Source organism: Achromobacter sp. RTa (assembly GCF_000757485.1).
GTDB lineage: Bacteria > Pseudomonadota > Gammaproteobacteria > Burkholderiales > Burkholderiaceae_B > Achromobacter.
Window position 1 is genome coordinate 210,462 of sequence record NZ_JPYO01000046.1, and the last position, 114,322, is coordinate 324,783.

Annotated in this window: 100 protein-coding genes (2 of these 100 only partly in view); 52 read left to right on the forward strand and 48 right to left on the reverse strand. The window is 68.4% G+C overall.

The genetic code is table 11. From position 1 onward, the window contains the following. From JL37_RS28090 to JL37_RS28135, 10 genes are all read right to left on the reverse strand, one after another. Positions 1 to 1,290, reverse strand: partial view of an arylsulfatase gene (locus JL37_RS28090; protein WP_043548512.1) — the 5' portion only. The gene continues 333 nt to the left of window position 1, outside the view; only the first 1,290 of its 1,623 coding nucleotides appear in the window; the start codon lies at positions 1,288 to 1,290; its stop codon lies off the left edge, out of view. A gap of 47 nt (positions 1,291 to 1,337) precedes the next feature. Then, a complete protein-coding gene (locus JL37_RS28095; RefSeq protein ID WP_043548513.1) occupies positions 1,338 to 2,366 on the reverse strand; it encodes an HAD family phosphatase in 1,029 nt (342 codons plus the stop codon). Next, positions 2,366 to 3,706: a BatD family protein gene (locus JL37_RS28100; protein WP_156124422.1), complete on the reverse strand. Its 1,341-nt coding sequence runs from the start codon at positions 3,704 to 3,706 to the stop codon at positions 2,366 to 2,368. Before JL37_RS28100 ends, JL37_RS28095 begins: the two co-directional genes overlap by 1 nt. Beyond that, a complete protein-coding gene (locus JL37_RS28105) occupies positions 3,703 to 5,214 on the reverse strand; it encodes a VWA domain-containing protein (RefSeq protein WP_043548514.1) in 1,512 nt (503 codons plus the stop codon). Before JL37_RS28105 ends, JL37_RS28100 begins: the two co-directional genes overlap by 4 nt. Beyond that, positions 5,205 to 6,209 (reverse strand): VWA domain-containing protein, encoded by a 1,005-nt coding sequence (locus JL37_RS28110; RefSeq protein WP_043548515.1) that lies wholly within the window; start codon positions 6,207 to 6,209, stop codon positions 5,205 to 5,207. Before JL37_RS28110 ends, JL37_RS28105 begins: the two co-directional genes overlap by 10 nt. Next, positions 6,196 to 6,684, reverse strand: a complete 489-nt coding sequence (locus tag JL37_RS28115) for a DUF4381 domain-containing protein (RefSeq protein ID WP_043548517.1) — start codon at positions 6,682 to 6,684, stop codon at positions 6,196 to 6,198. The genes JL37_RS28110 and JL37_RS28115 overlap by 14 nt, the downstream gene beginning before the upstream one ends. Further along, entirely contained in the window at positions 6,681 to 7,616 is a 936-nt protein-coding gene (locus tag JL37_RS28120; protein ID WP_043548520.1) for a DUF58 domain-containing protein, read from the reverse strand. The genes JL37_RS28115 and JL37_RS28120 overlap by 4 nt, the downstream gene beginning before the upstream one ends. A gap of 9 nt (positions 7,617 to 7,625) precedes the next feature. Continuing rightward, positions 7,626 to 8,585, reverse strand: a complete 960-nt coding sequence (locus tag JL37_RS28125; RefSeq protein ID WP_043548522.1) for a MoxR family ATPase — start codon at positions 8,583 to 8,585, stop codon at positions 7,626 to 7,628. 540 nt (positions 8,586 to 9,125) lie between these two features. Next, entirely contained in the window at positions 9,126 to 10,091 is a 966-nt protein-coding gene (locus tag JL37_RS28130) for an arsenic resistance protein (protein WP_043548524.1), read from the reverse strand. 134 nt (positions 10,092 to 10,225) lie between these two features. Beyond that, the gene (locus JL37_RS28135; protein ID WP_043548526.1) at positions 10,226 to 11,023 is read right to left on the reverse strand and encodes a helix-turn-helix transcriptional regulator; all 798 of its coding nucleotides are present in this window, start codon (positions 11,021 to 11,023) and stop codon (positions 10,226 to 10,228) included. A 158-nt stretch (positions 11,024 to 11,181) separates the two neighbouring features. On the opposite strand from JL37_RS28135, the gene JL37_RS28140 reads away from it, so the two are divergent. The 9 genes from JL37_RS28140 (at position 11,182) to JL37_RS28180 (ending at position 20,231) form a co-directional block, all read left to right on the forward strand. Beyond that, entirely contained in the window at positions 11,182 to 12,885 is a 1,704-nt protein-coding gene (locus tag JL37_RS28140; RefSeq protein ID WP_043548527.1) for an FAD-dependent monooxygenase, read from the forward strand. After that, the gene (locus JL37_RS28145) at positions 12,860 to 13,066 is read left to right on the forward strand and encodes a hypothetical protein (protein ID WP_043548528.1); all 207 of its coding nucleotides are present in this window, start codon (positions 12,860 to 12,862) and stop codon (positions 13,064 to 13,066) included. Before JL37_RS28140 ends, JL37_RS28145 begins: the two co-directional genes overlap by 26 nt. Before the next feature lie 17 nt (positions 13,067 to 13,083). Further along, positions 13,084 to 13,692, forward strand: coding sequence for a VOC family protein (locus JL37_RS28150; RefSeq protein ID WP_043548529.1), 609 nt, complete (start codon positions 13,084 to 13,086; stop codon positions 13,690 to 13,692). Between the two features lie 35 nt (positions 13,693 to 13,727). Beyond that, positions 13,728 to 14,687, forward strand: coding sequence for an MBL fold metallo-hydrolase (locus JL37_RS28155; protein ID WP_043548530.1), 960 nt, complete (start codon positions 13,728 to 13,730; stop codon positions 14,685 to 14,687). A gap of 59 nt (positions 14,688 to 14,746) precedes the next feature. Continuing rightward, positions 14,747 to 15,781, forward strand: a complete 1,035-nt coding sequence (locus JL37_RS28160) for a fumarylacetoacetate hydrolase family protein (protein WP_043548531.1) — start codon at positions 14,747 to 14,749, stop codon at positions 15,779 to 15,781. Positions 15,782 to 15,794: 13 nt separating this feature from the next. Further along, complete coding sequence (gene maiA, locus JL37_RS28165) at positions 15,795 to 16,463, forward strand: maleylacetoacetate isomerase (RefSeq protein ID WP_043548532.1); 669 nt, start codon at positions 15,795 to 15,797, stop codon at positions 16,461 to 16,463. A 64-nt stretch (positions 16,464 to 16,527) separates the two neighbouring features. After that, positions 16,528 to 17,883, forward strand: a complete 1,356-nt coding sequence (locus JL37_RS28170) for an MFS transporter (RefSeq protein ID WP_043548534.1) — start codon at positions 16,528 to 16,530, stop codon at positions 17,881 to 17,883. Positions 17,884 to 17,920: 37 nt separating this feature from the next. Then, positions 17,921 to 19,456, forward strand: coding sequence for a fumarate hydratase (locus JL37_RS28175; RefSeq protein WP_043548820.1), 1,536 nt, complete (start codon positions 17,921 to 17,923; stop codon positions 19,454 to 19,456). 151 nt (positions 19,457 to 19,607) lie between these two features. Beyond that, complete coding sequence (locus JL37_RS28180) at positions 19,608 to 20,231, forward strand: glutathione S-transferase family protein (protein WP_043548535.1); 624 nt, start codon at positions 19,608 to 19,610, stop codon at positions 20,229 to 20,231. A gap of 34 nt (positions 20,232 to 20,265) precedes the next feature. On the opposite strand, the gene JL37_RS28185 is transcribed toward JL37_RS28180, so the two are convergent. Together JL37_RS28185 and JL37_RS28190 are read right to left on the reverse strand one after the other, a co-directional pair. Further along, on the reverse strand, positions 20,266 to 20,751 hold the full coding sequence (locus JL37_RS28185; RefSeq protein WP_052097650.1) for a DUF6644 family protein: 486 nt from the start codon (positions 20,749 to 20,751) through the stop codon (positions 20,266 to 20,268). Positions 20,752 to 20,760: 9 nt separating this feature from the next. Continuing rightward, complete coding sequence (locus tag JL37_RS28190) at positions 20,761 to 21,147, reverse strand: DUF6152 family protein (RefSeq protein WP_043548537.1); 387 nt, start codon at positions 21,145 to 21,147, stop codon at positions 20,761 to 20,763. Between the two features lie 230 nt (positions 21,148 to 21,377). Here JL37_RS28190 and JL37_RS28195 point away from each other — a divergent pair, with 230 nt between their 5' ends. From JL37_RS28195 to JL37_RS28210, 4 genes are all read left to right on the forward strand, one after another. Next, the gene (locus JL37_RS28195; protein ID WP_043548538.1) at positions 21,378 to 21,773 is read left to right on the forward strand and encodes a hypothetical protein; all 396 of its coding nucleotides are present in this window, start codon (positions 21,378 to 21,380) and stop codon (positions 21,771 to 21,773) included. 400 nt (positions 21,774 to 22,173) lie between these two features. Next, complete coding sequence (locus tag JL37_RS28200; protein ID WP_043548539.1) at positions 22,174 to 23,523, forward strand: APC family permease; 1,350 nt, start codon at positions 22,174 to 22,176, stop codon at positions 23,521 to 23,523. Between the two features lie 47 nt (positions 23,524 to 23,570). Then, positions 23,571 to 24,443 (forward strand): cyclopropane-fatty-acyl-phospholipid synthase family protein, encoded by an 873-nt coding sequence (locus JL37_RS28205; RefSeq protein WP_081955239.1) that lies wholly within the window; start codon positions 23,571 to 23,573, stop codon positions 24,441 to 24,443. 42 nt (positions 24,444 to 24,485) lie between these two features. Next, positions 24,486 to 24,947, forward strand: a complete 462-nt coding sequence (locus JL37_RS28210) for an Rrf2 family transcriptional regulator (protein WP_043548540.1) — start codon at positions 24,486 to 24,488, stop codon at positions 24,945 to 24,947. Between the two features lie 19 nt (positions 24,948 to 24,966). Here JL37_RS28210 and JL37_RS28215 read toward each other — a convergent pair whose 3' ends face one another. From JL37_RS28215 to JL37_RS28255, 9 genes are all read right to left on the reverse strand, one after another. Continuing rightward, positions 24,967 to 26,295, reverse strand: a complete 1,329-nt coding sequence (locus tag JL37_RS28215; protein WP_043548541.1) for a type II toxin-antitoxin system HipA family toxin — start codon at positions 26,293 to 26,295, stop codon at positions 24,967 to 24,969. Between the two features lie 15 nt (positions 26,296 to 26,310). After that, on the reverse strand, positions 26,311 to 26,655 hold the full coding sequence (locus tag JL37_RS28220; protein WP_043548542.1) for a helix-turn-helix transcriptional regulator: 345 nt from the start codon (positions 26,653 to 26,655) through the stop codon (positions 26,311 to 26,313). A 122-nt stretch (positions 26,656 to 26,777) separates the two neighbouring features. Further along, on the reverse strand, positions 26,778 to 27,719 hold the full coding sequence (locus JL37_RS28225; RefSeq protein ID WP_043548827.1) for an LD-carboxypeptidase: 942 nt from the start codon (positions 27,717 to 27,719) through the stop codon (positions 26,778 to 26,780). Positions 27,720 to 27,932: 213 nt separating this feature from the next. Next, positions 27,933 to 28,658 (reverse strand): RNA pseudouridine synthase, encoded by a 726-nt coding sequence (locus tag JL37_RS28230; RefSeq protein WP_043548543.1) that lies wholly within the window; start codon positions 28,656 to 28,658, stop codon positions 27,933 to 27,935. Positions 28,659 to 28,815: 157 nt separating this feature from the next. Further along, a complete protein-coding gene (gene ydiK, locus JL37_RS28235) occupies positions 28,816 to 29,964 on the reverse strand; it encodes an AI-2E family transporter YdiK (protein ID WP_043548546.1) in 1,149 nt (382 codons plus the stop codon). A gap of 115 nt (positions 29,965 to 30,079) precedes the next feature. After that, positions 30,080 to 31,159 carry a PepSY domain-containing protein gene (locus tag JL37_RS28240; RefSeq protein WP_043548547.1) on the reverse strand — a complete coding sequence of 360 codons (1,080 nt, stop codon included), beginning with the start codon at positions 31,157 to 31,159 and terminating at the stop codon, positions 30,080 to 30,082. A gap of 9 nt (positions 31,160 to 31,168) precedes the next feature. Next, the gene (locus tag JL37_RS28245; protein WP_052097681.1) at positions 31,169 to 33,505 is read right to left on the reverse strand and encodes a TonB-dependent receptor; all 2,337 of its coding nucleotides are present in this window, start codon (positions 33,503 to 33,505) and stop codon (positions 31,169 to 31,171) included. Positions 33,506 to 33,710: 205 nt separating this feature from the next. Continuing rightward, positions 33,711 to 34,688, reverse strand: coding sequence for a FecR domain-containing protein (locus JL37_RS28250; protein ID WP_043548829.1), 978 nt, complete (start codon positions 34,686 to 34,688; stop codon positions 33,711 to 33,713). A gap of 5 nt (positions 34,689 to 34,693) precedes the next feature. Further along, positions 34,694 to 35,185 (reverse strand): sigma-70 family RNA polymerase sigma factor, encoded by a 492-nt coding sequence (locus JL37_RS28255; protein ID WP_043548830.1) that lies wholly within the window; start codon positions 35,183 to 35,185, stop codon positions 34,694 to 34,696. 165 nt (positions 35,186 to 35,350) lie between these two features. Between JL37_RS28255 and JL37_RS28260 the strand changes: the two genes are divergently transcribed. Beyond that, a complete protein-coding gene (locus JL37_RS28260; RefSeq protein WP_043548550.1) occupies positions 35,351 to 35,539 on the forward strand; it encodes a hypothetical protein in 189 nt (62 codons plus the stop codon). Between the two features lie 11 nt (positions 35,540 to 35,550). On the opposite strand, the gene JL37_RS28265 is transcribed toward JL37_RS28260, so the two are convergent. Then, positions 35,551 to 36,603: a DNA-binding protein gene (locus tag JL37_RS28265; protein WP_043548551.1), complete on the reverse strand. Its 1,053-nt coding sequence runs from the start codon at positions 36,601 to 36,603 to the stop codon at positions 35,551 to 35,553. Positions 36,604 to 36,778: 175 nt separating this feature from the next. Here JL37_RS28265 and JL37_RS28270 point away from each other — a divergent pair, with 175 nt between their 5' ends. Both JL37_RS28270 and JL37_RS28275 read left to right on the forward strand, forming a co-directional pair. Then, positions 36,779 to 37,858: a site-specific integrase gene (locus JL37_RS28270; protein WP_043548553.1), complete on the forward strand. Its 1,080-nt coding sequence runs from the start codon at positions 36,779 to 36,781 to the stop codon at positions 37,856 to 37,858. 38 nt (positions 37,859 to 37,896) lie between these two features. Continuing rightward, positions 37,897 to 39,447, forward strand: coding sequence for a diguanylate cyclase (locus JL37_RS28275; RefSeq protein ID WP_043548554.1), 1,551 nt, complete (start codon positions 37,897 to 37,899; stop codon positions 39,445 to 39,447). Between the two features lie 49 nt (positions 39,448 to 39,496). On the opposite strand, the gene JL37_RS28280 is transcribed toward JL37_RS28275, so the two are convergent. Beyond that, entirely contained in the window at positions 39,497 to 40,129 is a 633-nt protein-coding gene (locus JL37_RS28280) for a transferase (protein WP_231570447.1), read from the reverse strand. 297 nt (positions 40,130 to 40,426) lie between these two features. After that, positions 40,427 to 40,579 carry a hypothetical protein gene (locus tag JL37_RS30775; RefSeq protein WP_197064659.1) on the reverse strand — a complete coding sequence of 51 codons (153 nt, stop codon included), beginning with the start codon at positions 40,577 to 40,579 and terminating at the stop codon, positions 40,427 to 40,429. A 440-nt stretch (positions 40,580 to 41,019) separates the two neighbouring features. Between JL37_RS30775 and JL37_RS28285 the strand changes: the two genes are divergently transcribed. The 3 genes from JL37_RS28285 (at position 41,020) to JL37_RS28295 (ending at position 43,728) form a co-directional block, all read left to right on the forward strand. After that, the gene (locus JL37_RS28285; protein WP_043548557.1) at positions 41,020 to 41,532 is read left to right on the forward strand and encodes a GFA family protein; all 513 of its coding nucleotides are present in this window, start codon (positions 41,020 to 41,022) and stop codon (positions 41,530 to 41,532) included. 201 nt (positions 41,533 to 41,733) lie between these two features. Then, on the forward strand, positions 41,734 to 42,204 hold the full coding sequence (locus JL37_RS28290; protein WP_043548558.1) for a tripartite tricarboxylate transporter TctB family protein: 471 nt from the start codon (positions 41,734 to 41,736) through the stop codon (positions 42,202 to 42,204). A 3-nt stretch (positions 42,205 to 42,207) separates the two neighbouring features. Further along, a complete protein-coding gene (locus JL37_RS28295; protein WP_043548560.1) occupies positions 42,208 to 43,728 on the forward strand; it encodes a tripartite tricarboxylate transporter permease in 1,521 nt (506 codons plus the stop codon). Here JL37_RS28295 and JL37_RS28300 read toward each other — a convergent pair whose 3' ends face one another. Continuing rightward, positions 43,729 to 44,049: a SelT/SelW/SelH family protein gene (locus tag JL37_RS28300; protein ID WP_043548561.1), complete on the reverse strand. Its 321-nt coding sequence runs from the start codon at positions 44,047 to 44,049 to the stop codon at positions 43,729 to 43,731. It lies immediately after the preceding gene. Between the two features lie 70 nt (positions 44,050 to 44,119). Here JL37_RS28300 and JL37_RS28305 point away from each other — a divergent pair, with 70 nt between their 5' ends. Together JL37_RS28305 and JL37_RS28310 are read left to right on the forward strand one after the other, a co-directional pair. Further along, positions 44,120 to 45,319, forward strand: coding sequence for a multidrug effflux MFS transporter (locus JL37_RS28305; RefSeq protein ID WP_043548562.1), 1,200 nt, complete (start codon positions 44,120 to 44,122; stop codon positions 45,317 to 45,319). An 86-nt stretch (positions 45,320 to 45,405) separates the two neighbouring features. Continuing rightward, entirely contained in the window at positions 45,406 to 46,212 is an 807-nt protein-coding gene (locus tag JL37_RS28310; RefSeq protein ID WP_043548565.1) for an enoyl-CoA hydratase, read from the forward strand. Here the strand turns inward: JL37_RS28310 and chrA are convergent. Beyond that, positions 46,198 to 47,451 carry a chromate efflux transporter gene (gene chrA, locus JL37_RS28315; RefSeq protein WP_043548566.1) on the reverse strand — a complete coding sequence of 418 codons (1,254 nt, stop codon included), beginning with the start codon at positions 47,449 to 47,451 and terminating at the stop codon, positions 46,198 to 46,200. The genes JL37_RS28310 and chrA overlap by 15 nt on opposite strands. A gap of 208 nt (positions 47,452 to 47,659) precedes the next feature. On the opposite strand from chrA, the gene JL37_RS28320 reads away from it, so the two are divergent. Continuing rightward, positions 47,660 to 48,139 (forward strand): carboxymuconolactone decarboxylase family protein, encoded by a 480-nt coding sequence (locus tag JL37_RS28320; RefSeq protein WP_043548568.1) that lies wholly within the window; start codon positions 47,660 to 47,662, stop codon positions 48,137 to 48,139. 14 nt (positions 48,140 to 48,153) lie between these two features. Here JL37_RS28320 and JL37_RS28325 read toward each other — a convergent pair whose 3' ends face one another. Further along, a complete protein-coding gene (locus JL37_RS28325) occupies positions 48,154 to 49,572 on the reverse strand; it encodes a PLP-dependent aminotransferase family protein (RefSeq protein ID WP_052097654.1) in 1,419 nt (472 codons plus the stop codon). A 56-nt stretch (positions 49,573 to 49,628) separates the two neighbouring features. Here JL37_RS28325 and JL37_RS28330 point away from each other — a divergent pair, with 56 nt between their 5' ends. The 3 genes from JL37_RS28330 (at position 49,629) to JL37_RS28340 (ending at position 51,403) form a co-directional block, all read left to right on the forward strand. Beyond that, positions 49,629 to 50,093, forward strand: coding sequence for a GNAT family N-acetyltransferase (locus tag JL37_RS28330; protein ID WP_043548571.1), 465 nt, complete (start codon positions 49,629 to 49,631; stop codon positions 50,091 to 50,093). Beyond that, on the forward strand, positions 50,090 to 50,725 hold the full coding sequence (locus tag JL37_RS28335; protein ID WP_043548572.1) for an FMN-dependent NADH-azoreductase: 636 nt from the start codon (positions 50,090 to 50,092) through the stop codon (positions 50,723 to 50,725). The genes JL37_RS28330 and JL37_RS28335 overlap by 4 nt, the downstream gene beginning before the upstream one ends. A 204-nt stretch (positions 50,726 to 50,929) precedes the next feature. Continuing rightward, a complete protein-coding gene (locus tag JL37_RS28340; RefSeq protein ID WP_043548574.1) occupies positions 50,930 to 51,403 on the forward strand; it encodes a hypothetical protein in 474 nt (157 codons plus the stop codon). 3 nt (positions 51,404 to 51,406) lie between these two features. On the opposite strand, the gene JL37_RS28345 is transcribed toward JL37_RS28340, so the two are convergent. The 5 genes from JL37_RS28345 to JL37_RS28365 all read right to left on the reverse strand — a co-directional run bounded on the left by JL37_RS28345 (position 51,407) and on the right by JL37_RS28365 (position 59,705). Further along, a complete protein-coding gene (locus tag JL37_RS28345; protein ID WP_043548835.1) occupies positions 51,407 to 53,938 on the reverse strand; it encodes a fused MFS/spermidine synthase in 2,532 nt (843 codons plus the stop codon). Between the two features lie 66 nt (positions 53,939 to 54,004). Then, positions 54,005 to 55,639: an arylsulfatase gene (locus tag JL37_RS28350; protein ID WP_043548575.1), complete on the reverse strand. Its 1,635-nt coding sequence runs from the start codon at positions 55,637 to 55,639 to the stop codon at positions 54,005 to 54,007. 79 nt (positions 55,640 to 55,718) lie between these two features. Further along, complete coding sequence (locus tag JL37_RS28355; protein ID WP_081955241.1) at positions 55,719 to 56,882, reverse strand: formylglycine-generating enzyme family protein; 1,164 nt, start codon at positions 56,880 to 56,882, stop codon at positions 55,719 to 55,721. Positions 56,883 to 56,960: 78 nt separating this feature from the next. Beyond that, entirely contained in the window at positions 56,961 to 57,992 is a 1,032-nt protein-coding gene (locus tag JL37_RS28360; protein ID WP_081955242.1) for a transporter, read from the reverse strand. 135 nt (positions 57,993 to 58,127) lie between these two features. Further along, positions 58,128 to 59,705 (reverse strand): TerC family protein, encoded by a 1,578-nt coding sequence (locus JL37_RS28365; RefSeq protein WP_043548576.1) that lies wholly within the window; start codon positions 59,703 to 59,705, stop codon positions 58,128 to 58,130. 709 nt (positions 59,706 to 60,414) lie between these two features. Here JL37_RS28365 and JL37_RS28370 point away from each other — a divergent pair. From JL37_RS28370 to JL37_RS28385, 4 genes are all read left to right on the forward strand, one after another. Then, a complete protein-coding gene (locus JL37_RS28370; RefSeq protein WP_231570448.1) occupies positions 60,415 to 60,714 on the forward strand; it encodes a hypothetical protein in 300 nt (99 codons plus the stop codon). Positions 60,715 to 60,787: 73 nt separating this feature from the next. Next, entirely contained in the window at positions 60,788 to 61,501 is a 714-nt protein-coding gene (locus JL37_RS28375; RefSeq protein WP_043548577.1) for an MgtC/SapB family protein, read from the forward strand. Positions 61,502 to 61,521: 20 nt separating this feature from the next. Next, positions 61,522 to 61,926 (forward strand): DUF2946 family protein, encoded by a 405-nt coding sequence (locus JL37_RS28380; protein ID WP_043548578.1) that lies wholly within the window; start codon positions 61,522 to 61,524, stop codon positions 61,924 to 61,926. A gap of 47 nt (positions 61,927 to 61,973) precedes the next feature. Beyond that, entirely contained in the window at positions 61,974 to 64,118 is a 2,145-nt protein-coding gene (locus tag JL37_RS28385) for a TonB-dependent siderophore receptor (protein ID WP_081955243.1), read from the forward strand. Positions 64,119 to 64,140: 22 nt separating this feature from the next. Here the strand turns inward: JL37_RS28385 and JL37_RS28390 are convergent, their stop codons facing one another. Further along, positions 64,141 to 65,778 carry an ABC transporter ATP-binding protein gene (locus tag JL37_RS28390; RefSeq protein WP_043548579.1) on the reverse strand — a complete coding sequence of 546 codons (1,638 nt, stop codon included), beginning with the start codon at positions 65,776 to 65,778 and terminating at the stop codon, positions 64,141 to 64,143. Between the two features lie 194 nt (positions 65,779 to 65,972). Here JL37_RS28390 and JL37_RS28395 point away from each other — a divergent pair, with 194 nt between their 5' ends. From JL37_RS28395 to JL37_RS28405, 3 genes are read left to right on the forward strand one after another with little or no spacing between them, the layout of a single operon-like run. Next, a complete protein-coding gene (locus JL37_RS28395) occupies positions 65,973 to 66,740 on the forward strand; it encodes an endonuclease/exonuclease/phosphatase family protein (RefSeq protein WP_043548580.1) in 768 nt (255 codons plus the stop codon). Next, positions 66,737 to 67,930 (forward strand): cardiolipin synthase ClsB, encoded by a 1,194-nt coding sequence (gene clsB, locus JL37_RS28400; protein WP_043548581.1) that lies wholly within the window; start codon positions 66,737 to 66,739, stop codon positions 67,928 to 67,930. Before JL37_RS28395 ends, clsB begins: the two co-directional genes overlap by 4 nt. Further along, positions 67,927 to 68,961, forward strand: a complete 1,035-nt coding sequence (locus JL37_RS28405; protein WP_043548582.1) for a lysylphosphatidylglycerol synthase domain-containing protein — start codon at positions 67,927 to 67,929, stop codon at positions 68,959 to 68,961. Before clsB ends, JL37_RS28405 begins: the two co-directional genes overlap by 4 nt. Here the strand turns inward: JL37_RS28405 and JL37_RS28410 are convergent. The 4 genes from JL37_RS28410 to JL37_RS28420 all read right to left on the reverse strand — a co-directional run bounded on the left by JL37_RS28410 (position 68,945) and on the right by JL37_RS28420 (position 72,622). Further along, a complete protein-coding gene (locus tag JL37_RS28410) occupies positions 68,945 to 70,054 on the reverse strand; it encodes a DUF748 domain-containing protein (RefSeq protein ID WP_043548583.1) in 1,110 nt (369 codons plus the stop codon). The genes JL37_RS28405 and JL37_RS28410 overlap by 17 nt on opposite strands. Before the next feature lie 131 nt (positions 70,055 to 70,185). Then, positions 70,186 to 70,524 (reverse strand): YqjD family protein, encoded by a 339-nt coding sequence (locus tag JL37_RS28415; protein WP_043548585.1) that lies wholly within the window; start codon positions 70,522 to 70,524, stop codon positions 70,186 to 70,188. Further along, a complete protein-coding gene (locus tag JL37_RS30245) occupies positions 70,511 to 70,798 on the reverse strand; it encodes a hypothetical protein (RefSeq protein ID WP_231570449.1) in 288 nt (95 codons plus the stop codon). The genes JL37_RS28415 and JL37_RS30245 overlap by 14 nt, the downstream gene beginning before the upstream one ends. A gap of 51 nt (positions 70,799 to 70,849) precedes the next feature. Then, positions 70,850 to 72,622, reverse strand: a complete 1,773-nt coding sequence (locus tag JL37_RS28420; RefSeq protein WP_043548586.1) for a thiamine pyrophosphate-requiring protein — start codon at positions 72,620 to 72,622, stop codon at positions 70,850 to 70,852. A 180-nt stretch (positions 72,623 to 72,802) separates the two neighbouring features. On the opposite strand from JL37_RS28420, the gene glgA reads away from it, so the two are divergent. From glgA to treY, 8 genes are read left to right on the forward strand one after another with little or no spacing between them, the layout of a single operon-like run. Next, positions 72,803 to 74,368, forward strand: coding sequence for a glycogen synthase GlgA (glgA, locus tag JL37_RS28425; protein ID WP_043548588.1), 1,566 nt, complete (start codon positions 72,803 to 72,805; stop codon positions 74,366 to 74,368). A gap of 11 nt (positions 74,369 to 74,379) precedes the next feature. Continuing rightward, positions 74,380 to 77,595, forward strand: coding sequence for an alpha-1,4-glucan--maltose-1-phosphate maltosyltransferase (locus JL37_RS28430; protein WP_043548590.1), 3,216 nt, complete (start codon positions 74,380 to 74,382; stop codon positions 77,593 to 77,595). Positions 77,596 to 77,610: 15 nt separating this feature from the next. Further along, positions 77,611 to 80,973, forward strand: coding sequence for a maltose alpha-D-glucosyltransferase (gene treS / locus JL37_RS28435; RefSeq protein WP_052097659.1), 3,363 nt, complete (start codon positions 77,611 to 77,613; stop codon positions 80,971 to 80,973). After that, positions 80,970 to 83,168 carry a 1,4-alpha-glucan branching protein GlgB gene (gene glgB, locus JL37_RS28440; RefSeq protein WP_081955244.1) on the forward strand — a complete coding sequence of 733 codons (2,199 nt, stop codon included), beginning with the start codon at positions 80,970 to 80,972 and terminating at the stop codon, positions 83,166 to 83,168. The genes treS and glgB overlap by 4 nt, the downstream gene beginning before the upstream one ends. Before the next feature lie 6 nt (positions 83,169 to 83,174). Beyond that, positions 83,175 to 85,286, forward strand: a complete 2,112-nt coding sequence (gene glgX, locus JL37_RS28445; protein WP_043548591.1) for a glycogen debranching protein GlgX — start codon at positions 83,175 to 83,177, stop codon at positions 85,284 to 85,286. After that, the gene (treZ, locus tag JL37_RS28450) at positions 85,283 to 87,067 is read left to right on the forward strand and encodes a malto-oligosyltrehalose trehalohydrolase (protein WP_043548592.1); all 1,785 of its coding nucleotides are present in this window, start codon (positions 85,283 to 85,285) and stop codon (positions 87,065 to 87,067) included. Before glgX ends, treZ begins: the two co-directional genes overlap by 4 nt. Further along, positions 87,064 to 89,187, forward strand: coding sequence for a 4-alpha-glucanotransferase (gene malQ, locus JL37_RS28455; RefSeq protein WP_043548593.1), 2,124 nt, complete (start codon positions 87,064 to 87,066; stop codon positions 89,185 to 89,187). The genes treZ and malQ overlap by 4 nt, the downstream gene beginning before the upstream one ends. Continuing rightward, positions 89,184 to 91,853: a malto-oligosyltrehalose synthase gene (gene treY / locus JL37_RS28460; RefSeq protein WP_043548596.1), complete on the forward strand. Its 2,670-nt coding sequence runs from the start codon at positions 89,184 to 89,186 to the stop codon at positions 91,851 to 91,853. Before malQ ends, treY begins: the two co-directional genes overlap by 4 nt. 13 nt (positions 91,854 to 91,866) lie before the next feature. On the opposite strand, the gene JL37_RS30780 is transcribed toward treY, so the two are convergent. Next, entirely contained in the window at positions 91,867 to 92,043 is a 177-nt protein-coding gene (locus tag JL37_RS30780) for a hypothetical protein (protein WP_197064660.1), read from the reverse strand. Positions 92,044 to 92,214: 171 nt separating this feature from the next. Then, positions 92,215 to 93,129, reverse strand: a complete 915-nt coding sequence (locus JL37_RS28465) for an EAL domain-containing protein (RefSeq protein ID WP_043548599.1) — start codon at positions 93,127 to 93,129, stop codon at positions 92,215 to 92,217. 310 nt (positions 93,130 to 93,439) lie between these two features. Here JL37_RS28465 and JL37_RS28470 point away from each other — a divergent pair, with 310 nt between their 5' ends. Beyond that, on the forward strand, positions 93,440 to 95,530 hold the full coding sequence (locus tag JL37_RS28470) for an FUSC family protein (protein ID WP_043548849.1): 2,091 nt from the start codon (positions 93,440 to 93,442) through the stop codon (positions 95,528 to 95,530). Between the two features lie 115 nt (positions 95,531 to 95,645). Further along, entirely contained in the window at positions 95,646 to 96,479 is an 834-nt protein-coding gene (locus JL37_RS28475; protein ID WP_043548601.1) for a universal stress protein, read from the forward strand. A 23-nt stretch (positions 96,480 to 96,502) separates the two neighbouring features. On the opposite strand, the gene JL37_RS28480 is transcribed toward JL37_RS28475, so the two are convergent. From JL37_RS28480 to JL37_RS30620, 3 genes are all read right to left on the reverse strand, one after another. After that, positions 96,503 to 97,444 carry a 2-hydroxyacid dehydrogenase gene (locus JL37_RS28480; protein ID WP_043548852.1) on the reverse strand — a complete coding sequence of 314 codons (942 nt, stop codon included), beginning with the start codon at positions 97,442 to 97,444 and terminating at the stop codon, positions 96,503 to 96,505. 171 nt (positions 97,445 to 97,615) lie between these two features. Beyond that, positions 97,616 to 97,768: a DUF3309 family protein gene (locus JL37_RS30250; protein WP_043548603.1), complete on the reverse strand. Its 153-nt coding sequence runs from the start codon at positions 97,766 to 97,768 to the stop codon at positions 97,616 to 97,618. Between the two features lie 49 nt (positions 97,769 to 97,817). After that, a complete protein-coding gene (locus tag JL37_RS30620; RefSeq protein WP_197064661.1) occupies positions 97,818 to 97,979 on the reverse strand; it encodes a hypothetical protein in 162 nt (53 codons plus the stop codon). A gap of 108 nt (positions 97,980 to 98,087) precedes the next feature. On the opposite strand from JL37_RS30620, the gene JL37_RS28495 reads away from it, so the two are divergent. Beyond that, entirely contained in the window at positions 98,088 to 99,167 is a 1,080-nt protein-coding gene (locus JL37_RS28495; protein ID WP_052097662.1) for a DNA topoisomerase IB, read from the forward strand. Here the strand turns inward: JL37_RS28495 and JL37_RS28500 are convergent. Then, positions 99,153 to 99,404, reverse strand: coding sequence for a hypothetical protein (locus JL37_RS28500; protein ID WP_043548607.1), 252 nt, complete (start codon positions 99,402 to 99,404; stop codon positions 99,153 to 99,155). The two genes, JL37_RS28495 and JL37_RS28500, sit on opposite strands and share 15 nt — an antisense overlap. 147 nt (positions 99,405 to 99,551) lie before the next feature. On the opposite strand from JL37_RS28500, the gene JL37_RS28505 reads away from it, so the two are divergent. From JL37_RS28505 to JL37_RS28525, 5 genes are all read left to right on the forward strand, one after another. Further along, positions 99,552 to 99,881, forward strand: a complete 330-nt coding sequence (locus JL37_RS28505) for a four-helix bundle copper-binding protein (protein ID WP_043548608.1) — start codon at positions 99,552 to 99,554, stop codon at positions 99,879 to 99,881. A 75-nt stretch (positions 99,882 to 99,956) separates the two neighbouring features. Further along, complete coding sequence (locus tag JL37_RS28510; protein ID WP_043548854.1) at positions 99,957 to 100,298, forward strand: YqjD family protein; 342 nt, start codon at positions 99,957 to 99,959, stop codon at positions 100,296 to 100,298. A 100-nt stretch (positions 100,299 to 100,398) separates the two neighbouring features. Beyond that, entirely contained in the window at positions 100,399 to 101,286 is an 888-nt protein-coding gene (locus tag JL37_RS28515; protein WP_043548609.1) for a Ku protein, read from the forward strand. A 9-nt stretch (positions 101,287 to 101,295) separates the two neighbouring features. Continuing rightward, a complete protein-coding gene (gene ligD, locus JL37_RS28520) occupies positions 101,296 to 103,779 on the forward strand; it encodes a DNA ligase D (RefSeq protein ID WP_043548613.1) in 2,484 nt (827 codons plus the stop codon). Between the two features lie 88 nt (positions 103,780 to 103,867). Then, positions 103,868 to 104,755: an SDR family oxidoreductase gene (locus JL37_RS28525; RefSeq protein ID WP_043548615.1), complete on the forward strand. Its 888-nt coding sequence runs from the start codon at positions 103,868 to 103,870 to the stop codon at positions 104,753 to 104,755. Between the two features lie 29 nt (positions 104,756 to 104,784). Here JL37_RS28525 and JL37_RS28530 read toward each other — a convergent pair whose 3' ends face one another. Together JL37_RS28530 and JL37_RS28535 are read right to left on the reverse strand one after the other, a co-directional pair. Then, entirely contained in the window at positions 104,785 to 105,405 is a 621-nt protein-coding gene (locus tag JL37_RS28530; RefSeq protein WP_043548856.1) for a DUF4142 domain-containing protein, read from the reverse strand. Between the two features lie 38 nt (positions 105,406 to 105,443). Next, entirely contained in the window at positions 105,444 to 106,034 is a 591-nt protein-coding gene (locus JL37_RS28535; RefSeq protein WP_043548616.1) for a phage holin family protein, read from the reverse strand. Positions 106,035 to 106,196: 162 nt separating this feature from the next. Between JL37_RS28535 and JL37_RS28540 the strand changes: the two genes are divergently transcribed. Then, positions 106,197 to 106,478 carry a DUF378 domain-containing protein gene (locus JL37_RS28540; protein ID WP_043548618.1) on the forward strand — a complete coding sequence of 94 codons (282 nt, stop codon included), beginning with the start codon at positions 106,197 to 106,199 and terminating at the stop codon, positions 106,476 to 106,478. Positions 106,479 to 106,482: 4 nt separating this feature from the next. On the opposite strand, the gene JL37_RS28545 is transcribed toward JL37_RS28540, so the two are convergent. Beyond that, complete coding sequence (locus JL37_RS28545) at positions 106,483 to 106,731, reverse strand: hypothetical protein (protein WP_043548619.1); 249 nt, start codon at positions 106,729 to 106,731, stop codon at positions 106,483 to 106,485. Between the two features lie 147 nt (positions 106,732 to 106,878). Here JL37_RS28545 and JL37_RS28550 point away from each other — a divergent pair, with 147 nt between their 5' ends. Continuing rightward, a complete protein-coding gene (locus JL37_RS28550; protein ID WP_043548620.1) occupies positions 106,879 to 107,262 on the forward strand; it encodes a hypothetical protein in 384 nt (127 codons plus the stop codon). A gap of 8 nt (positions 107,263 to 107,270) precedes the next feature. On the opposite strand, the gene JL37_RS28555 is transcribed toward JL37_RS28550, so the two are convergent. After that, positions 107,271 to 108,653 carry a sigma-54 dependent transcriptional regulator gene (locus JL37_RS28555; RefSeq protein ID WP_043548621.1) on the reverse strand — a complete coding sequence of 461 codons (1,383 nt, stop codon included), beginning with the start codon at positions 108,651 to 108,653 and terminating at the stop codon, positions 107,271 to 107,273. 262 nt (positions 108,654 to 108,915) lie between these two features. On the opposite strand from JL37_RS28555, the gene JL37_RS28560 reads away from it, so the two are divergent. Continuing rightward, the gene (locus JL37_RS28560) at positions 108,916 to 109,839 is read left to right on the forward strand and encodes a sigma-54-dependent Fis family transcriptional regulator (protein ID WP_043548859.1); all 924 of its coding nucleotides are present in this window, start codon (positions 108,916 to 108,918) and stop codon (positions 109,837 to 109,839) included. A 180-nt stretch (positions 109,840 to 110,019) separates the two neighbouring features. Next, entirely contained in the window at positions 110,020 to 111,429 is a 1,410-nt protein-coding gene (locus JL37_RS28565) for an RNA polymerase factor sigma-54 (protein WP_231570456.1), read from the forward strand. Between the two features lie 31 nt (positions 111,430 to 111,460). On the opposite strand, the gene JL37_RS28570 is transcribed toward JL37_RS28565, so the two are convergent. Then, positions 111,461 to 114,322, reverse strand: partial view of a PAS domain-containing protein gene (locus JL37_RS28570; RefSeq protein ID WP_043548628.1) — the 3' portion only. The gene runs 129 nt beyond the window's last position; only the last 2,862 of its 2,991 coding nucleotides appear in the window; the start codon falls outside the window, past its right edge; its stop codon occupies positions 111,461 to 111,463.

The window sequence follows — 114,322 nt, forward strand, 5'->3', positions numbered from 1 at the left end:
GTCCCTGTATCGCATCGCGACCAGCATGCCGTCGTCGTTGAAGTAATAGAAATCTTCACGCGCGCTGTCGGGGGTCTTGCCCGTCAGGTAGTCGAGCTGGTTGTAGCCGTCCAGATGGACCTTGTAGCTCTTGTTTGCGCCGTTCGGCGTCCATCCCTTGCGCAAGCGTTCCTTGACGTCCATGTCTCCCACCGCGGCGAGCAGCGTGGGGAACCAGTCCAGGCCGGAGACTATGCCCGTCTTCACTTCACCGGCGGGAATATGGCCTGGCCAGCGGATCATGGCCGGCACCCGGTACGCCCCCTCCCAGTTGGAGTTCTTCTCGTTGCGGAATGCAGTGGTCGCCGCGTCCGGCCAGCTGAATTGATTGGGGCCGTTGTCGGTGGTGTAGATGACGATGGTGTCGTCGGCTATGCCCAGATCGTCCAGCTTCTTGAGCAGTTTGCCCACGTCCTGGTCGTGCTCCCACATGCCGTCGGCGTAATCGTTGCCGGGCATCCCGCTCTTGCCCTGGTGCTCGGGGCGGATATGGGTGAACACATGCATGCGGGTGGTGTTCATCCACAGGAAGAACGGCTTGTCGCCCTTGCCGTGCTTGTCCAGGTAATCCAGCGCCGCGCCCACCGTCTCGTCGTCGATGGTCTCCATGCGCTTGGCGGTCAGGGCCCCGGTGTCCTGGATCTTGCCGTCGGCGCTGGCCTTGATCACGCCGCGCGGCTGGTAGCTCTTGATGATGGGATCGGTGGAATTCTTGGGCCAATACGGGCGCTCCGGCTCCTCCTCGGCGTTCAGGTGGTAGAGGTTGCCGAAGAATTCGTCGAAGCCGTGCTTGGTCGGCAGGTACTCGTCGCGGTCGCCGAGGTGGTTCTTGCCGAACTGGGCCGTTACATAGCCGTGGGCCTTCAAGGCCTGCGCGATCGTGATGTCGCGGTCCTGCAGGCCGACGGGCGCGCCGGGCATGCCGACCTTCGATAGGCCGGTGCGGCGCGGGACCTGCCCGGTGATGAAGGTGGACCTGCCCGCCGTGCAGCTGTTTTCCGCGTAATAGTCGGTGAAGGTGAGCCCTTCGTTGGCGATCCGGTCGATGTTCGGCGTCCTGTAGCCGACCACGCCCTTGGTATAGGTACTGATGTTCGCCTGGCCGATATCGTCGCCGAATATGACGAGAATGTTGGGCTTTTTCCCGGGTTCCTGGCCCTTGGCCGGCGCGCCCTGGGCGTGCGCCCCGGCCGTCAGCGCCAGGCTGCCGGCGGCCATCAAGGCCGCTCCTAACCATCGTGCTGCTTTCATTGCCGCTCTCCTTGCCCGCGCGCGGGCCGCTGGGTCAACAGAAATCATCAAGGCTGGTTGAATTCGTAGATGCGCGTCCACTCCTTTTCCATATCGACGACCGTCCATCCTTTGCTGCGTGCCTCGTCCAAGGCTTTGTCCAGGCGCCCGATGCTGGAATCCCGGTCATAGGCCCATTCGCGTTTGGCGTCGGTGTGATGGACGATGCCGGCGAACCGCTTGCCCGATCCCGCCGCGGTCCACTGGAGCATCTGCAGATCGCCGTCGGAATTGCCGAACGCCAGGATCGGGCGGCGCCCGATATAGCGTTGGATCGCCACGGGTTTGCCCGGGCCGTCGTCGTTGAATTCCAGCTTGGGCTGGCGCATGAGCTGGAACGTGCCGCCCTGGGCCTGGAATTCGGTGGTGAACCCGCTGCCGATGACCTGCTCCGGCGGCACGCCGTAGGCCGCTTCCGTCCAGGGGCGCATGAACTCCGTTTCGCCGCCTGAAACGATGTAGGTCTTGAAGCCCCGGGCGCGCAGGTAATCCAGCAACTCGCGCATGGGCACGTAGGTCATGCTGGTGTAGGGCTTCCCGGTGCGCGGATGCCGCGCGGTCCGCAGCCACTCGTCCACCCGTTGCGAGAACTGCTCCACCGTCATTCCCGTATGGGTGGCGACGACGATCTCCATCAGGCCGCGTTCGCCCGATTTGGCGAGCGCGGCCTTGTCGTCCTGCAGCACCGCCTTGAACGGCTGCCGGCTGTTCCATTCGGGATGGGACGGCGCCTGGGCGCGGACCTCGTCCAGCGCGAACAGGAACTGGAAATACATGGGCTGCTCGCTCCAGAGCGTGCCGTCGTTGTCGAAGACCGCGATGCGGGCCTCGGGCGCCACGAAATCCGGGCTCCCCGGCTGCGTCACCGCATCGACGAATTCGACGATGGCGCTGCGCGAGGGCCCGTCGGCCCACGAAGGCAGGTCGGCGCGCGTCTGGGACGCAGGCGCCGCGCAGCCCGCCAGCAGGCACAATGCGCACAGCCACATCCACCCGAGCCAGCGCCGCATTGGTTCGATGTCATTGAAACGCCGCATCAGCTTCTCCCCGCGCGCGTATTGCGCTCTTGGTCGACAGGATTCAATTCAGCCGGCAAGGCCGCCGGGGCGGGCCCGCGCCGGCGCCAGGCTTTTCGCCATGCGCGGCTGCGGGCCGCGAGCGCCGCGCGCCAATCCGCATGCCCTCCCCCCTCGCCGTAAATCCGCTGCAGCGTGCTTTCCCCGAGCTGGCGGTCGGCCTCTTCCATGGGCGCCAGCGCCGCGCGCAGCGTCACCGCGCCGCTGCCGCGCCGGATCCACCGATAGAAGTTGCTCAGCACCGGCTGCGCGCCGCGCGCCTCCCGGCGCCATGCGAGCCAATAGCAGGGTTCGCTGGCCCGCCAGCGGGCCTGGCCGGCCTTTGCGGCGGCGCCCAGCACCCGAGCCAGCCGCATCCACCATGCCCATCCCAGCCATAGCGCCAATGCCGCCGCCGTCACGCCGATGACCGCAGGCGCGGCCCAGGCCGGCAGCAGCCAGCGCGCGCCATGGCGCAACTGGGCCAGGTCGTCGGCCAGCGAGAACGGCGGCGCGGCCTGGGGAGCTGCGGCTACGTCGACCCGGCGGCCGGGCAGCGTCTTGCTCTGGGGCGCGCCGCTGGGCCCGTCGGTCCAGTTCAGGGTCAGGGGCGGCAGTTCATAGCTGCCAGCCTCTTGCGCGATATAGTCGGCGCGGTCGATACGCTGGCCGCCCAGGAAGCCGCCGCGTCCATCGGTCAGCGTGACCACCTCGGGCTCTCGCGGATAGCGCTTGAAGTGCGGCACGTCCCCAAGCGGAGCCGGCGGCAGGAGCATCGCCTGCACCCCGTCGGCCCGCTGGGTCACGCTGCGAGTGATGCGGCCGCCCTGCACCATCGGATCCGGCGCCAGGGTGTACGACTGCGTCACGGACAGTTCTCCAACGACCTTGCCTGGCTGGGCCGCGCCGGTGAACTCGATGGACAAGGGCTCGCTCTCTGCCGTGACCGGGGCGCCTCCGGGCCCCAGCTGCGCGGTCACGGCCAATGCCGGTATCTGCAGCGTGCCGGCCGACTGAGCGCTCAGCAGATAGGTGTAGCGCAAACCGCTGAAGGCCTGGCCGTCCTGGCTGCCGCGCACCAGCTCGGCTTCGCCCGAAGGCGGAGTCACCAGCACGCCGGGCAGCTCCAGCGCGGGCAGCCGCGGGGGCTGCGTGAACCAGGTGGAAGTCATCACTTCCAGTTGCAGCCGGACCGTCGCGCCGGCCTGCGCCTGCGCCGGCGCCTTGGCGGTCACGCGCAGCATCGGCGCCTCTTGCGCGTGCAGCGAAGCCGCCAGCGCCATGGCGAGCAGCAGGCTCCAACGGCGGAACAGGCGCATCATGGCGGCCCTCCCGCGTCCTGCGCCGCGAACTTGCCGCGCAGAAAGCGCGCGGGCGACAGGCTGAGATTGCGCAGCCAGATATCCTCCGACGCGGCTTGCGGCGTCTGCACCTTCGCGAGCTGGCCCGCCTGGGCGGTCTTGTCGGCAACGGTGCGATCCGGCGGCTCGCCCTGGTCGCCCTGCTGTTCCTGGCTCATCGCCGCCAGCAGCCGCGTCACGATTCCGCGGTTCACGACCGCCGGCTCCCATCCCGGCTTCAGGGCCAGGGCGCGATCGTAGGCCGAGAGCGCCGCGTCGTAGCGGTGCAGCCGGACCTGCGTGTTGCCGATGTAGAAATAGGCCTCGGGGCTGGTCTGCTGCGAGAACGCCGTCAACGCGGCGGGATAATCGCCGGCCGCGTAGGCCGCCCGTCCCTTCCAGTACGGATCCTGGAAATGGTCCGCCGCCGCGCCGAAGTCGCCGCGGTCGAACGCCAGCCGCCCCTGCTGGTCGGGCGTGAAGAACGCATCGGCCAGGCCGCCGGCGTTGGCCTCGTGCGGCGCCGAGAAGGCGAATACACCCGCCACCAGGCAGGCCTGCCACGCTACGCGCCAGCCGCGCCGCAGCGCCAGCAGCGCCAGCAGGGCCAGAGGCCAGCACAGCCAGTAGCCCGCGTCTTTCCAGTGCGGCGACCCCGCCGCGGCGTCCTGCACGGATTCGAAATGCTGCTGAGCATGCAGGGCGATCCAGTCCAGGTCGTCCGGGCTGGCCGTCAGGCTGCCCAGCGGGGCGCCCGCCGCCCGTGCCAGTTCGCGCAAGGCCGGCACGTCGACGCCTCCCGGCGCCCCGCCCTTCCCCACGGCCAAGATGAGGATCTGCAGGTCGCGCGCTGCCTGGGCCCGCTCCCGCACCTTGTCCGGCGCGGGAGCTCCGTCGGTCATGAGCAGCAGCGTGCCGCCGGCGCGTTCGGCCGCCAGCACCTGCGCCGCCAGGTCGATGGCGCCGGCCGCGTCGCGGCCGTCGCGGTCGATCAGATCGGTGGACAGGGCCTGGGCGAAGAGGTCCAGCAGATCGTGGTCATCGGTGGGCGGCAGCACGAGGTGGCTGCTGCCGGCGTAGGCGATCAGGCCCGTTTTTGCGCCGGCACGGCGCGCAGCCAGGTCTCGCACGGTCTGTTTGGCGGCTTCCAGGCGCGACGGCGGCACATCGGTGGCGTCCATGGTGCGCGACAGGTCCACGGCAACCACCAGCGGCGCCACGTTGTCGAGGAAATCGGGCTCGTCCCGTTGCCAGGCCGGTCCCGCGGCGGCAACCGAGCCCAAGGCGAGCAGCAGCGCCATCAGGTCCAGCGGCCGCGGGCCTCGCGAACCCGCTGTATGGAGGGTCAGATACGGCAGCAATTGGGGCGCGATTCCGCTGTCCCGGCCAATCGCGCCGCGCTGGGCGCGGCCCGCGGCCCACAAGGCGATCGCGAGCGCGGCGCCCAGCAGGAACCAAGGCCTCAGGAAGTGGAAATCGCTCAGGTCCACGACGTCCCCTCCTTCCCGCCCTCTCTTGCCCCCAGTCGCGACCGCAGCGCCGCGATGGCGTGCCAGCATCCCAGCAAAACCAGCGCGGCCGCCAGCGGAATCCAGAAATACTCGCGGGCGGGCTGGTGGCTAAGTGTCTTCACCTCTTGCGGCGTCAGGCGATCCAGGGTCGCGTAGACCTCGTGCAGCGCGGCGAGATCGCCGGCGCGGAAGAACCGCCCGCCGGTGGCGCTTGCGATGGATTGCAGCGCGGCGAAGTCCACGCGGTCTTCGCCGCTGGCCTGGGGATCGCCAATGCCGATCGTGTGCACCACGATGCGGTGATCGGAGGCGAGCCGGGCCGCGCGCACCGGCGGCACCGCGCTGCCCGTATCGTTGCCGTCCGTCAGCAGGATCATCACCTTGTCGCGCTCCCTGGCCGCGTCCAGCATGCGGATGCCCAGCCCTATCGCGTCGCCGATCGCGGTGTTGCGTCCCGCCATGCCCACCGCGGTCTGGTCCAGCAACAGGCTCAGCGTTGCATGGTCCCGCGTCAGCGGGGCCTGAGGATAGGCGCCCGTGCCGAAGACGATCAATCCCAGCCGGTCGCTGCCGCGCTTGGCGATGAAGTCGGCCACCACCGCCTTGACGGCCTGCCAGCGTGTCGAGGGTTTGCCCTGGGCGTCGCGGAAATCGGCGCTGTCCATGGACTGCGATATGTCGACCGCCAGCAGGATGTCGCGCACCGGTTCGGTATGGGTCAACGGCGGCTCGACCCACTGCGGCCGGGCCAGCGCCAGCAGCAGCAACAGCCACACCACGACGTTCAGCCACAGTTGCCCGCGGCTGGCCTGCACGCCGGGGCGCGACGGGGACTTTCCCGTCAGCCTGGCCATGGTGTCGAAGAACGGCGTGCGCAGCGCGCTGCGCGCCTGCACATAGGGAGGCAGCCAGCGATAGACGGCCCACGCCAATGGCGCGGCGGCCAACAGCCAGGGATATTCAAGCCTCCACATGGTGCCGCTCCATCCAGTGGCGGCTGGCTGCCAGCAGCCGGCGCAGTTCCGTGGGATCCAGCGCCCGCACCGACGTATCCGGCGCATAGGCCAGCGTTTCCAGCAAACGGGCGCCATCGTCGGGCAAAGGCGGCCCGCAGCGGGCCAGCCAGGCTGTCCAGGCGTCGCCCGCCAGCGGCGCGGCGGCTCCTGAGGGCTGCGCCGCCAGCGCGGTGCGCTTGAGCAATGCCGGCAGGCTGCGCGCCGCCAGCGGATCCGAGGCGGCCGCGGCTTCGAGCAGCGCCAGTTCCGACAGCGCTTCACGCCGGTAGCGGTTCCCGTGCCAGCGGCGCCATGCGCGCGTCGCCAGCCAGCCCGCCGCGACCGCCAGCAGCAGGCCGAGCACCGCCCAGCCCCAGGTTTGCGGCCAGTAGGAGACCGGCACGGGCAAAGGCAGTTCGCGCAACTGGTCCAGGCCTGGCGGTTCGGCGCTCATTTCCGCCCTCCCGGGATCTGGCGGCCCAACTCCCGGCGCAACTGCGCCAGCTCATCCTGCACCGTATCCACGCTCAACAGCGGCACGCGGCTGCGCCGCAGCAGTTCGGCCACTTCGCGCAGCCGGCCGCTGAAGAAATCGGCCAGCGGCTGGCGTTCGCGCCGCCGTCCCACGGCGATTTCCAGATGCAGTTCGCCCTGAGTGACCACCAGGCGGCCCCGGCTGGGAATGTTCTGCGCCATGGGATCGAACACCAGCACGGCGACGACGTCGTTGTGCGCGGCCAGCAAGCGCAGGCCGCGCAGCGTATCGTCGTCGGCGCCCGAGAAATCGCTGATGATGCAGACCAGGCAATCGTGCGGCGCCTGCGCCAGGGCGGCGCGCAGCGCGGCGTTCAGGCCCTCCGGCCGAGGCTGCTCCGGCCGCTGCGCCGACAGGCCCTGGTTGGCCCGGACGACCTCGGCAAGAAAGGCCCGCACCCGGTCACGGCTGCGCAGCGGCTTGAAGCTGCGCTGGCCGTCGTCGTCGAACACAATGCCGCCGACGCGGTCGCCCGCGCGATACGCCATCCAGGCGGCGGTCGCGGCCAGCCTTGCCCCGACCGCGCATTTGAACGCGCGGACGGATCCGAAGTACATGCTCATGCGTTGATCCGCCAGCACCAGCGCAGGACGGTCGCGCTCTTCCGTATAGGCCCGCACGTAAGGCTTGCCGTAGCGCAGCGAAGCCCGCAAGTCCAGCTGCCGCAGATCATCGCCGGGCACGTAGCGGCGCAGTTCGGCGAAATCCAGCCCGCGGCCCCGCAGCCGCGAACCATGCAGGCCCGCAAGCACGCTGCCCAAGGGTTGGCGCGAGTGAAACGACAAGCCCGACACGGCGGCTTCCAGGGCCATGAGCTCGGCAAGCGGGGGATGGACGGGATGCGCTTGCATGGACGGGCCCTAGGCCGGCACCGCGACGGTATCCAGCAGCCGGTCGATCACCGCGTCCGGCGTCACGCCATCCGCCACGGCGTCGTATGACAGGTGCAGGCGGTGGCGCAGAACCGCGTGGGCCACCGCGCGCACGTCGTCAGGCGAGCTGAAGTCGGCCGCGGACAGCCAGGCATGGGCGCGCGCCGCCTTGTCCAGCGCAATCGCGCCGCGCGGGCTGGCCCCCACCTGTATCCAGCGAGCCAGTTCGCTGTCGCCCGGCTTGCGCGTCGCATTGACCAGATCGACGATGTATCGGTCCACCGCTGCCGAGACATGGATCGCCGCGACCTCGGCCCGGCACGCGAACAGCTCGTCCTGCGACAGGCGCGTGGCGGCCTCCTGCGCGCCCGCGGGCTGGCGCAGCAGCCCCAGCATCGCCACCTCGTCGTCGGCCGCCGGATAGTCCAGGCAGATCTTCATCAGGAAGCGGTCCATCTGCGCTTCCGGCAAGGGATAGGTTCCCTCCTGTTCGATCGGGTTCTGCGTGGCCAACACCATGAACAGGGAGGGCATGGCCCGCGTCGTGCCGCCGACGGTGATCTGGCGTTCTTCCATCGCTTCGAGCAGGGCCGACTGAACCTTCGCCGGCGCCCGGTTCACCTCGTCGGCCAGGATGAGATTGCCGAACAGCGGGCCGGGCTGGAACGCCACCTGATTGCGCCCGTCGGCGTCCTGCTGCAATACGTCGGCGCCGGTGATGTCGGAGGGCAGCAGGTCCGGGGTGAACTGGATGCGGCGCATCTCGGCCGCCAGATGCGCGGCCAGGGCCTTGACGGTCCGCGTCTTGGCCAGCCCGGGCAGGCTTTCCAGCAGGACGTGGCCGTCCGCCAGCAGCGCCACGATGATCTCCCTGATCACCTCCGCCTGGCCGATCACCGCCTGGGATACCGCCCATTCAAGCGCCAGAATGCCGTCCCGGTTGGCCATGCCTTTCTCCCCCTCGATCAGCTGCTCATGAAGAGCGGATATTCAATGGCTGGCGAAGCTGCCCCGAAGGGCCTGGGCCAGCGCCTGTTGTTCCGGCCTTATGACGGTCCGGGCGCCGGGATGCGGGATCGGGTGTGCAGTTTCACTTGCTCTCTCCGTCATGTGGGTCAAGCCGGGGAACATTCGGTGCAGCGGAAATCGAAACCGTTCTTTCTATCGACAGGAAAAAAATAGTGCCAACCCGGATCCCGCGCTATCCGAAAAGCGAAATCTCGATTGAATATTTTGCAGCGTCCGCAGAGGCTGGCTGCGCATGCCGTCCTGGGCTACGCGGCCGCTGTGGCCACGATTCCTCAGGGCAGACAAGCAATATGCCCAAGGGCCGGCCGCCAAGCCAGGCAGGCTCGGCTGCTAGCGGCGGTCATGCCCAAATCTAAATGGCACCCGGCCGGTATTGCAATGTTTTTATGGATTAAGTCAAAAATTTGCAGGCATTGTGGCCTGGGGCAGACAGTCCGCGCGGAACGCGCCCTGGCATGCCTAGACGCGGCCGCCCAGCCGGGGCAGCACGCGTATGTATATCAGCTCGCTCAGCAATTCCACCATGGTCTGGGCCACGATGACCGCCGGCAAGACTGGCACTGCGCCAGGGATCGCCAGGCCCAGCGGCAGCACGACCAGGGAATTGCGCGTCGCGGAACTGAACGACACGGCCCTCGCCTGCTCGGCGGGCAGCCGCCAGATACGGCCGATCGTCCAGCCGATGAGGGGCGCCAGCACCGCAAACGCCACATAGACGGGTACGACCGCCCTCACCTCGTCGACGGCCAGCCCCAGCCGCGGAGCGACGGCGGCCACCACGACGAACAGCACCAGCGCGGTCGCTGGCACGGGCAGGACGCCAAGCAGGTTCGCCGCCGCGCGCATGGCGCGGCTTCGGGCCGCGCCGGCCTGCAAGAGCGCCGCGAGGCCCAGCGGCACCGCGATGAGCCAGGTGAAGGCATGGACGAAGGGCTCCCATTGCACCAGCGCCGCGGCCTCGTCGCCGAGGAACGCGCCCAGGTACAGGGGCAGCAGGAGCATTTGCGCGGCCAGCAGTATCGGCGTCGCGGCGAGCAGCGGGCGGGCGTCGGCCCGGCCGATGTGCGCGAAGGTCACGACGTAGTCGATGCAGGGGGTCAGCAGCACCAGCAGTACGCCTATCCTCGCCAGCGGCGCATCGGGCAACCAGGGCTGCAGGCAGGCGACCAGCAGCGGGACGGCGATGAAATTCGACGCCAGCAGCGCCCCCATGAACCGGAGCTTGGCCATGGCCTGCCGCAGCTGCGTGAGCGGCACCTGCAGAAAGGTCACGAAAAGCATGAATCCGAGCAAGGGATCGATGGCGGGCGCCAGGGCCGCCGATGCCGGGACTTGCCATGCAAGGATCGCCGCGATGGCCACCGCGCCGAAGTAGACGCCGACCTGCCGCTGCTCCAGCAGGTCTCTCACGCGCGGTAACTGCATATCGGGCCGATGTGTGGTGGGGAACCGCCAATCATAGCGTTGCGCGGGCGGGCATGGTTTGCCGTGCGCGCCATGCAATTCCCGCTATTGCCCCCTGACCGAGGCCTTCCGGTAGCGGGACTCGGCGGGCGGCCCTAGCTGGCGTTGGCCGGCGTACAGCCGGACGCCACAGGCGTCTTGATCAGGAATTCCTTCAGGCTGGCCACGTTGTTCTTCTTGAAGAGGCGGTTCTTGTAGGTCACGACCGTGGCGGGCGACAACCCCAGTTCGCGCCCGACCTCCTTGGCGGTATGACCCTGCCGCAGCAGCTCCGCCACCTGGATTTCGCGTAGCGACAGCCCGCTGCGCCAGGAGGCCGCGCGCTGCGCCTCCCCTTCCCTCCTGCATAGTTGATGGTGGCGCCGCGCCAGCGCGATCAGCAGGGGCGCGCGCCCGCGCATCAGCTCGGTCACGTCCGGCGAATGCGTGCGTGAAAAGTACAGATTCAGATAGCTGATGCCTTCGCCGCGGGCGCCGATGAGTGAAATCTTGCTGGCGAACCCCGGCCGTTCGAACAGCAGGCGGCGGTACTCGCTATCGAGGATGCGGTCCGGCGACGCGGCCTGGATGACCGGATCGGGATGGTGGTCGGGCCGGCCGGCCATGTCGAGCAGCAGGCCGTAGTTGGGATCGCGCCGGTAGAACTCGTCGTCGACGAACACATTGGTGGTCCATTCGATCAGGGACTGGTTCAGCAGGCTGGCGGCCGACGAATATTGCACCGCGCCGTCGTGGCCGTAGAACACGTGCGACACGTGGTCGGCGGCCACGGTTTCGCGCAGCGCGAGGAGCAGCGCCGCGTGGAACATCGGGCCGCCCAGGTCCATGACGGCGGATTCGGCCCAGCGGTCCCGCTCTTCGGCCGCGGGCAATGGATGGTTTGTCTCTTCCATGGTCTTGTATTCCCCGCTAACGCGTGTTTTCCCGATTCTAAAGTCATCCTCCGCCGCTGCGGTGTCCTCTCTCGTGAGGACATGACGGCGCCGCGGAGCGCTTCTAGAGTGGTGCCTGCAACGAACCCCTGTGGACCCATGGAGCATTAGGGAAAACGATGAAAGAGCTTCCCATCTACCCGTACGTCAGGCCCGAGGAAATGGATCGCGAACGGCGCGATCCGCATCCGGTGGCCGTCGTGGGAGCCGGCCTGACCGGCCTGACGCTGGCCCTGGATCTGGTGCGGCGCGGAATACCGGTGCTCGTGCTGGACGACGACAACACCGTCGGCGTGCGCGGGCTGGCCTCGCGCGGCATGGTCTGGGCCCAGCGCACGCTGGACATCTTCGACCGGCTGGGCATGGCCGGCGACGTGGTCGGGAAAGGCGTGCGCTGGAACGTGGGCCGCGTGCTGTGCCGCGACATGGCGGTGGCCTCATTCACGCTGCAGGACCAGCCCGACATGCGGCACAACGGCTTCGTCAATCTGCAGCAATACTATCTGGAGTCGTTCCTGGTCGACGCGCTGATGCGCGAGCCTCTGGCCGATCTGCGCTGGCTGAACCGGGTTGCGGGCATCGAGCCCGCCGCGGACGGCCCGGCCACGCTGCGGGTAGAAACGCCGGATGGCGCCTACCGCTGCCGGGCGCAGTGGGTGGTTGCGTGCGATGGCGCGAACAGCGCCGTGCGCGGCATGCTGGGCCTCAGGCCGCGGGTGTACGACAGGACCGAGGACCGCTGGATCATCATCGACATCGTGCTGCGCGATACGGCCTGGCCCGAAGAGCGCTGGACCTGGCTGGACGCGCGCAGCAATCATGGCCGCGCGGTCTGGCGGCACAAGATGGCCGACGACACCTGGCGCCTGGATTTCCAGCTGCGTCCGGACGAGGACCCCGTCGAGGCGGCGACGGAATCGGCCATGCGCCAGCGGGTCTGGGATCTGCTGGGCGAGCCGGTGGCGTTCGACATCGCCTGGCATGGCGTGTGGGCCTACCGCCACGAGTGCCTGGACAGCCTGCGCCACGGCCGCGTGCTGTTCGCCGGAGACTCGGCGCACCTGGTCGCGCCCTTCGGCGCCCGCGGCGGCAACGGCGGCATCCAGGACGCCGACAACCTGGGCTGGAAGCTGGCGCTGCTGTTGCAGGGGCGCGCCGGCGAGTCGCTGCTGGACACCTACAGCGCCGAGCGCAAGCACGCCGCGATGGAGAACATCCGCCAGGCGCGCCGCTCCTCGCGCTTCGTCTATCCCGGAGCCGCCCGTTCGGCGGCGCTGTGGCGCGACGCCATCATCGCGCTGGCGCCGCGGCATGACGTCGCGGCCCGCATGATCAACACGGGCCGCTTGTGCATGCCGGCGGTCTATCCCCCCTCGCCGCTCGCGCGCGGCGCCCATGCCCACGTCGGCCGGGCGCTGCCCAACGTCGTGCTGCGCCAGGCCGACGGACTGACGCTGCACGGGCTGCTCGGCCCGTGGTTCACCGTCCTGGTGTTCGGCGATGCGCTGCCTCCCGGAGCACCCGTTGCACGGCGCGATTCCCTGGTGGAATGGGTGGCAGTCGGCCCGCTGTGCGATCAGCGCGGACGGGCGGCCCTGGCCCATCAGCTCGGCCTGGAGATGGACGGCGCGGCCTGGCTGCTGCGCCCCGACCAGCACGTCATGGCCGCCGGCGACGCGTGCGATTCCGAGGCGCCGCAAGAGTGGGTGGCCCAGGCGCTTTGCGGATCCCGCGCCGCCTGTACCGAATCCTTCCCGGAGGCCCGCGGCCTCTTGCCCGCAATCGGAGGCGCCAGCCATGCCGCTATCCCAGCAACAACTTGACGATTTGCTCGAACGCCTCATCGCGCTCACGGACGTGCCCGATCCGGCAGCCCAGCGCGACAGCCTGGCCCGCTTGTCCCTGCTCCTCATCGAGGCCGTGGACGACGCGGCCAGGGTGCAGGAGGCGGTGGACGAAATCCTGGCGGTCCAGCCCTGCGCGCCCGCCCTCAACATTCCATGAACCACGGAGACGGCGCCATGACGCTGAATCAATCCCTCGCATCCACGACGGCGCCCTGCCCGCCCATCCATGGCCTGCACCATTTCGCCTGGCGCTGCCGCGACGCCGAAGAGACGCGGCGCTTCTACGAAGACATCCTGGGCCTGCCGCTGGTTCATGTTGTCAAGGAGGAGCGCGTGCCTTCCACGGGAGAGCATTGCCCTTTCGTGCACCTTTTCTTCGAGTTCGCGGACCATTCGCACATCGCCTTCTTCGACCTGGGCGACAACGGCCAGAGCCAGCCCGATCCCGCCACGCCGCGCTGGGTCAACCACTTCGCCATGGAGATCCACGGCGAGGCCGAACTGGAGCGGATGCGCCGGCGGCTGCTGGACCACGGCATCGAGGTGGTGGGGCCGACCGACCACCATTTCATCCGGTCTATCTATTTTTTCGATCCCAACGGTATCCGCCTGGAACTGACCGTGCGCCTGCCCATGGACGACTACGTGGCCCGCAAGCGTTGCACTGCCCATGAGGAGCTGGCCGCCTGGACCCGCGACAAGGCCGCGGGCCTGATGCCCGGCGCCACCGGCACCTCCAGCCAGGAACGCCGCGCGGAGCATCGCCAGCATCACGCGGATTGAGCTCCGCCCCTCCTCCCATCCAGAAAAGGAACACCATGAGCAAACCCTTCGCCTCCCAGGCAGACCTGGCTGAAAAGAAGACCTCCTTCGAACGCCTGTCCGAGAACGCCTACGCCTATGTGGCCGACGGCGATCCCAACTCGGGCGTGATCATCGGCGACGACAGCGTGATGGTCATCGATGCGACAGCCACGCCGGTCATGGCCCAGGGGCTGATACGCGCCATACGCGGCGTGACCGACAAACCCATCCGCCACGTGGCCCTCACGCACTACCATGCCGTGCGGGTGCTCGGCGCTTCGGCCTTCGCCGCCGAGGGCGCGGTGAACGTTTTCGCCAGCCGGGGCACCCATGAACTCATCATGGAGCGCGGCCAGGCCGACATGGATTCGGAGATCGGCCGCTTCCCGCGGCTGTTCCAGTCCGTCGAGAGCATTCCCGGGCTGACCCGGCCCACCGTCGTGTTCGAGCGCGAGCTGACATTGTTCATGGGCAGCCTGGAAGTGCGCATGCTGTACCTGGGCGCGGGCCATACCCGGGGCGATTCCATCGTCTGGATTCCCTCTCAGGGCATCTGTTTCGCCGGCGACCTGGTGGAGTTCAACGCGGGCGTCTATACGGGCGACGCCTATCTGGCCGACTGGCCCGCCACGCTCGACGCGCTGGAGTCGCTGCAGCCGCGGCAGATGGTGCCCGGCCGCGGCCCGGCGCTAACCACGCCGGAGGCCTGCCGCGAGGCCATCGCCTACACGCGGCGCTGGGTACAGACCCTGTATGGCTGCGCCCAACGGGGCGTGGAGGAAGGCAAGGGCCTGAAGCAGGTCTACGAAGACACCCGCCGAGTGATGGACCCCGAGTTCGGGCACGTCGTCATCTACGAGCACGCCATTCCCTTCGACATCTCGCGGGCTTTCGACGAGGCCAGCGGAATCGCCGAGCCGCGCGTCTGGACCGCCCAGCGCGACCGTGAAATGTGGGCCGAGCTCACAGCCTGATTCCAGAGGCCCGCGGCGATTCTCGCCCGGGGCCGCATCCCGATACGGAGTACCTGAACATGAAACTCGCCACCCTTGCCAATGGCTCCCGCGACGGTGAACTGCTGGTTGTGAATCGCGGCCTGACCCGCATGCGCGCCGTGCCGCAAATCGCTGCGACGCTGCAGCAGGCCCTGGACGACTGGGCCCGCGCCGCCCCGCTGCTGCAGGCCGAGTACGAGGCGCTGGATGCCGGAGACGGCCCCGGCCAGCCCTTCGATCCGGCCCGCTGCGCCGCCCCCCTGCCCCGGGCGTATCAGTGGGTGGACGCCTCGGCCTACCTGAACCACGTGGACCTGACGCGGCGCGCGCGCGGCGGCGAGATGCCGCCTTCCTTCCTCACGGACCCGCTCATGTACCAGGGCGCTTCGGACGACTTCATGGGGCCGTGCGAGGACATCACCGCCGCCAGCGAGGAGCTGGGGGTGGACCTGGAGGCCGAAATCGTGGTGGTGACGGACGACGTGCCGCTGGGCGTCGGCGCGGACGCGGCATTGGGCCACGTGGCGCTGCTGGGCCTGGTCAATGACGTGACCCTGCGCAATGTGGTCTTGCCGGAGCTGGCCAAGGGCTTCGGCTTCCTGCAGGGCAAGCCCGCGTCGGCGCTGTCGCCCGTGCTGGTCACGCCCGACGAGCTTGCGCCGTATTGGCGCGGCGGCAAGCTGCATCGTTCCATGCAGGTCTGGCTCAACGGCAGGCTTATCGGCCAGCCGCAGGCCGGCGAGGAAATGCAGTTCCATTTCGGCGAGCTGATCGCGCATGCCGCCCGCACGCGCCGCCTGGGCGCGGGAACGCTGGTGGGTAGCGGCACCATCTCCAACGCCAGCGACGCCGCCGGGGTGTGCTGCCTGGTGGAGGCGCGGGTGCGCGAGAAGCTGCGCGACGGCGAAATGCGCACGCCTTTCCTCAAGCATGGCGACCGCGTGCGGATAGGAATGCGCGACGACGCGGGCCGCAGCCTGTTCGGCGATATCGACCAGGAGGTGCGGATCCCAGGCGCCCGGCCCCTGCCGCTCCCGGCCTCGGCGTCCATGCCCGAAACCGCGGCCGCCTGACCCGGAGAGCGACATGGCCGATATCCCTACCCTTACGCTGCACAGTTACTGGCGCAGTTCCGCGGCCTACCGGGTGCGGATCGCCCTGGCCCTGAAGCGCCTGCCGTACCGGCAAGTGGCCTGGCACATGGTCAAGGGCGAGCACCAGCAGCCCGCCTACCGGGCCATCGCGCCCTTCGGCCTCGTGCCCATGCTGGAAACCGATGGGCTGCGGCTGCAGCAATCGATGGCCATCATCGAGTACCTGGAAGAGCGCCATCCCGGAACGCCCCTGCTGCCGGCCGATCCCGCGGGCCGCGCGCAGGCCCGGGCCCTGGCGCAGCTGATCGCCTGCGAAGTGCATCCGCTCAATAACCTGCGCGCGCTCAAGCGGCTGCGCGCGCAGTTCGGCGCGGACGATGCGCAGGTGCAGGATTGGTACCGACACTGGTGCACGGAAGGTTTCCGCGCGTTCGAAGCGGCGCTGCCGCCAGCGCCGGCCAGCGGCTACGCGCTGGGCGCCGCGCCCACGCTGGTCGAATGCTATCTGATGCCCCAGGTCTACAACGCCCTGCGCTACGGCGTGGACCTGGCGTCCTTCGAACGGGTCCGGGCCATCGCCGACGCTTGCGCGAGGCTGCCCGCCTTCGACGAGGCCCGACCGGAAAACCAGCCCGACGCGCCGCAGAGCGCGGCGGCCTAGCGCGGGCTCGCCCCCGCGGAAAACAGAAAAAGCGGAACCCGCCGCCCCCCCCACGGAGACAGACATGCAGACAGAAATCCCCGCAGACGGCGCCGCCGTCGCGCCCGCCGGCGCATCCCGCTCGCCGGGGCCCTTGGTCAGCGCCGACGACCGCAAGGTGCTGGCGGCCACGCTGGTCGGCTCGGCCATCGAGTGGTACGACTATTTCATCTACGTCCAGGCGGCCGGCCTGGTGCTGGGCTCGCTGTTCTTCGCCCCTTTTGCCCAGGAGAATCCGGAGCTGTCGCTGATCCTGTCGTTTGCCACCGTGGGCGTGGCCTTTCTGTTCCGGCCGCTGGGCGCCATAGTCTGCGGCCACCTGGGCGACCGGTACGGGCGCAAGCGGGTGCTGGCCGCCACGCTGATTCTGATGGGCGTGTCGACGGCCCTGATCGGCGTGCTGCCGACCTATGCGCAGATCGGACTGTGGGCGCCCGTGATCCTGGTGACGCTGCGCGTGCTGCAGGGGTTCTCCGCCGGAGGCGAATGGGGCGGCGCGGCGCTCATGGCGGTCGAGCACGCACCCGTCGACCGGCGCTCGCTGTTCGGCGCCTTCCCCCAGATCGGCGTGCCGCTGGGCATGATCGTCGCGACGGGCGCGCTGTGGTGCATCACGGCCCTGGTCGGCGCGGAGGCCTTCATGGCATGGGGGTGGCGCATTTCCTTCCTGCTGTCCATCGCGCTCATCGTCGTGGGCGTTTTCATCCGCCGCGCGGTGGAAGAGTCGCCGGTCTTCCTGGAGATGCAGTCGCGGCGCAGCCATTCCTCGGCGCCGCTGGGCGCGCTGCTGCGCAAGCATCCGCGGCAGATCGTGCTGACGACGCTGATCTTCGTGGGCAACAGCACGGCAGGTTACCTGCTGGTCGGATTCTTCATCAGCTATGGCAGCCGCGCGCTGCACATGCCGGCCCAGCAGGTGTTGATGATCTGCACCGTGGCGGCGGCCTGCTGGCTGGGCACCACGCTGCTGGGGGGCTGGCTGGGAGACCGCATCGGCCGCGTGCGCACTTTCCAGCTGGGCTATGTGCTGCTGGCGCTGTGGGCCATTCCGATGTGGGGCTTCATTGAATCGGGCGACGTCGCCAAGTTCGCGTTCGCGCTGGTCGTGCTGTCGGTGCCGCTGGGCCTGACCTATGGCCCCCAGGCGGCGCTCTACGCCGAGATGTTCCCGGCCGACGTGCGCTATTCGGGCGTATCCGCCGGCTATGCGCTGGGTTCGATCCTGGGGGGCGCCTTCGCGGCCATGATCGCGCAGTCCATTATCTCGGCCACGGGCCAATCCTGGCTGGTAGGCGTCTATGTCATCGTCATGGCCGCAGTGTCCTTCGTGGCGGTAACGCTGGTCAGGGATCGGCCCGGCACGACCCTGCACGCGGAATGACGCCCGCTCTTTCCTTTACTCTTTGCCCGCGCACGCCATGAGCACCCGCATCCGCCAGAACGACCTGATCGAGTCCGTCGCCAGCGCGCTCCAGTACATCAGCTGCTACCACCCTGCCGATTACCTCTCGCACCTGGCCCGCGCCTACGAGCGGGAGGCCAGCGGGCCCGCGCGCGACGCCATGGCGCAGATCCTGCTCAGTTCGCGCATGGCCGCCACCGGCCGGCGGCCCATCTGCCAGGACACGGGCATCGTGAACGTGTTCCTGGAGGTCGGGATGGAGGTGCGCTGGACGGGCTTTACCGGCAGCCTGGAGGATGCAGTCAATGCCGGCGTCCGCCGCGCCTACCTGGATCCGGACAATCCGCTGCGGGCTTCCGTAGTGTCGGATCCGCTGTTCGGCCGCCGCAATACCGGCGACAACACTCCGGCCGTGATCAGCACGCGGATCGTGCCGGGCACCAGCGTGAAGGTCACGGTGGCGGCCAAGGGCGGTGGCTCCGAGAACAAGGCGAGGCTCGCCATTCTGAATCCGGCGGACAGCGTGGTGGATTGGGTGCTGAAGCAGGTTCCTGCAATGGGGGCCGGCTGGTGCCCGCCCGGCATGCTGGGCATAGGCGTGGGAGGCACGGCCGAGAAAGCGGTGCTGCTGGCCAAGGAAAGCCTGATGCAGCCCCTGGACATGCACGAACTGCAAGCCCGGGCGCGGCGCGGCGAAACCCTGGAGCCCGAGGATGCGCTGCGGCTCGAACTGCATGACCGCGTCAACGCATTGGGCATCGGCGCGCAGGGGCTGGGCGGCCTCACCACTGTGCTGGACGTGAAGATCAAAACCTATCCCACTCACGCCGCCGCCAAGCCGGTCGCGCTCATCCCCAATTGCGCAGCCACCCGCCATGCGAGCTTCGTGCTCGACGGCTCCGGCCCGGCGCATCTGGACCCACCATCTCTCGACCTGTGGCCGGACATGGGCCCGATGAGTGGAATGGACGCCGGGCGGCGAGTCGATCTGGACAGCCTCACTTCCGAGGAGGTCGCCTCCTGGCGCGCGGGTGAGAGGCTCTTGCTGAACGGGCGCATGCTGACCGGGCGCGACGCCGCCCATCAGCGCATCCGGGAAATGCTGGCGCGGGGCGAACCGCTGCCGGTCGCGTTCCAGGGCCGCGCGCTCTATTACGTGGGGCCGGTGGATGCTGTGCGGGACGAAGCCGTGGGCCCCGCCGGCCCCACGACCGCGACCCGGATGGACGGCTATACGGACATGATGCTGGAGCGCGCCGGTCTGTTGGTCATGATAGGCAAGGCCGAACGCGGCCCGCAGGCCGTGGCTGCGATCCAGCGCCGCCGGGCGGCCTATCTGATCGCGGTGGGCGGCGCGGCCTATCTCGTGTCCCGCGCGATCCGCCGCGCCCGCGTCCTTGCCTTCGAGGACCTGGGCATGGAGGCGATCCACGAGTTCGAGGTGGCCGACATGCCCGTGACGGTGGCCGTGGACGCCGGCGGCGGCAATCTCCATGTCTCCGGTCCCGCGCAATGGCGGCGGCAGATCCCCGTGGAGCCGGTCCGCGCCTGAAGGCGCCGCGGACCGCTTCGATCGATCGTTGCGTTCGGCTCGAGCCCGGCATGACCATCGCCGTGGACCACTGTGGAGACTCGGATGGCTGGGCATCCAGGCGGCCTGGGGAGATAATGCCAGTTCCACCTTATGCCGAAAGAGGATGCCGATGTCTCGTTGGACCTTTTACTCCGCCCCTGGTACCTGCGCGCTAGCCACGCATATCGCGCTGCATGAAGCGGGCGCCGATTTCGATCTCGTCAAGCTGGACTTCAGCGCCGGGCAGCAGCAAAGCGCCGAGTACCTGCGCATCAATCCCAAGGGCCGCGTGCCCGCGCTGAAGACTGAACACGGCGTGCTGACGGAGACGCCGGCGCTTCTGGCCTTCGTGGCGCAGAGCTTTCCCAAAGCCGGCCTGGCGCCCCAGGACGATCCCTTCGCGTTCGCGCGCATGCAGGAACTGGCGAGCTATCTGGCTTCCACCGCCCACGTGGCCCACGCGCACAAGCGGCGCGGAGCGCGCTGGGCGGACGACCCCGCCGCGCACGAGGCCATGCGCGCCAAGGTGCCGCAGGCCATGACGGCTTGCGCCGCCTACCTGGAATCGCAGATCGCCGGCCCGTGGGTGGCGGGCGATCGCTATAGCGTGGTCGATGGCTATATGTACACCATAGGCAGCTGGCTCGAGGGGGACGGCGTGGACATGGCGCAATTTCCGAAGCTCACCGCCTACATGGCGCGCATGGGCGAGCGTCCTGCGGTGCAGCGCGCGCTCGCTGAGGCCAAGGCCTAAGGCTCCTCGGGGCCGGGGCGCTCCCGGGCACGCTTCAAAGGAACCCGATCCAGCGCCCCGCCACCAGGCAGCCCAGCCACAGCAGAAGCGAGGCTCCCGCCTGCGCGCGCAAGGCGGCGCCGGCCTTGCCCTGGTCCAGGACCCGCGCCCAGGCCTGGCCGCGGCGCACGGCCCAGGCATTCAGCGCCGCGGCGGCCAACAGGCCCATCTTGACCAGAAACGCGCGGTTCCCCAGGTACTCCATCGGCTGGACGCTGAACAGCACCGCCCCCGTCAACACGGCCAAGCCCAGCCCTGCGGCGGCTGTGCGCGCCAGCACGGGCGCAAGCACTGCCAACGGGCCGGGCTTGAGCAGGCCCAGCAGGCGCAGGTCCAACGGCACGATGGAGCCGATGAGCAGCCCGATCGATCCGATGTGCGCGGCGTTCACCAGCAGGTACAGCGTGCCGGACCGCCGCAGCCAGATCGCGGGCGGCAGGGTCTCAAGCTGCTCCAGGGCGGACCGCAGCAGGTCGGGCATCTTCGCGGCTCAGGGCTTCCGGATGCGGCTGGGATAGATGTCGTAGGTCTTGCCGCCCACCTTGATCTGCACGGCTTTCATGCGCTTGTTGGCCGAATCCCGGTCCCGGTTGCCGATGGCGGTCACGGTATCGCCGGGCTTGGCCGAGCCCTCGACGAATCCCGCTTCCTTCGTCTGCGTGGGATTGCCAAGCTCGACACGCCAGGTCCCGTCATCCGTGCGAACGTCCAGCCAGGGGTGCGGCGGCGCGATCTGCACCTGTTGCACGGTGCCTTGCAAGGTCATCTGTTCGGATTCAGCCCAAGACCAGCCGTGATGCGCCATGGCTGCGGTCGGCGCGCCCGCCAGCCCGGCCAGCGCCAGCGCGGTCAGGCCCGTGTGTAGGCATAGCTTCATGTCGATGCTCCTGAGTTGAGGTGGGCTCCCTACTCCCGCGCCCGGCGCCGGCCCGGCAGGCGAATACCCAGTTTCAGTGATTCACAAGGACCCGTCCGCAATATCTAATCCTCGTCCATGAAGTCTAGTGATGAAGATTTGCGATCCGACGGGAAATGTTGACGCCGACGAACCATTGTGCCGCCCCGACCGGCCGGTCCGCAACGCCGCCAGCGGAGGCCGAGCTGCCCTTGCGCGATCTGGTGTGCCAGCACGCCAGTGGACTGTCGGGCCTGGTGGCGGCGTATGTGCAACGCACCGACCCCGGCCTGGCGCAGGCTTTCGGACAGCAGATGGAAGCCTGCCGCACGCTGGGCCCCGCGCAATTCTCATCCTGGCTGTACGGCGTAACCTTGCGCCTGCTGCGCGACTCGCTTGGCAAGGGGCTCGCGGAGCTGTCCGACTTCGCCTTGCGGTTCCTCCGCGAGGTCCCGCCGTCGCTGGCGCGGCCCATGATCACGCTTGCGCTGTCGAGCATCAGCTATGTGGCCTGCACCATCTATCTGTGCAAGCCGGCTTGCGCCGCTGCGCGCGATATCCTCCTGCCCTCGGATTGGAAGGCATGCGTGGACAGGAACCTGCAATAGTTCCGCCCCGCTCGCCCTATGCTGAGAATTTACTTTAAATAATTTTCTTTAAGTACGGTAAATAAAAACATATAAATCAATCAGTTATATTTAATTATTAATGCTGTTTCAAGCAGGAAGCTTCGATAGGGCCAGAGGCTTCCTGCATTTTTTTCGGGTAAACCCGCAGAAACTTTTCCAGGCCCGCATCGGTCGCTTAGTATTCAGGAGAATGTCAGATCCGGCCCCGAGCCGCATCTGTCTCCGCCCCCGCCGTCCACGCGAGAGTCCCGATGACACCGTTGTTGCCCAGGCGTTCGCCCATGACTTCCATCCGTTTGCTTCCAACGCAACGGACGCGCGGCAGGCGGGCGGCGCTTCATGGCCGGCACGCGGCCCGGCGCGCTTGGGGCCATCCACCATGAGCGGCGTATCGGATGCGGGGGTAACGCGCGCGCCGGCCGGCCTGTCGGTGATGGACGCAACAATGGTGCTGGTCGGCGTGGTGATCGGCATCGGCATTTTCGGTTTTCCCCCATTGGTGGCGCAGCATGTCGGCTCCGAGGCGGGCTATATCGCCCTGTGGTGCGCGGGCGGTTTCGTGATGCTGATCGGCGCGCTTTGCTACGGAGAGCTGGGCTCGGCGTACCCTGGAGCGGGCGGCGAATACCTGTACTTGACGCGCGCCTGGGGTCAGCGCGTGGGCTTGCTGTTCGCCTGGGCGCGCTGCACCGTGATCCAGACGGGCGCCATCGCGGTGGTCGCCTATATCTACGGCGATTATGCCCAGCGCCTCGCCCCCCTGGGGCCCCACGGCCCCGCGCTGCACGCCGCGATGTCCGTGGTGGCGCTGACGGCCCTGAACGTCGCGGGCACCCGCTATTCGAAGCGCCTGCAATGGACGTTCACCATGCTGACGCTGGCGGCCCTCGCGGCCGTGCTCGCCGCCAGCCTGTCGGCCACGGGAGACAATCCACTGCGTAGCGACGCGGCCACGCCGCTGGCGGGCAGTCCGGCCGGGCTCATGGGGATGGGCATGGTTTTCGTGTTGCTGACCTATGGCGGCTGGAACGAGGCCGCCTACCTGAGCGGCGAGTTGCGGGAGCCCGGCCGCAACATGAGCCGGGTGCTGCTGATCGGCACGGCGATCGTGACGGGCGCCTATGTATTGATCAATCTGGCCCTGCTCGAGATCTTCGGCCTGCAGGGCCTGCGGGACACGCCGGCGCTGGGCGCCGACGTCATGCAGCTGGCTGCGGGCCCCTACGCGGCTGCCCTCCTCAGCCTGACGATCTGCGCCACGGCGCTCAGCACCATCAACGGCACGATCATCACCGGCGCCCGCCTGTACTGCGCGCTGGGCCGGGACGTGCCCCGACTGCGGGCGCTGGCGGCCTGGAGCGACCGCAATGACACGCCGGCCGCCGCGCTGCTGGTCCAGGGCGCGATCACCCTGGCCCTGGTCGCGCTGGGCGCCTTCAGCCAGAACAGCGTGCAGACCATGGTGGCGTATACCGCCCCGGTATTCTGGATCTTCATGGCGCTGGTCGCGATGTCCGTCTGGCGTCTGCGGCGCATCGATCCCGAGCGCCCTCGGCCGTTCCGGGTGCCGCTCTACCCTCTTCCTCCCGCATTGTTGGCGCTGGCATGCGCCGGCCTGGTGTATTCGAGCTCCGTCTATGCAGGGGCCGGCGCCCTGATCGGGTTGGCCGTCCTGGCGGCGGGCCTGCCCATGCTGCGCCTGCTCAAGCCGGAGCCCGCGGGCCCCTAGCCGCGGCGTTCCCCGCCGGCCTTTCCTCCACGCAAGGAGCCTTCATCATGCAGATCGCGATTCAGTCCCAATTGCCCGGCGCCCGGCCCGCTCCACGGCGGCTGCGCCTGGCGGCGCTGGCCTCGGCGATGGCCCTGGCGCTGGCGTGCGCCTTCGAAGCCGGCGCCCAGGCCGCGCCCGCTGCGGCGCAGCCGGCCGGACAGCAGGAATACGTGCCCAATGTGGGCCAGGACGGCAAGGACGTCATCTGGGTGCCCACGCCGCAGACGCTGGTGGACAAGATGCTCGACATGGCCAAGGTCACTCCCAAGGACCGGCTGATGGATCTGGGCTCGGGCGACGGCCGCACCGTCATCACCGCCGCGCAGCGCGGCCTGACGGCGCAGGGCATCGAGTACAACCCCGACCTGGTCGAGCTGTCGCGCCGCAACGCGGAGCGCGCCGGCGTGGGCGACCGCGCCACGTTCGTGGCGGCGGACCTGTTCGCCACCGACCTCTCGAAGGCGGACGTCATCACCATGTTCCTGCTGTCCACGATCAACGAAAAACTGCGCCCCAGGCTCCTGGAGCTGGCGCCAGGCACGCGTGTGGTGTCGAACACCTTCCGCATGGGCGATTGGGAGCCGGATGCCGAAGAAACCGTGACGCAGGATTGCAGCACCTATTGCACCGCCCTGCTGTGGATCGTGCCTGCGAAGGTGCAGGGCAAATGGGACGTGGACGGACAGACGCTGCAGTTGGACCAGCACTACCAGAAGCTGTCGGGCAAGCTGGGTTCGGTCCCGATTTCCGATGCGCGCCTGAATGGCGCGGAGATCGCATTCACGGTCAATGGCGTGCGCTATACCGGGCTGGTGAACGGCAAGACCATGAGCGGCAAGGCCGCCGGCCAGGGGAAATGGTCGGCCAGGCGCGCCTAGCAGGCTTGCGCCGCCGGGAGCTCATGCAATAGCATCCGTTGCATGAGACGAGACAGCAAACTTTCCGGCGTGCTCCACGTACTGCTCCACATGGCCGAGGCCCCTGGCCCCATGACTTCGGAAGCGTTGGGCAAGGTGATGCAGACCAACCCGGTGGTGATCCGGCGCATCATGGCCGGGTTGCGCGCGCAGGGCCTGGTGCGTTCGGAGAAAGGCCATGGCGGCGGATGGACGATTTCCTGCGACTTCGCCGCCGTCACCTTGCGCGACATCTACGAGGCCCTGGGCTCGCCGGGCATTTTCGCCATGGGCAACCGCAGCGAATCGCCCGGCTGCCTGGTCGAGGCCGCTGTCAATGCCGCCTTGACCGACGCCTTCGACCAGGCGGAAGCGCTATTGCTGGAGCGCTTCGGCGAAGTCACGCTGGCCGTGCTGAGCCAGGATTTCCATGCCCGGATGCAGGCGCGTGGACCCGATTGCGGTTTGCCGGCCGCGCACGCATGAGCGGCGCCGGCCTGCCGCGCTAGCGCGGGGGGCTTGCGGGCAGGCCGCCGTGGCGCCAGGCCATCAGCGAGGCTTCCACCTGGACGACCTCTTCCGCGCTCATGCCTGCCATGTCGTAGAACCGCTGGCGCTCCCTCACCACGCCGAGCACGTGCTCGAGTATTTCCCGGGCGGCCGCTTCCGACCGCAGGCCGAAGCGCCGGTATTCGCTCAGGCAGTTCCGGAACGAGCTTTCCCGGCCAGCCTCGCCGATATGCAGGTAGTGCTTGGCCGACCCTTCCTGCGTCACCACGTCGAACAAGGGCGACAGGCGGTAGCTGTGAGCGGCCTCGTCCTTCAGGAAGCCCACGTTCTTCAGGTGATCGTCGGTGTTGTGGACGGCCACGTTCAGGACCATGCGCGCATACAGTTCCTTCAGGTCCTGCACCGGGTTGGACGACACGCGGCGCGCGACGTCGGCCAGCCTGGCGTAGGAATACGTGGCCTTGCCGCGCGGCCCGTCCAGCTCGCGCTTGCCGATCTGCACGGAGGGGCTGATGAGCGAAGCGCCGCTCAGGAAATGGCGGCGCGCAATGATCGGGGCGGCGCCCTTCCCGGCGGGCAGCAACTGGCGGTCGAAGCGATGCGTCAGCAGGACCGCCCCCAGGTGCGTTTCGGCCAGGCGGATATCCGGCACGGTCAGGCCTATGGCCTTGGCCATCTGCAGGTTGGCGTACTCGACGCGTTGCCGGTCGTACGAATCGCCCTTGCGCGGAAACTTGGCGATCCACATTTCGCCCTGGTCGTCGCGCACGATGGTCTTGGGGCGCGCGCCGCCTATATCCCAGGAGCTGCCCAGGATGTCGCGGTACAGCCCCTTGGGCTTGACGCCCTGGTCGATGTCGGTCAGGAGGCTGGCAAGCGATTCCAGCTGGCTGACTTCGGGCAGGCGATAAGTCTTGCGCATATTGGGGGTGAGCAGCCGCGCGCTGAAGAACAACGCGCCTACGCCCATGCCCCTGCCCTTGAGCAGGACTTCGTCTTCGGTCACGCGCGCCCCGGCGTTGTCCACGCGCATGACGTTACGCCCCCACGCGTCCGGGGCGGCGTCGAAGATAGCTCCCAGCCTCTCGTAGCGGCTCTCGGTGCGGAATGTCGTCCTGGAGTCGGCCAGCGGCAGGTTCAGCGGATCGAGCGCGAATGCGCGCGGGTCGTCCACGTATGACTGCACGTAGGTGAATTCGGCGAAAAAGTGGTTCTCGTCGGAGTCGTCCAGCGTCAGGATGCCCGCCAGCACGGCCTCGCCACGGATGTCGACGTAGACGAAAAGCTCGCTTTCGACCGATTTGTGCGTCTTGGTTCGCGCCATGTCCGGAGCCGGCCGCTATAGCTGGGAGGGATCGGCGCGGTGCGAGTGCAGCGCGCCCGCGCTGCCCCGGCTGGGCCTGCGCACGGCGTCGAGCCGCTTGCCCACGCCGTCCTGCTCCGGGTCTCCCAGCGCGAAAACCTGGTCCGCGTAGCCGTATTGGAGCAAGGCTTCCACGGCGAGCGCCAGCGACACGCCGCCATCGCCGCGCTCCAGGCGGGCGATGGTCGCCCGGGACACGCCCATGCGATTGGCAAGCGTGGATTCCGTTTCGGCGCGGCGCAGCCGGGCGGTGCGGATGTTGGCGCCGATCCGCGCCAGCGCTTCGGCGGCGTCGAAACTGGGTTCGATTTTTTTCTTCATGGCTCAATAATAGCGCTTTGCATCATACAATGCACTATAAATGAGTCATGAAATTTTCATAAGATGATCCATTAATGAGTCATTAATAATTCTAATGCTCTATTAATGATTCATTTCATGAGTTAAATCGTTACCGCCTGTTCGAGCCGCAAGCCGCCTCGTCCTGTATCCAGAGTCACGCGCGCGCCCAGCGGCAGGGTCAGGTTCGGGTCGCCGTGGCCGCTGGGCCAGCCGCCCAGCACAGGAATACCGCGGGCGCGGAATTGATCGAGGACCAGCGGGTACAGCATGCCCTGGGCCTGTGCGTCGTCCATCGATACGCCCAGGATGCGCGTGAAATTGCCGACCAGCACGCCCTTGACGCCGTCGAACTTGCCGGCGGCGGCCAGTTGGCTCAGCAGGCGATCCACCCTGGGCAGCGCTTCGTTGACATCTTCGATGAACAGGATCGAGTCGCGGGTGTCGATCTCGTTGGGGGAGCCGATCAGCGCGGCGATCAGCGCGAGGTTGCCCCCGACCAGCCGTCCGGTGGCCGTGCCCGGGATGAGTTCCGTCGCGGTGGCGTCCAACGGCGGCTCGATCCACGCCCCCTGCCCCACCTGCCCGCCGATCATGGCCAGCAGATGGGATTCCGTGGGCTGGCGTTTACCGGCAAGCATGTCCTGGGCCAGCATCGGGCCGTGGAAGGTAACGAAGCCCGCGTGCCGCTGCACGGCCAGATGCAGCGCCGTGATGTCGCTGTAGCCGATGAAGGGCTTGGGGTTCCGGCGCAGCAGGCCGAAGTCCAGCCTGTCCAGCAGGCGCCATGATCCGAAACCGCCCTGCAGGCACCACACGGCGCCGATGTCCGGCGCGGCGAATGCCGCATGCAGGTCGGCGAGCCGCTCGGCATCGGTGCCCGCCAGGTAGTCGTACGGGGCGTCCAGGCGGGTGCGTGAGGCAGGCATGACCTGCGCGGCGTATCCTCGCGCTTCCAGCCATTGCGCGGCAAGATCGCTGGCGTCCGGCGCGGCGGACGCGGGGGCCACGATGGCGACCCGGGCGCCCGGCCTGAGCGCCGGCACGGCCGACGCCGCCGCTCCTGCGTGGGAAGCCGGGGGCGCGGGCCGGACAGGCCCCGGCGCTTTGCGTGGGGCTACGGCGGCGGGGCTCGCGCAGCCGCCCAACACGGCGGCGGACAGGCCCAGCAGGCCGGCGTTGATCAGGAAGTTCCTGCGTCCTTCGGCAAGGCGCTGGTCCTGGCCGGCGAGCGATTCCGTCATTGTCATTCCTGTTCCTCAGAACCGTTCATAGGCAAGGCGATAACGCCATTGCCCCGCTGCCAGGCCCGCCATCGGCAGGCGCCCGATGCGGATGCGCCGCAGCGCCTGCAAGCGCAGGCCGGCGCTATCGCACACGTACTCGATGAATCCCGGATCCGGCGTCTTCAAGGCGAAGCGGAGATGGGTTTCGTTCTGCCAGCTGATTTTCATGGGCGTGGCGGCGCGGCCTTCGTAAGCCAGACCGCGCTGCAGGCGCGCCAGGTCCCCTTCCTTCAATTGGCCCGACACATGAGCCACGTATTCCTGTTCGACATGGCGGCTTTCCTCCAGCAGCTTGCGCGCCACGGGATACTCCTGCGTATACACGAGCAGCCCGCTGGCCGCGCGCTCCAGGGGCGTCACCAGCCGCAGGCCATTGAACATGCGTTTCAGATAGCGCAGGCCGGAGCGGTCGCCCGGCATCAGGTTTTCGGGCAGGATCAGGTCGCGGGCGGAACCGGCTTCGTCGCTGGCATACAGGCCGGCCGGCTTGTGCAGCAGAATGGTGACCGGACGAGCCACTTCCAGGCGCGCGCCCGGCAGCAGGCTCACGGCCTGGCCTGGGGCCACCCGGTAGCCGGGCTCTTCGACCCTTTCCCCGTCCACGGCGACCCAGCCGCCTTCTATATATCGTTCGGCGTCGCCCCGGGAGCAGGACTGTTCCGCGGCCACGCGCTTGGCCAGGCGCACGCTGTCGCTCATTGCCGCACCGCTTTGCGCGTGGGCGCCGCAGAACGTCGCGGGCCGGGGAAAGTACCGCGGGCGGGCGGGAATGGGAGCATCGTCATGAGGTATTGCCGGGTGGCCGTGCCAAAAAAGCAGATGTTACGACACCCGGCGCCATGGGCGCGCCAGCCCCTCAGGCCGCGGGAGGCGATCCGGCGCCGCCCGCCGCCTGAGAGGCTGGCGCCTGGCCCGGCGTTCCCGCCTGGGGTTCCAGCGGAATGGACGCAGGCGCAGGCGCCTCGTCGATCCAGGCCTTCAGCAGCGTCTGCGTCACGGCCAGGATCACGGGGCCGATAAATAGCCCCACGATCCCGAAAGCGAACATGCCGCCCAGCACCCCCGCCAGGATCAGCAGCAGCGACAGGTTCACGCCCCGCTTGATCAGCATGGGCCGCAGGAGATTGTCCAGCGTGGCGACCACCACCGCCCAGACCAGCAGCACCGCGGCGGCGAACTTCATTTCGTTCTGGAACAGCCAGGCGACTCCGCCCAGCATGGGCAGGAACGGGCCCAGTTGCGCCAGGCACAGCATGACCATGAGCGCGGTCAGGATGCCTGCCGCCGGCACGCCGGCAATCCACAGGCCGATGCCGCCCAGGGCCGACTGCACGACCGCCGTGACCACGATGCCCAGCGCCACCGCCCGGATCGCCAACCCGGCCAGCTTGACCGCGGACATGCCGCGCTGCCCCGACAGGCGGTTGAAGAAGCGCAGCACGAAGTCGGCCGCCACGTCTCCCTTGCTGTAGAGGATACCGGCGATCACGACGGTGATCAGCATGTGCATGACGAACACGCCGACGATGGCGGCGTGGCCGAGCAGCCAGCGCGCGGCGGTGGTGATGTAGGGTTCGAGCTTGGCCAGCAGCCCCCCGGCGCCGGCGTCCGACAGGGCCTGCCATTCATCGGCAACCCTGGGCCCGGCCAGGGGGATGTTGCGGATCCAGGAAGGAGGAGCCAGCAGCGCGTAGTCGGGCAGGCTCTTGATGGCCGCCATGATGGCGCCGCCGTGCAGCGCCAGCGTGGAGATGGCCTGGTACAGGGGCAGCACGATAACGAACAGCAGGAGGAACAGCATGACGACGGTGGCGATCCAGCGGCGTCCGCCGCAGCGTCGTTGTATCGCCAACAGCACGGGCCAGGTGGCGACGACAATGGTGGTCGCCCAGATCAGGCCCGGCAGGAATGGCCGCAGGACGTAAAGACTGCCCACCATCAGCGCGGAAAGTATGACGATGACAAGCAGGATGCGGGCAATGTCGACCGATTGACGTGGATTCACCCGCTGCTCCTGACAAGGCCCGCGGCCCTGGATGATGGCGCTTGGCGACCAGCGGGCGCCCGCCCGGGTGATACGCGCCGATGCGTTCCTGCGAATTTATCCGAAAATCGGCCGCCTAGGGAAAGCGGGGCTTGCGCGTGGCCCGCCGCTTCCACCACAGCCATATGCCGCTGATGCCCAGCGCGCCGAGCGCCACGCCCAGCAGCGCGACGGCGGCCTGCCCAAGGACTCCGCCCAGTTCGCCCGTATGCAGTGGATACAGGATGGAGTTCACTTTGGCGCCGGGATCCAGTTCGTTCCAGCGATGCCAGGCAAGCACGGCTGCGCTGCGCGGATCCAGCCACACGGTGGAGCGGCCATTGGGATGCGGATCGTCCGGCACGCGCAGGCGCACCGCCATCGGACGGTCGGCGCGCGGGGTGTAGAGAAAGTAGCCTATCGTGGCGCCGGGCTCCACCGCCAGCGCGGCGGCCGCCAGCTCGTCCAGCGGCCTTATCGGCCCCGCGCCGGGCGGCAGCGCCGGCGCAACGGCGCGCTCCTGGCCCAGGGCCGCGCTGATCCAGCCGCCTATCGGCCGCCATGCGAGGTAGGCGCCGGTCGCGATGCTGACGGCCAAAACCAGCGCGAGGATGGCGCCGCCATTGCGGTGGACGTCGAACAGCGCGCGCAGCGTGCCTTTGTCGAACGCCATGCGCAGCGAAGGCGGCCATCTGCGGGGCCACCAGACCGCCAGGCCCGAAACCAGCAAGACGGCATAGGCCAGCGCCGCCCAGGCCAGCGCCGCTCGGCCGGTCTTGTCGAGCATCAGGGAGCTGTGCAGGCTGAAGACCGTGGCGACGAGGCCTTCTCCGTCGCGGCGCCGGCCCTGCTCCCCGCCCGTGGCGGGATCCAGGAACAGGGTTCCACGCCAGGCGCCGCGCACCAGCACCTGCAGGGTCTCGCCCATCTCGCGTGGCGGCCGGAAAGTGAAGGCGGCGTCGGGCCCGAACTCCGCCGCAAGGCGATTGCGCAGCGCTTCCAGCGGCGCCGCGTCCGGCGCCGGCGCGTGGCGGGCCACAAAATAGGCGGGATGCAGCCACTGGTCGATGGGCCGCGCGGCCACCAGCAGCGCGCCGCTGAGGCCGGACAGGATCAGGATCCCGCCCAGCCCCAAGGCGACCCAGCGGTGGAAGAACAACCACAGGCGGCGCGGCATGCTGTTCGATCAGTATGCGAGGCGGGCCTGGACGTAGACCATGCGCGGCGCGCCGACCATCCGCCCGCCGTTCGTGTCGACGTTGCGCGTGTAGTAGCGGCGGTCGAAAAGATTGTTGACGCCCAGCGCCAGTTCGCTGCCTTTCCATTGCGGCAGCTTGTAGCTGAGCTGCGCATTCCATACGCTGAAGCCCGGTATGCGGCCATTGCTGGCATCGGCAGGCTCGCTCTCGGTGTTGGCCGTGTCCGAATACTGTCCGCTCTGGGCCGTGGTGTACAGATTGAATGCCCAGTTGCGCGTCGTATAGCGGCCGCCCAGCGTGCCGGTCTGGCGCGAGTAGAACGGCACGTCGTTGCCTTCGAACTCGCCGGATTTCTGGATGGCGCGCACGTAGGTGTAATTGGCGTAGAGGTTCAGGCCGGCTAGCGGGCCGGACTTGTCGAAGTCGTAGTCGATCGCAAATTCCACGCCATTGTGGGTGGTCGCGCCCAGGTTCCGGAAGACCGCGGGGTTGGTGCCCGGGATGGACAGGATCTGGTTGTCGAACTTCAGATTGAAGACCGTGAATTCGGTATGCATCTGCTCGCCCGAGTAGCGCATGCCGGCCTCCAGGGTCTTGGCCACTTCCGGATCCAGCGGGTTGGACGCCGACATCGAATTCAACTGCGTGTACTGCACGGCGCCGAACGAGGTGCTGTAGTTGGTATAGAGCGTCAGCGCGTCGCTGACGAGATAGGCGATGTTCAGCGACGGCAGGCCGCGGCTGTTGCGCACATGGAAGGCGGAGTCGTTCGCGGTGCCGTTGGGTTGCCGGTCGCTGCGTATGCGCTCGTAGCGGACGCCTGGCGTCACGCGCCAGTTGCCGTAGGCGATGCGGTCGTCCAGATAGACGGAGTGGGCCTGCGTTTCATTGTCGAAGGTCTGCGCGGCGCCCGTCCGCAGCCCCGTCAGCAGCGACTCCGAGTAGCGCTTGTCCTGTCCGGTCTCGTGGATATAGCGGTAGCCTACGGTCACGTCGTGGGTAGTCGGCCCCCACTCGATGCGCTGGGTGTAGCGCGGCTCGATGCCCAGCACCTGATTGTTGCGGGGCTGGTAGTCGTTGCGCCCGGCCGCGGCGTTGATGAGAGAACTCTTGCGGGAACTGTCGTAGTGGTAGGCGCGCACCTCGAACTCCTGCGTATCCGAGATCGAGTTCAGATAGCCGATATCGACCTGGTCGCGCTGTCCTTTCCAGTAGTCGGTGGGATGGGTGTTCTGGAAAGGGTCGTCGCGGTACTGAGCCACGGTCAGCCCGCCCGGCGTCATGGACTTGACGTCGTAATGGGCGAACTTGCCATAGATTTCGGATGAAGGAGTGAGCTCGTAGCGCCATTTCAGCGCGACGTCGTTATAGCGGTCGTGGCTGCCGTCGCGCCATTGCTCGCCGTCCATGCCCGAGTACATCAGGGCCACGCCCAGGCCGTTGTCGAACCGGGTGCCCAGGAAGCCGGTGTATTGCGTGTTGGCGCCGCCATGGCTGAAGACGTTGTAGCGCGCCGAGGCGTCCGCGGTCAGCCCTCCACGGTTCGGGATCGGACGGGTATTGAAATTGATCACGCCGCCCACGTTCTGCGGGCCATAGCGCACGGCCCCGCCGCCGCGCACCACGTCGATCGATTCGATGTTCCCCAGGCTGGTCGGCGACATCACCAGGTTGGGCTGGCCGTAGGGAGCCATGGCCATCGGAATGCCGTCGAGCAGCATCGTCGTGCGGAACGAGTTGCGCGGATTCAGGCCGCGGATCCCCACGTGCAGCCCGACCGAGCTGCCGGTGGCGCTGGTGCTGCCGCTGATCTGCACGCCCGGAACCCGGCGCAATGCGTCGGCGACGCTGGTTGCGCCGCTATCCGCGATGTCCTTGCGCTGCAGCAGCGTGCGCGCGCCTCCGAACGTCTGGACGCTGTTCGCCAGGCCCGTGCCCAGCCAATCGCCGCTGACCTGGATCGCCTCCAGGGTGCCCGACCCCGCCGGGGGAGCCGCGGCAGCGGCGGGGGCGGCTGTCGCGGCCGCGCCGCGCAGCACATAGCCCTGCCCTGGCTGGGCCACCGCCGTCAGGCCGGTGCCGCTCAACAACTGGTCCAGCCCCGCGCGTATCCCGTAGCTGCCTTGCAGCCCCTGGGTGGTCCGGCCGGCGGCATCCTCCGGACGGAACGACACGGTAATGCCGCCGGCCTTGGCGAACGCGGCCACCGCCTGGTCCAGCGGGCCCGCCGGGATGTGATAGCTGCGTACCGCGGCGGCCTGCTCGGCTGTCTGCGCCCGGGCCGGCGGAGCGGCGGCGAAAACGGCGGTCAGCGCCAGGGCCATGGCGGCCAGGCGCAATGCCTCTTGAGGCGCCCGGCGCGAGGCGGCAGCCTCGGCACGGGGTTGTAGTCGGTATCGCGGTCCCACGTTACACATCCCTTTCACATCGTCGATGGGTGGCATGCCGGACAAGGCCCGGCGAAAGGGACATGCAAACCCTGATTTAATTGCAAGCAAATGATACAAATGGGCTGCGTCGCTGCCCGGGTCAGGAGGCCCGCGCGCCCACGGTGACCCAATAGCGGGTGCGCGACGTTACCCGGACGCCCAGAGTCTCCGCCACGATGGCCAACACGGCGTCGGTATCGTCCAGCCGGAACACCCCTGACACGCGCAGGCCGGCCACGGCGGGATCGCAACGGATCACGCCCGGACGGTAGCGCGACAGCTCGTCCAGGAACGCGTCCAGGCGCAGATTGTTCGCTTCGATGATGCCTCGCGTCCAGCCGGGGGCGTTCCGGCTGGCCGGCAGGCTGGCCTTGAATGCGCTGGCGGTGAAGCTGAGGGATTCGCCCGCATTGACGATGCGGGCCGCCCCGCCGCCATGCAGGCTGACTTCGACCCGGTGTTCCTGCACGGACAGCGAGGTCATTGCTTCGCCATCATTCCACTGCCGGACCACGAAGCGGGTGCCGAGCGCCCGCATCCGGCCCTGGGGCGTTTCGATGAAGAAGGGCCTTGCCCTGCCCTGGCGGTCGGCGGCGGTGCGGACGTAGATCTCGCCGCCCCGCAAGTGCAGCAGCCGGGAGTGTTCCGAATAGAGCACGTCGAGCCCGGTATCGGTGTTCAGGTGCACGTGGCTGCCGTCGGCCAGCACCATATCGCGGCTTTCGCCCACGGCAGTGCGGTAATCCTCGCCGCCCGGCCCGGCCAGGTGGCGGTACCCCAGCCACGCGGCGGGCAGCGCCACGCCCAGCGAGGCCAATGTCCGTATCACCGCGCGCCGGTTGGTCTTCTGCTGGCGCGTGAGCAGCGGCACGCCGAGCGCCGGCGGAACGGCCCCGAACTGCTTGCTCAAGAGCTGCGCGCGCTGCCAGGCGAGCTCCCGCTCGGGGCTTGTATGGCGCCAGCGTTCGAAGGCGGCGTGGTCCTCGGGGCCTGCTTCGCCGGAGTGCAGCCGCACCAGCCAGCGGGCGGCCTCCCGGATGACGGCGGTATCGAGCGGCACGGATTCGGGGGCGGCCATGGCGCTCATTGCTCCAGCAAGGTCAGGCAGATTTCGAAGCCCTGGGCCATGTAGCGCTTCACCGTGCGATCGCTCAGCCCGGTCCTGGCGGCGATCTGCGCGTAGGACAGGCCTTCAAGCTGCGATAGCACGAATACGGTCCTGGCCTGCGGCGCCAGGCCCGCCAGGAGCCGGTCCAGCTGTTGGAGCGCCTGTTGCACGGCCAGCAGGCTTTCCGGCGACGCGCCGGCTTCAGGAGGATGTGCGGCGACCGCTTCCAGCCAGGCCCGTTCGAGCGAGCGCCGGCGCCAGTGATCGTTGAGCAGCCCCTTGGCTATTGTCGTCAGGTAGGCCCTGGGCTGCCGCAGCCCGGACACCTCGTTGGGCTTGCGCAGCACGCGCAGCATGGTGTCATGGGCCAGGTCCACCGCTTCGTCGCCCTGGTCGAGCCGCCGCCGCCACCACTGGCAAAGCCAGTCATAGTGGTCTTCACAAAGGACTTGGAGAGGGTTGGACATGCGCGGGGCGGAGGCGGATTTCGCCGTGAATGATACCAAGAATCGTTCTTAGTTTCGCATCTCCGATCCGCGCGAATTCGGGGGCGTATCCAGCGGCAGGCATGCAACTTGCCGGCGAGAAGGTTTGCCGGATCCCCGGCAGGCATCATCTTACGGAGGTACGCGATGAGGACTCTGACCACTGCTGGCATATTGCTGGCCTTCCTGCTCGCTGGCTGTTCCAGCCCCAATTCCTACAACTCCGGTTCGCCGCGCTCCGGCAGTTCCATGGGGGCCGACCCGGCCAATTACCATTCGTCGAGCTTCGGCGAGCCTAACAACGAACCCTTCCAGGGCGTATATCCGGGCCATTGAAGCCCGCCCCGTCACGGTGTGGCCTCTTCCTGGTTCGCCGCCTGGGCGCCCTGCGCGCCCTTGGCGGCGGCGCCGGCGGTCAAGGCCATCAGATGCCGGGCCAACTCGGCCAACTGGCCATCCTTCGATTTCAGCTGCGCGAGGAAATCCGCCGCCTGGGCTTCGGCGGCAGCCAGCCTTGCCTCCAGCGCGCGCTCGCGTTCCAGGGCCGCGCTCGTCGCGCTTCGGCTTGCGGCCAATTCGGATTCCTGGCGGATGCGGCTCTGGCTGGCATCGGCACGCAATGCCTGGACGCCCTCTTCTGCCCGGCGGCGCTGTTCCTGTTCCTCGGCCAGGGCCTTGCGCGCCTGCGCCAGTTGCTGCTGGCTGGCCGCCTGCGCCTCGTCCAGGCGGGCCTGCAAGCGTTTGACGGCCCCGCGCTCGCCGTCCAGTTCATTCAGCCACCGGCGTTCGTGGGCCGCGTGGCGCGCCTCCAGCGCATCCAGCGCTTGCGCATGCTGGCCGCGCGATCTTTCGGCATCGGCCTGCAAGGCCTCTGTGGCGCCGCGGGCTTGGGCAAGCTGCATCTGATGCTGCTCGAGCTGTTCGTCACGCTGCCGCAGCTGCAGTTCCGCAGCCTGCAGCCGTTCCTCGGCGGCGGCCAATTGCGAGGTGGCGACCTTGAGCGCCTCCTGAAGATCCCTTTCGCGCTGCACCAGCCCGGCCTCGCGCAATTGCAGCTGCTCTGCGCCCGCCGCCAGCCTTTCACCCTCCTGTGCCAATTCTTCCCAGCGCGCGCGATAGGCGCCGGCCTGCTCCGCCCTCGCTTCGGACAGGGCCGTTTCCCAGAAATGGGCTGCGGCCTGCGCGATCGGATCAGGCACGGACGGGGCAGCGGCGAACGCGCCCGGGTCTTTGATGCGCGCACCCAGCGAGCGGAACCAGGTTTCCAGATAGGGGCTGACGGTATTCGGCGACCCGCGCCCGATCTTCTGGCGCACACGCTCGATCGTGGGGCGCGCGCCCTCCAGCAGCAAGGCGTCGGCGGCGCCCCAGACGTCTGTTTCGGTAATTCCGGTGGCCATGGCCGTGCTCCGTCGATTTTTTCGCAACTGCGGGATAATTACTCGCGATAATGCAACCTTATCGTGAGTAATTTTCTATATCTGTTAGATATCATACAGCAGATGTATGTATATTTATAATTATTGACTGGATCCGGAATTCTCCGGCCCGCGCTACCCGAATCTCCGGAAACCCATGCCTCTTACCCTTCAAGCAACACTGCCCCTGCTGGATCCCTCGGCGCTCGACGCGCAGGCGGACGCCGCCGTGCGCGGGCTGATGCGGGAAGGCAGTTCGGCCAACACCGCCGCCAGCTACCGCGCCGCAATCCGCTACTGGACGGCCTGGTTCGAGCTGCGCTACGGGCGCCCCTTCGCCCTGCCCGTCCCGGAAGCGGCGGTCGTGCAGTTCGTGGTCGACCACGCCCAGCGTTCGACCGAGCAAGGGTTGAAATGGGAGCTGCCTCTGGCGCTGGACCGAGAGCTGGTGCGGCTGAAGGCCAAGGGCAAGCTGGGGCCTCCCAGCCTGAATACGCTGCTGCAACGCCTGTCCGTGCTGTCCAAGGCGCACGAGTTGCACGGCCATCCCAATCCCTGCCGCGCGCCCCGCGTGCGGGAGCTTCTGGCCAAGACGCGCCGCGCCTACGCCCGGCGCGGCGTGGCGCCCGCCAAGAAGGTGGCGCTCACGCGTGAACCGCTGCAGGCCCTGCTGGCGACCTGCGACGATTCCCTGCGCGGCGTGCGCGACCGCGCCCTGCTGCTGTTTGCGTGGGCCAGCGGAGGCCGGCGGCGCTCGGAGGTCGCGCGCGCCACGGTCGAGAATACCCGGCGCACGGCCGACGGCTTTCTGTTTTCCCTGGCGCACTCCAAGACCAACCAGGCCGGAGCAAACCGCGCCAACGACCAGAAGCCGATCGTCGGCATGGCGGCCCTGGCGCTCGATGCCTGGCTCAGCGCCAGCGGCATCTCTGAGGGTCCGCTGTTTCGCCGCGTGCGCCGAGGGGGCGTGGTGGGCGAACCGCTGGCCGCGGCGGCGCTGCGCGACATCGTGCAGCAGCGCTGCAGGCTGGCCGGCCTGCAAGGCGATTTCTCGGCGCACAGCCTGCGGTCGGGCTTCGTGACTGAGGCAGGCCGGCGGAATGTGCCGTTGGGCGACGCCATGGCGCTGACCGGGCACGCCAGCGTGGCTACCGTCATGGGCTATTTCCGCGCGGGGGCGGCCGCCCAGTCGCCGGCCGCCCGCCTGCTCGACGAGCCCGATACCGGCCCAAGTTAAAATTTGGCCCTGCCTTCCCTGCCCGACCCGGTCCCTTCATGCGAATCCACCTGCGCGGGCTCGTGCTTGCGCTCACCATATTCAGCGCGGTCGTTGCCACCGCCAACACGCTCTACGCGAGCTATCGCGTCCAACGCGAACAGCTCATCGCGAACACGCTGGAAGCCAATCGCGTCTATGCCGCCAAGCTTGCAGAGAGCGCCGGCGCGTTTCTCAAGACGGCCCAGCGGCAGCTGGAATACAGCGCCCGGCACCTGGCCGCCCGCTTCGACGTCCCGGAGCTGCTGGCCACCGAGGCCGTGCGCTTGCAGGAACAGACCGACAGTTTCAACTCGGTCGCGGTTATCCGCGCCGATGGAATGGTGCTTGCCGCCTCGCAAAGCCTGCGGGGCTTCGTGGGCACCCGGGTCGACAATGACGGCAGCCGCGCGGCGCTGAAAGCCCGCAAGCCCATGATCAGCAAGCCTTATGTCTCTCTTTCCGGCAACCTGCTGATCAATGTTTCCCAGCCGATTCACGGAGACAACGGCCGCTATCTGGGCTATATCGCCGGCACCATCTACCTGCGCAGCGAAGGCGCCCTCCACATGCTGCTGGGCAAGCACCATTACCAGGATGGCTCCTATCTCTATGTGGTCGACCACGAAGGCCGGCTGATCTATCACGAGGACACCGCCCGCATCGGCGAAGACGTCACGGCCAACCCGGCGGTGGCGGCCGTCATGCGGGGCCAGTCCGGCGCGCAACGCCTGGTCAATACGCGGGGCGTGGATATGCTGGCGGGATTTGCCGACGTCCCGTTGAGCGGCTGGGGCGTGGTTGCGCAGCGGCCAACCAAGGCGACGCTGGAGCCGCTGGACGACCTGATCCGGGCATTGATCGGGTACGCGGCGCCTTTCGCCCTCGCCTTCCTCCTGGCCATCTGGTGGTGCGCGCGCAAGATCTCCCAGCCGCTGTCGCAGCTTGCCACCAATGTCGAACACCAGGAAGTCGCCGTAGCGATGCAGCGGGTGCAGTCCGTGCGGGCGTGGTACTTCGAGGCCCAGCGCCTGAAGCGGGCCGTGCTGCGCAGCTTTACCAGCCTGCAGGATGAGATCGGCAAGCTGAACCAGGCCAGCATCACCGATCCTCTGACCAGCCTGCATAACCGGCGCGGCCTGCAAGCCGCGGTGGAACGGATGCAGGCCGCGGGCTCGCCGTTTGCGGTGGTTGCGCTGGATATCGACCATTTCAAGCAGATCAACGACACCTACGGCCACACGGTGGGCGACGAGGTGATACGCGGCGTGGCGCAGCTGATGCGCGATTGCTCGCGCCCGTCGGACGTGCTCTGCCGCAATGGCGGAGAGGAATTCCTGATCCTGCTTCCCGCCGCCGGCATGAAGGAAGCCGCCAACATGGCCGAGCGCCTGCGCAAGAGCCTGGAGGAGCACCGCTTGCACGGCACGGCGGGAATCACGCTCTCGGCCGGCGTGGCGCAATGGCCGTCGGCCGGCCCGGACGTGGGCGCGGCGTTCCGCGCCGCGGACGAGGCGCTCTACGCGGCCAAGCAGCAAGGACGCAACCGCGTGGTCGCGCACACGCCGTAACGGCGCGGCGGGGCCTCCGGAACTCCCCCTCGTTTCCAGGGCACCTTCGTCAGTCTTGCAGCGGCCAGAGCCCGGGCGCGATGCGCGCCCACAGGTCCGCCCCCATGGCTGCGGGCTTGCGGGTGGGCAGGCCCGCGCGGCGCTTGAGCAGACCGCCCTTGCAGGCGAACACGATGCGGTGAGCCAACGAGATATCGCTCACCTCGATGACCGATCCCGCAAAGCGCCGCTTGATGCGCCCCAGGTACCGCCGGTAATTGAAGTCCAGCGCATGGAAGTTGCCCACCATCAGCCCGTCTGTGGCCAGGGCGTCGAAGCAGTTCTGGTAGAACGCCTCGGAGGCGAGCTGTGCGGGAATGCCGCCGATATCGTAGCCGTCAAGCAATATGGCGTCGTATTCGTCCCGATGCCGCTGGATCAGGTCGGCGCCATCGCCGAGCAGCACCTTGAAGCGGGAATCGTCGGCGGGAACGTGGAAGGAATCGCGCAAGGCGATGACGTGCGGATTGATCTCGAAGACGTCTATCCGGGCCAACGGGAGATAGTGGTAGCAGAACTTGGCCAGGGAGCCCCCTCCCAGGCCGACCATGGCGATCCGGCGGGGCTCGGGATTGAGCAGCAGGAACCGCATCATGATGCGCGTGTATTCCAGGTTCAGCGCGTTGGGGTCCCTGGTCCACATGCGGCTCTGTATTTCGCCGTGCTCGAACATCAGGGACCGCGACGTCGTCGTGGCGTAGATAAAAGGCCTAACCGGTTGACGGCTCGAAGTGCTTGCAGGCATTCCAGGTACTCGCTATCAGAAAGGTCCGTGCCGGGGCCGGTCCCGGCGCGCAGGCGCATGCCGCCGTCCGGCGCGGCGCGCGGTCGGAAGCTGCGGATGACTATGGTGCGGGAAACAAAGATGGCCTCGGGCGACGCGCAAGGCGCGCGCCGCCCGAGGCCCTTGGGATGGCGCCCCGCCGGGCGCGATCAAGCCTTACGCGGTGGACCGCAAGGCTTCGGTATCTTCGGCGGAATCGGCGTCGGCCGGAGCGGAGTTGATGTCAGCGTCTTTTTTGGCCTCGGGCGCTTTCCAGTCCAGGGGCGGGACCTCGAAGCGCCACTTCTTGCCGACCAGTTGATGAGACATGAGCGTTCTCCTATTCAGGGCGCATGGCTTCCCCCGCACAAGCGCGATACGCAGGATTCAAGCGTGCCTTCGATGCGGTCCTTGGCAGGACGCGGGGGAACATACGCGCGGGCAACGCTGGGCAAAGACACTGCCGAACCCGTGGGCCCGGCTGCAGCGGGCAGCATTGTTATTGTTGATTTGCTGCCAATTGTTGTATTTTAGCATGATTTTACCTGAAATAGCCAGCGGATGCGCGCGCGGCCGCCGATTCGGCCGCAGTCTCGTCCCCGCCTCCGCCCTGCTCCGCCCGTTTTCGGGGGGCGGCCGCCGTGTGGCGCCGGCGTTTGCCGGGGATTTTGCACCTGTCGCAATCCCCCCGGATTGTGTCGCGATCGCCACTGCCGCCTGGGCCGGCGCCCCGATACACTGGCCGCGCCATCCTTCCCCGGAGACGCGCCATGACTGCGCCCCTCATCGAAGGCGGTTGTGACTGCGGCGCAGTCCGTTATCGCCTCGCCAGCCCGCCGATGTTTGTGCATTGCTGCCATTGCACGCTATGCCAGCGGCACTCGGGCACCGCATTCGCCATGAATGCGCCCGTCGAATCCGACCGCGTGACGCTGCTGCAAGGCGAGGTGGCCCGCCATCCCGCCGGCAAGAGCGCGAACGACGGGGAAACGGCGGTTATCGTGCGTTGCGCGGCCTGCGCCGGTCTCCTGTGGAGCTACCACCCCGCGTATGGAGAGTCCGTGGCGCTGGTGTACGCAGGCACGCTGGACCGCGCTGCCGACTTCCCGCCCGGCGCGCATTGCTTCGTGCGCTCCAAGCATCCCTGGTTGCGCCTTCCGGATGATGTGCCCGCGGCCGAGGAGTTCTACGACATGGACGCCTGCTGGCCCGAAGCCAGCAAGCGGCGCCTGGAAGCGGCGCTCGCGGGCGCCGCCCGCAAACCCTGGACGCCCAAGGCCTGAACCTACTCCGGCAGCCCAGGCCCGGGCCGCGCGTTCCTAGGGATTTCCCCCGTTTTCCGCAGAAATACCGGCATCCGGCGTTTCTTCCGAGCTGTCTGAAAGCTGAACGGAAGTTTGGATTTCTAGACTCCCGCATTCATTGAAAAGTCAGCTTTTGTTCAGACGCAAGTCAGGCAAAGCGGAACAACGGGAGGAAAGACAATGCAATCCAAACGCAGCGCCGTTCGGCGCGAGGCATGGGCCGCGGGCACGATGATCGTGCTGGGCCTGGGCGCCATCGCGCAGGCGTCCACGTACAGCCTGGGCACCCTGGCGCGCATGGGGCCGGGGATGTTTCCCGCGATCCTGGGTGCCCTGCTGGTGATGCTGGGCCTGGCCATCGCGCGGATGGCCGTGGCGCCTTCGGTCGCCGAAGAGGACGAGGAGGACGTGCCGCCGCCGGAATGGCGCGGCTGGGGCTGCATCATCGGCGGCCTGATGACCTTCATCCTGGTCGGCAAGTACGGCGGCCTGGTGCCCGCCACTTTTGCGCTGGTGTTCATTTCCGCGCTGGGCGACCGTCAGCACACGCTGCGCAGCGCGGCCCTGCTTGCCACGGGGGTCACGATACTGGGCGTGGCCGTGTTCTCCTGGGCGCTGCAGTTGCAGTTCCCCCTGTTCCGCTGGGGTTGAACCATGGAGATACTGAACAATCTGATGCACGGATTCTCCATCGCCTTCGCGCTGGACAACCTGATGTGGGCCGTTTTCGGCGTCTTCATGGGCAACCTGATCGGGGTGTTGCCCGGCATGGGCGTGCTGGCCGCGATATCCATCCTGCTGCCCCTGACCTACACGATGACGCCTACGGCGGCGCTGGTGATGCTGTCGGGCATCTACTACGGTTCGCAGTATGGGGGCGGCATTACGTCCATCATGCTGAACCTGCCCGGCACCGCGTCGCACGCGGTGGCCTGCCTGGACGGCAACCCGCTGGCGCGCAACGGCAAGGCGGGCTCCGCGCTGTTCATGCTGATGTTCTCGTCGTTCTGCGGCGCGTCCGTCGGCATCCTGGCGATGATCCTGTTCTCCCCCTTGCTGGTGGATGTCGCGTTCAAGTTCGGCCCGGCCGAGTACTTCTCGATGATGATGCTGGGCCTGCTGGCGGGCGCGACCCTGGCCAAGGGGTCGGCGATCAAGGGCGTGGCCATGGTCGTGGTGGGATTGCTGCTGGGCGTGGTAGGCACCGACGTCAACACGGGCACCATGCGGTTCCACTTCGGCATCCTCGAGCTGTCCGATGGCCTGCAGATCGTGGCGCTGGCCATGGGCCTGTTCGGCGTGGCGGACTTCCTCAAGAACATCAACCGCATCGGCGACGGCGGCAAGGTCACTACCGCGAAGATCAGCATGAAGTCGATGCGTCCCGAAGCCGGCGACATCAAGCAGTCGGGCGGCGCGCTGGTGCGCGGCACGGCGATCGGCGCGGCATTCGGCATCCTGCCCGGCACCGGGCCCACCATCGCCTCTTTCATCTCATACGCGACGGAGAAGAAGGTGGCGCGCGAGCCGCGCCGGTTCGGCCGCGGTGCGATCGAAGGCATCGCGGGTCCTGAGGCCGCCACCAGCGCGTCCACGCAGACCAGCTTCATTCCCACCATGAGCCTGGGGATACCCGGCGATCCGGTGATGGCGCTGATGCTGGGCGCGCTGATCATCCACGGCATCCAGCCGGGACCGCAGATGATGGTGGAGCACGCCGACATGTTCTGGGGGCTGATCGCCAGCTTCTGGGTGGGCAACGTGCTGTTGCTGCTCTTGAACCTGCCGCTGATCGGGATGTGGGTGCGCCTGCTGACCGTGCCGTTCCGCTACCTGTTTCCGGCCGCGCTGTTCTTCGTCTGCGTCGGGGTGTACAGCACGAACAACAACCTGTTCGACGTGGCCATGGTCACCGTGTTCGGCTCGGCCGGCTATGCGCTGATCCGCATGCGGTTCGAGCCCGCGCCGCTGCTGCTGGGTTTCGTGCTCGGGCCCATGGTGGAAGAGAATTTCCGCCGCGCGTTGCTCTTGTCGCGGGGCGATCTGTCGATCTTCGTGTCGCGGCCGATCAGCCTGGGGTTCATCGCGGCCTGCGTGGGGCTGGTCGCCTTGCTGGCGGTATCGGCGTTCCGGCTGCGCAAGGGGCGCGGGACGCTCAGTTCGGAGACCGCCTGATCAGGCTTCGGGATTGAACATGGGGCCGGCGGTGTGGCCGTCGATATGCCCCAGCGGCCGGCCCGGATCGAGCCGGTCGCGCACCCGCTGCTTCAGGACCTTGGCTTCGGGGAAGCCGCCGTCGCTCTTGCGGTCCCAGATCAGGTCGCCGTTGTAGGTGATCTGGAAGACGCCGCCGGTGCCCGGCTGCAGCACCACTTCGCCGAGGTCGGTCGAAAATGTCGACAGCAGCTCCTGCGCCATCCAGGCCGCGCGCAGCAGCCATTGGCACTGGGTGCAATAGAGGATGACGATGCGGGGTCGGAGGGCGGGCGCATTCATGCAGTGATTCTACCTCCGTTCATGGATAATATCGGGTTTTCCCGGGTTCCCATGAACCCCGAGCCTCCCCATGAAGTCTGCTTTAAGTCCCCGTGGCCAACGCTGGCTGATCGGCCTCCTGATGGGGCTGGTCACGCTCACGCCGATGGGCATCGACATCTACCTCCCCTCCCTTCCCGCCATGGCGGACGATTTCGGCCAGCCCGTCACCGCGCTCCAGGCCAGCATCACGCTGTTCATCTTCGCGGTCGGCGTGGGCCAGATGCTGATCGGGCCCTTGGCCGACCGCTACGGCAGGCGGCCCGTGGCGCTGGGCGGCGTGCTGGCCTATCTGCTGGGCTCGGCGCTGGGCGCGGTGGCCGGCTCGCTGGAAGTCTTCTACGCCGCGCGCGTGATCCAGGGGCTGGGCGCCTGCTCGGCCTCGCTCGTCGCCTTCGCCGCGGTGCGCGACTGCTTCAGTCCGGCCGTGGGCGCGCGCGTCTACAGCTACCTGAACGGCGCGCTGTGCACCGTGCCCGCGCTGGCGCCCATGGTGGGCGGCGCGCTGGCCGTGCATGCGGGCTGGCGCAGCACGTTCGCCTTCATGGTGGTGTTCGCGCTGGCGTTGGCGGGCCTGCTGGCGGGCCGTTTCGAGGAAACGCGGGCGGCGTCCGGCCGGCCGCAAGGCGCGCTGTACAGCCTGCGCCGCTATGCGCCCATCGTCGCCAGCGGGCGCTTCCTGTATTTCGCTGCGTTCGGCATGGCCGGCATGGCGATGATTCTCGTGTTCGTCTCCGCCGCGCCGGTGGTGCTGGTGCAGCAGCTGGGCTATTCCGAATTGGGATTCTCCGCCTGGTTCGGCGGCAATGCGGCCATCAATATCGGAGCCTTCTTTCTGGCGCCCGCCTTTATTGCGCGCTTCGGCCGCCACACGATGGTGCGGGTGGGCATGGCCGCCCTGCTGCTGGCGGCGGCCATGCATCTGGCGGCGTGGCTGTGGATGCCCTTGTCGGCCTGGGTGTTCATGCTGCCGGTCGCGGTGCTGACGGTGGGCTTTTCGCTGGCGCTGGGTTCCGGCCTGAGCCTGGCGCTGGAGCCCTTTGCCGAGCGCGCGGGCACGGCGGCCGCGGTGTATGGCTTGTTCCAGATGAGCGGATCGGCGCTTATCGCCACCATCCTGCTCGATAGCGGCATGCCGGCGCAGACCGCGATGGCCTTGATCGGCGCGGCGATCGTGGCGCCGCTGCTGTGCCTGTCCGCGGGCATGTCGCGGCGGCTGGCCGCCGGCTGACCGGGCCCGACCGGTAACGCGGCCCGACCGGTTTTCTTTCGCCGGCGCAGGCCGTAGTATCCAGGGATACCCTACCTGGAGGCGACATGAGTATCGAAGAAACGGCGGAACAGCCGATCCTGGCGCGCACGGCCGAGGGCGGCGTGGTAACGCTGCGCCTGAACCGGCCCGGTCAATTCAATGCGCTTTCCGAAGCCATGTTGGCCGCCCTGCAAGCGGAAATCGACGCGCTGGCCCGCGACGGCGAAGCGCGCTGCGTCGTGCTGGAGTCCGCGGGCCGGGCGTTCTGTGCCGGCCACGATTTGCGCGAAATGCGCAGCCAGCCCTCTCTGGACTACTACCGCGAGCTCTTCAGGAAGTGCGGCAGCGTTATGCAGGGCTTGCAGGCGCTGCCCGTGCCCGTCATCGCCAAGGTGCGCGGGATCGCCACCGCGGCAGGCTGCCAGCTCGTGGCCAGTTGCGATCTGGCCGTGGCCGCCGATACGGCGACGTTCGCGGTGTCCGGAATCAACGTGGGGCTGTTCTGCTCGACGCCCGCCGTGGCCCTGAGCCGCAATGTGTCGGCCAAGCGCGCTTTCGAAATGCTGGTGACGGCGAGATTCATCGACGCGGCCCAGGCCAAGGACTGGGGCCTCATCAACGATGCCGTTCCGGACGCGGAGCTGGACGGGCGCGTGCAGGCGCTGGCGAACGACATCCTGGCGAAGAGCCCGACGGCGATCCGCTACGGCAAGCGCATGTTCTACAAGCAGCGGCAAATGGCGCTGGCCGATGCCTACGACTACGCGGGAGACGTGATGGCCCGCAACATGATGGAGGCCGACGCCTGCGAAGGCATCGACGCCTTCCTGCAGAAGCGCCAGCCGCGCTGGCGGGCCCTAGAGCAGTCCTAGGGCCCATCCGCCCGCGGCGGCGGTCAGCACCACCCACACGGGCGACCACCTTGCGTAGACCAGCAGCGCGAACAGCAGCAGGGCCAACGCAAAGTCCGCGCGCCCGCGTATGCCGCTGATCCACACCGGGTCGTACAGCGCGGACAGCAGGATGCCCACCACGCTGGCGTTCACCCCCGCGATCATGTTGCGCACGCCGGGCCGCAGCCGCAGGCTTTCCCAGAACGGCAAGGCCGCAGTCACCAGCAACGCGCCGGGCAGGAAGATCGCGATCAGCAGCGCAAGCGCGCCCGCCCAGCCCGACACGGGGCCGGACGAGATGGCGCCCAGGAACGCGGCGAAGGAAAACAGCGGACCAGGCATGGCCTGCGCGGCGCCGTAGCCCGCCAGGAAGTCCGCATTGGACACCATGCCGCCGGCCACCGACGCGGATTCCAGCAGGGGCAGCACCACGTGGCCGCCACCGAATACCAGAGCCCCCGCGCGGTAGAAGCCGGCCAGTTGCGCAGCCAGCGGCTGGCCGCCGAGTGCAGCCCAGGCCGGCAGCGCCGCCAGCAGCAGCACGAACAGCGCCAGGGCAAGATAGCCCGCGCGGCGGGACACGCTTTGTTGTTCGGTGGCCAAGGCAGGCCGCGCCGGCACCTGGAGCGCGGCGGCTCCGATGACGGCCCCCAGCAGGATGGCGCCCAGCTGCCCCAGGGCGGTCGGCAGCGCCACGGTGATGAGCGCGGCGACGACCGCCAGCCCGGCGCGAGGCCGGTCCGGACAGAGCGACCGGCCCATGCCCCATACCGCCTGCGCGATGATGGCGACCGCCGCGACCTTCAGCCCATGGATGGCGCCGGACCCGGACAGCCAGCCGAACTGCGCCAGCCCCACGGCAAACAGCACAAGCGCGATCGCGCTGGGCAGCGTGAACGCGATCCAGGCGGCAAGCATGCCCGCCCAGCCCGCTCGCCTCAGGCCGATGGCCATGCCGACCTGGCTGCTGGCCGGTCCGGGCAGGAACTGGCATAACGCCACCAGATCGGAATAGGCGTAGTCGTCCAGCCAGCGGCGGCGCTCGACGAATTCATTGCGGAAGTAGGCCAGATGCGCAACCGGCCCCCCGAAGGACGTCAGGCCCAGGCGCAGGAAAATCAGGAACACTTCCAGACAGGAACCCCGGCCTGGCTCGACGCGGGCGGACGCCGCCGACTGGCTGGCGACATGTTCGTCATGGGGAGAAGGCAGCGGCATGGGACTTGGCTTCATCAACAGGCGGGGCATGCGAATCCAGCCCCCGCTTCAAGCTTATAGCCGGGCGGCGTGGCAGATTCAACCGTCCGGACGTCCAACATGGCCCAGGTGGAAATACCGTTCATGGCACTTCTGCTCTGGGCCAAGAGGCGGCATCCTGACGGTTCGCGGTTCTTCCCCGCAACATTGACAGCAGACAGGCAGGAACATGACTCAACGATTGAATTATTTCGACACCTCGGCCGAGATCTCCAGCAAGTACCTGGAGTTCAGCATGGCGCTCAAGAAGTCCGCGGTAGTCCGCGAAGTGGGCCAGCTGGTCGACATCCGCGCTTCCCAGATCAATGGCTGCGGCTTTTGCCTGGACATGCACGTCAAGCAGGCGAGAATCGCGGGAGAGCGCGAGCTCCGTCTCCATCACATTGCGATCTGGCGCGAGTCCACGCTCTTCTCGCCGCGCGAACGCGCCGCCCTGGCGTGGACCGAAACCGTCACCACCCTGCCCTCTGACGGTGTCTCGGACGACGCCTACCGCGCCGCGCGCGAGCATTTTTCCGAGTCCGAGCTCTCCGACCTCACGCTGCTGGTGGTCGGCATCAACGGCTGGAACCGCCTGAACGTGGCGTTCAGGACGGTACCCGGCTCGGCGGACGCGGCCTACGGCCTGGACAAGGCTGGGCTGGAATAAGCCCGCGCCGGACGTTACATCAACGCCCGGATGCGCAGCCCCAGGTCCCGGGCCTGTGTTTCCGACGCGATATTGGTGAAGCTGAGCAGCAGGCCGGACTGCCCGCCCGGCGCGGCATACCAGCGCGATAGCGCCTCCGCGAACAGCCCTTCCTTCTGCATGCGCGACGCCAGGCCGCGGTCGGTCTGCGGCCCTTGCAGCCGCGCCACCAGATGCATCCCTCCCGGCTGCGGTTCGATCCGCATGCGCGTGCCGAGCGCGGCGGCCAGGCCCGCGGCGGCGGCCTCTCGCCGCTCGGCGTAGAGCTTGCGCATGCGCTGGATGTGGCGGCCGAAATGCCCCTCGGCAATGAAGGCGCCCAGGATGGCCTGCGTCAGGCCGGGCGAACCGCCAGTCAGCCAGCAGATCCGTTCGAAGCGCGCCGCCTGCGCTTCGGGAACCACCAGGTAGGCCAGGCGCAGCCCCGGGAACAGCACTTTGCTGAACGTGCCCGCGTACAGGACCCGCCCTTGTGTATCGAGGCTCTTCAATGCGGGCAAGGGCCTGCTGACGTAGCGGTATTCGCCGTCATAGTCGTCCTCGACGATCCAGCTTCCGTTACGCTCCGCCCAGTCCAGCAGCGCCTGCCGGCGCGGCAGCGACAGCGACATGCACAGCGGGCTTTGATGGGCCGGCGTCACCACGGCGCCACGGGCGCGCGGCGCCCGTTCGATGCCCGCGCCCACGATGAGGCCGTCATGGTCCACGGGCACGGGCGCAGGCCGCAGCCTCGCCTGTTCCAGCAGGAACCGGGTGGGCGGATAGCCCGGATCTTCCATCCATACCTCGTCGCCGGGCTCGAACAGGGCCTGCAGCACCAGCCGCATGGTGTGGTTGTAGCCCGAGGTGATGAACACCTGCGAGGGCTGGCAATGGATGCCGCGCGCCACTTGCAGATAGGCGGCCGTCGCGCCGCGCAGGGCCGGCAGGCCGCCGCTGGGCGGGTAGGCAAGCTCGGGCGCCTGCAGCCCGCGCAGCTGCCTGGCCCCCAGCCGCGCCCAGAGCTTGCGGGGAAACGCATCCAGCGCGGGCAAGCCCATCTGGAAAGGCAGGATGCCCGATGAGCGCGGCCATGCGTGCTCATCGCGCACGGGCGCGGCGGGCGGCTGCGCCGCGGGAGCCGCCGCGTGCGGCTGCAGGCCGGGCGACACCACGGTGCCGGCCTGGCCTCGCGCCTGGATGTAGCCTTCGGACGCCAGCAGCGAATAGGCGACTTCCACCGTGCCGCGCGCCACGCCCAGCTCCTTGGCCAGCGCCCGGGCGGACGGGATGCGGTCGCCGGGCTTGAGCGTGCCCTGGGCGATGGCTTCCCGGAAGCGTTCGTAGACCTGCCGGTACAAGGCGTTGGCGCCGCCTGGCAGCGAGGTAGGGATCGGTTCGGAAGGCGCAATCATGGCATAGTCAGAAATTCATTTTATGGCCCTTCAAATTATGTCATGCGCTGCCTAACATGGCTTCCATGACACACGACAACGACACCGCCCTGCGCCATCTGGAAACCCCGGAAGAATGGCGCGCCTGCCTGCCGCTGATGCGCGAACTGCGTCCGCACCTGACGGAGGAAATTGATTTCATGGAACGCATCGGCCGCATGCGGCACGAACGCTACCGCCTGCTGGCCGCCATGCAGGAAGGCTGCGCCGTGGCCCTGGCTGGCTACCGCTACCAGGAGAACCTGGTCTATGGCCGCTTTCTTTATGTGGACGACCTGGTCGTCTCGCCCACGCGCCGCGGCGAACGCTGGGGCGCGCGGCTGCTGCAAGCCCTGGATGGCCTGGCGCGCGACAGCGGTTGCGCCAAGCTGGTGCTCGATACCGGCCTGGCCAACGCCCTGGCCCAACGCTTTTACTTCCGCCAAGGCCTGTTGACCAGCGCCATCCGATTCAGCAAGCAACTGGGAACCCCCGCCGCATGAGCATCCTACGCATCGTCTGCAGCCCCCGTGGCCGCGCCTCCGAAAGCTATCGCCTGTCGCAACATATCGTCGAACGCATCTCCGACGCGGCGGACGGCGCTCGGCCTATCGTGAGGGACTTCAACGCCAACGCCCTCGTCCACGTCGACCCGGATTACGCGGCTGCCTTGAGCTCGCCGCAGGATCCGCCGGACGACAGGCTGGAACGTGGCGCGTTGCGCCAGTCCGCCGAACTGATCCAGTCGTTGCGGGACGCCAGCCACATCGTCATTGCTACGCCGATGCACAACTTCACGGTGCCCTCCTCTTTGAAGGCCTGGATCGACCACGTCGTGCGGGTGCGCCATACCTTCCGCATCACGCCCGAAGGCAAGCTCGGCAATCTCGCCGATCGCCCGGTCTACGTCGCGATATCGTCCGGAGGGGAGTTCTCCGGCGACGGCGCGCAGCGCCAGCCCGACTTCCTGACCCCCTATCTGAGGCACGTGCTGGGCACCATCGGGCTACCCGACGTGACGTTCTTTTCCGTCCAGGGCACCGCTCGCGGCCCCGTGGCGCTCGAGGCCGCGCGCGCAAGGGCCGAGGCGGAAATCGCCGCGCATGCCTTCGGCGCCCGCGTCCTCGCGGCCTAGTACGGATAGGCTGTTGCATACTCACCAAGCCGGGCTCATCCATCCGGATAGGGCCATCGCGCCAAGCGAATCCGGCCATACGCGGTATGTGAACGGCGCGCATTGACACTGCCGAATGGCGGGCACTACGCTTTTCGCGGAACGCTTTCCTCCTTATGGATTGCGGCCTCTCCCAACATTCGGGCTTTCGTGCAGGAGCGCGCCATGACCTTGCATCGACCGGGCTTTTTCGTTGCCGCCGCCTTGGCGCTGTATGCATTGGCGGCGCCCCGCGCCGACGCGGCATGCAGCGACAAGCGAATTCAGGCCATGGCCAAGGACGGGCGCTCGGCGAATGCCATCGCCAAGGCCTGCGGCATGCCTGCCGCCAAGGTACGGGACGTGATCGACGGCGATGGCGGCGGCGCCGGCGAAGCGCCGCCCGCAGTGAGCCCCGGACTGGCGGAGCGCACCGAACGGGCGGAAAGGGCCGAACGGGCGGCCAAGGCGGAGCAGGCGGAGGCCGCCAGCAAGCTGCCTTCCGGCAGCGGCCTCGCGCGCTGCGACTGCCGGGGCGTCGTGCCCTATGGCGACAAAGCCCCCGAACAGCGCTGCCGCAGCGGCACGTCCATCGCCACGCCCTGCGCGGGATACTGTCCGCCGAACGGCGTGGCGCCATGGCGGCGGATATGCAGCTAAGGCCTAGCGGGCGCTGCTGGGCATGAACCACCGGTAGTACGCATTGCCGCCGTCGTCGCGCGCCACCCTGTTCATCTCCCTGGCCCAGGTCTCCCGGTCGCCCCGATAGGCCGCCAGCGAAGCGCGGTAGAAGGCGTCCAGCCGCGCCCGCTCGAGCTCGATGTCGGCGCGCAGGCTGTCCGTGGCGCCGCGCAACGGCGGTTCCGTGCGCAACGCAAGCAGCTCCGGCAGGACACGGACCAGTTCCTTCGCACGCACCCACGTGGCGTACTCGATGCCTGGACGGTCGTCGGTCACCGCCGGGACGCGGCCGGCGAAACGGGCCAGGCCGGCGCGGTCGGTCACCCAGGTCGCCAGCAAGGCTCCGGCCGAAGGGACGCCTACCGCGGCGAGCGCGGCCGCTGTATCGGGCTGCCCGTAGCGCGCCTGGATGCGCGCTGCGTCCAGCGCCAGGGGCTGCATGGATCCGACCAGCAGCATTTCATGCAGTTCGCTGGTCCATAGCTGGGCATGGGGAAACACCTCGATGAAGCTGGCCACCAACGCGCGCGTGTCCTCTTCGTTCTGCGTAGGCAGCGGCAGCCATTGCGCCACGATGCCCTGCGGCGCCAGCCTGCTTGCGGCCAGGCGATAGAAATCGCGGGAATACAGGTTGACCACGCCCGCCGCGGACGGCGGCGGCGGCTCCAGCGTGATCAGGTCCCAATGTTCCGCGCTGGCCTGGAGTTCGCGGCGTCCGTCGCGCAGGCGCTTTTCCAGCCCCGGATCCGTGGCGGCCTGGAACGTGCCCTTGAAGTGCGGGGCGGCGCGCAGGACGGCGGGCAGCAACTCCGCCACCGCCCGCTTGTCCAGCCCCGGATACTGCGACAAGGCGCCTGCGGTGATCCCGGTGCCGTACCCCACCACCAGGGCCGAGCGGGGTTCTCCGTTGTGCACGATGAGCGGCAGCAGCGCCTGCAGCCGCATATAGCGCAGCGAGGGCATGGCGTCGCCGGAATTGGATACGCCCTGGATGTACAGCCGGTGGAACCGGTTCCCATTGCCCTCGCGCTCCACGACGGCCACCGTGCCGCCGTGGCTTTCCTCGTAGAACGCCAGGCCGGCGCCACTGGCGCCGGGCAGCAGCCGGGCGAACCGGTCGGCAGGCAGGCTGACGGCGACAGCGAGCGCCACGCAGCCGACCAGGCCGGTCACCCAGCCGGTAGCCGCCCTGCCGTCCGCGCGGCCTCGCCACGCCGCCACCGCGCCGACCAGCGCTGCCAGCGCCGCCAGCACGCCGAGGGTGCGCACCAGCCCCAGCGCGGGCAACAACAGGAATCCCGTCAGCAAGGTGCCGGCGATTCCGCCCAGCGTATTGCACGCAAGCACGGCGCCGACGTCCCGGCCCACGCGCCGGTCGCCCGCGGCGATCCGCAGCACGGCCGGAAATGCCGCGCCCAGCAGCAGCGTCGGCGCCAGCACGAAGCTCGCCGCCGCGACGGCGAAGCGCGCGCACATGCCGGCAAAGCCGCTGCCCGTCCATTGGTAGACGGCCGCTTCCGCATAGGTCTGGGCCACGACCAGCCACTTGCCCAGCACGGCCACTTCGAGCACGGCGAGAAGGCCAGCGCCGGCGATCAGCCCGCCGAACACCGTCCAGGGATTGCGCGCGCGCTGCCCCCAACGGGCATATAGCGCCGCGCCGATCGCCAGCCCCGACAGATAGGTGGCCAGCACGATGGCGAACGCGAATGCGCGGGTGCTCATGAATGGCACGATCATCTGCGACCACAGCACTTCGTAGCCCAGCGCGATGCCGCCAGCCACCGCGTACAAGGCGACGGCCAGGCGGGCTTCGCCCGACAGCGGGCCGGCATCGTGGACGGCCGCGGGCGCCGCGCGGCCACTGGCCTTGCGGTCCAGCAGCCAGGCGCCTGCCGCGGCCAGCAGGTTGAACGAGGCGGCGGCCAGCGCGGCGCCCTGCACGCCGAAGCGCGGAATCAGCAGAAACGCCGGCAGCAAGGCGCCCAGGATCGCGCCGCAGGTGTTGGCGGCATATAGCGCCCCGCCCCGCCGGCTGACTCCCGCATCGTGCCGATTGACGGCTCGAAGCAGTACCGGCAGCGTGCCGCCCATCAGAAAGGAAGGAATAGCGAGCAGCAGCCCGATCAGCAGCCAGGCCGCCACGCCGCTTTGCGTTTCGACGGCCACGAACGGGGCCGCGCTGCGGGCAAGCGCCCAGGTCACCGCCACGCAGGACACGGCCGCCGCGACCTCCAGCGCGGCATAGAACCGCAGGGGCCGGCGCAGGCGGTCCGCCTGGCGTCCCAGCACCCAGCCGCCCAGGGCCAGCCCCAGGAAAAAGGCGCTGACCGCACCCGCAATCGCGCTAACCTCCACCCCCACGACCAGGGAAAGCTGCTTGATCCAGAGCACCTGGAACACCAGCGCCGCCGCGCCCGACAGGAACAACAGCGCCGCCGGCCGCGCCGTTGTCAGCGTGTCCGCCCCGTTCTCCGGCCGCGTCTCCAGGTTCTCCATTGCTGCCGTGCCCATCGCCATCGTGCCGTCTTCCTCAAGATGTCCGCGGATGGGGCGCCATGCTTCGCCAGGCGCCGCGCATCACTTCGCCTTCTGTTTCTCGAGCGCCTCGAAGTGCGCCTCGATCGACTTGTGCACGCGTTCCTGCACTTGGTCCACGCTGAAGCTGGCGGGCCGTTGGCTAGGCGGATACTTTTCGAAGGTCTCCAGGAACGCGGATGCCTTCATCGTGGCGATGGCTGTCAGGTAGGAGTTCTTGGCCAGCCAGTCGTTGTACTGGTCCGAGGTGATGTCCGCGCGTTCGTACGGATCCATGCGCAGGTTGAATATCTTCGGCACCCGCAGGCAGACGAACGGATCCTGCCAGACATTGAAGTTCCCCGGCGCCCGCTGCTCGCAGAACACCGCCTTCCAGTTGTCCCACCGCATGCCGACCAGCAGGCCGTCGTCATTGAAGTAGTAGAACTCGTCGCGCGCGCTCTTGTCCTGCTTGCCGGTCAGGTAGTGAAGCTGGTTGTAGCCGTCCAGGTGCACCTTGAACTTTGCGCCGCCGGCCTGGGGCGCCCAGCCGTCCAGCAACCGTTCCTTGACCGTGGTGTCGCCCGTGGCCGCAAGCAAGGTCGGAAACCAGTCCATGCCGGACACCATGCCGCGCTTGATCTGCCCTGCGGGAATCTTGCCCGGCCAGCGGACCAGGGCCGGAACGCGGAACGCGCCCTCCCAGTTGGAGTCCTTCTCGCTGCGGAAAGGCGTCGTCGCCGCATCGGGCCAGGTAAAGGCGTTGGGTCCGTTGTCCGTCGTGTAGACCACGATGGTGTTGTCGGCGATGCCCATGTCATCCAGCTTTTTCAGGAGCTTGCCCACGTCCTGGTCGTGTTCCCACATGCCGTCGGCGTAGTCATTGCCCGGCATGCCGCTCTTGCCGCGGCTCTCGGGCCGGATATGGGTATAGATGTGCATGCGCGTGGTATTCATCCACACGAAGAACGGCTTGTCCCCCTTGCCGTGCTTGTCGATGTAGTCGAGCGCCGCGCCCACGGTCTCGTCATCGATGGTTTCCATGCGCTTGGCGGTCAGCGCGCCGGTATCCTGCACCTTGCCGTCGGCCGTTGCCTTGATCACGCCGCGCGGCGAGAAATTCTTCACGTAGGGGTCGTTGGGATCCTTGGGCCAGTACGGCCGCTCGGGCTCCTCCTCCGCGTTCAGGTGATAAAGATTGCCGAAGAACTCGTCGAAGCCGTGACGGGTAGGCAGGTATTCGTCCTTGTCGCCCAGGTGGTTCTTGCCGAACTGGGCCGTGGCGTAACCCTGCGCCTTCAGGGCCTCGGCGATGGTGATATCGCCTTTTTGCAGGCCTACGGGCGCGCCCGGCGCGCCGACCTTGGACAGGCCTGTGCGCAGCGGAGACTGGCCCGTGATGAAGGAAGAGCGCCCCGCCGTGCAGCTGTTCTCGCCGTAATAGTCGGTGAACATGATGCCTTCCTTGGCGATCCTGTCGATATTGGGCGTTTCGTATCCAACCACGCCATGCGCGTAGGCGCTGATGTTGGCCTGGCCGATGTCGTCGCCGAATATCACCAGGATGTTCGGCTTCTTGCCCGAGTCATCCTGGCTCTGCCGGGTCTGCGACGCCTGGTTCTGGGCCTGCGCGCTGCCCAGGGCTACAAGGCCCATTGCGGCGAAAAGCGCCGCTCTTAACACCCTGCTTGCGTTCATCGCTTTTTCTCCTCGCCCTGGCGGGCAGAAAATCACTCACGTAAACGAATCGCTGTGTTTCGAATGCCCCAAATCTGCCCTATCGGCTCGCCACGCCGCTGTCGCGCGCCTGCGCCACCTTCCATTGCTGCGGCGTCATCACCGTGCGGAACCCCAGGTGCGACATGCCGTTCATCGGATCCGTGCCGCGCCGGGCGCTGGTGCGATAGCTGATGCAATAGGTATCGCTGCAAAGGAACGAGCCGCCGCGCGTCACCCGCTTGGGCGCATTGGACGGGACGACGCCGTCGTCGGGATCGTAACTGTCCGACGGTCCCGCCGGATCCGCGGGCGGCTGGCGGTACTGGGCCTGGATCTTGAACGCGTCGGCGCGATACCAGTCGGACGTCCATTGCCACACGTTGCCGGCCATGTCGTGCAAGCCATAGCCGTTGGGCGGAAAGCTGGCCACGGGCATGGTGCCGACCTGGATCTTTTCGTCCTTGACGACCGGAAACGGTTGCTGCTGCTGCGTGTCCCAGATGTTGGCCATGGCCTTGCCCTGAGGCAGCAGTTCCTCGCCCCAGGCATAGGTGGCCTGCTCCAGGCCGCCGCGGGCCGCCATTTCCCATTCCGATTCGGTGGGCAGGCGCTTGCCCGCCCACTTGGCGTAGGCCACCGCGTCTTCGTACGAAACCTGGACCACGGGGTGGTCGTCCTTGCCCGCGATGGAACTGCCGGGCCCTTGCGGATGCTTCCAGTCGGCCCCCGGCACATAGCGCCACCAACGCGAATAATCGCGCAGGGACACCTCGTTCGCCGTGCCGACGAACACCATGGCGCCCGGCACCAGCAGCCGGTCGTCCGGGCGGGGCGTGCCGGCGGGCAACTGCACCTTCAGGTCTTCCCATTTGGGCTTCTGTTCCGCCGTGGTGACGTAGCCCGTAGCCTCGACGAAACGGCGGAACTCCGCGTTCGTGACGTCGTTCACGTCGATCCAGAAGCCGCTGACGGAAACTTTGTGCGCCGGCATCTCGTTGGGCTGGGCGAGCTTGTGGCTGCTGCCCATCAGGAATTCGCGCCCGGGCACCCAGGCCATGCCTTTCGGGCCGCTCTTGCCGTCGCCCAGCACGACCTTGGCCGCCTCCGGCCCGCGCTCGGCGCCCAGGAACAGGTAGGCCGTGCTTGCGGCCGCGCCCAACGCGACCCCGCCCAGCAGGAGGGCTCCCGCCGCGCGTGCCTTATACCGTGTTTGCTTTGCCATTTCACTCACCCGATATCAGAAAACCGATTCGATGCCGCGTCGCCATTGGCGGGCGGGCCGGGGATTGCATTCAGGCCTTCAGAACACCAGCGTGGCGGTCGCCATGACCGTGCTGTTGCTGTCCAGGCGGTTCTTGCTGCTGATCGTGGGCACCCAGCGCAAGCCCAGCGACAGCGAACGCTTGTCCGCCAGTTTCCTGTCATAGGTAACGATCGGGCCCAACGCCCAATCCCTGCCCTTGAAGCCATTGAGCCGGTCGGCGGTGGGCCCCTTGTCGTTGCCCAGCTGCTGGATGGTGCCGAGGATCAGGCCCGCGCTGACGCCGTTGCTGAACATTTTGCGGCCCATCACGTCCATGCTGAAGAGCGGCGCGTTGCGGTAGTCGGTGGCGCTGTTGCGCGTATAGAACTGCACGCCCGCCACGGTGTCGATCTGGAACCCGGATTCCGGGAAGATCCTGGTGTAGGCCACCTGTGGAATGAAGGTCCAGTTGTTGAGACTGGGGTTGGCCATGTCGTTCGCGTTGTACTGCCCGGTGGGCGCCCAGATGTTGAGGCTGAGCGCCATGTGCGAGGTTTCGGAGAAGTGGTATCCCGCGATGATGGGCGAGAAATACAGGTCGAACAGATTCGACGCCGTATCGCTCTGGCTGGCGTTGCGCCCTTGCGCGCCCGTCAATGTGGACGTCACCTTGGTCCATACATAGGGCACCGTGAAGCTGGATGCGAAGTTCCAGCGGCCGGGCCCGGTGTCCCAGGTCTTGAGCACGGTAGCCAGCGTGAACGCGACCTTGGCATCGAGGCCAAGCGAGGTCTTGCCCGCGACGGGCACCTCGCGGCTGCCGCCGATGCTGCCGTCGAGATAGATCTGGGACAGGTTGACGGCCCAGATGGGCTCGGGGGAAACGATGCCTGCGTTGGGCTGCACGTTCGTGCCGGTGATCTGCCGCCCGAGCGCGCCTTCGGTGGCGCGCGCGGCGCCGGGAGCCAACGTCGCGGCAAGCACCGCGCAGGCCGCCAGTAGCGCTATCCCGAACACGCCGGTGCAGCGAGACGCCGCGGCCTCGCCGCGGCGGGTCTTTCTTTCCGGTTCAGACTTCGTGCTGCCCATGCGACGTACCTGTGTGGATAACAGAATGCAAAGACAAGCAGCCCGAACGGAACTTCAATCGGGCTGTGGAAGAGACTGATGAAAGCCGTAACACCCGTCGCAATAATCGCACAGAGTGTTGCTTTCACCAAGGGGTCAGCCCGCGGGATGAGCCTCCGCCTGGGCCGGGCTCGCGCGCACCTGGTCGATGCGCAGCCCGTCGCGGCGGGTCACTTCGAAGCGCCAGTCGCGCCAGTCGATGGCATCGCCGGCTTCGGGAATCCTGCCGCCAGCGCGCAACAGGCAGCCCGCCAGCGTGGCGTCAGGGTAGTCGTCCGCCAGTTCCGGCGCCTCCAGCAAGCGGGCGGCTTCGCCCACCTCCAGGCGTCCGCCCAGCAGCCACGATCCGTCGGACAGGCGCAAGGCCTCCGGCTGGTCCTCCTGGTGCTCGGGCAGGTCGCCCGCCACCGCGGTCAGCACGTCCATGGGGGTGACAAGGCCTTCGCATACGCCGTGCTCATCGACCACGATCAGCATGTGGTCGCGGCAGGCGCGCAATTCGTCCAGCACCTTGAGCACCGGCATGGTTTCCAGCACGTAGCGCGGCTCTCGCGCCAGCTCCACCAGGTCGATCGGACCCGGGTTCCGCAGCAGCGGCAGGACGTCCTTGAAGTGCAGCACGCCCAGCACATTGCCCGGATCGCCCGCGCACAGCGGAAGCCGCGAATGGCCGGTGCCGAACTTGCGCACGATGGCCTCCGGCGCGTCCGCCACGTCCAGCCAGGTGATGTCGCCGCGCGGCACCATGATGGACCGCAGGTCCCGGGAACCGATGGAAAGCACGCGCTCGATCATGGAGCTTTCCTCGGGAGCGAACGCCGCTTCGTCGCCGGCGCCGTCCACCAGCGCGACCACTTCGTCCACCTGCCCGCCCGCCTGGCCGGCGGGCTTGGCTCGCAACAGGCGCAACACGGCCTGCGCGGTGCGCTGCCTGCGGCCAAGCGCATGCGCGCCCTTGGCGCGGTTGCGGCGAGCCAGCTGGTTGAACAGTTCGATCAGGATCGAAAAACCGATGGCGGCATACAGGTATCCCTTGGGCACGTGGAAGCCCAGGCCTTCGGCCACCAGGCTGAAGCCGATCATCAGCAGCAAGCCCAGGCACAGGATCACCACCGTGGGGTGGCGCGCGACAAAGCCCATCAGCGGGCGGCTGGCCAGCATCATGACCGCCATCGCCACGACCACCGCGATCATCATGATGCTCAGGTCCTGCACCATGCCCACGGCGGTGATCACGGAGTCCAGCGAGAACACGGCGTCGAGCACGACGATCTGCAGGATGACCTGCCAGAACACGGCGTGCTGCGTCTTCTGGCCGCCTTCGTGGCTGGCGCTGCCTTCCACCCGTTCATGCAACTCCATCGTGCCCTTGAACAGCAGGAACAGGCCGCCCAGGATCAGGATCAGGTCCCGGCCGGAAATCTCCGCGCCCAGCAGGGTGAACAGAGGCTCGGTCAAGGTGACCACCCAGGCGATGCTCGCCAGCAAGCCCAGGCGCATGACCATGGCCAGCGTCAGGCCGATCAGCCGCGCGCGGTTGCGCTGGCCGGGCGGCAGCTTGTCCGCCAGGATGGCGATGAACACCAGGTTGTCGATGCCCAGCACAATTTCAAGCACGACCAGGGTCGCCAGGCCCAGCCAGGCGGTGGGGTCGGTCATCCAATCGAAAATCATCAAAGTTCCACGGAAGGCGTGATGGGACGCGCCAGGGCGTCGCCAGGATCATTGGGAGGGAAAGGGGATGGGCGCCGGGCGGCGGGCGCAGCGGCGCATGGGCAGGCGCGCGGCGGAGCGCGGCAACCCAGGCGCGGAGTGGCCGCAGCGGCCAGCGTGGAGTCTGTGGACAGGCGCGCGGCGCGGGCCGCGGCATTGCCGGGAGGGGGTGTCGGGCGCCGGCGCTGTGGCGGCGCCGGCCTAGGAGGTGGGTCTTCGTTCATAGATGGCGGATGGCCCAGGCTGCCGGGGCAGCGTTACGGCGGCGCATCCACCTTGCTCTCTTTCTTACTGGAACCTGAATATTACCTTAGATTGCGACGGGCTCCGGTGCGGAGGCTGTCCATCGCACGAATTCATTGGTGTTTACCCTAGGAAAGGCTATACTCGCCGCACTTTCAACCTCATAGAGATCAACGTGGACAACGACGGATGTAGTCGCAACACGACTGCAAGCGCCGCTTGACGCAGGATCCGCGGACCTGATTCCGCGCCGGTCCTGCCCAAAGCCAGGAACCGGCTCTACCAGCCCCGATGCCTTCGGCATCCCGGCCCCCAGCCCTCCCCCTACCGCTTACCGACCCGATACGCCGGCATCGCCACGCGCGTAGCCGGCCGGGCGGCGCGTGCATGTGGACCTACCACCGTGCTCCCCCGTAAGGAGACGACGATGCGCGCCCAGCAATTCCTTTCTTATCAATTCACCATCGTGAGCCTCGGCGCCACGCTGAACGCGCTGCGCAAGCAGCTGTACTACGAACTGCGGGACCTGGACCTGCGGGTGCAATCGGTACGCCTGTCGCGGGCGGAATCCGACCAGCTGGCCTGCACCATCGTCACGCTGCGATGCCCCGCGCGGCGGCGCAGGCAGCTCGGCGCGATCGCGCTGCGGCTGGGCCGCAGCCCCGGCGTGCGGCGTTTGCACTGGCAGAACGAGGCCGGATCCGCCATTGCCGTGCTGCCGGCTTGAGGCCGGTGTCATCAAGAATCCGCATGAATGTCCGAATATGGCGCGCGCAAGCCGCCCCGGCACGGAGTAGACCATGAAGAATTTCGAAAACATCCAATTCCTCACCCTGGCCAATACGGCGGTCAGCCTGTTCACCGCCTTCGTGCTGGGCTCCATCGTCGGTTTCGAACGGCAGTTCCGGCAGCGCACGGCGGGGCTGCGCACCAACGTGCTGGTCGCGGTGGGCGCCGCCATATTCGTGGACATGGCATTCAGGGTGGGAGGCGCCGACGGCGGAGCGCGCGTGATTTCCTATGTGGTATCGGGAGTGGGTTTCCTGGGCGCGGGCGCCATCATGCGCGAAGGCGGCAGCATCCGCGGCCTGAACACCGCCGCGACCTTGTGGGGATCCGCGGCCATCGGGGCCTGCGCCGGCGCGTCGCTGATGCTGGAAGCGGTGGCCGCCACGGCCTTCGTGCTCGCGGCCAATACCCTGTTGCGCCCTGTCGTCAGCTATGTCAACCGCCAGCCGGTGGACGCGCAGACGACGGAAGTCACGACGGTCATACATCTCATTGCCCACATGGAGCAGCGCCAGGCCGCCATGGCAGTGCTGGAAGAGGTGCTGGAAGCCGAGCAGCTGCCCCTGTCGGAACTGAAGATCGACCAGTTCGGCGAGAACGAAGTGGAGATCGAGGCGGCGCTCAGCGAAGCCTCGGTGGACGAGCTGGACCTGGACCGCGTGGTTGCCGGCATCGCCGCGTCGCCCGCCGTGCGTACGGCTTTCTGGGCGGCGCGCGCCGTATGAGGGCATAATAGGCGCCGACCATGCGCCGTCCATTGAACTCCCTCGCCCGCAATACCGCCGCCTTGTGGCTGGTGATGGCGTTGTTCGCGTTGAAGGCGATGGTGCCCCAAGGCTTCATGCCCGCCACGCAGCAAGGCGGCACGCTGATACAGCTGTGCTCGGCGGCGGGGCCGATCTGGGTGGCGGGGCCAGGCAAATCCAGCGATGCGCCGGACGAGCGCCACGCGGCGCAAGCCGCCAGCTGCCCGATGGGCATCGCGCTTGCGGCGGTGGCGCTGCCGCCGTCGCCGCTGCTGCAGGCCGCGGCGGCGGCCGTCATGGCGCATCCCCTGGCCGCCCGGGCGCCGCCCGCCGCGGCCCTCTCCTCCGCCTTCGGCGGGCCCCTGGGGGCCCGCGCCCCGCCTTTCCTCCCGGTATCCAGCTGAATCCGCGCCGCCTTGCGGCGGCAATCCTTGGCTTACCGAGAGTACCCATGTCTTCTATTTCCGCCAGGACGCAACGCGTTCTGAAGCGGCGCGCGGCCGCCTGGACCGCGCTCGCTTTCATGCCCGCGCTGGCCCCGGCGCATGCCCAGAATGCGCCCGTGGCCACCCTTCCCAGCATCTCCGTATCCGGCGACGCGCCGCCCCTCACCCTGCTGGAGCCGACCGGCACCGGCACCCTGCTGGGCCTGACGCCCTTCGAAACGCCGGCCAGCATCGAAATCATCAGCAATGAACAGCTGCGCGAACGCGGCGCGGTAACGGTAACCGACGCGATCACCCAGGCCGCCGGTATCAGCGCAATGCGCCATCCCGGCAACGGCGGATCGTCCCTGTCCTCGCGCGGGTTCACCGACTCCAACTCGGTCGCCCAGCTGTACGACGGGGTGCGCCAATACGGCGGGGTCGGCCAGACCTTCATCTACGATCCCTGGGCGGTGGACCGCATCGAGGTGCTGCGCGGCCCGGCGTCGGTGCTGTACGGCGAAGGCGCCATCGGCGGCGTGGTCAACGTCATTCCGAAGAAGCCTACGCGCGGCCCGATCGAAAACGAGATCCAGACGACCGTGGGCACGCACGACACCCAGCGCTTCGGCTTCGGCAGCGGCGGCGCGCTGGACGAAAAGTGGTCGTACCGGCTGGATATCAGCGGCAATCACAGCGACTCCGGCATCAGCCTGGGCGACTCGCGCGACGCCGCGGTCACCGCGGCGCTGAGGCTGGACGTGTCGCCCGAACTGAACTTCACCTTGACCCAGGCCTATGCCTGGCAGGAGCCCACGCGCTATTTTGGCACGCCGCTGATGGACGGCACGATGGACTACTCCCTGCGCAAGCAGAACTACAACGTGGCCGACAGCAAGATCATCTATCGCGACAGCCGGACCGAGCTGAAGGCGGAATGGTCGCCCAATCCGGCGACGCAGGTGCGCAGCCGCGTGTACTACATCGGCAGCGATCGCGACTACCGCGACGTGGAGAACTACGCCTGGGTGCCCGGCGACATGATCCGCCGCACGGCCTATACCGAGATCTTCCATGACCAGGAACAGGCCGGAACCATCACCGACGCAACCTTCGACGGCCATTTGCTGGGCCTGGCGAACAAGGTTGCCGTGGGTTTCGAGCTGAACCGCGCTTCGCTCAAGCACACCAACAACTCGCCTTACTCGGGCACCTCGCTGGTGGACCCGTACGACGTGGACCACGGACGCTTCATCAACGTCGCGGGCACCACGCCCCGCTATCGCAACACGGCTACCCAGTACGCCCTGTTCGCCGAAGACAGGCTGATGCTGACGCCGGCATGGTCCATCCTGGGCGGCGTGCGCTACGACCATATCGACCTGAAGCGGCGCGACCTGGTCGCGGACCAGACCGCTTTCCGCACGACGTTCACGAATGTCGGCTGGCGCGTCGGAACCGTCTACGACGTGCTGCCGACCCTGTCCGTCTATGGCCAGTACGCGCAGGCCGCCGATCCCATTGGCAGCCTCTTGCTGCTGTCTCCCGCGAACAAGGATTTCGAGCTGTCGCAAGGCAAGCAGATCGAGGTTGGCGTCAAGCAGACCTTCTGGGACGGCAAAGGCCAATGGACACTGGCGGCCTACCATATCCGCAAGAACAACCTGGTGACGCGAGACCCGAACGATCCCTCGTTGCGCATCCAGGTGGGCGAGCAATCCTCGCGCGGGCTGGAAGCGACGCTGGGCGTGGAGCTGTCGCCCGCCTGGCGGCTGGATCTGAATGCGGTGGCGCTGCGGGCGCGCTACGACGATTTCAGCGAATCGGTCAACGGCGTCAACGTGTCCCGCAACGGCAATGTGCCCACGGATGTGCCCGAACGCGTGGCGAATGCATGGATCAGCTGGAAGTTCGCGCCCCAGTGGACGGCCAGCGCGGGGCTGCGCTATGTGGGCAAGCGCTATGCGGACGCGGCGAACCGGCTGGAGATGGCGGGCTATACCACCACCAATCTGGCGCTGCTATGGGAACCGCGCCGGGACCTGAGCCTGGCCCTGCGCGCGTTCAACGTGTTCGACCGCAAGTACGCGGAAACCGCCTACTACAACCAGACCCAGTGGCTGCTGGGCGAAGGCCGCCGGGTGGAACTCAGCGCGAACTACCGCTTCTGAGGCCCGCGCGCGGATCCAGGCATCAGGCCGCCTCCCGCAATGCGGCGGCGGCCGGATCCCAGCGGCGCCCCGGCACAGCGGCAAGCAAGGCCCGGGTGTAAGGATGCGAGGGCCGGCTGAATACCTCTGCGCACGGCCCCTCCTCCACCACACGGCCGTCCTTCATGACGGCGACGTCATCGCAGACCTGCGCGGCCACGCGGAGATCGTGGGTGATGAACAGGATGGACAGGCCGAGCTGTTCGCGCAGCCGGGCCAGCAGGGCCAGCACCTGGGCCTGGACCGACACGTCCAGCGCGGACACGGGCTCATCCGCGATCAGCACTTGCGGTTGCATGGCGAGCGCCCGCGCCAGGCCGATCCGCTGGCGCTGTCCGCCCGAGAATTCGTGCGGATAGCGCCGCGCCGCGTCGGGCGAGAGGCCGACGAGCTCAAACAGTTCCCGCACGCGCGCCATCGCCTCGGCCCGCGTCGCGCCGTGCACCATGGGGCCGCGCGCGACGATCTCGCCCACGCGCTGGCGGGGGTTCAAGGAGCCGTAGGGATCCTGGAACACCATCTGCACGCGCCTGGCGTGGGCGCGCCGCGCCGCGGCTCCCCGGAACGCAAGGGGCGCGCCGGCCAGCGTGATTTCCCCCGCGTCGGGCGGCGCCAGCCCGAGCAAGGCGCGCGCAAGCGTGGATTTTCCTGATCCGCTTTCGCCGACGATGCCTAGCGTGGCGCCTTGCCGCAAGGCCAGCGTCACGCCGTCCAGCGCGCGGGCCTCGCGGCCCGGACGGCCCAGCCAGCCCCGCTTCCGGTAAATCTTGGCCAGGTCCTGCGTGGCCAGTATCGCCGGGGCGCCTGCGCGGCCAGGCCGGCTCGCCGCGCCCGCGGCAAGCGGCGGAACCGCGCCGATCAGGGCGCGCGTGTAGGGATGGCGCGGATGCTCCAGGACTTGCTGCGCCGTCCCGCTTTCCACCAGCGCGCCGCGTTGCATCACCGCGACGCGGTCGGCGATTTCGGCCACCACGCCGAAATCGTGCGTGATGAACAGCACGGCCGTGCCCTTGCGGCGCTGCAGGTCGTGGATCAGGTTTAGGATCTGCGCCTGCGTGGTTACGTCCAGCGCGGTGGTGGGTTCATCGGCGATCAGCAGCGCTGGCTCCAGCGCCAGCGCCATGGCGATCATGGCCCGTTGGCGTTGCCCTCCGGACAGTTCGTGCGGATACGCGCCCAGCGCCTGTCCGGGCTGCGGCAGGCGCACCGATTCGAGCAGTTCCAGGGAGCGGCGCCGGATCTCCGCGCGCGGCAGGCGCGTGTGGGTCCGGAACACCTCGCCGATCTGGTCGCCGATCGTGCGCAAGGGATTCAGGGCCGTCATCGGTTCCTGGAAGATCATGCCGATGCGCTTGCCGCGCAGGCGCCGCAGCGCGTCCGGCGCAAGCCGCAGCAGGTCCTGCCCTTCCCAGAGCACCTGTCCGGCGCTGGCGCGCACGCCCTCGGGCAACAGCCCCAGGATGGCGCCCGCGGCCAGGGATTTTCCCGAGCCGCTTTCGCCGACCACGCACAGGATTTCCCCGGCACGCACAGACAGCGACAGATCCTTCAAGGCGTGGGGACGATCCGCGCCTGGCGGCAGATCCACGGTGAGATTTTCGATACGCAGCAAATCGGCCATGAGCGTTCCGCAAGAAGGAAGCTGCGGATGATAGGTCCACGCGCGCGGTCCGGGAAATGCCCATTTTTCATTTGCTCATGCGCGCCGCGGCGCCGGCCCTGCCGGCCTATCGAGGGGCGGCGCGCGTTACGCACTTTTACTTTCCGGGCACGCGGCTTGCTCCGTTCGGCGGGATAGCGTCCACCGGAGCCCCCATGCCCGTTTCGCACTACATCGACGCCACCACGCTGACCGTGCTGACCGTCAACACCCACAAGGGCTTCACCAGCTTCAATCGCCGTTTCATGCTGCACGAACTGCGCGACGCCCTGCGCGCCGCGGGCCCCGACATCGTCTTCCTGCAGGAAGTGCTGGGCGAACACCAGGAGCATGCCGAGCGTCATCGGTCCTGGCCCACCCTGTCCCAGTACGAGTTCCTGGCCGACACGCTCTGGACCGATTTTGCCTATGGCCGCAACGCCGTGTACCCGGCGGGCCACCATGGCAACGCCGTCCTGTCGCGCTACCCCATCGAGCGCTACGAGAACCATGATGTCAGCGTCAACGGGCATGAGCGCCGCGGCCTGCTGCATTGCGTGCTGCGGCTGCCCTCGCTGCGCTCCCCCGTGCACGCGATCTGCGTGCACCTGGGGCTGCTGGAGCGGCACCGGGGCCGGCAGCTGGCTCGCCTGTGCGAACTGGTGGCCAACGGCGTGCCGGCCGACGAGCCACTGCTCATCGCTGGCGATTTCAACGATTGGCGGCTGCGCGCCGATGGGCTGATGCGCGATTGCGGCACATGCGAGGTCTTCACGTCCCGGCTGGGCCGGCCCGCGCGCACCTTCCCGGCGCGCTGGCCGCTGCTGCGCCTGGACCGGATCTATGTCCGCAGCGTGCGGGACTGGCAACCGGTGCCCCTGGCCTCGCGCGTCTGGTCGCGCCTGTCCGACCATGTGCCGATCTGCGCGGAGATCGCCCTATGAACCTGCGCTGGCGCGAAAACAACCGGTACACGCTGCTGGAGAACGGCACCGGCTACTTCCCCGCCGTGCTGGAAGCCATCGCGGACGCGCGCAGCGAGGTGCTGGTCGAGACCTTCATCCTCTTCGACGACGCCGTGGGCCAGGAGATCCAGCGCGCCCTGATCGCTGCCGCCCGCCGCGGCGTGAGCGTGGACCTGACGGTGGACGGCTATGGGTCCGACGAGCTGGGCGAAGCCTTCGTGGGCGCCATGGCGGAAAGCGGAATCCGCGTCCACATGTTCGATCCGCGCCCGCGTTTCCTGGGCGTGCGGACCAACGTTTTCCGGCGCATGCACCGCAAGATCGTCGCCGTGGACCGCCGCTGCGCGTTCGTGGGCGGCATCAATTTCTCGGCGGACCACCTGCCCGACTACGGCCCCGAAGCCAAGCAGGACTACGCGGTCCGGATCGAGGGGCCCTTGGCCGCGGATATCGCGGACTATGCCCGGGCCGCGCTTGTCCAGGGCCGGCCGCGGCGGCTGGGCCGCAGGCCCGCCCGCTGGGATCCCATGCCCGCGGGGGACGGCGGCGGCCGCCTTGTCGTGCGCGACAATCACGAGCACCGCACCGATATCGAACGCTATTACCGGGCGGGGGTGCGCGCGGCCCGCCACGACGTGCTGATCGCCAACGCCTACTTCTTCCCCGGCTATCAATTGCTGCACGATCTCGCCAATGCGGCGCGCCGCGGCGTGCGGGTCCGGCTGCTGCTGCAGGGCGAACCCGACGTGCTGGTCGCCCGGCTGGCGGCGTCCATGCTGTACGACTACCTTATCGACGCCGGCGTGGAGATATACGAATACTGCAAACGGCCGCTGCACGGCAAGGTCGCCTGCGCGGACGACGACTGGGCGACGATAGGCTCCAGCAACCTGGACCCGCTGAGCCTGGCGCTGAACCTGGAGGCCAACGTCGTGGCGCGCGACTCCGGGCTCAATGCCGCCCTGCGCCAGAGCCTAGACCGCCTCATCGAACAGGATTGCCGGCAGATCGAGTTGCGCCCGAATTCCACCCGCCGCCTGCGGCGCCTCTGGATCGGCGTCGTGGTGTTCCACTTCCTGCGGCGCTTTCCCGCTTGGGCCGGCAGCCTGCCCGCGCACAAGCCGCGCCTGCGGTCCCTGCCGATGACGACCGAAAGAGAGACGGCATGAGAGTGTTCCGATCCACGCTGACGCGCGCCCTGCGGCACCGCTGGCCCCGGTTGAAGCGCGTCTTGCCCGCGCTGGTGCTGATCGTGGTTGCCGGACTGCTGGTCCACTTTGGCCGCGCCGTCGATTGGCCGCAGGTCTGGATCTCGATGCGCAAGATTCCCGCCGGCACCATTGCGCTGGCCTCGGGGCTTGTCGTTGCCGGATACCTGGCCTATGGCGCCATGGACTTGCTGGCCAAGCGCTACACGCGGCATACCCTGCCCTGGCACAAGGTGCTGGGCGTGGCCATGACAAGCTATGCCCTGAACCTGAACCTCGGGGTGCTGATCGGCGGCCTGGGCGCGCGGCTGCGCCTGTATGCCCGCCTGGGCTGCCGCAAATCGGTGGCCACCCGGGTCGCGCTGTTTTCGGCCGCGTCGAACTGGATCGGCTACGGCTGGCTGGCGGGAGCTCTGTTCGCCTGGGGCGCGGTTCCGGTGCCCGAAGGCTGGGGCGGGCCGAACGTGCTGCGCCTGCCCGGCGTGGCGCTGCTGGCGCTGGCCACCGCCTACCTGGCCTTCTGCGCGCTGGCGCGCCGCCGGACCTGGACGTGGATGGGCCAGCATGCGGTCTTGCCCGGCGCCGGCATGGCGGTGGCGCAGAGCGCGGCTGCGGCATTGTCCTGGTCCTTGATGGGCGCCATCGTGTACGTGCTGCTGCAGGGCAAGGCGGACTATCCCGCGGTGCTCGGCGTTCTATTGTGCACCAGCTTCGCCGCCGTCGTGATCCGCGTGCCGGGCGGCCTGGGCACTACCGAGGCAATTTTCGTGGCTGCCCTGTCCCCGCAGATCCCCGCGCCGGAAGTGCTTGGGGCCGCGCTGGTCTACCGCGCGCTCTACGCATTCGCTCCGCTCTGCCTGGCGCTGACGGCCTTCCTGCTGATCGAACTGCGCCTGCGCCGCGGACGGCGCCAAGCACAGGCCCGCGCAGCGGCGGCCAAGCCGGCCGATCCGGGCGAACAGAACGGTTCGTCGTTCAAGGCTTTGGACTGAGCAGGTCGGACAGGGCGTTCCCCAGTTCCTTCACCGCGCCCGTCACGCCCTCCGCCGCGCCCTCCGCGCCTACGCCGATCGCGTGCGCGAACCCCTGGGCCACCTGGGCGGAAAACCCTCGCGTTACGGAGAACTTGGGATTGTCCAGATTGCCGGCCAGCACGAAATCGAAGCGCAGTACGCCGGTATTGTCCTTCAGTGCGGCCAGCACGGCCTTGCGGGGCAGCGAAAACAGGGAACCGTCGCCGCTGAACTTCAAGCCGCGCAGGGCCACGGTTCCCGACGCCCGTAGTTTGCGGTTGGCGATCGCTGTATTCATATCCAGGTCCATCGCGCCCGCGGCCAGCGAGCCGGCGCCGTTCTCGGCGAGGTACGGCGCCGCGTGGCGGATGCCCATGCCCCGCACCGCGACCTCGATGTCGGCGTCCGTGCCGCCCACGACGAGCGAACCTTGCGCGCGCACTGTCGAGCTCCTGCCTTGCGGGTCGTCGATGTTGCCGCTGAATTCCATGTCGCTGCGCGTGCCGTCGCCCGGCACGGACACGGGACGCAACCTGGCCTGGACATTGATGAAGGGAATCCGGTGAGCGGGCTTGGACACCGCCTTATCCTCGAACATCAGGCGGCCGTCGCGCAGCGCCAGATCCGCGATGCGGATGGTCTTGCCCCGGCTTGGCCGCCCTTCTCCCCGCTCGCCGGTGCGCAACGCGGCCTGCAATGCAGGCGCGATGCTCATGTCTCCATCCGCCTCGCGCACGACCGCGAAGTCGAAGCCTTCGACCAGCACGCTGGTGAACACGGTCTCATGCTGCAGCAGCGCCGACCACTCGGGGCGCAGGACGATGCGGCGCGCCCGCGCGTCGGCCTGGCCCGGCCCGCCGCTTACGACCACGTCGGTCAGCACCACCTCGGTGAACCCGACGCGGACGTCGGCCACCTGGCTGCGGGGGCCCAGCATGTTGGCGATGCGCTGTTCCGCAATGCGCACGGCTGCGAACGCCAGGACGCCAGCCACCGCCGCAAGCAGGACGAGGACCGCCAGGGCGTTGCCCCAGGGCGACCGGCCGCGCGGCGCGACTGCGTTCATGCTCATCGTGAGCTCCCGAAGTGAGAGGGCGGACCGGTCTTCCCGGCCCCGCCCTCGCGTAGCCTTGCGCCCGGCGCAACCTGTGCATCGTCCTGGATCCTTGGCGGATCATCAATGGGCAAAAAGGATGAGATGCCTCAGCGGCGCCAATGGTCGGACATCAGGCACGCGCCGGCCAGCACGCCGATCAGCACCGCGCCGGCCATGCTCTTCCAGGCGTTCTCGTGCACATAGTCGTCGGCGGCGTGCGACGCGTTCTTGGCGCGGTCCCAGGCGACGCGTTCCCAGCTCTTGGCCTGTTCGCGCGCGGCCTCCAGCTGCTGCTTGAGGCGGTCGCGGGCGGATTCGATTTCGGATCCGCCATAGCTGGCCGTGCTGCGCAGGAGCGCTTCGGTCCCGGAGATCAGTTCCCGGATCGTGCGCGCGGAACTGTCCGCCGGATGGAACATGTCGCGCAATCTTTCATGCTTGCTCATAGGTTCTCCTTGATAAAGTCCGCCTCCAGCCCTGTCCGGCGCGGATGCGCACCGCATCCGCAAGCGGCGTGCCCGCCAGCCGGTCGATGCCTGGGGTCTGTTGCGGGTCCAGCCCGGGCATGGGATTGGGCAGGCTGTCGGGCGGCCAGTGCCCGTGCCGGTCGGTCTTGCGGCCGGCCGGATCGGGCGCCGGATGCTCAGCGGGACTCTGGTCGGGCGCGGGCGGCCCCCCCTGTCCGGACTCGGACGGTTTTGGCGATGTGGGCGTTGCCATGATGGGCTCCTGAACAGTACGCAAAGCTTGGAATTGGCGGCGGACGCTGGCTCAGCCCGCCCACCATTGCTTGATCGTGGCGCGCAAGGCGGCGCCGCCCGCCGCCGCGTCTTCCTTGCGCAGCGCGCGGACGTAGGCGCCGATCTGCTTGGCCGGTATGTGCGGCGGCAAGGGGGGAATTTCGGGGTCGGTCACCATCTCCAGAACCACGGGTTTGGAGGCTGCCAAGGCGCGGTCCCAGGCGGGCCCCACCTCCTCCGGACTGTCCACCCGGATGCCTTCGAGGCCCAGCAGGCGTCCATAGTCCGCGTAGGAAAACTCGGGCAGCCATTGCGAGTCCGCGAAGCGCGGATCGCCGCCCATGACGCGCTGCTCCCAGGTCACCAGATTCAGGTCGCCGTTGTTCAGCACCATGACGATCAGCCTGGGGTCGGCCCATTCCTTCCATCGGTGCGCGATGGTGATCAGTTCGTTGATGCCCAGCATCTGCATTGCCCCATCGCCCACCAGCGCGATCACGGGCCGTTCGGGATAGGCAAGCTTGGCGGCAAGCGCGTACGGCACGCCGCAACCCATCGTGGCCAGTCCGCCCGAGAGCGAGGCCATCATGTCTTCCCGCAAATCCACGTTCCGCGCGTACCAGTTCGCGGCGGAGCCGGAATCGCAGGTCAGGATGCACCGCGGCGGAAGCCGGTTGGACAGCTCCAGGAAGGGACGCTGCGGATTGAGCGGGCGGGCTTCCACCAGCGCGCGTTCGCGCACTGTTTCGCGCCAACGCGCAACCTGCTTCTCGATGCGCTCGCGCCAGCGGCGCGCCGCCTTGTGTTCCAGCATCGGCATCAGGGCCTGCAGCGTGAGCCGGCTGTCGCCTACCAGGCCCAGCTCCACGGGGTAGCGCAAGCTGAGCTTGCGCCCGTCGCGGTCGATCTGCACCGCCCTTGCCCGCCCTTCCTCCGGCAGGAATTCGGCATACGGGAACGACGTCCCCACCATGAGCAAGGTATCGCATTCATTCATCAGGTCCCAGCTGGGCTGCGTGCCGAGCAAGCCTATGCAGCCAGTCACGTATGGCAGACCGTCGGGCACCACGGCCTTGCCCAGCAAGGCCTTGGCCACGCCGGCGCCCAGCAGTTCGGCCGCCTCGCGGACTTCGGCGCCCGCTTCCAGGGCCCCCGCGCCCACCAGCATGGCGACCCGTTCGCCCCGGTTCAGGATGTCGGCCGCGTTGCGCAAGGCGGCTTCGCCGGGCACGCCGGCGTGGGACGTCAGGCCGATGCCGGTGCGGACGGTTCCGTGTTCGCGAGGCGGCGTTTCAACCGCCGGCAAATCCTGCACATCGTTTGGAAAAATGACGCAGGCCACGCCGCGCCGCTCGATCGCGATCCGCAGGGCCCGGTCGATCATATGGCGCGCCTGCTCCGCGCTCGCGGCCATGTGCACGAAATCATGCGCCACGTCCTTGAAGAGGCTGATCAGGTCCACTTCCTGCTGGTAGTCCCCGCCCAGGGCGCTGCGGGCCTGCTGGCCCACCAGCGCCACCACCGGCTGGTGATCCAGCTTGGCGTCGTAGAGCCCGTTCAGCAGATGGATGGCGCCTGGTCCGGAGGTCGCCATGCACACGCCGACCTGTCCCGTGAATTTTGCGTGGGCGCAGGCCATGAAGGCGGCGCTTTCCTCGTGGCGGGTCTGTATGAATTCCAGCGGTTCCTCCGTCCGGCCGAACGCCCCGATCAGGCCGTTGATCCCGTCGCCGGGATAGCCGAAGACTCTTCTGACGCCCCATTGCGAGAGCCTTTCAAGAACGAAGTCCGACACAGTTTTCATACCTTTCTCCCGGAGTGGACGGCGCAAGGCCATGAACGCAGCAAGCTCCATGCCCGGGCGGCGGCGCCGATACAAAAGAAAACATGGCGGGCGGGATTTGGGCACGCTACTTGCGCCTACAAGGGCTTCGGCGGACGCGTCGCTTTTTTCTCGGCGCCCCGCAGCTCACTGGGAGCAGGCATGGCGACGACTAGAACCCTGATAGTGGCGGGCGAGGCATTTCCCCTGGCCAAAACGGGCGGCCTTGGAGATGCGATCACGGGCATGGCCAGGGCGCTGGCGCAGGCGGACATGCCTGTGGCCATTCTGCTGCCCGCCTACCGCGGCGTGCGCGCGCGGCTGCAGGAAATACGGGTCGTGGCGCCCCTGCACAATCTTCCCACCGGGGATGCCCGGCTGCTCGCGGGCCGATGCCCGCAATCCGGCCTGGATTTCCTGCTGCTCGAGAACGACGCGCTGTATGACCGCGCCGGCATCTACCTGGACGAAGCGGGCCGCGAATACGCCGACAGCGCATTGCGCTACGCGGCGCTGGCCCATGCCGCGGTGCGCGTGGCGGGCGGCCTGCCAGGCATCGTCACCCCGAACATCGTGCATGCGCACGACTGGCACGCGGGACTGGTTCCCTTGCTGATGCGCGCCTATGGCCTGCATGACACGCGCAGCGTCATGACCATCCATAACCTTGCCTTCCAGGGCCGCTTCCCCATGGAATGCGCGGCAAGCCTGGGCATACCGGAGCCCTATCGCGGCAGCGACGGCGCCGAGGCCTGGGGCCAGCTGAACTTCCTCAAGGCCGGCATCCGCTACGCGGACCGGGTCACGACGGTAAGCCATACCTATGCGCGCGAAATCATGACGCCCGCATTCGGCTGCGGCCTGGACGAGCTATTGCGCCGCCGCGCCGGGGACTTGCTGCCCATTCCAAACGGGATCGACAACATTCTGTGGAATCCCGCCAGGGATCCGCATCTGGGCGCGCTGCGCTTCTCCGTGAGCGACCTTTCCAACAAGGCGCGCTGCAAGGCCGCCCTGCAGCATGAATTCGGGCTGGCCGTGGATGCGGGCGCCACGCTGATGTCCATGGGCAGCCGCCTGACCGAGCAGAAGATGGCCGACGTGGCCGTGCAGGCCCTGCCGGAGGCCCTGGAGCGGCATCCGAACCTGCAGATCGCCATCCTGGGCCAGGGCGACCACCAGCTGGAAGACGCCTTGCGAGCGCTTGCCCAGCGCTATCCGGGACGTTGCGCCGCCCATATCGGCTATGACGAACCGGCAGCCCATCGCCTGCATGCCGGTTCCGACATCCTGCTGCACGCGAGCCGCTTCGAACCCTTCGGCCTCACGCCTTTGTACGCCATGCGCTATGGCGCGCTGCCCATCGGCTCGCGCGTCGGCGGCATGGCAGACACCATCGAGGATCCGGGGCCGCGCGCGCCGCTCTCCGCCATGGCGTCCGCCAATGGCCTGCTGTTCGACGGCGACAGCCCCGCCGCCATGGGCGAGGCGATCGCGCGCGCGGTGCATTTGCGCGAACACGCCATGCTGTGGCGCATCATGCAACGCAACGCGATGAGCGCCGACTTCGGCTGGCGGTCCGCCATCGGGCTGTACGCCAGCCTGTACCGGTCGCTGGCCGGCGCCGATTTCCGGAGCGCGGCGCCCGCGCGCGCCGATCGCGCCCTGGGCGCGGCCGCGCTCCGCGCACGTCGGCGCTCCGGCAGCGCCATGCCGGCGCCAGTGTAGGGAGGAATCCGGTGCCGACCACGACTGCCGCCGTCCCTGTACAGGCCCCCTTGCGCCTGTACCATGCCCGCGGCGGCGCGCAAAGCCCGTCTGGCTGGGCCCCGGCCGCCGCGCTGGGACCCGCTCTTTACGCCCGCCTGCGGCAACGCGGGTTCAACGCCCTGCTCCTGCCCGCGCCGTGGCTGCTGACTCCGGAAGGCGGCAGCCACGCGCCGCTGGACGCCGACACCGCCATGCTGGACGGCGCCGCCGTTCCGATCACGCAATGGTTCAAGCGCACCGCGGGGCAACTGGCCGAACATGGGCTGGCGCTGTACGTGGATGTCCTGTTTGACCGCTGCGCCCACAACGCGGTGGCGGGAACTGCCGGCCCGGGCTGGTACCAGGCTCCCCCCGAAGACCCGGCCCGCGATCCGCGGCAACCCGCGGAAGCCCGCCGCGTGCGGTACCTGCCCGCGGGGCCGCTGCCGTCCGGATTCCTCGCATCGTGGACCGAACGCCTGGAACGCTGGGCCAGCCACGGGGTTACGGGCTTCGCCTTCCACGCGCCGCAAAGCCTGGCTGGCGAGGATTGGGCGACACTCGCCACCACGTTACGGCGGCACCATCCCGGCTTGAGACTGCTGGCCTGGACTCCCGGCCTGGCGCCCGGCGCGCTTGCCGGCCTGCGCGGCGCCAGCTTCGACGGGCTGTTCTCATCGCTGCCGTGGTGGAACTTCAAGGACGAATGGCTGGCCGAGGAAGATGCGCGGCTAAGAGCGATTGGCCCCGTCATCGCCTCGCCTCCCCAATCCGGGCAGGCGTCGCCCGCCTCCGCGAGTCGCGGCCGGCGCGCTATCTGGGCCGCGGCGCTGTGCGCGGACGGTCTCATGCTGGACGAGGGCGACGAGCGGACGCTCCCGGACGTGGAGGCCGTCAACCGCTGGTTCGCCGACGCGCGCCTGAAGGGTCCTCTGCGCATGGCGGGAGGACGGGACGGCCGCTGCACGGTGTTGCTGCGCGGCACCGCCGAGGGGGCTACCGCGGCGCTCGCCCTGAATCCATCGGCCAGCGCCGGCGCCGAACTGGACTGGGACACGTTGGCGCCGATGCTGCCTGCCGCGGATATCGTTCCGCTCGCTCCTCCCGTTGGCGAAACGACTGCGGGCCACACCCTGGCGCCAGGCGATTGCGCCCTCTTCCTGCTCGAACCCACGCAACCGGTGCGCGAACCGTCGCGCCGCCATCGGGCGCGCGGGGATGGCAGCGCGAATCCGCGCATCGCCATGGAACAGGTAGGCCCCGCCGTGGATGACGGCGCCTTCGCCGTCAAGTGCATCCCCCATGAACGCATCGTGGTGCATGCCGACATCTACATGGACGGCCATGAGCAGCTGGCCGCCGAATTGCGTTGGCGCGCGGCCGACGAAATGCGCTGGCGGACCGTGCCGCTCGCGCGCGGCGAGAATGACCGCTGGGAGGCCGCATTCCGGCCTCGGCGGGTCGGCTCCCACGAATTCGTCATCAGCGCCTGGCTCGATGCGTGGCAGACCTTCCGGCACGACCTTGAACTGAAGCACCGCGCAGGCCTCGACCTGCGCCTTGAGATACAGGAAGGCCTGGAGCTGCTGCGGGCCGCCCTGGCCCGGGGCGGCGCCGCGCCGGCTGCCGATACGGCGCCGGTGCGCGACGCGCTGGACCGGCTGGACGCGCCCGATGCCGGACAGGCCGAGCCGGCGGCGGCCGAACAGGTATCCGTCCTGCTGGACGAAGATCTCGCGCGGTCCATGCGCGCCCTGGACGACCGGCCGTTCGAAACCACCAGCCCCGAGCCCTACCCGCTCTGGGTCGACCGCGCCCAGGCATGTTTCTCCAGCTGGTATGAGCTGTTTCCCCGCTCCCAAGCGCCCGAGCCGGGCCGCCACGGCACCTTCGACGATGTCATCTTGCGGCTGCCCGACGTGCGCGCAATGGGGTTCGACGTGCTCTACCTGCCGCCGATCCATCCCATCGGCCAGCGCAACCGTAAGGGCCGCAACAACAGCCTGCGCGCGGAGCCGGGCGATGTCGGCAGCCCTTACGCCATCGGCGCCGCGGAAGGCGGGCACGACGCGATCGAACCGCAACTCGGCCGCCTGGAGGACTTCCTCAGGCTGGTGGACGCGGCCAGGGAGCACGGCATGGAAATGGCGCTGGATTTCGCGATCCAGTGCTCGCCGGACCATCCCTGGCTGGCGCAGCATCCCGACTGGTTCTCCTGGCGCCCGGACGGTTCGCTGCGCTATGCCGAGAACCCGCCCAAGAAATACGAAGACATCGTCAATGTCGGGTTCTACGGCCCCGGGCCCCGGCGCGCGCGCAAGCTGGCCCTGTGGCGGGCGCTGCGCGACGTGGTGCTGTTCTGGGCCAGGCACGGCGTGCGCATCTTCCGGGTCGACAACCCTCACACCAAGCCATTGCCCTTTTGGCAGTGGCTGATCGCCGACGTCCATGCGGAGTATCCGGACGTGATCTTCCTGTCAGAAGCCTTCACCCGGCCGAAGATGATGTACCGGCTGGCCAAGGTCGGCTTCAGCCAGTCGTACACCTACTTCACCTGGCGCAACGAAAAGGCCGAACTCGCGGCCTACCTGCGAGAGGTGTCGTCGCCGCCCGTCGCGGACTTCTTCCGCCCGCACTTCTTCGTCAACACGCCCGACATCAACCCCTATTTCCTGCAGACGTCCGGGCGGCCGGGCTTTCTGATCCGCGCGGCCCTGGCGGCCCTGGGAGCCGGACTGTGGGGCATGTACAGCGGGTTCGAACTCTGTGAGTCGGCCGCGCTGCCCGGCAGGGAGGAATACCTGGATTCGGAGAAGTATGAGTTGCGCCAGCGCGACTGGCGCGGCCCGGGGAACATCCGAGCCGAGATCGCCCGCCTGAACCAGATCCGCCGCGCCAATCCGGCCCTGCAAAGCCATCGCGGCCTGACGCTCGCGGAAAGCGGCAATGACCGGGTGCTGGCCTTCTACAAGAGCACGCCCGGCCACGGCAACGTGGTGCTGGCCGCGATCAGCCTGGATCCATTCCAGCCGCAAACGGCGCGCATCGAGGCCCCGTTCTGGCTGTTCGGCCAGCCCGACGCTGGCCTGATCGCCGCCGAAGACCTGCTCGGAGAAAGCCGCGATACCTGGCAGGGCAAGAGCCGCAGCCTGACGCTGCATCCCGATCAACCCTATCGCGTGTGGCGCCTGTCGCTGCACGGATGACATCCCACTGTTTCCATGATCAGCGAAACCCAGCCTATACAGGACGACGGCCTCTGGTACAAGGATGCGGTCATCTACCAGTTGCACGTCAAGTCCTTCTTCGACTCGAACGACGACGGCGTCGGCGACCTGCCCGGCCTCCTCTCCAAGCTGGACTACATCGCCAACCTGGGCGTCAATACGATCTGGCTATTGCCCTTCTACCCGTCGCCGCGCCGCGACGACGGATACGACATCGCCGACTACCGCGGGGTACACCCGGACTACGGCACCGTGGCCGACCTGCGCAAGCTGATCCGCGCGGCGCATGCGCGCGGCCTGCGCGTCATCACCGAACTGGTGGTGAACCACACGTCGGACCAGCATCCCTGGTTCCAGCGGGCGCGCGCCGCCAAGCCGGGCTCGGCGGCGCGCAATTTCTATGTCTGGTCGGACAACGACAAGGCCTACGCCGACACCCGCATCATCTTCTGCGATACCGAGAAATCCAACTGGACCTGGGATCCCGTCGCGAACGCATATTTCTGGCACCGCTTTTACTCCCATCAGCCGGACCTGAACTACGACAATCCGCAGGTGCTGAAGGAAGTGCTGTCCGTCATGCGGTACTGGCTGGACATGGGCGTGGACGGGTTGCGCCTGGACGCGGTGCCCTATCTGGTCGAGCGGGAAGGCACCAACAACGAGAACCTCCCGGAAACGCATGCAGTGCTCAGGCGGATCCGGGAAGTGATCGACGCCGAGTATCCGCACTGCCTGCTGCTGGCCGAGGCCAACCAATGGCCCGAGGACGCGCAGGAGTATTTCGGCGCGGGCGACGAATGCCATATGTCGTTCCATTTCCCGCTGATGCCCCGCATGTACATGGCGATCGCGCAGGAAGACCGCTTCCCCATCACCGACATCATCCGGCAGACCCCGGATATTCCCGCTTCGTGCCAATGGGCGATATTCCTGCGCAACCATGACGAGTTGACGCTGGAAATGGTGACCAGCCGCGAACGCGATTACCTCTGGAACGTGTACGCGGCCGATCCGCGCGCCCGCATCAACCTCGGCATCCGCCGCCGGCTGGCGCCCTTGCTGGAGCGCGACCGCCGCCGCGTGGAACTGATGAACAGCCTGCTGCTGTCCATGCCGGGCACGCCGGTGCTCTACTACGGCGACGAGCTGGGCATGGGCGACAATGTGCACCTGGGCGACCGCGACGGCGTGCGCACGCCGATGCAATGGTCTCCGGACCGCAACGGCGGGTTTTCGCGCGCCGATCCGGAGCGGCTGCCCTTGCCCGTCCTGATGGGGCCCCTGTACGGCTACGAGGCCGTCAACGTCGAGGCGCAGCAGCGCGACCCGCATTCCCTGCTGAACTGGACCCGGCGCCTGCTGGCACAGCGCCGCCAGAGCCACGCTTTCGGGCGCGGCGCGCTGCGCTTCATCTTTGCCGGCAACCGCAAGATCCTCGCGTACCTGCGCCAATGGCAGGACACGACCATTCTTTGCGTGGCAAATCTTTCCAATGCGGCGCAGCCGGTGGAGCTGCCCCTGCAGGAGTTCGCAGGCCGGGTCCCGGTGGAGATGTTGGGCGGGACGCCGTTCCCGGCGATCGGCGAACTGCCCTATCTGCTGACGCTGCCGCCCTACGCGTTCTACTGGATGGATCTTAGCGTGGAGGCCGCTCCGCCCGACTGGCACGCCACCGCGCCGGCCCAGATGCCCGAGCTGGTCACGCTGGTGCTGCGCGCGCGCGGCGGCGCGGCGCTGACGGACGCCTCGCGCGAGACGCTGGAGCGCGAAATCCTGCCGCAGTACCTGGCGCGCCAGCGCTGGTACCCGGCAAGCGAGCCGCCCGCCCGCGCGCGACTGGCCTACGCCACGCCGTTCCCCACCGCCGAGGGTGAATACTATTGGGCCGAGGTCGAGCCCCAGGACGGCGTCAGCGGCCTGCGCGCCCAGGCGCCCTTCGTGCTGGCCTGGGACGAAAGCGCGCCCATCCAGTACGCCATTGCCCGGGTCCGCCGCGGCGCCGAGGTCGGCATGCTGGCCGATGCCTTCCTGCAGCCCGGTTTCGTGCGCGGCGTGCTCAAGGCGCTGCAGGCCGGCGCGGAACTGGACGGCCGCAGCGGCGGCAAGCCTGGAGACAAGCCCGGCGTCATCCGCTTCCTGCCGGAAACAGGGCTGGCTGCCATGGAGCTCGCCGACGAGGCTGAGTTGCAGTGGCTGACGGCCGAGCAATCGAACAGTTCGGTCATCGTCGACGGACAGGTCATCCTGAAGCTGATCCGCGCCGTGCGGGCCGGCGGTTCGCCTGAAGCCGAGATGACCCGCTATCTTACGCACGCGGGCTACGCCAATGTTCCGGCGCTGCTGGGCGAAGTGCAGCGCGTCGACGCCGACGGCGTGGTCCACACCCTGGCGATCGCGCACCGCTATGTCGCCAACGAAGGCGACGCCTGGAACTGGACGCTGGACACGCTGAAGCGGACGCTGGCCAACGCGCTGCTGGTCGGACAGGACCCGGAGGAATTCGAACAGGTGCTGCAGGGCTACGCCGCGATGGCGGCCACCATGGGCGCGCGCCTGGCGGAAATGCACGCCGCGCTGGCGCAGCCCACGGAGGACCCGGCGTTCCGTCCGCGCCGGGCGAACCAGGCGGACGCCGACGCGCGGGCCCGGCATGTGCAGCGCCTGCTCGACCGCGCCGAACACGACCTGCGCGCCCGCTTCGACCAACTGGAAGCGCCTTCCCGAGCCTGCGCGGAATGGTACTTCGAGCACCATGGCCGGCTGGCGGCCCGCGTGGCCGCCATGGCGCAGGCCGAAACAGGCGTGCTGTGCCTGCGCACGCACGGCGATTTCCACCTGGGGCAGGTGCTGGTGGCGCAGGCCGACGCCTACATCATCGATTTCGAAGGGGAACCCGCCAGCGGCCTGCGGACGCGCCGGGCATTGGCCTCGCCCTACCGGGACGTCGCGGGCATGTTGCGCTCGTTCGATTATGCGGCGGCCTCCATGTCCCGCGCAGACGCCATCGGCGGCGCGCCATCGGACGCCAATGCCGGCGCGGCCGAGTCCCCGGGCGTGACCGCCGCCGCCGCGGCCGCCGAACTGCGCGATGCGCTGCTGGCGCGTTTCCGGCTGCGCGCGGCCGAAGCCTTTCTGCAAGGCTACCGCGACGCCCGGCCCTCGATCCTGATTCCGCCCGAAGACCGGGAGGCCTCGCTGCTCGCCCTGGCCCAGCTGGAAAAGGCCGCCTACGAGGTGAGCTACGAAGCCGCGCACCGGCCGGACTGGATCTCGATCCCATTGTGCGCGCTGACCGAGCTCGCCCGCGGTCTGCTGCTGTCGGCCGCGATCGAGGCGGAGGGGAAATCGCCATGAGCCAGGAGGCACGGACCGATACCGGCGATACCGGCAGCCTTATCGATGCGGCCCAGCTGGCCGCGCTTGACGCCGGCCTCCACGGGGATCCCTTTGCCGTGCTGGGGCCGCATCATGAATGGCTGCGCGTGTATGCGCCGGGCGCGCTGGGCGTAGACGCGCTGGACCCCCAAGGCGCGCGCACGCCGCTGCGCGAGCAGGCGCCGGGCCTGTACGCCGGCCGCGTGCCGTACGCCCGCCCCGGCGACGGCGCCTCGTACCGGCTCGCCATCCGCTGGCCCGGCGCCGAACAGCTGACCGCGGACCCGTATGCCTTCGGCGCGCTGCTGGACGACGACACGCTGCGCGGCCTCGCGGATGGCTCCTGGCGCAGCGCCGAGGAGGCGCTGGGCGCGCGCCTGGCCGAGGTGGACGGCATCTCCGGGCTGCGTTGCTCGGTGTGGGCCCCCAACGCGAAGCGCGTCGCCGTGGTGGGCGATTTCAATGGCTGGGACGCGCGCCGCCACGGCATGCGGCTGCGCCACCGCGCCGGTGTGTGGGAGATATTCATTCCCGGCATCCAGCCGGGCGAGCGCTACAAATTCGCGATTACCGATGGCGCCGGCCGCCAGGAACTGAAGGCCGATCCCATGGCCCGCCGCAGTGAAGCGCCTCCCGCCACGGCATCCGTCGTGGACGACTCCACCCCCTATTCCTGGAAGGACAAGGCATGGATGCAAGAACGACGCGAACGCCACGCTCCCGCCGCCCCGATCTCGATCTACGAAGTACACGCCGGATCCTGGGCCGCGCCCGGCGAAGGCGCCTGCCTCTGGGACCAGCTGGCCGACAAACTGCCCGCCTACGCGCGCGCCATGGGCTTCAGCCATGTGGAACTCATGCCGATCATGGAGCACCCGTTCGGCGGATCCTGGGGCTACCAGCCTTTGGGCATGTTCGCGCCTACCGCCCGGTATGGGCCGCCCGCCGCCTTCGCCCGCTTCGTGGACCGCTGCCACGCCGCCGGTATCGGCGTCATCCTGGACTGGGTGCCCGCGCACTTCCCCGATGATCCGCACGGCCTGGTCCGCTTCGACGGCACCGCGCTGTACGAATACGAGGATCCGCGCGAGGGCTACCACCCCGATTGGCACACTCTGGTCTACAACCTGGGCCGCACCGAGGTGAAGGCCTTCATGATCGCCAGCGCGCTGCACTGGCTGCGCCGCTTTCACATCGACGGCTTGCGGGTGGATGCCGTGGCCTCGATGCTGTATCGCGACTACAGCCGCCAGCCGGGCCAGTGGATCCCCAACCGCTACGGAGGCCGCGAGAACCTGGAAGCCGTGCGCTTCCTGCAGGACTTGAACGGCGCCGTGCGCGAGGAATTTCCCGACGCGATCATGGTGGCCGAGGAGTCCACCGCGTGGCCGGGCGTGACGGCGCCGGTGGCCGATGGCGGGCTGGGATTCCATTACAAGTGGAACATGGGCTGGATGCACGACACGCTGCGCTACCTGGCGCACGATCCCGTGCATCGCAAACACCATCATCACGACATCACGTTCGGCATGGTGTACGCATACAGTGAACGCTTCATTCTGCCGCTCTCGCACGACGAGGTGGTGCACGGCAAAGGCTCGCTGCTGGGCAAGATGCCGGGCGACATGGCGGCCAGGCTGGCCAACCTGCGCGCCTACCTGGCTTTCATGTGGGCGCATCCCGGCAAGAAACTGCTCTTCATGGGCGGCGAGCTGGCCCAGCAGGCGGAATGGAATCACGACGCCGCGCTGGACTGGAATCTGCTCGACCATCCGGGACATCGCGGGGTGCAGCGGCTCGTCGCCGACCTGAACGGCTTGTACCGGGCCCTGCCGGCCCTGCACGCGCTGGACGCCGATCCGGCGGGGTTCGCCTGGTCCATTCTCGACGACCGGGACAATAGCGTCGTCGCATTCGTCCGCAGCGACGGACAGAGCCATCTATTGGCCGTCACGAACTTCACGCCCGTCGTCCGCCACGGCTATCGCATCGGCGTTCCGCGCGCGGGCTCCTGGGCCGAGAAACTGAACACCGACGCCACCGACTACGGCGGCAGCGGCCAGGGCAACCGCGGGCGCGCCCGCACCGCCGACGTGTCCGCGCATGGACAGCCCCAGGCCTTGTCCCTGACCCTGCCGCCCCTGGCCACTCTTTTCCTGTCGCACGAAGGCTGAACGCATATGGACCCCACCCAATTGACGCGCATCCAAAGTGGCCAGCCCTATCCCCTGGGCGCGACCAGCGATGGGCTGGGCGTGAATTTCGCCGTGTTTTCGGCGAACGCCACCCGGATCGAACTCTGCCTATTCGACGCCAGGGCCCGCAAGGAGCTGCGCCGCTTCGACCTGCCGGAATGCACCGACGAGATCTGGCACGGATACCTGCCGGACGCGCACCCGGGACTGGTCTACGGCTATCGCGCCCACGGCCCCTACGACCCGCGCAACGGCCACCGTTTCAATCCGCACAAGCTGCTGCTGGATCCGTACGCGCGGCAGCTGACGGGCCCGGTGCGCTGGAGCGACGCGCTCTTCGGCTATCGCATGAACAATGCGCGCGGCGATCTGACCTTCGACCGGCGCGACAGCGCGCCCGCCATGCCCAAGGCCATCGTGGCAGAGGAAGCGCCATTCATCTGGGACAACAGCCGGCCGCCGGCCACGCACTGGAACGACACCGTCGTCTATGAGATCCACGTGCGCGGCGCCTCTATGCTGCGGGAGGACCTGCGGCCGCCATTGCGCGGCACCTGCTCGGCCCTGGCCGACCCGCGCTTCATCGAACATCTCCAGCGCCTGGGCGTCACCACGCTGGAACTGCTGCCCGTCCACGCCTTCCTGCAAGACCGCTTCCTCACCGAACGCGGATTGCGCAACTATTGGGGCTACAGCACGCTGTCCTACTTCGCGCCCGAACCGTCTTACCTGCAGCACCATCCCAACGAACTGCGCCAGGCGATCCGCCGTCTGCATGCCGCCGGCATCGAGGTGATCCTGGACGTCGTCTACAACCACACCTGCGAAGGCAACGAACTGGGGCCCACGCTGTCGTGGCGCGGGCTCGACAACGCCAGCTACTACCGGCTGGTGCCGGGCGAGGAACGCCACTACATCAACGACACCGGCTGCGGCAACACGGTCAACCTCTCGCATCCGCGCGTGCTGCAGATGGTCACCGACTCGCTGCGCTACTGGGCCGCCTCTTATGGCGTGGACGGCTTCCGCTTCGACCTGGGCGTGACGCTGGGCCGCGAAGGCACCGGCTACGACCCCGGTTCGGGCTTCTTCGATGCCGTCCTGCAGGATCCCGTCCTGTCGCGCCTGAAGCTGATATCCGAACCCTGGGACATAGGCCCGGACGGCTACCAGCTGGGCAATCATCCGCCGGGCTTCGCGGAATGGAACGACAAGTTCCGCGACACCGTGCGCCGCTACTGGCGCGGCGACGACGGCATGCGGGGCGACATGGCGGCCCGCCTCTGCGGTTCGCGGGACCTGTTCGACCGCCGCCACCGGCGCCCCTGGGCCACGGTCAACTACGTGGCGTCGCACGATGGCTTTACGCTGGCCGACATCGTCAGCTACGACGGCAGCCACAACGAGGCCAACGGCGAAGGCGGCAACGACGGCCACGCCGAGAACTACAGCCACAACTGGGGCGAGGAAGGCCCCACGGAGGATCCGTCCATCCTGGAGACGCGGGCCCTGGCGCAGCGCGCCCTGCTCGCCTGCGTGCTGCTGTCGGACGGCACGCCCATGCTGCTTGCCGGGGACGAATTCGGGAACAGCCAGTCGGGCAACAACAATGCCTATTGCCAGGACAATGAGGTGTCCTGGCTGGACTGGACGCAGGCCCAGGGCGATGCAGGCCGCGAGCTGAGCCGTTACGCGGCGCGGCTGCTTGCCCTGCGGCGCGCCCATCCCAGCGTGCGCGCCGCCCGCTACGGCGATGCCAGCCGCGAACCCTGTCCCGGCATAGCAGCGATCTCATGGTTCGACGCCGGCGGCGCCGCGCTCGACGAGGCCGCCTGGGCCTCGGAACAGGAAAGCGTGCTGGCCCTGCGCCGCGCCGTCCTGCGCGAGGACGGCAGCGCCGACATCACCCTGCTGATGCTGAATCCCGGGCAGGAGGCGGTGGAGTTCCAGCTGCCCGGGCCGGCCGTGGCCTGGATCCGCGAGCTGGATTCCGCCACCCTGGCGCCGTCGCTTGCCCTGTCTGAGCCCGCCGTTACCGTCGCCGCGCATAGTGTGGTGCTGCTGGCCGCGGCGCAGGTGAACGGAGATACGCCATGACGCAGCCATGCTCTTTCGGCGCCACGCCGCTGGAGAGCGGCGTCACGCGGTTCTGCCTGTGGGCGCCGTCCGCCCTCGCCGGCCTGGCGCTGGAGGTCGAAGGGCATCCGCCCATCCGCCTGCGTCCCGACGCCGACGGCTACGTCCAGGCCGATGTCGATTGCCCGCCCGGCGCGCGCTACCATTACCGGCTCGACTCCGGGGCCGCCGTGCCCGACCCCGCTTCCCGCCTGCAGGATGGCGACGTGCATGGCGACAGCATCGTCGTCGCGCCGGACGCCTACCCGTGGCGCAATCCGGACTGGACCGGGCGTCCGTGGGAGGAAAGCGTGCTCTACGAAACGCACGTCGGCCTGGAAGGCGGCTTTGCCGGATTGGAGGCGCGGCTGCCCGAACTCTCGGCGCTGGGCGTCACGCTGGTCGAGCTCATGCCCATCGCCGATTTCCCCGGCCCGCGCAACTGGGGGTACGACGGCGTGCTGCCTTACGCGCCGGACACCGCCTACGGAACGCCCGATGAACTGAAACGCTTGATCGACACCGCGCACGGGCTCGGCATGGGCGTAATGCTGGACGTGGTCTACAACCATTTCGGCCCCGACGGCAACTACCTGCCAGGCTACGCCGCGCCCTTCTTCAGGCGGGACATCCGCACGCCCTGGGGCGACGCCATCGATTTCCGCCAAGCGGCCGTGAGCAAGTTCTTCAAGGACAACGCGGTGTACTGGCTGACGGAATACCGTTTCGACGGGCTCAGGCTGGATGCGGTCCACGCGATCGCCGGAGCCGAATGGCTGCACGAACTGGCCGCGGAGGTTCGCAGTCGCGTTCCCTCCGCCCGCCGCGTGCACCTCGTCGTGGAGAACGACGACAATCGCGCCAGCCTGCTGTGGGGCGACTACGACGCCCAATGGAACGACGATGCCCATCATGTGCTGCATCATCTGCTGACGGGCGAGACCCAGGGCTATTACGCCGATTACGCCGACCAGCCCGCCCAGGCGCTGGCGCGCTGCCTCGCGGAGGGCTGGCTGTACCAGGGCCAGGTTTCGCGCTACCGCGGCGGGCAGCCTCGCGGCGAGCCCAGCGGCGCACTGCCGCCCACCGCCTTCGTGCTCTTTCTGCAGAACCACGACCAAACGGGCAACCGGGCCTTGGGGGAACGCCTCGCCGCCCTGGTGGAATCCCCCGGCCGGCTCCGGGCAGCGGTCGCCCTGCAGTTGCTCGCGCCGCAGATCCCGCTGATATTCATGGGCGAAGAGCGCGGCTCGCGCGCGCCCTTCCTCTACTTCACCAGCCACGCCGACCCCGCCCTGGCCCATGCGGTGCGCGAAGGCCGCCGGCGCGAGTTTTCGCGTTTCGCGTCATTCTCGGGCGCGGGCGTGGCCTCCCGCCTGCCGGATCCCAACGACCCCGCGACCTACGAGGCCAGCCGTCCGGGCGCGGGCGAGGACGCGCAGGCGTGGATGCGGGATTACGCCGCGCTGTTGCAACTGCGCGCCCGCCTGATCGCGCCCAGGCTCGCCGGCGCGGCCAGCCTGGGCGCCTCGGCCATGGGTGGACATGCCGTCTTCGCCCGCTGGGAACTGGCCGACGGCGCGCGGTTATCCGTCTATGCGAACCTTGGGCCGCAGCGCCAGCAGGTGCCTGCTCCATTGCTGCCTGGCGCGGATCCGCGCGCCGCCCTGCTGTTCGAATCCCGGGACGGCGGCTGCGACGGCCTGGTCCGAGGCGGACTTGGCGGCGACACTACGGTGTGGCTGCTGGAGGAACCGGCATGAGCCCGGCCGGCCAGCAGGTTCCCGGCCTGTCCGAGCTGGCGGCCATGGCGGGTATCGCGGAATGCTGGATCGACGCCCGTCAACGCCCGCAACGCGTGTCCGCCGATATCTTGCGGGCATTGCTGGGCGGCCTGGGCCTGCCCGCGTCCAGCCCGCGCGACATACGCGAAAGCGGCCGCCGCCTATCCGAGGACGCCGCCCGGCTCCCGCCCCTGATGGCGGCTCGCGGCGGCACAATGCTGGCGCTGCCGGCGAGCGCCCAAGGCGCCTATCAGATCGGTTGCGAGTCCGGCCGGGTCATCGAAGGGGCCGTGACGCCTGCAACGGCGGGCGCCGGCCCGCTACTGGCCGTGCCCGAGGAACCGGGCTACCACGCGCTCTCCTTTTCGTCGGGCCAGACCGCCGTGCTCGCGGTCGCGCCGCGGCAGGCCCCCAGCCTCACCGAATTGACGGGGCAGGACAGGCCTCGGTGCTGGGGGCTGTGCGCGCAGGTCTACAGCCTGAGGCGAGGGCCGGGCTCGGACGCATTTGGTCCGGAAGACGCTTTCGGGGATTTCGGCGCGCTGCGCGAACTGGCCGTCCTGGCTGCCGCGCAAGGCGCGGACGCCCTGGCCATCAGCCCCGTGCATGCCATGTACGCCGCCGAACCCGGCCGCTGCAGCCCCTATGCGCCGTCGAGCCGGCTGTTCCTGAACACGCTTTATGCGAACCCGGCCGCGGTCCTCGGCGTCGCGGCGCTGCGGCGCGCCCAGGTCGAAGAGCCAGGCGGCGCCGAGGACGGCGCCTTGATAGACTGGCCGCGCGCCGGCATGCGCCGCCAACGCCTGCTGCGTGTCCTGCACCGCCAATTCCGGACAGTGGCCGCGGCGGACTTGCGGGAGCGCTACGCGCGCTTCTGCAGCGAGCAGGGGCAGGCCTTGCGCGATCATGCCGTGTTCGAAGCGCTGCATGCCGTTCGCGGCGGCGACGCATCGCCCTGGACGCAATGGCCAGTGCAATGGCGGGATCCGGAGTCGGCCTCGGTGCGGCGTTTCGCCCGGATGCATGCCCTCGAGGTGGACTTCCATCAATTCGCGCAGTGGCTCGCCGCCGAAAGCCTCGCCATCGCGCACGCCGCCGGCCGCGAGGCCGGAATGCGCCTGGGCCTCATTGCCGATCTGGCGGTGGGCGACAGCCCGGACGGCAGCCATGCATGGAGCCGCCAGGCGGACCTGATGCCGCGCATGGCAGTCGGCGCGCCGCCCGACATCCACAACCCCTTGGGCCAGAACTGGGGCTTGACCGCCTTCTCGCCGCGAGCGCTCGCGGCCTCCGGATACGCGGCCTTCATCGACATGCTGCGAGCGACGCTGGCGCACGCGGGCGGCGTGCGCATCGATCACATCCTGGGAATGGCGCGGCTGTGGCTGGTGCCGGAAGGCGCGCCGGCCGGTGGCGGCGCCTACCTACGCTATCCGATGGAAACGCTGCTCGCGCTGACCACCCTTGAGGCCTGGCGCCATCGGGCGCTCGTCATCGGCGAAAACCTGGGCACGGTGCCCGAGGGGTTCAACCAGGCGCTCTCCGAGCGCGGCATCCTCGGCATGAATGTGCTGTGGTTCATGCGCCAGACGCCGGACACGGCTCCACGCGAGACCGCGGATGCTCTGCCCGAGGCCCCCGCGGCCTTCGCCGCCCCGGGCGCATGGCCCGCCGAATCCGCCGCGATGACGACCACCCACGACCTGCCTACCGCCCGCGGCTGGTGGACGGGCCGCGACATCGATTGGCGCATCGGGCTCGGCCTTCTGGGGCCGGACGACACGGAGGAGGCGCTGCGGCGCGATCGCGAGACCGACCGCAAGCTGCTGTCGCAAGCCATCGGCTGCGAAACGCGCGCGCAGGATCCCGAACCGCCGCTGACGGAACTGTTGCGCTTCGTTTCGTCCACCCCGTGCCCTCTTCTGCTCGTTCCCATGGAGGACCTGACGGGCGCGCTGGACCAGCCGAACCTGCCCGGCACGATCGACACGCATCCGAACTGGCGCCAGCGCCTGCCGCTGGACAACCACGCCTGCTTCGCCGACGCGGCTTCGCGCCTGCGGCTCGACGCCTTGCGGGGCGATCGGAGGCGGCCATGAACGCGCCGCGCGCCACGGCCCGGCTGCAACTGCATGCCGGCTTCACGCTGGACGACGCGCGCGCCTGCGTGGATTACTACGCGGATCTGGGCACAAGCCATCTGTATCTTTCGCCCATTACCCGCGCGCGCGCCGGATCCACGCATGGCTACGACGTGATAGACCACGGCGCCGTCAATCCCGAGCTGGGCGGCGAGCCGGCCCTGGAACGTCTCGCGCGGGCGGCGCGTCGGCGCGGATTGGGGCTTATCGCGGACATCGTTCCCAATCACATGGCCGCCGATCCGGCCAATGCCTGGTGGCGCGACGTGCTGGCGTTGGGACAGGCCAGCGCCTATTCCCGGCATTTCGACATCGATTGGCACGCGCCCGACGCCGCGTTGCGCGGCAAGATCCTGCTGCCCGTTTTGGCGGATCCGTATGGCGATGCGCTGGCGCGCGGCGACATCCGCTTGCGCCTCGGTCCCGGCGATGGATCGTTCGAGCTCGATACGCCCGCCGGACGCTATCCCGTGGCCTCTTCGTCGATACCCCGCGGCTACGGCGGCCAGGCGCTGCTACGGCTGCACGACCCCTGCGCGCCGGATGGGCGCGAGCGCCTGCACGGCCTGCTGGAACGCCAGCACTACCGCCTGGCCTGGTGGCGCACCGCTCCCGATCAGATAAATTGGCGGCGCTTCTTCGAGATCAGTGAGCTGGTGGGCGTGCGGGTCGAGGACGACGCCGTGTTCGACGATGTCCATGCGCTGGTCTTGCGGCTGTACGCCGAGGGCATCCTGGACGGGCTGCGGATCGATCACATCGACGGGCTGGCCTCGCCGGGCGCATATCTGCGCCGCCTGGCCCAGCGCCTCGCCCAGGCGGGAGCCTGCCGGCCGGCCGCCTGCGCGCAGAAGCAAGCCTACCTGGTGGTCGAAAAGATCCTCGCGCCCGGCGAGGAGCCTGATCCGCGCTGGAGGATGGATGGCACGACTGGCTACGACTTCATGGACCAGGCCGGCGCGCTGCTGCACGCGCCAGCCGCCGAGGGCCCACTGCGCGCATTCTGGCAAGCCTTGACGGGCGATACGCGCGCGCCGCGCGCACAGCTGGAGGCGGCTCGCCGGCGCATGCTCGAGCGGCACTTCCCCTCCGAGAGGCTGGCGCTGGTGCGCAGCCTGGAACGCGTCGCCCGGCAGGATGCGCGCACCCGCGACTGGACCGCGCACGCCATCGATCGCGCTCTGTCCGCCATGCTGACGGCCTTTCCCGTCTATCGAAGCTATGCCGAGGACGGCGGCCGCGGCCGTGCCGATCGCGAGGCGTGCCGCAAGGCCATGCAACGCGCGGCGGACCTGCTGGAGGCCCGTGCCGGCAGCGCGGACGCGGCCCTGCTGGCGGAACTGGACCAATGGCTGAGCGGCGAGGCGCCACCCGGGCTGGAACCGCAAGCGCTCGCGGAACGCTCCGAGGCTCTGCGCCGCTTCCAGCAACTGACGCCGCCGTTGGCCGCCAAGGCGCTGGAAGACACGCTTCTGTACCGTTATGGGCCGCTCCTGTCGCGCAATGAAGTAGGCGCCTCGCCCGACACCTTCGCCTTGTCCCCTTCCGCCTTCCACGCGCTGGCCGAAGCGCGCGCGCGTACGCATCCGCGCGCCATGCTCGCCACGGCCACGCATGACCACAAGCGCGGCGAGGACGCGAGGGCCCGCCTGGCCGCCCTGAGCGAAATGCCCGGGCAATGGCGCGATAACGCGCTGCGCTGGATACAGGCCTTGCCCGCGGGGGACGCGCCCACGCTGGCGGACCGCTATCTGCTCATCCAGACGCTCGTGGGCGCCTGGCCCGCCGACTGGGACGCCGGTCTCGCCGCGCAGCCCGATAGCGCGCTGGCCCAATGGCTGGAGCGCGTGTCGCAATGGCAGCGCAAGGCCCTGCGGGAAGCCAAGCTGCATACCAGCTGGACGGATCCGGACCCTGCGTACGAAACCGCCGCCGATGCCCAGATCGCCTTCCTGCTTGACGACCCTGCGGGGCGCGGACTGCTGGGCGACATCGCCGCTTTCGCGTCCGAACTGGCGCCGGCGGGCATGATCAACAGCCTCACGCAAACCCTGCTGCGCAACACGCTGCCTGGCGTCCCGGACTTGTACCAAGGCACGGAACTGTGGGATTTCAGCCTGGTCGATCCCGACAACCGGCGTCCGGTCGACTATGCGCGCCGCGAGGCGCTCTTGGCCAGGGCGCGGGAAGCCTCGGCCATCGACCTGTCGGAGTCGGCCTGGCGGTCGGGCGCGGTAAAGCAGGCGCTGATCCAGCGGCTGCTTGCCGCACGCACACGCCTGCCGGCCCTGTTCGCGGAGGGGGAATGCATCGCCCTGGCGGCGCGCGGCGCGCAGGCGGAACGGGTGCTCGCCTGGCTGCGCCGGCACGATGGCCAGAACGCCTTGGTCGTCGCGCCGCACTTATGCGCGCTGAGTCTTGCCGGCTATGCGCGCGGCTGCTCCGCCGACGCGCGCAGCCTTTGGGCGGACACCGTGCTGGCCCTGCCTGCGGAGATGGCCGGCGGCGCCTGGCGCGACGCGACGGACGGCCGGCAGCTGCACCTGCTGCCGGATGGCAGCGTGCCGCTGGCCGAGATACTGCGCGAGATGCCGGTCGCGCTGTGCCTGTCCGTCGACGGCTGATCGGCCCGGGACGTCAGCGCGGCATCTTGCCCTGCTGTCCGGGCTGGCGGCCCTGTTGCTGGCGATCCTTTTCAACCTGCGAACTCTGCTGGCCGGGTTGCTGGCCCGGCTGCCGGCGTTCACCGGGTGCTTCCTGGGCCTGTTGTTTCTGGGGTTGTTTCTGCTGATCGGGCTGGTTCTGAGTGGACATTGCTAGTCTCCTGGTAAGCGGACACATTCCGCCGGACTAGCAAGAGCAACCCGCGTGCCCAAACGCGCTCCCCCACTGCCGCGGCCGCAGGAAGCCGCTGCCCCGGGAGAGATGAAGAGAGATCGGTAAAGGCCGGACCCCGCAGGTAAATCCTGCGCGGCCGCTGACGCGCTATTGCGTGGTGACGTGGCGCGCGCGGCGCGGAAGGCCGGCATCCTGCTTGACGTCCTCGTACACGTCCAGCCAGGGCGAAGCATAGGGCGCGGGCGCCGCCAGGGCATCGCCCCGGTCGCGCTGCGTGCGCAGGCGCATCATCAGCTCGTCCAATGGCATCGGCCGCCCCAGCGCGAACCCCTGCCCATAGCGGCAGCCCGCTGCGCGCAGCGCGGGGATGTCGGCCATGTTCTCCACGCCTTCGGCCACCACGCGGCGCCCGAGGCGGTTTGCCAGTTCGGCGGCGGTGCGCAGCACTTCGAACGCCACGGCGCTGCGCCGCATGCGGGTGACGAAATACTGGTCGATCTTCACTTCCGATAGCGGGATCGCCGACAGCAGTTTCAGCGACGCGTGCCCGGTGCCGAAATCATCCAGGCTTACCTCGCAGCCCGCGTTCTCCAGCTTGAGAAGCGATGCGCGCAGCACATCCAGTTCCCGGATGGGCTGGTCTTCGGTCAGTTCCACCCGCACCAGGGAGGCCGGCAGCTCCGCCGCATGGATGCGCCCCAGCAGGAAGTCCACCGAGCGTTCGTCCGACAGCGTGGAAGCGGGCGCATTGATCGCCACCGGCACGGCGATGCCGGCGCGCCGCAGGGTGAGCAGCATGTCGATCACTCGCAGGCTGACGCGTTCGAAGAGGATCTTGTCCAGGCCCAGCCGGTTGACCGCCGGGATGAACTCGCCGGGCATGATGATGCCCAGCCTGGAGTGTTGCCAACGGGCCAGCGCTTCGGCCGATACGATCCGGCCCGTCAATAGGTCCACCTGCGGCTGCAACAGCATGCGCAGGCCATCCTTCCCTGTAACCATGGCTGCGATCTCGTCGTCGCTCGCCATCGAGCTTCCGGAAGCCTCGTGATTTGACGTCATGTCGACGCTCCTTGGGCGCCTCCGGGCAAAGCCTGCGCTGTCCGGGCGCAGAAAGAGGCACATTGGACGTGAGCATTCCAGCTACAAGGATTTTTATGCGATTTCTCACATTTGTTCCAGGCAAATTTGCGTGTTTGACGCTGCAAAGTCACAGATATGTAACCACCCGTATTCATGTTTCCGCGATCGCAACGTTCCATGGCGTGGACGGGACCGTGATGAAACGCCTTGCCGCCGTGGTAGGGTTTGCTTCCCCGTTTCCCTGCCCTCCTTTCGCGTGAAGAATCTGCTTTCCCGCTGGCGCGCTACCGTGCGCAATGTCCTGTGGCTGGACGCCCTGCAAGCCGCCGCGATCAGCGCGGCGCCAGTCATCCTCGCGGTGCTGGCGCATGAGCCGCGCCTGGGTTGGACCGCCATCGCCGCCTTCTGGGCGTGCTTCGGCGATCCGGGCGGGCCGCTGCGCCAGCGCGCGGGCGCCATGCTCGCGCTCGGGCTGATCGGCGCCCTGTTTTGCTTCCTGGCCAGCGCCAGCGCCAGTCATCTTTTGTTGCTATTGCCCCTGACCTTTTTGTGTTGCACGTTCGGCGGCCTGCTGCGGGTGCTGGGCCCGGCGGCGGCCATCGTCGGCACGCTGTTGTCGGCCGGTTTCGTCGTCGCGGCGGAGCTGCCCGCGCGCACTCTCGCGGAGAGCCTGTCGTATACCCTGTTCTTCCTGGCGGGCGCGGTATGGGCGATCCTGATGACGGCCCTCGTATGGCGGCGGCGCCCCTGGAAGGACGCCACGCTTGCGGTTGCGCATTGCTACCGCGGCCTGGCGGATTTCGCCGCGGCATTGGCCCATTTGTACTCCGGCCTGGCGCCCGACGCCGGCCCGCAGGCCTGGAGCGCGGTCACGCGGCCCCATCGCGGCGCCCAGCGGGCCGCGCTGGAAGCCGCGCGGGAGCGCATCCGTGAAGTGCAGGACGCGCGCCCTTCCCGCCGCGCCCGTTCTCACCAGCTGCTGTACCTGCTGGACAGCGCGGAAGACAGCTTCATCGCGCTGGTCGCGGCCGCGGACCTGCTGGAATCCAATGCGCCGCGCTGGCTGGGCCGCAGCGCGGGCGCCCACCTTTCCCACGCGCTGCATCGCTATGCCGCGCTCTGCAATGCCATCGCCAGCACCTCGGACGTCAACGACCCCAGGCAGGCCGAGTGCCTGCGCGAGCGGCTGGCGCATTACGGCGAGGGGCTGCGCGAACTGCGCGGCAGCGCGCTGGCCCACGCGCCCGACCTGGCCGGCATGGCTCCCGTGCTGGATCGCCTGCAGCAGACCGCCCAGGCCGTCGCCCAATCGCTGTTCGATCACGGCAGCACGCCCGCGGCGCCGGCGCGCGAACGGATGGCGGAACATCCCGCCCGCGACGCCTGGCGCACGCTGCGCCAGAACCTGCGCTTCGAATCCGACGCGTTCCGCCACGCCTTGCGCGTGGGGGTCGGAGCCACCATTGCCGTTGCCCTGTCCAAGACCTTTGCCGTCAATCACGGCTACTGGATGTCCCTGACGCTGGTATTCATCCTGCAACCCTATTTCGCCACCACCTGGCAGCGCACCTTCGAGCGCGTTCTAGGCAGCGTGGCCGGAGCCATTGGCGCATCCCTGCTCGGCCTGCTGCTCGGCACGCCGCTGTCCGTCGCGCTGGCGGTGCTTCCCATCGCCCTGGGCACGTTCGCCGCGCGCACTATCCACTATGCGCTGTTCACTTTCTTCCTGACTTCCCAGTTCGTGCTGGTCACCCACATCCAGCAGCCGGAGATTTACGAGCCCACGCTGGCCGCGCTGCGTGCCTTCAACAGCGTGCTGGGAGGCATCCTGGCGCTGTTGGTGGGCTTTCTGGTCTGGCCGGAGAAGGAGCCTCGCCAACTCGCCGGAGCCCTGGCTCGCGCGCTGGAGCGCCACGCGGCCTACACGCAGGCCCTCGCCGAGCGCATAGCGGGCGACCGCGGCGCGCGGGACGTCGTGGGCCTGCGCCGGGAGGCTTGCCTGTCCGCCGACAACGCGCAGGCATCGTTGCAGCGGCTGCAGCAGAATCCGGTGCACCGGGACCGCAACGTCGATACGGCGGTGAATCTGCTGAATGCGATGCGGCGCATCACGGCGGCCGGCACCGTGCTGGAAATCCAGCCGCCCCTGCCCGCCGGCACGCCCGCGGCGGCGGCGCTGCGCGACTATGGCCGGGCACTGGCCGGCGCGCTGCATCCGCAGCCCCCCGCGCCCGGCTCCGACGCGCGCCCGCCGGGCCTCCCCGGCGCCGTGGCGCAGGCCGGGCCGGGCGTGGCCGGCCCGCTGGACCGCATCGCGCAGCAGGCGCGCCTGATACGCCAACTGCGCGAACGGGTCGAGCGCGCGCCGCTCTCGCAATAGGGCCGGAGTTTGCGCCATGTCCGGGAAACTGGCGGCGTCTTGACCGGCATCAATGGCCATTCCCCGGGAACGCGCAACGATATGGGTATCGGACGCCCAACCCTAGGAGGCCTATATGTACCGCCGTATTTCCGTCCATCTGGACCATGGATTCGACTGCAAGCGCCGCATCGACGCGGCGCTCGCCATGGCCAAGCGCCACAAGGCCGAACTGGTCGGCATCTACGCCAACGCCGCTCCGCCGCAGTACTACTACGGAGAGTCCGTGCTCATGTCCCGGGCCACCGCCGTCATGAAAGAGATCCAGACCCAAAGCCGGGACGCGGTGCAGAACGGCTTCCTGGCCTCGGCGGCGGCTTCCGACGTGCCTGCCGTGGTGCGCGCGGGGGAATCCTCGCCCAGCGCCACCGTGGCCCTGTTGGGGCGCACCAGCGACCTGATCATCGTCAGCCAGGAAAACCGCCAGGACGTCGAAGCGGCCCATGAAATCGAATTCGTGGAACAGACGCTGCTGACGGCCGGCCGGCCGGTCCTGGCGCTGCCGGCCAGCGGCGATTTCCCCGTGATCGGCGACCGCGTGCTGTGCTGCTGGGACGGCAGCCGCGAGGCCGCGCGCGCTCTGGCGGACGCCGCGCCCATTCTGCGCCTGGCCTCGCACATGATCGTGCTGACGATGGACGAAGGCGAATCCACCGGCAAGGGCGATATCCCGTTCGATGACCTCGCCAGCTACTGCGTGGCCCAGGGCATGCCCGCGCCCGAGCACGTGCGCCGCGACGTCAAGGGGGTGGGCGTGGGCAGCACCATCCTGAACGCCGCCGCCGACTACAGCGCGGACCTGCTCGTCATGGGCGCCTACGGCCACAGCAAGTTCCGCCAATGGGCGCTGGGCGGCGCCACCGCATCCATCCTGAAGAGCATGACCGTGCCGGTCATGTTCTCCCACTAGCAGAAACGCCCGGCGGACAGGCGCTAGCCCGCCGCCACCGGCGTCAGGACGGGCTTGCCGGCGAAATGCGCGGTGGCGTTATCCAGGAACAGCGCCACGGTGGCGTCCACCGCTTCCGGGGAGCGGCCCGCGCTGTGCGGAGTCAGCACCACGTTGTCCAGCCGCTTCAAGGCGGCGGGGATCTCCGGCTCGCCTTCCACCACGTCGAGGCCGGCGCCGGCCAGGCGCCCCTCCTCCAGCGCGGCGATCAGCGCCTGCGTATCGACCACGCTGCCCCGCGCGATATTGACCAGATAACCGCCGGGGCCCAGGGCTTCCAGCACCTGGGCGTCCACCAGGTGCCGCGTGCCCGCGCCGCCGGGCGTGGCCACGACCAGGAAATCCGACGCTGCGGCGAGCGCCCGCGCACTGTCGAAATAGGCATAGCCGGTTTCCGGCCGCGCGCGCCGGCTGTAATAGCCGACCTGCATGCCGAAACCGTTGGCGCCTCGCCTGGCGATCTCCAGCCCGATGGTGCCCAGCCCCAGTATCCCCAGCCGCTTGCCGGTGATCTGCGGCCCCATGAAACCGCTCCAATGGCCCTGGCGCACCCAGGCGTCCGCCTGCGGCAGGCGGCGCGCGGCGCCCAGGAGCAACGCCATCGCGTGGTCGGCCACCGCCACCGCATTGGCGCCCGGTCCGTTCGTAACCACGATGCCGCGCTCGCGCGCCGCGGCGATATCGATGTTTTCGTAGCCCACGCCCAGCGAGCACACCATTTCCAGCTTCGGCAGCGCCGCCATCTCGTCCGCGAGGAAACCGGTGGCTCCGCGAGTCAGCACGATGCGGATCTCGGCGGCGCGATCGCGGATCGCGCTGGCCCGCGACTCGGCGGTGGGGGCATAGATGGCGCGAAAGCCGCGCGCTTCGAAGGCAGGCAGGTAATCCTGCACGCTTTCTATCAGGATAAGCAGGGGTATGGTCATGTCGGGAATGCCGCGGATGGCGGCGCTGCGCAAAAAACCGGGGCATATTACGCCTCCCCTTGCGCGCACGCCACCCGCCGGCCTCCCGGGACGCGCCGGCAGGACGCCGGCCCGCGCGGATCCTGCCCCGCGCGGGCGCGGGATTGAACGGCTTGAACGTTCGGCGGGCCGCTACAGGCGCCCTGTCAGCAGCATGACGATCAGCACGATCAGCAGGATGCCCAGGATGCCGCTCGGGTAGTAGCCCCAGCCGCGGCTGTACGGCCAGGCAGGGACGGCGCCCACCAGCAGCAGGATGAGGATGATCAGCAGAATGGTCGACATGGCGACTCCTTGTCTTTATCGATTCGAGTTCTGGGATGGCGGATGGGCATCACTTCCCCGGAGGGGTGATTTCCTTGCCCGGCGGCGACAGCGGGGGCAGATCGACGTCCGGCTCGTCGGTGTCGGGATCCACGGGCAGATCGCCCGGTGGCGAGCCCGGCGGGATCGGGTCCGGCTTGGGTGGAACGTGCATGTGTATGGCGGGTTGCATGACAGCCTCCTGTGGGAATCCCATGCCACTGGAGCAAGTCCCGTTCCCGGCCGGGTCCGGGCACGCCGGATGCTGGTAGCCCCGCCGCCGCCCGAGCCTGGAGCCCCGATGCCGCTTACGCCTTCCGCCCCGTCCGAGCCGGACCTGGTCTACGTGGACGACACCCAGGCGGGATACCGCCGCACGCGGCTCAACGGCCATGCGTTCGCCTATCTGGACACGCGCGGAAAGCGCATCCGCAACGCTCGCGAAATCGCGCGCATCGATGCGCTGGCGATACCGCCGGCCTACGAACAGGTCTGGATCTGCCCTTCGCCTTACGGTCACCTGCAAGCCACGGGGCGGGATGCCCGCGGCCGCAAGCAGTACCGCTACCATCCGGGCTGGACCGCCGTGCGCGACGCGGACAAATACCAGAGCCTCGCGGCATTCGCGCGGGCGCTGCCCCGCATCCGCCGGCGGATGGAACGCGACCTGGACAGCCCCGGCCTGTCGGAGAACAAGGTGATCGCCGCGCTGGTGCGCCTGCTTGAAGCCACCCTGATCCGCATCGGGGCGCGTGAATACGCGCGCGCGAATAAGTCCTACGGGCTTACCACGCTCAAGCGCCGCCACGCCAGCGTGGCCGGCAGCCGGATCCGCTTCCGTTTCCACGGCAAAAGCGGCGTGCCCCATGACGTGACCCTGGCCGACCGGCGGGTGGCGCGCATCATCAAGCGCTGCCTGGACATTCCGGGCCAGCAACTGTTCCAGTACCAGGATGAAGAAGGCGGCAGCCACCCGGTGGACTCCGGCGCGGTCAATGCCTATTTGAGGGACGCCGGGGCGGCGGATTTCACGGCCAAGCACTACCGTACCTGGGCGGGGTCGGTGCTGGCCTACGGCGCCCTGCAGGACCGCCCTGCGAAAGACGAGAACGAGGCCCGCAAAACGGTGGTGGACGTCATCCGGCAAGTGTCGAAGCGCCTTGCGAACACGCCCGCGGTATGCCGCGCCTGCTACGTGCACCCCGCCATCCTCGAGGCTTACCTGGCCGGCCGCCTGCCTCGGCGCAAGGCCGCGCCGGCCAGTCCCCGGGGGCTGAACGCGGACGAGCGTCGCTTGCTCGCTTTCCTGCAAGACGCGCCCGAAGCCGCGGCGCGAAAAACGCCGGCCGGCCTCCCGAAGCGCGGGTCACAGAATCGATGAGCGCGCGTTCTTGGCGCGCGGCTGCGGCGCGGAGCCGTCCGCCCAGTTCGATTCCGTGCGGTTGTCGGCCGCGGCGCGCGTATCGCGCGCGGCCTCGTCAGGTGTGGAGGGGTCTGGTTTACCCGGCATGCGTGGAACGTCGACGGGGCCGCGCGGCGGCAGTATCTTAGCGTTGTCTTCCGCTTGTTTGCGCGCGCGGGCCGTCTTCGCCTGGCGGGGTGCGGATGCGGGTTTCATGGGTGTCTCCTGTGGGGTTCAATCCCTCATCCTACGGCGCCCGGCCGTCGGAGAAAACGTCCGGCGCGGCCAATTTGCAAGCGGATGTGCCCGCGCGCCCAAGGCGCGCCGTTCGCGGGGAGGCACGGCGGCTCACAAGGAGATGCAATGCGAGACCCAAATTTCGAGCAATGTGTGCAAGCCTGTTATGAATGCGCAGTGGCATGCGACGTGTGCGCCGCCATGTGCCTGGAAGACGAGCCCGCGCGCATGAGGCATTGCATCGGCCTGTGCACCGATTGCGCGGCAGTCTGCAGGCTGTGCGCGGCAATGCTGGCGCGCAACGGCGAATTCTCCACCGCGCTGTGCACTTTATGCGCGCTGGTCTGCGAATCCTGCGCGCGCGAATGCTCGGCCCACGGCGCCCGCCATTGCCAGATCTGCGCGGGCGCGTGCCTGAGCTGCACGCTGGCATGCCGCGACATGCTCGAACCGTAATTGCCCGACCAGCCGCGCGGCCGCCCGGGCCGGCCTGCGCAGGCGCATTTCCAGCCCGACCGTCAGGAGCTTTCGATGGCCACTACGAATACCCCCCTGCCCTCCGACTTCCCCGAGAACGGCCCGGACAACAGCGGCGTGCGCCGCCGCGGACGGCATCCCGAATCCTGGATCGATGAACTGGAGGCCACGCTCAACGACAAGGACGCCACGGACCTGGAGGCGCTCAGGTCCCGGCTCTCGGAACAGCTGCGGGCCACGCGGCGCAGCCTGCGCGACGCATCCGACAACGCGGGCGACCTGATGCGCGAAACCATCGACTGCACGGAGGAATACATACACGCCCGGCCGTGGCAGGCGATCGGACTCGTCGCTGGCGCGGCCTTCCTGTTCGGCGTGGTGGTGGGCCGCCAATAAAGGAAAGAAGGCGCGGCCGAAGCCGGCGGCGGCGCCCTTGCGGCCGGCCGCCGGGCACGCGCCTTGCTGCTCATTGCGTCCCCGACAACAGGAGCCGGCCATGGCGCGAACCATATGGAAAGGCGCTATCTCGTTCGGCCTCGTGCATGTGCCCATCGTCGTCCATGCGGCCACGCGGCCGCACAGGCTGGATTTCGACTGGATAGACCGGCGCGACAACGCGCCGGTCGGCTACCAGCGCATCAACAAGCGCACCGGCAAAGCCATCGCCTCGGAAGATATCGTCAAGGGCTATGAATACGAGAAAGGCGAATACGTCTACATGAATGACGAGGACTTCAAACGCGCCAACGTAGCCGCCACCCAGACAGTGGAGATCCAGGGCTTCGTCGACGCGGCTGAAGTGCCCATCTATTACTACGACACCCCTTATTACCTTGCGCCCGACCGCCGCGGCGAAAAGGGCTACGTGCTGCTGCGCGAGGTGCTGAGACGCGCAGGCAGGCTGGGCCTGGCGCGCGTCGTCCTGCACACCCGCCAGTACCTGTGCGCGCTGCTGCCTCAGGGCGAGGCGCTGATGCTCATCACCCTGCGCTACGCCGACGAAATCCTGTCCGCGGACGAGTTGGACCTGCCCGGCGGCAAAGAGGCCGCGCCCGCGGCGCGCGAACGCGACATGGCGATGCGGCTGGTGGACGATATGACCACGCCCTGGGATCCCGAGGCCTACCGCGACGACTACCGCGAAGATCTGCTGGAAGCCATCGACAAGAAGATCAAGGCCGGCAAGACCCACGTCCTGACCGAGCCGGATGAAAAGCGGCCCCGCGAATCCGCCAAGGTGATCGATCTGATGTCGCTGCTCAAGCAGAGCATCGAACAGCGCGGCTCGCGGCCCGCGAAGGCCGCGCCCGCCAAAAAGCGCGCGCCTGCCAAAAAGGCCGCGGCGCGCAAGTCCCCCGCGGGCAGCCGGCGCAAGGCGGCATAAGGAAACTCCATGAGCGAACCGCTTGCCCAATATCGCAGGAAACGCGACTTCACCGGCACCCGGGAGCCGCCAGGCAAGGCGGCCCGCGCGCGCGCCAGCGGCCCCCTGTCCTTCGTGGTCCAGCGCCACCAGGCCCGCGCGTTGCACTATGACTTCCGCCTGGAGCTCGATGGCGTGCTGGTGAGCTGGGCCGTGCCCAAGGGCCCCAGCCGCGATCCCGACGTAAAGCGCCTGGCGATCAAGGTGGAAGACCACCCCGTCGAATACGGCAAGTTCGAAGGCGATATACCCAAAGGCCATTACGGCGCGGGCCACGTGGACATCTGGGACAGCGGAACCTGGGCGCCCGACGGCGACCCCCAACGCGGGCTTGCCCGCGGCCATCTGCGCTTCACCCTGCATGGCGGCACGCTCAAAGGCGCCTGGGCGTTGCTGCGGCTGGGCAAGGAAGACAATCAATGGCTGCTGCGCAAGCTGGACGACGATGCCGTGGTGGAAGGCGATGACGCCGAAGCGGGCAACAACGCCAAGGCCGCCAAGACGACAACTACCGCCAAGAGCGGGAAGACCGTAAAGACAGTAAAGGCCGCCAAGGCGGCCAGGACGGACAAGGCCGAGGGCCGCCGCGCCCCGCTGCCGGCGGCCCTGGAACCGCAACTGGCCACTCTGGTCGACGCGCCGCCGCAAGGTCCCGGATGGTCCTATGAGGTCAAGTACGATGGCTATCGCATCCTGTGCCGTTTCCAGAAGGGGCGCGCGCGCCTCGTCAGCCGCAGCGGCAAGGACTGGACGGAGCGCATGGCCGCCCTGGCGGACGCATTGAGCGCGCTGGACCTGCCCGATGGCTGGATGGACGGCGAGGTGGTGTGCCTGGACGAGCGCGGGATTTCCGATTTCCAGCTATTGCAGAACGCGCTGGATGGCCGGACCTTGGACCTTTCCTTCATGGCGTTCGACCTGCCGTACTGGAACGGCGCCGATCTGCGCGCCCTGCCCCTGTCCGAGCGGCAATCGCGCCTGGAAGCGGTGCTGGCCGCGCTGCCGGAAGGCGGGCCCTTGCTGATGACGCAGCGCCTGGAGGTGGCCGACGGCACGGAGGGACGCGCGGCCTGGTCGGAAGCCTGCCGGCTCAGCCTGGAAGGTCTGATATGCAAGCGCCTGGATTCGCCCTATGTCGCAGGCCGCGGCACTGCCTGGCTGAAACTCAAGTGCCGTCCCAGGCAGGAGTACGTGATCGGCGGCTACACGGCCCCGGGCGGGTCTCGCAAGCATTTCGGCGCCCTGCTGGTGGGCTTGCGCAAAGGCAGGAAACTGGAATACGCGGGCCGGGTGGGCACGGGTTTCAGCGCGGCCACCCTCTCGTCGCTTCACAAGAAGCTGAGCGCGCTCGAGGCCGATGCCAGCCCCTTCGACGGGGAATTGCCGGGCCCTGGCCGCTACGGCCGCGGCGCGGGCGAGGTGCACTGGGTCAAGCCGGAACTGGTTGCCGAAATCCACTACGCCGGCCTCACGCAGGACAAGCTGCTGAGGCAGGCATCCTTCGTCGGCTTGCGCGAGGACAAGCCCGCCAGCGAAGTCAGCGGTGAAACCGCCGCCGCGCCGGCCGAGTCCGGCGCCGGGCCGGGCGACAAAGTGGGCAAGACGCGCATCACGCATCCTGGGCGCGTGATCATCCACGACCCGGACACCACCAAGCTAGAACTCGCGCGCTACTACGAAGCCGCAGGCGGCCTCATCATGCCGCACCTGCAGGGCCGGCGCATCGCGCTGCTGCGCTGCCCCGACGGCACCGACGCCACCTGCTTTTTCCAGAAACATATCACCGGCAAGTTGCCCGGCGGCCTCGAACGCGACGGCGAGCACCTGCTGATCCAGTCCATCGAAGGCGTCATCGCGCTGGTTCAGCGTGGCGTCATCGAATTCCATACCTGGGGCGCGCGGGAACCGAAGCCCGGCGAACCCGACCGCATCACGATCGACCTCGACCCCGGCCCGGACGTGCCCTGGAAGGCAGTTGCCGAGGGCGCGCAGCTGGCGCGAGGATTGATGGAAGAGATCGGCCTCGCGCCCTTTCTCAAGACCACCGGCGGAAAGGGCCTGCATCTGGTCGCGCCGATCCGCCCGACCCAGCCCTGGGACACGGTCAAGGGCCTGGCGCATGCGCTGGCGAACGAACTGGCGCGCGTCATTCCGGAACGGTTCACCTCCAACATGGCCAAAGTGCGCCGCCAGGGGCGCATCTTCGTCGACTATCTGCGCAACGGCAACGGCGCCACGGCCATCGCCGCGTATTCGGCCCGCGCTCGGGCCGGCGCTCCGGTCTCCTTGCCCGTGGGATGGGACGCGCTGGAATCGGGTCAGGATTTGCGCGGCGCCGCCTGCAACATCCGCAACGCCGTGTCGCGTGCGCGCGAGTCGGCCGATCCGTGGCGTGGCTACGAGGCCGCGCGCAAGACTGTGGGCCCGCGCATGCTGAAGAAAATGGGGCTGTAGGCCCCGCGCGTCCGGCGCGCCGGGAACGTCGTTTGCTCGTGATGGCCAGGCGCCCGTCGCGCCGCTACCCTGCCACCAGGAGATTCGCATGAGCAAACCCACGCACGACGCCACGGGCGCGCGCCCGCATCCCACACCGCCCATGCCGGCCCAGCATCTGGAAAAGCCGGGCGAGGAAGCCGACATGGCGCTCAAGCCGCAATACCAGGCGCCCGCCTACCGCGGCAGCGGCAAGCTCGAAGGCATGGCCGCCGTCGTCACGGGCGGAGATTCCGGCATCGGCCGGGCGGTCTGCGTCCTGTTCGCGCGCGAAGGCGCGGACGTGGCCGTCGTCTACCTGAACGAACATGAAGACGCGGAAGACACCCGCCGCGCCGTCGAGGAAGAAGGACGTCGCTGCGTGCTGATCCCGGGTGACGTGCAGGATCCCGCCTTCTGCGCGGACGTCGTGGAACGGACCGTGCGGGCCTTCGGAAAGCTGGACATCCTGGTGAACAATGCCGCCTATCAACAGCACACCGAATCGCTGCCCGAGATCAGCGACGAAAAGTGGGACAAGACCCTGCGCACCAACATCACGGGTTACTTCTATATGGCGCGTTCCGCCCTGCCCCACCTGAAGGCGGGTTCGTGCATCATCAACACCGGCTCGGTCACGGGCCTGCGCGGCAGCGCCAGGCTGCTGGACTATTCCTCCACCAAGGGCGCGATCCATGCCTTCACGCGCTCCCTCGCGGCCAACCTGGCCGGCCAGGGCGTGCGCGTGAACGCGGTGGCGCCCGGCCCGGTCTGGACGCCTCTGAACCCGGCGGACCAGAGCGCCGAGGCCATCCAGGAATTCGGCAAGCACACCGACCTGGGCCGCCCCGCGCAGCCGGAAGAGATTTCACCCGCATATGTATTCCTGGCCTCGCCCGCCTGCTCCAGCTATATCACCGGGATCGTCCTGCCCATCACGGGCAGCGCGGGCGACTGAAGCCTGGGCCCGCGCCGCGGGCCCAGCCGCTACTTGGCGGGCGCGATCGAGGCAGGCGCCTCGCGCGAAGCCGGAGAGACCGCCGGCGGCTCGCCCTTCACGGGCGGCATGATCTTGTCGCCGCCCTTCGGCGCAGGCCGCTGGAGCGCGCGGCTCATGGCCAGGTGTTCCGCCACCACCGGCAGCCCCCGCACGGCGAAATCCCGCACCTGGGGATCCGCGGATTGCCTGGCCGCGGTCTCGAACAGGCGATTGGCCATGACGTGCGCGTCCACCGCCGCCTTCTGAACATATACCGCGTCGAAATCCGGCCCGGTCCGGCCGCGCAATTGCTCCAGCGTGCCGCGATCCGGTTCGGCCGGCCGCTCGGGCAGCGTCACCTGCTTCTGCAGCGCCAGCGTTTTCAAGTCCCCATTCATGGCCCGATGCTGCTCCAGCATTTTTGCCGCGTAGGCCTTGATTTCACTGCTGCCGGCCCGCTGCTGCGCCAATTGCGCGGCTTCCATCTCGAACAGGCCGGCGCCGGCCGCCGCCTGCAGGAACCGCGCATCCGCCTCGTCCAGCCCTTGCGCGTAGGCGGGACACAATGCGCCCGGCGCCGCAAGCAGGAAAGCCGCTGCCAGGCCGCGCATCCAGGTGAACTTGCCCATGCTGGTCTCCTTGGCGTCCGCCGCCCGCTCCGAAGGCATCAGCCCGCCATCGACGGGGAGCCCGTCCGGCGCGGCGGCTCCAGCGGATCGAAATCTTCCCACTTCCCATTCAGCCAACGGCCGTGCGCCCGTTCGATATCCTTGCCGCCGGCCGCGCCCAGCACCGATCTCGCCAGCGCGTCGCGCTCGGGAGAAACGTGCAGAGCCAGCATCACGCCCGCCTGGCGCAGGTCCGGATGCGCATCCGGCGCGGGCGGCGCGCCCGCCTGCTTGCGGCGGCCCCGGCCGATGACCCACAGGGCGCCCGCGAGCGCGCCGAGATAGGCGCCCACGCCAGCCGCGGCGATCACCAGCAGGATGGACGCCGCCAGGCGCGCGGCGATCAGCCCGCCCAGCAGCGCGAACACCAGGCCCAGGGCCGATGCGCCGGCCACGGCACCGAAGTGCCCGCCCTTGGCGTCGGGGTCGGCGATCCGGTCGCCGCCTATCGGGAAGCGCGCGTGCTCACCCGCCGTATTGATGTAGAAGGTATGGATATCGTCTTCGGTAAATCCTTCCGCAAAAAGCCTGCGCGCCGCCTCCGCGGCTTCGTCGAAGGTGTCGAATCTGGCTGCGACGATCAAGGACATGAGGTTCTCCGGTACGGGACTGACATAACGACGACGGCAGCAATTGCCATGCCTGCGTCGGGCACGCGGCTTGCTGAGGCCTGCGCGCGGCCGGGCAGCACGGGAAACACCGGCCGCGCGCGAATTCCGCTCACCCGCAGTGGTCATTGCGAGGACACCAGCATGGATATGCCTGGCAACAATGAAGATTTTTCCGTACCCGCGGACGAAGCCTCGCCCGCCATTCCCGACGAGGCGCGCGCCTTGTCCGCCCTGGACTGGGCCGCCCTGATCGCCATCGTCGCCGCCGGGTTGAACATCGGACTGATTGCCGCCGTGGACCTGGACGTGTTCTCGACGGTGCTGCCTGCAGGATTCGTCCTGCGGGCCGTATATGGGCTGATAGGCCTGGCCGCCCTGCGCTGCGTGGTGCTGCTGTTCCGCTTCGGCGAAGGCGGGAATTAGGGGCCTACTTGCCCTCCGGGCGCTTGCCGGGGTACTGGCCCCCTTCCTCGTACTCGGCCCCCTTGTCGTTGGGCTTCTTGTCCGAGGACCGCTCGGGGTGGCGCGGCGGCTTGCCGAATCCCGGCTTGTCCGCTCCGAACTGTCCGCTGCGGTGCGCGGTCTCGGTTTCGCGCTGTGGGGAATTGGCCCGCGGCTTCGAAGAATCCTGCTCGACCTGTTGGCGTCCGGCGTCGTGTTTGGTGTCGGTGCTCATGGTATCTCCCGGCTGTTGGACAAATGGCGCGGAGCGCCGGCTGCCCGGGATGGCGCAAGCCGCGTGCCCGTCATGCCCCCGGGAATGCCGCTTGCTTCTGTCCTTCCGGGTCCGCAACCAGCCGGCCCCCTCAAAAAGGAGTCAGCCATGAATGTGTCCAAAGCCGTTTTCCCCGCTGTGGCCTTGAGCCTCTCGGCACTGGCCTTCCAGGCCCCTGCGCAGACCGCCGCCGGCGGCGCCACCGCCGTGCGCAGCAACGAGCAGATCAACGACCAGTACAAACTGGATAAGAAGCGCTGCGATGCGATGAAGGGCAACCAGAAGGACGTCTGCCAACAGGAGGCCGAGGCAACGCGCGACAAGGCCAAGGCCGACGCCAAGGCCGGCAAGGAGAAAGCCGAGGCCACGCACGACGCCGCCAAGACGCGCAATGACGCGGACTACAAGGTGGGCAAGGAAAAATGCGACGCCATGTCCGGCAACGCCAAGGACGCCTGCCTGGCGGATCTGAAGACCCGCTACGGCAAGTGAGCGCAATGCTAATCCCCGGGCGGGGATTCCGTCCGGGAACCGGCTTCGCCCGGCAATTCATAGCCCGCGGCGGCATACTCCTCGAGGCGGTTGTACAGCGTCTTGGGGCTGATGCCCAGCATCGCGGCGGTCTGCTTTTTCACGCCGTTGCAGCGTTCGAGCGTGGCGAGTATGAGCCGCCGGTCGGCCTCCGCGAGCGTCTCGCCCACCGGCACGCTCACCTGGCCGTCTCCGCCGGCGCTCGACGGCGATACCTGCGGCGCCAGCATGTCCGCCTCGAGCACGTCGCCATCGGCCATGATGAAGGCGCGCCGCACGAAGTTCTTCAGCTCGCGGACGTTGCCCGGCCAGTCGTACTGCTGGAGCACGGCGAACGCGCGCCCGGAAAAATCCTTGCTCTTGCCGGACTCCCGGTTCTGCGCCTCCAGGAAGCGCCGCGCCAGGAAGAGGATGTCCTCGCCGCGCTCCCGCAGCGGCGGAAGTTCCACCGGGAACACGCTCAGGCGGTAATAAAGGTCCTCGCGCAGTTTGCCTTCGCGCACCGCCTGCTCGGGGTTGCGGTTGGTGGCAGCAATGATGCGGATATCGCAGGAGATCTCGCGGTTGGTGCCTACCCGCATGAACTGGCCGGTCTCCAGCACGCGCAGCAGCTTCACCTGCAAGTCCAGCGGCATTTCAGTCACTTCGTCCAGGAACAGGGTGCCGCCGTCGGCCCGCTCGAAATAGCCCTTGTGCTGCCGGTCCGCGCCCGTGAAACTGCCGCGCTCGTGGCCGAACATCTCGCTTTCGATCAGGTTCGGCGAAATCGCGCCGCAATTCACTGCGATGAACGGCCGCTGCCTGCGTGGACTGAGTTCATGGATGGCGTGCGCCGCCAGTTCCTTGCCCGTGCCGCTTTCTCCGATCACGAGCGCGGTGACATTGGTGGGCGCGACGCGCTTGATCTGGCGGTAGAGCTCAAGCATGCGCGCCGACTCCCCGTACATCCTGCCGAAACGCCCGGCTTCCTCGAACGGCGCGCCCGGCAGTTCGGTGCCGGCCCGGGCCGCGATGCGCCCCAGAATATCGTTCAGGCGCTCCATGCAGATAGGCTTGACGAGATAGTCCGTGGCGCCCAGCCGCAACGCCTGCACGGCGTTGTCCATGGTGCCGTGGCCCGTCATGATGACCACTTCCGCGCTGGCGGCCGCCGCGTTCTTGAAAATGTCCATGCCGCTGCCTTCCGGCAGCCGGACATCGGTCAGGACCAGGTCCGGCGCTTGCCGTTCGAGCTGGATCAGCGCGTCCTTGACGCTGGCCGCCAAGGCCACGGAAAAGCCGCTGTCGCGGCCAATCTCGGCCAGAGTCTCCCGTATCGCGGCATCATCGTCGACGATAAGCAGATGAGGCATTCTCCGCTCCTTGTTGAACCACGATCCAGCATAGCGGCTGGCGCCTGCGGATAGGTAACTATTCGATAGTTTCCAAGAATGTTTTCGAATGCTTGCAACTCGTCGCATACGATGTCATGGACGGCTTCTACGATGCATCTAACGCGGCGGCCCGGAACCGGGCCAAGGAATCAGCATGGCAAATCGCACCATCAGTAGCGGACGCGACGCCGCATCCGCGCCCTCTTCCATCCGCATGGACGTCTCCGGCATGTCTGCCGCAATGCAAAAACTGGGTGCCCAGCTACGGCTGGCGGCGGCGACCGACGCCAGCGTCTTCATCGTGGGCGAAAGCGGGACGGGCAAGGAAGTCGTCGCCCGCGCGATCCACGAGGCGAGCGACCGCCGCGACCAGCCATTCGTGGCGGTGAATTGCGGCGCCATCAGCGGCACGCTGGCGCATGCGGAATTGTTCGGCCATGAAAAAGGCAGCTTCACCGGCGCGGTATCGCAGAATGCGGGCTATTTCGAGTACGCCAGCGGCGGCACCCTGTTCCTGGACGAAGTGACGGAGATGCCTCCGGACATGCAAGTCCACTTCCTGCGGGTCCTGGAAACCGGCACGTACCAGCGCGTCGGAGGTTCCGATCTGCTGCGCGCCAACGTACGCGTCATCTGCGCCAGCAACCGCGATCCGGCCGCGTCGGTAGCGGAAGGACGCCTGCGGCAGGACTTCCTGCACCGGCTGCTCGTCATACCGTTGCGCGTGCCGCCGTTGCGGGAGCGCGAGAACGACGCCCTGGTGCTGGCGCACCAGTTCCTGGATACCCTTAACCGCGAGCACGACACGCGCAAGACTTTCGCGCCCGGCATGCTGGAATCCATCGCCGCCCACGACTGGCCGGGCAATGTCCGCGAACTGCGCAACGCGGTGCAGCGCGCCTACATCATGGCCGATGCCGAACTCGAGCCCGGCGTGCTGGCGCGGGGGGCCGGCGGGCAACGGACGGTAATGCGCGAGGGCACGCTGACCCTGCCCATCGGCACATCGTTGGGGCGGGCCCAGCGCGAATTCATCCTGGCCACGCTGGCCCATTACGGCGGAGACAAACGCATGGCCGCCGATGCACTGGGCGTGAGCCTGAAAACGCTCTACAACCGGCTGGATTCCTACGACAAGGACGCCGAGGACCCGGCGCGCGCCTGAGCAATTCTTACCGTGCTCTTGTAAGACCGTCGCGGCGCGGCGCGCATGCCGCGTGCCCGCCCGCCGGGCCGCGGCTGGCATGATTCTTGCATGTATTCCCTGGAGTGCGCCGCCAGCCGGCGGCATCTTCCGGAGATTCGATTGGGCTACCCTACGCAAGAATTGCGCCTGCGCCAGCAGATGACGCTGGCGCCCCGCCTGCAGCAGTCCGTCAAGCTACTGCAGATGTCCGCGCTGGAATTCACTACGGCGGTGGAACACGCGCTTGCCACCAACCCGTTCCTGGAAGATGCCGACGAGCAGGATGCCGATCCGCCCGCCGCTGCGCCTTCCTCGGTCCCGCAGGCGCCTGGCCGCCAGGAGGACGCCTCGCCCGAAACTCCGGTTCCCGCTACGGATGCCGACCCTCCGCCGCCCGATGCCCCGGCCTATTCCGGCGACTATCCCACGCGCGCCTCGGGCGATGGCGGGATGGATCAGGCGCAATGGGCGTGCGCCTCGCTATCGATGCGCCAGCGCCTGTCGCAGGAACTGGGCAACTATCACTTGAAGCCGCGCGACCGCCTGCTGGCGGAATTCATCATCGATGCGCTGGACGACGACGGCTATCTGCGCACGCCGCTCACCGCCCTGTGCGATACGGCGCGCCCCGAATTCGATCCGGCGCCGGAAGAATCCGAATGGATGACGGCGCTGCACCTGGTGCAACAGCTGGATGCGCCCGGGCTGGCCGCCCGCGACCTGGCTGAGTGCCTGACGCTGCAGCTTGCGGCCGCGGCCGACGCGCAGCCGCGGATCCAGGCGCTCGCGCTGCGCATTGTGCGCGACCATCTGCAACGGCTCGCCAAGAACGATTGCGCCGGACTGCGGCGGCTGCTTGAATGTTCGGAGGACGAGCTGCGCGAGGCCTGCGCCCTGATCCGCGGCCTGGACCCGAAGCCGGGCGGGCGCTATAGCGCCGATGCGCCGGCCTACGTGATTCCCGACGTATTCGTGGACAAGTGGCACGCGCGCTGGCGGGTGCTGCCAAACCGGCATGCCATGCCCCAGGCGCGGCTGCACCAGACCTATGCCGACCTGTTCCGCCGAGCCCGGCTGGACGACCGCAGCCCGATGGCCCAGGAACTGCAGGAGGCCCGCTGGCTGGTGCGTAACGTCGAGCAACGCTACACCACCATACAGCGCGTGGCCGAGGCCATCGTCAAGCGTCAGCAGACCTTTTTCGAGTACGGCGACGTCGCCTTGCGTCCGCTGATGCTGCGCGAGGTGGCCGACGATCTGGAAATGCATGAATCCACCGTATCCCGCGCCACCGTGGGCAAGTACATGGTGACGCCGCGCGGCGTCTTCGAATTCCGCCATTTCTTTTCGCGCGAGCTGGCCACCGAATCGGGCGGCTCATGTTCCGCGGCGGCGGTGCGCGCGCTGATCAAGGAAATGGTCGACGCCGAAGATCCGGCGATGCCGCTGTCGGACGTGGCGCTGACACAGCAGCTCGCCGCCAGCGGCATTCTCCTGGCGCGCCGCACGGTGTCCAAGTATCGCGGCCAGTTGCGCGTGCCGCCCGCCGAGCTGCGAAGGCAGCACTGAGGCGCAAACAGGCCGAAGCGGCCCGGAGCGGTCAATCGGGCTCCCCGGCCGCGCCGTCCAGCATGCGCTCGACGCGTTCGCCCAGCGCGTCGAGCGAGAACGGCTTGACGATCAATTCGATGCCGAGTTCCAGGAAGTCCCGGTCGCGCGCGGCGTTGCCCGCGTAACCCGTCATGAGCAGCACCTTCAATCCTGGATAGGCCGTCCTGGCGGCGTCCGCCAACTGGCGGCCGTTCAGCCCCGGCAGGCCCACGTCCGTCACCAGCAGATCGATGTCGCGCGTGGACAGCACGAGTTCCAGGCCCGCCTCGCCATCCGGCGCCGTCAGCACCTGCAGCCCCCGTTCCGCCAGGCATTCGTGCACCATGTCACGCACATTCGCGTCGTCTTCCACCACGACGACCACGGCCTGCCGCATGGGGCCTGGAACCGGCTCTTCCGGAGGTTTCGGCCTTGGCGCGCGTTCCGGCACGCCTTCATGGCGCGACAGGAACAGCCTGACCGTCGTGCCCGCGCCCTCCGTGCTCTCCAGCGTCGCCACGCCACCGGCCTGTCTGGCGAAGCCGTAGATCATCGACAGCCCCAGGCCGGTTCCCTCCCCCAGCGGCTTCGTCGTATAGAAGGGATCGAAAGCATGGGCCAGCACGTCGGGCGCCATGCCGCAGCCTTCGTCCGAAACAGACACCTCCACGAACGGGCCCGGCGGCGCATCCGACAATTGGCGCAAAAGCGGTCCGCCACCCTGCGCGTTCCGCGCCGCGATGGTCAGCACCCCGCCTTCCGGCATGGCGTCGCGCGCGTTGATCACCAGGTTCAACATGGCGTTTTCGAACTGGTTCTTGTCGCAGCGCACGGTCCACAGGCCGGGCTCCAGATCGAATGCAAGCCGCACCCGCTCTCCCGTGTAGCGGCGGAACAGGTCCGCCATGGACTGCAGCGCCGAAGCCACGCTGAAGGGCTTCGGGTCGATCGGCTGGCGCCGCGAGAAGGTCAGCAGGCGCTGCGTCAGGTGCGCCGCCCGGTTCGCAGAGTCCATCGCGACCGAGACGAAGCGCAGGGCCTGCTCGGGCGTGCCCGACGCGAGCTTTCGCTCGATCAGGTACAGGGCGCCCGTGATGCCCTGGAGCATGTTGTTGAAGTCGTGGGCGATGCCGCCGGTCAGGCGCCCCACCGCCTCCATCTTCTGCGACTGGCGCAAGGCGTTCTCGGTTTCACGCAAGGCTTCGGCTTGCGCCTTCAGATCGGTGTCGTCACGGCCGGTCATGTACAACTGGTCCTGCGACGACGACATGCTCCACGTTATCCAGCAGTATCCGCCGTCGCGCTTGAGCAGCCTGTTCTCCAGGTGCCGCGCCGTCTGTTGCGAGCCGCCGTCTGCGGTCCGCGACCACGCCGCCAGCGTGGCCTCCCGGTCGTCCGGATGTATCAGTTCCGACAGGCCCATCGACAGGAACTGTTCCGGGCTCCAGCCCAGTATGGGCCGGACCGCCGGGTTGACGCTCACAAAGCGCCCGTCTGCATCCACCACGGCCAGCAATTCAGGGGACAGGCGCCAGATGCGGTCGCGCTCCGCGATCGCGCCTTCCACGCGTTGTTCCAGGACGCGCGCATACTGCGAGCGCTCCACGGCGGTACATATGCGCTCGGCCACCTCCTCGATGAATGCGATATCCCCGGGCCGGAGCCGGCTGCCCGCCAACGGACGCACCAGCATGGCCCCGCAGTGCCGCCCCCACCGGCGCATGGGCACCACGATCGCCCACGGACGGACATCGCCATCCGGCTCGGCCAGCAAAGGCGGCAGGTACGCGCTGCGGCCGCTGGCGAGCGCCTCCTCGTACTCGGCGCCCAGCTTGTCCAGCTCCAGCGGTTGCTGGCTTTCCGCGTCCGCGCCGGAATGCCAGCACATGGAGAGCACGGGCCTGCCGTCCTCGCTTGCCCTGTCCAGCACGGCGACCAGCCCAAGCGCGAGATGCTGGCCCAGTTCTTCGCATGCCACCTGCTCGATCGCGGCCTGCAGGTGCAGTTCGCGCATGCGGTCGCTCAGCGCCAACAGGAAATTCTTGCGGTGCTGGCCCTCCCACAGCTCGGTTTCCGCGATCTTGCGCGCCGTCACGTCGAGAAACAGCGCCATGATGCGGTCGGGCCCGTCCTTGCGCACCCGGGCCTCGAACCACGCCTCTTTGGGCGCGGGCGCCGCGAACTCGAACTGGGCCGGCTCGCTGGTCTCCACGACTCTGGCGAACGCGTCCATGAGCGGGCCCGGAACGTTGGGAATCATCTCGCGCAGGGTGTGGCCCAGCGTATCGCCTTCCTTCATGCCGGTCTGCCGCTCGAACGCCGGATTCACCTCCAGGAAGCGGAAATCGACGACGCGGCCGTCCGCGTCGCGTAAGGCCTCGCTGAGGAAGAAGGCCTCCTGCATGCCTTCGAACATGCCGCGCCAGCGCTCGCCGCTGCGCCGCAGCGCCAATTCGGTCAGGTGGCGTTCGATGGCAAGGGCCGCGCTGCGCGTCACGATCGCGATCGCATCGATGTCGTGCGCCGAGGGCGAACGGGGGGTGCCGTAGTAATTCGAGAACACTCCCAGCAGCCGGCCGTCCGGGGCCTTGATCGGCGTCGACCAGCAGGCTTTCAGGCCGTTGGCCAGCGCCAGGTCGCGCCAGCGCTCCCAGCTGGGATTCGACGCGATGTCTTCCACGTAGACCGGGCAGCCGGTATAGGCCGCGGCTCCCCAGGACGCCATGTCGGGCCCGATGGGCGCCCCGTCCACCGCCGCGTTGTAGGCCGCCGGCAGGCTGGGCGCCGCGGCGTGCCGCAAGCTCGCGCCCGCGTCGTCGACCAGGGCGATCGAAGTCCGCAGTTCCACGCTGGATTGCGCCTCGATCGCATG

Bases quoted from the DNA above. Each gene is read 5' to 3' on its own strand.
- JL37_RS28095 (WP_043548513.1), bottom strand. From the start codon at position 2,366: ATGCGGCGTTTCAATGACATCGAACCAATGCGGCGCTGGCTCGGGTGG.
- JL37_RS28100 (WP_156124422.1), bottom strand. From the start codon at position 3,706: ATGATGCGCCTGTTCCGCCGTTGGAGCCTGCTGCTCGCCATGGCGCTG.
- JL37_RS28110 (WP_043548515.1), bottom strand. From the start codon at position 6,209: ATGTGGAGGCTTGAATATCCCTGGCTGTTGGCCGCCGCGCCATTGGCG.
- JL37_RS28115 (WP_043548517.1), bottom strand. From the start codon at position 6,684: ATGAGCGCCGAACCGCCAGGCCTGGACCAGTTGCGCGAACTGCCTTTG.
- JL37_RS28120 (WP_043548520.1), bottom strand. From the start codon at position 7,616: ATGCAAGCGCATCCCGTCCATCCCCCGCTTGCCGAGCTCATGGCCCTG.
- JL37_RS28125 (WP_043548522.1), bottom strand. From the start codon at position 8,585: ATGGCCAACCGGGACGGCATTCTGGCGCTTGAATGGGCGGTATCCCAG.
- JL37_RS28130 (WP_043548524.1), bottom strand. From the start codon at position 10,091: ATGCAGTTACCGCGCGTGAGAGACCTGCTGGAGCAGCGGCAGGTCGGC.
- JL37_RS28135 (WP_043548526.1), bottom strand. From the start codon at position 11,023: ATGGAAGAGACAAACCATCCATTGCCCGCGGCCGAAGAGCGGGACCGC.
- JL37_RS28140 (WP_043548527.1), top strand. From the start codon at position 11,182: ATGAAAGAGCTTCCCATCTACCCGTACGTCAGGCCCGAGGAAATGGAT.
- JL37_RS28145 (WP_043548528.1), top strand. From the start codon at position 12,860: ATGCCGCTATCCCAGCAACAACTTGACGATTTGCTCGAACGCCTCATC.
- JL37_RS28150 (WP_043548529.1), top strand. From the start codon at position 13,084: ATGACGCTGAATCAATCCCTCGCATCCACGACGGCGCCCTGCCCGCCC.
- JL37_RS28155 (WP_043548530.1), top strand. From the start codon at position 13,728: ATGAGCAAACCCTTCGCCTCCCAGGCAGACCTGGCTGAAAAGAAGACC.
- JL37_RS28160 (WP_043548531.1), top strand. From the start codon at position 14,747: ATGAAACTCGCCACCCTTGCCAATGGCTCCCGCGACGGTGAACTGCTG.
- maiA (WP_043548532.1), top strand. From the start codon at position 15,795: ATGGCCGATATCCCTACCCTTACGCTGCACAGTTACTGGCGCAGTTCC.
- JL37_RS28170 (WP_043548534.1), top strand. From the start codon at position 16,528: ATGCAGACAGAAATCCCCGCAGACGGCGCCGCCGTCGCGCCCGCCGGC.
- JL37_RS28175 (WP_043548820.1), top strand. From the start codon at position 17,921: ATGAGCACCCGCATCCGCCAGAACGACCTGATCGAGTCCGTCGCCAGC.
- JL37_RS28180 (WP_043548535.1), top strand. From the start codon at position 19,608: ATGTCTCGTTGGACCTTTTACTCCGCCCCTGGTACCTGCGCGCTAGCC.
- JL37_RS28185 (WP_052097650.1), bottom strand. From the start codon at position 20,751: ATGCCCGACCTGCTGCGGTCCGCCCTGGAGCAGCTTGAGACCCTGCCG.
- JL37_RS28190 (WP_043548537.1), bottom strand. From the start codon at position 21,147: ATGAAGCTATGCCTACACACGGGCCTGACCGCGCTGGCGCTGGCCGGG.
- JL37_RS28200 (WP_043548539.1), top strand. From the start codon at position 22,174: ATGAGCGGCGTATCGGATGCGGGGGTAACGCGCGCGCCGGCCGGCCTG.
- JL37_RS28205 (WP_081955239.1), top strand. From the start codon at position 23,571: ATGCAGATCGCGATTCAGTCCCAATTGCCCGGCGCCCGGCCCGCTCCA.
- JL37_RS28210 (WP_043548540.1), top strand. From the start codon at position 24,486: ATGAGACGAGACAGCAAACTTTCCGGCGTGCTCCACGTACTGCTCCAC.
- JL37_RS28215 (WP_043548541.1), bottom strand. From the start codon at position 26,295: ATGGCGCGAACCAAGACGCACAAATCGGTCGAAAGCGAGCTTTTCGTC.
- JL37_RS28220 (WP_043548542.1), bottom strand. From the start codon at position 26,655: ATGAAGAAAAAAATCGAACCCAGTTTCGACGCCGCCGAAGCGCTGGCG.
- JL37_RS28230 (WP_043548543.1), bottom strand. From the start codon at position 28,658: ATGAGCGACAGCGTGCGCCTGGCCAAGCGCGTGGCCGCGGAACAGTCC.
- JL37_RS28240 (WP_043548547.1), bottom strand. From the start codon at position 31,159: ATGCCGCGCCGCCTGTGGTTGTTCTTCCACCGCTGGGTCGCCTTGGGG.
- JL37_RS28245 (WP_052097681.1), bottom strand. From the start codon at position 33,505: ATGGCCCTGGCGCTGACCGCCGTTTTCGCCGCCGCTCCGCCGGCCCGG.
- JL37_RS28250 (WP_043548829.1), bottom strand. From the start codon at position 34,688: ATGGCCGCCCCCGAATCCGTGCCGCTCGATACCGCCGTCATCCGGGAG.
- JL37_RS28255 (WP_043548830.1), bottom strand. From the start codon at position 35,185: ATGTCCAACCCTCTCCAAGTCCTTTGTGAAGACCACTATGACTGGCTT.
- JL37_RS28260 (WP_043548550.1), top strand. From the start codon at position 35,351: ATGAGGACTCTGACCACTGCTGGCATATTGCTGGCCTTCCTGCTCGCT.
- JL37_RS28265 (WP_043548551.1), bottom strand. From the start codon at position 36,603: ATGGCCACCGGAATTACCGAAACAGACGTCTGGGGCGCCGCCGACGCC.
- JL37_RS28270 (WP_043548553.1), top strand. From the start codon at position 36,779: ATGCCTCTTACCCTTCAAGCAACACTGCCCCTGCTGGATCCCTCGGCG.
- JL37_RS28275 (WP_043548554.1), top strand. From the start codon at position 37,897: ATGCGAATCCACCTGCGCGGGCTCGTGCTTGCGCTCACCATATTCAGC.
- JL37_RS28280 (WP_231570447.1), bottom strand. From the start codon at position 40,129: ATGTGGACCAGGGACCCCAACGCGCTGAACCTGGAATACACGCGCATC.
- JL37_RS30775 (WP_197064659.1), bottom strand. From the start codon at position 40,579: ATGTCTCATCAACTGGTCGGCAAGAAGTGGCGCTTCGAGGTCCCGCCC.
- JL37_RS28285 (WP_043548557.1), top strand. From the start codon at position 41,020: ATGACTGCGCCCCTCATCGAAGGCGGTTGTGACTGCGGCGCAGTCCGT.
- JL37_RS28290 (WP_043548558.1), top strand. From the start codon at position 41,734: ATGCAATCCAAACGCAGCGCCGTTCGGCGCGAGGCATGGGCCGCGGGC.
- JL37_RS28295 (WP_043548560.1), top strand. From the start codon at position 42,208: ATGGAGATACTGAACAATCTGATGCACGGATTCTCCATCGCCTTCGCG.
- JL37_RS28300 (WP_043548561.1), bottom strand. From the start codon at position 44,049: ATGAATGCGCCCGCCCTCCGACCCCGCATCGTCATCCTCTATTGCACC.
- JL37_RS28305 (WP_043548562.1), top strand. From the start codon at position 44,120: ATGAAGTCTGCTTTAAGTCCCCGTGGCCAACGCTGGCTGATCGGCCTC.
- JL37_RS28310 (WP_043548565.1), top strand. From the start codon at position 45,406: ATGAGTATCGAAGAAACGGCGGAACAGCCGATCCTGGCGCGCACGGCC.
- chrA (WP_043548566.1), bottom strand. From the start codon at position 47,451: ATGCCGCTGCCTTCTCCCCATGACGAACATGTCGCCAGCCAGTCGGCG.
- JL37_RS28320 (WP_043548568.1), top strand. From the start codon at position 47,660: ATGACTCAACGATTGAATTATTTCGACACCTCGGCCGAGATCTCCAGC.
- JL37_RS28325 (WP_052097654.1), bottom strand. From the start codon at position 49,572: ATGATTGCGCCTTCCGAACCGATCCCTACCTCGCTGCCAGGCGGCGCC.
- JL37_RS28330 (WP_043548571.1), top strand. From the start codon at position 49,629: ATGGCTTCCATGACACACGACAACGACACCGCCCTGCGCCATCTGGAA.
- JL37_RS28335 (WP_043548572.1), top strand. From the start codon at position 50,090: ATGAGCATCCTACGCATCGTCTGCAGCCCCCGTGGCCGCGCCTCCGAA.
- JL37_RS28340 (WP_043548574.1), top strand. From the start codon at position 50,930: ATGACCTTGCATCGACCGGGCTTTTTCGTTGCCGCCGCCTTGGCGCTG.
- JL37_RS28345 (WP_043548835.1), bottom strand. From the start codon at position 53,938: ATGGGCACGGCAGCAATGGAGAACCTGGAGACGCGGCCGGAGAACGGG.
- JL37_RS28350 (WP_043548575.1), bottom strand. From the start codon at position 55,639: ATGAACGCAAGCAGGGTGTTAAGAGCGGCGCTTTTCGCCGCAATGGGC.
- JL37_RS28355 (WP_081955241.1), bottom strand. From the start codon at position 56,882: ATGGCAAAGCAAACACGGTATAAGGCACGCGCGGCGGGAGCCCTCCTG.
- JL37_RS28360 (WP_081955242.1), bottom strand. From the start codon at position 57,992: ATGGGCAGCACGAAGTCTGAACCGGAAAGAAAGACCCGCCGCGGCGAG.
- JL37_RS28365 (WP_043548576.1), bottom strand. From the start codon at position 59,705: ATGATTTTCGATTGGATGACCGACCCCACCGCCTGGCTGGGCCTGGCG.
- JL37_RS28370 (WP_231570448.1), top strand. From the start codon at position 60,415: ATGCGCGCCCAGCAATTCCTTTCTTATCAATTCACCATCGTGAGCCTC.
- JL37_RS28375 (WP_043548577.1), top strand. From the start codon at position 60,788: ATGAAGAATTTCGAAAACATCCAATTCCTCACCCTGGCCAATACGGCG.
- JL37_RS28380 (WP_043548578.1), top strand. From the start codon at position 61,522: ATGCGCCGTCCATTGAACTCCCTCGCCCGCAATACCGCCGCCTTGTGG.
- JL37_RS28385 (WP_081955243.1), top strand. From the start codon at position 61,974: ATGTCTTCTATTTCCGCCAGGACGCAACGCGTTCTGAAGCGGCGCGCG.
- JL37_RS28390 (WP_043548579.1), bottom strand. From the start codon at position 65,778: ATGGCCGATTTGCTGCGTATCGAAAATCTCACCGTGGATCTGCCGCCA.
- JL37_RS28395 (WP_043548580.1), top strand. From the start codon at position 65,973: ATGCCCGTTTCGCACTACATCGACGCCACCACGCTGACCGTGCTGACC.
- clsB (WP_043548581.1), top strand. From the start codon at position 66,737: ATGAACCTGCGCTGGCGCGAAAACAACCGGTACACGCTGCTGGAGAAC.
- JL37_RS28405 (WP_043548582.1), top strand. From the start codon at position 67,927: ATGAGAGTGTTCCGATCCACGCTGACGCGCGCCCTGCGGCACCGCTGG.
- JL37_RS28410 (WP_043548583.1), bottom strand. From the start codon at position 70,054: ATGAGCATGAACGCAGTCGCGCCGCGCGGCCGGTCGCCCTGGGGCAAC.
- JL37_RS28415 (WP_043548585.1), bottom strand. From the start codon at position 70,524: ATGAGCAAGCATGAAAGATTGCGCGACATGTTCCATCCGGCGGACAGT.
- JL37_RS30245 (WP_231570449.1), bottom strand. From the start codon at position 70,798: ATGGCAACGCCCACATCGCCAAAACCGTCCGAGTCCGGACAGGGGGGG.
- JL37_RS28420 (WP_043548586.1), bottom strand. From the start codon at position 72,622: ATGAAAACTGTGTCGGACTTCGTTCTTGAAAGGCTCTCGCAATGGGGC.
- glgA (WP_043548588.1), top strand. From the start codon at position 72,803: ATGGCGACGACTAGAACCCTGATAGTGGCGGGCGAGGCATTTCCCCTG.
- treS (WP_052097659.1), top strand. From the start codon at position 77,611: ATGATCAGCGAAACCCAGCCTATACAGGACGACGGCCTCTGGTACAAG.
- glgB (WP_081955244.1), top strand. From the start codon at position 80,970: ATGAGCCAGGAGGCACGGACCGATACCGGCGATACCGGCAGCCTTATC.
- glgX (WP_043548591.1), top strand. From the start codon at position 83,175: ATGGACCCCACCCAATTGACGCGCATCCAAAGTGGCCAGCCCTATCCC.
- treZ (WP_043548592.1), top strand. From the start codon at position 85,283: ATGACGCAGCCATGCTCTTTCGGCGCCACGCCGCTGGAGAGCGGCGTC.
- malQ (WP_043548593.1), top strand. From the start codon at position 87,064: ATGAGCCCGGCCGGCCAGCAGGTTCCCGGCCTGTCCGAGCTGGCGGCC.
- treY (WP_043548596.1), top strand. From the start codon at position 89,184: ATGAACGCGCCGCGCGCCACGGCCCGGCTGCAACTGCATGCCGGCTTC.
- JL37_RS30780 (WP_197064660.1), bottom strand. From the start codon at position 92,043: ATGTCCACTCAGAACCAGCCCGATCAGCAGAAACAACCCCAGAAACAA.
- JL37_RS28465 (WP_043548599.1), bottom strand. From the start codon at position 93,129: ATGACGTCAAATCACGAGGCTTCCGGAAGCTCGATGGCGAGCGACGAC.
- JL37_RS28475 (WP_043548601.1), top strand. From the start codon at position 95,646: ATGTACCGCCGTATTTCCGTCCATCTGGACCATGGATTCGACTGCAAG.
- JL37_RS28480 (WP_043548852.1), bottom strand. From the start codon at position 97,444: ATGACCATACCCCTGCTTATCCTGATAGAAAGCGTGCAGGATTACCTG.
- JL37_RS30250 (WP_043548603.1), bottom strand. From the start codon at position 97,768: ATGTCGACCATTCTGCTGATCATCCTCATCCTGCTGCTGGTGGGCGCC.
- JL37_RS30620 (WP_197064661.1), bottom strand. From the start codon at position 97,979: ATGCAACCCGCCATACACATGCACGTTCCACCCAAGCCGGACCCGATC.
- JL37_RS28495 (WP_052097662.1), top strand. From the start codon at position 98,088: ATGCCGCTTACGCCTTCCGCCCCGTCCGAGCCGGACCTGGTCTACGTG.
- JL37_RS28500 (WP_043548607.1), bottom strand. From the start codon at position 99,404: ATGAAACCCGCATCCGCACCCCGCCAGGCGAAGACGGCCCGCGCGCGC.
- JL37_RS28505 (WP_043548608.1), top strand. From the start codon at position 99,552: ATGCGAGACCCAAATTTCGAGCAATGTGTGCAAGCCTGTTATGAATGC.
- JL37_RS28510 (WP_043548854.1), top strand. From the start codon at position 99,957: ATGGCCACTACGAATACCCCCCTGCCCTCCGACTTCCCCGAGAACGGC.
- JL37_RS28515 (WP_043548609.1), top strand. From the start codon at position 100,399: ATGGCGCGAACCATATGGAAAGGCGCTATCTCGTTCGGCCTCGTGCAT.
- ligD (WP_043548613.1), top strand. From the start codon at position 101,296: ATGAGCGAACCGCTTGCCCAATATCGCAGGAAACGCGACTTCACCGGC.
- JL37_RS28525 (WP_043548615.1), top strand. From the start codon at position 103,868: ATGAGCAAACCCACGCACGACGCCACGGGCGCGCGCCCGCATCCCACA.
- JL37_RS28530 (WP_043548856.1), bottom strand. From the start codon at position 105,405: ATGGGCAAGTTCACCTGGATGCGCGGCCTGGCAGCGGCTTTCCTGCTT.
- JL37_RS28535 (WP_043548616.1), bottom strand. From the start codon at position 106,034: ATGTCCTTGATCGTCGCAGCCAGATTCGACACCTTCGACGAAGCCGCG.
- JL37_RS28540 (WP_043548618.1), top strand. From the start codon at position 106,197: ATGGATATGCCTGGCAACAATGAAGATTTTTCCGTACCCGCGGACGAA.
- JL37_RS28545 (WP_043548619.1), bottom strand. From the start codon at position 106,731: ATGAGCACCGACACCAAACACGACGCCGGACGCCAACAGGTCGAGCAG.
- JL37_RS28550 (WP_043548620.1), top strand. From the start codon at position 106,879: ATGAATGTGTCCAAAGCCGTTTTCCCCGCTGTGGCCTTGAGCCTCTCG.
- JL37_RS28555 (WP_043548621.1), bottom strand. From the start codon at position 108,653: ATGCCTCATCTGCTTATCGTCGACGATGATGCCGCGATACGGGAGACT.
- JL37_RS28560 (WP_043548859.1), top strand. From the start codon at position 108,916: ATGCAAAAACTGGGTGCCCAGCTACGGCTGGCGGCGGCGACCGACGCC.
- JL37_RS28565 (WP_231570456.1), top strand. From the start codon at position 110,020: ATGACGCTGGCGCCCCGCCTGCAGCAGTCCGTCAAGCTACTGCAGATG.